Source organism: Occultella gossypii (assembly GCF_019947135.1).
GTDB classification, from domain to species: Bacteria; Actinomycetota; Actinomycetes; order Actinomycetales; family Beutenbergiaceae; genus Occultella; species Occultella gossypii.
In genome coordinates, this window is sequence record NZ_JAGSHT010000001.1 from 1 (window position 1) to 113,476 (window position 113,476).

At 71.1% G+C, this 113,476-nt stretch carries 106 protein-coding genes, 1 tRNA gene, 1 rRNA gene and 3 pseudogenes (1 of these 111 cut by a window edge); 75 read left to right on the top strand and 36 right to left on the bottom strand.

Going from position 1 to position 113,476, the window contains the following annotated elements:
* Positions 1–178: 178 nt before the first annotated feature.
* The 14 genes from rrf (at position 179) to KCQ71_RS00070 (ending at position 16,039) form a co-directional block, all read left to right on the top strand.
* A 5S ribosomal RNA gene (rrf, locus tag KCQ71_RS00005) occupies positions 179–295 on the top strand.
* A 1,604-nt stretch (positions 296–1,899) separates the two neighbouring features.
* The gene (locus tag KCQ71_RS00010; protein ID WP_223401509.1) at positions 1,900–3,063 is read left to right on the top strand and encodes an MSCRAMM family adhesin; all 1,164 of its coding nucleotides are present in this window, start codon (positions 1,900–1,902) and stop codon (positions 3,061–3,063) included.
* On the top strand, positions 3,060–4,139 hold the full coding sequence (locus tag KCQ71_RS00015) for an HAD-IIA family hydrolase (protein ID WP_308116584.1): 1,080 nt from the start codon (positions 3,060–3,062) through the stop codon (positions 4,137–4,139). Before KCQ71_RS00010 ends, KCQ71_RS00015 begins: the two co-directional genes overlap by 4 nt.
* 46 nt (positions 4,140–4,185) lie before the next feature.
* Positions 4,186–4,362 (top strand): hypothetical protein, encoded by a 177-nt coding sequence (locus tag KCQ71_RS00020; protein ID WP_223401510.1) that lies wholly within the window; start codon positions 4,186–4,188, stop codon positions 4,360–4,362.
* A 1-nt stretch (position 4,363) separates the two neighbouring features.
* A complete protein-coding gene (locus KCQ71_RS00025; protein WP_223401511.1) occupies positions 4,364–5,203 on the top strand; it encodes a TlyA family RNA methyltransferase in 840 nt (279 codons plus the stop codon).
* Entirely contained in the window at positions 5,200–6,048 is an 849-nt protein-coding gene (locus tag KCQ71_RS00030; protein WP_223401512.1) for an NAD kinase, read from the top strand. Before KCQ71_RS00025 ends, KCQ71_RS00030 begins: the two co-directional genes overlap by 4 nt.
* On the top strand, positions 6,045–7,781 hold the full coding sequence (gene recN / locus KCQ71_RS00035) for a DNA repair protein RecN (RefSeq protein ID WP_223401514.1): 1,737 nt from the start codon (positions 6,045–6,047) through the stop codon (positions 7,779–7,781). Before KCQ71_RS00030 ends, recN begins: the two co-directional genes overlap by 4 nt.
* Positions 7,782–7,786: 5 nt before the next feature.
* Positions 7,787–8,974 (top strand): putative cytokinetic ring protein SteA, encoded by a 1,188-nt coding sequence (gene steA / locus KCQ71_RS00040; protein WP_223401516.1) that lies wholly within the window; start codon positions 7,787–7,789, stop codon positions 8,972–8,974.
* A gap of 57 nt (positions 8,975–9,031) precedes the next feature.
* Positions 9,032–10,099 carry a copper transporter gene (locus KCQ71_RS00045; RefSeq protein WP_223401518.1) on the top strand — a complete coding sequence of 356 codons (1,068 nt, stop codon included), beginning with the start codon at positions 9,032–9,034 and terminating at the stop codon, positions 10,097–10,099.
* Positions 10,096–10,959, top strand: a complete 864-nt coding sequence (locus KCQ71_RS00050; RefSeq protein WP_223401520.1) for a hypothetical protein — start codon at positions 10,096–10,098, stop codon at positions 10,957–10,959. Before KCQ71_RS00045 ends, KCQ71_RS00050 begins: the two co-directional genes overlap by 4 nt.
* Positions 10,956–12,566, top strand: a complete 1,611-nt coding sequence (gene murJ / locus KCQ71_RS00055; RefSeq protein WP_223401521.1) for a murein biosynthesis integral membrane protein MurJ — start codon at positions 10,956–10,958, stop codon at positions 12,564–12,566. Before KCQ71_RS00050 ends, murJ begins: the two co-directional genes overlap by 4 nt.
* A complete protein-coding gene (locus KCQ71_RS27480; RefSeq protein ID WP_223401523.1) occupies positions 12,559–13,671 on the top strand; it encodes a glycosyltransferase family 4 protein in 1,113 nt (370 codons plus the stop codon). The genes murJ and KCQ71_RS27480 overlap by 8 nt, the downstream gene beginning before the upstream one ends.
* Positions 13,672–13,677: 6 nt before the next feature.
* Positions 13,678–15,393 carry a CTP synthase gene (gene pyrG / locus KCQ71_RS00065; protein ID WP_308116585.1) on the top strand — a complete coding sequence of 572 codons (1,716 nt, stop codon included), beginning with the start codon at positions 13,678–13,680 and terminating at the stop codon, positions 15,391–15,393.
* Positions 15,386–16,039 (top strand): NUDIX domain-containing protein, encoded by a 654-nt coding sequence (locus KCQ71_RS00070; protein WP_223401525.1) that lies wholly within the window; start codon positions 15,386–15,388, stop codon positions 16,037–16,039. The genes pyrG and KCQ71_RS00070 overlap by 8 nt, the downstream gene beginning before the upstream one ends.
* On the opposite strand, the gene KCQ71_RS00075 is transcribed toward KCQ71_RS00070, so the two are convergent.
* Genes KCQ71_RS00075 through KCQ71_RS00085 form a run of 3 tightly spaced genes read right to left on the bottom strand, consistent with a single transcriptional unit; the run spans position 15,965 to position 18,657 of the window.
* Positions 15,965–16,969: a COX15/CtaA family protein gene (locus KCQ71_RS00075; RefSeq protein ID WP_223401527.1), complete on the bottom strand. Its 1,005-nt coding sequence runs from the start codon at positions 16,967–16,969 to the stop codon at positions 15,965–15,967. The two genes, KCQ71_RS00070 and KCQ71_RS00075, sit on opposite strands and share 75 nt — an antisense overlap.
* A gap of 21 nt (positions 16,970–16,990) precedes the next feature.
* Complete coding sequence (locus KCQ71_RS00080) at positions 16,991–17,746, bottom strand: ABC transporter permease (RefSeq protein ID WP_223401529.1); 756 nt, start codon at positions 17,744–17,746, stop codon at positions 16,991–16,993.
* The gene (locus KCQ71_RS00085; RefSeq protein WP_223401532.1) at positions 17,743–18,657 is read right to left on the bottom strand and encodes an ABC transporter ATP-binding protein; all 915 of its coding nucleotides are present in this window, start codon (positions 18,655–18,657) and stop codon (positions 17,743–17,745) included. The genes KCQ71_RS00080 and KCQ71_RS00085 overlap by 4 nt, the downstream gene beginning before the upstream one ends.
* A gap of 272 nt (positions 18,658–18,929) precedes the next feature.
* Here KCQ71_RS00085 and KCQ71_RS00090 point away from each other — a divergent pair, with 272 nt between their 5' ends.
* The 12 genes and pseudogenes from KCQ71_RS00090 to KCQ71_RS00145 all read left to right on the top strand — a co-directional run bounded on the left by KCQ71_RS00090 (position 18,930) and on the right by KCQ71_RS00145 (position 29,175).
* The gene (locus KCQ71_RS00090; protein WP_223401534.1) at positions 18,930–19,628 is read left to right on the top strand and encodes a helix-turn-helix transcriptional regulator; all 699 of its coding nucleotides are present in this window, start codon (positions 18,930–18,932) and stop codon (positions 19,626–19,628) included.
* Positions 19,625–21,070 carry a Fe-S cluster assembly protein SufB gene (gene sufB, locus KCQ71_RS00095; protein WP_223401536.1) on the top strand — a complete coding sequence of 482 codons (1,446 nt, stop codon included), beginning with the start codon at positions 19,625–19,627 and terminating at the stop codon, positions 21,068–21,070. Before KCQ71_RS00090 ends, sufB begins: the two co-directional genes overlap by 4 nt.
* Entirely contained in the window at positions 21,070–22,353 is a 1,284-nt protein-coding gene (sufD, locus tag KCQ71_RS00100; RefSeq protein ID WP_223401538.1) for a Fe-S cluster assembly protein SufD, read from the top strand. Before sufB ends, sufD begins: the two co-directional genes overlap by 1 nt.
* Positions 22,350–22,703, top strand: a complete 354-nt coding sequence (locus KCQ71_RS00105) for a non-heme iron oxygenase ferredoxin subunit (protein WP_223401540.1) — start codon at positions 22,350–22,352, stop codon at positions 22,701–22,703. Before sufD ends, KCQ71_RS00105 begins: the two co-directional genes overlap by 4 nt.
* Positions 22,704–22,721: 18 nt before the next feature.
* Positions 22,722–23,480, top strand: a complete 759-nt coding sequence (gene sufC, locus KCQ71_RS00110; RefSeq protein ID WP_223401542.1) for a Fe-S cluster assembly ATPase SufC — start codon at positions 22,722–22,724, stop codon at positions 23,478–23,480.
* Positions 23,481–23,506: 26 nt separating this feature from the next.
* On the top strand, positions 23,507–24,808 hold the full coding sequence (locus tag KCQ71_RS00115) for a SufS family cysteine desulfurase (protein ID WP_223401544.1): 1,302 nt from the start codon (positions 23,507–23,509) through the stop codon (positions 24,806–24,808).
* Entirely contained in the window at positions 24,801–25,298 is a 498-nt protein-coding gene (sufU, locus tag KCQ71_RS00120) for a Fe-S cluster assembly sulfur transfer protein SufU (protein WP_223401546.1), read from the top strand. The genes KCQ71_RS00115 and sufU overlap by 8 nt, the downstream gene beginning before the upstream one ends.
* Positions 25,295–25,627, top strand: coding sequence for a metal-sulfur cluster assembly factor (locus tag KCQ71_RS00125; protein ID WP_154793765.1), 333 nt, complete (start codon positions 25,295–25,297; stop codon positions 25,625–25,627). Before sufU ends, KCQ71_RS00125 begins: the two co-directional genes overlap by 4 nt.
* Before the next feature lie 145 nt (positions 25,628–25,772).
* Positions 25,773–25,952, top strand: a pseudogene (locus KCQ71_RS00130) (TetR/AcrR family transcriptional regulator); the annotation flags it as partial.
* 21 nt (positions 25,953–25,973) lie between these two features.
* Positions 25,974–26,450, top strand: a complete 477-nt coding sequence (locus tag KCQ71_RS00135; RefSeq protein WP_223401878.1) for a TetR/AcrR family transcriptional regulator — start codon at positions 25,974–25,976, stop codon at positions 26,448–26,450.
* Between the two features lie 47 nt (positions 26,451–26,497).
* Complete coding sequence (locus KCQ71_RS00140) at positions 26,498–27,505, top strand: ABC transporter ATP-binding protein (RefSeq protein WP_223401548.1); 1,008 nt, start codon at positions 26,498–26,500, stop codon at positions 27,503–27,505.
* The gene (locus KCQ71_RS00145) at positions 27,502–29,175 is read left to right on the top strand and encodes an ABC transporter permease (RefSeq protein WP_223401550.1); all 1,674 of its coding nucleotides are present in this window, start codon (positions 27,502–27,504) and stop codon (positions 29,173–29,175) included. The genes KCQ71_RS00140 and KCQ71_RS00145 overlap by 4 nt, the downstream gene beginning before the upstream one ends.
* A gap of 6 nt (positions 29,176–29,181) precedes the next feature.
* Here the strand turns inward: KCQ71_RS00145 and ypfJ are convergent, their stop codons facing one another.
* Together ypfJ and KCQ71_RS00155 are read right to left on the bottom strand one after the other, a co-directional pair.
* Positions 29,182–30,066, bottom strand: a complete 885-nt coding sequence (gene ypfJ / locus KCQ71_RS00150) for a KPN_02809 family neutral zinc metallopeptidase (protein ID WP_223401552.1) — start codon at positions 30,064–30,066, stop codon at positions 29,182–29,184.
* A 54-nt stretch (positions 30,067–30,120) separates the two neighbouring features.
* Positions 30,121–31,089 carry a GNAT family N-acetyltransferase gene (locus KCQ71_RS00155; protein WP_223401554.1) on the bottom strand — a complete coding sequence of 323 codons (969 nt, stop codon included), beginning with the start codon at positions 31,087–31,089 and terminating at the stop codon, positions 30,121–30,123.
* Positions 31,090–31,184: 95 nt separating this feature from the next.
* Here KCQ71_RS00155 and KCQ71_RS00160 point away from each other — a divergent pair, with 95 nt between their 5' ends.
* Complete coding sequence (locus KCQ71_RS00160) at positions 31,185–32,783, top strand: ABC-F family ATP-binding cassette domain-containing protein (protein WP_223401556.1); 1,599 nt, start codon at positions 31,185–31,187, stop codon at positions 32,781–32,783.
* 18 nt (positions 32,784–32,801) lie between these two features.
* Here KCQ71_RS00160 and KCQ71_RS00165 read toward each other — a convergent pair whose 3' ends face one another.
* On the bottom strand, positions 32,802–33,677 hold the full coding sequence (locus KCQ71_RS00165; protein ID WP_223401557.1) for a LysR family transcriptional regulator: 876 nt from the start codon (positions 33,675–33,677) through the stop codon (positions 32,802–32,804).
* Positions 33,678–33,794: 117 nt separating this feature from the next.
* Here KCQ71_RS00165 and KCQ71_RS00170 point away from each other — a divergent pair, with 117 nt between their 5' ends.
* Together KCQ71_RS00170 and KCQ71_RS00175 are read left to right on the top strand one after the other, a co-directional pair.
* Positions 33,795–34,751, top strand: coding sequence for a 5-dehydro-4-deoxyglucarate dehydratase (locus KCQ71_RS00170; RefSeq protein ID WP_223401559.1), 957 nt, complete (start codon positions 33,795–33,797; stop codon positions 34,749–34,751).
* A 62-nt stretch (positions 34,752–34,813) separates the two neighbouring features.
* A complete protein-coding gene (locus KCQ71_RS00175; protein ID WP_223401880.1) occupies positions 34,814–36,115 on the top strand; it encodes an enolase C-terminal domain-like protein in 1,302 nt (433 codons plus the stop codon).
* 57 nt (positions 36,116–36,172) lie between these two features.
* Here KCQ71_RS00175 and KCQ71_RS00180 read toward each other — a convergent pair whose 3' ends face one another.
* From KCQ71_RS00180 to KCQ71_RS00190, 3 genes are read right to left on the bottom strand one after another with little or no spacing between them, the layout of a single operon-like run.
* Complete coding sequence (locus tag KCQ71_RS00180; RefSeq protein WP_223401561.1) at positions 36,173–37,093, bottom strand: SURF1 family protein; 921 nt, start codon at positions 37,091–37,093, stop codon at positions 36,173–36,175.
* A complete protein-coding gene (locus KCQ71_RS00185) occupies positions 37,090–37,344 on the bottom strand; it encodes a hypothetical protein (RefSeq protein ID WP_223401563.1) in 255 nt (84 codons plus the stop codon). Before KCQ71_RS00185 ends, KCQ71_RS00180 begins: the two co-directional genes overlap by 4 nt.
* A complete protein-coding gene (locus KCQ71_RS00190; protein ID WP_223401565.1) occupies positions 37,337–37,750 on the bottom strand; it encodes a DUF3099 domain-containing protein in 414 nt (137 codons plus the stop codon). The genes KCQ71_RS00185 and KCQ71_RS00190 overlap by 8 nt, the downstream gene beginning before the upstream one ends.
* A 137-nt stretch (positions 37,751–37,887) precedes the next feature.
* On the opposite strand from KCQ71_RS00190, the gene fabG reads away from it, so the two are divergent.
* The 3 genes from fabG to KCQ71_RS00205 all read left to right on the top strand — a co-directional run bounded on the left by fabG (position 37,888) and on the right by KCQ71_RS00205 (position 39,978).
* A complete protein-coding gene (gene fabG, locus KCQ71_RS00195; RefSeq protein WP_223401567.1) occupies positions 37,888–38,601 on the top strand; it encodes a 3-oxoacyl-ACP reductase FabG in 714 nt (237 codons plus the stop codon).
* 65 nt (positions 38,602–38,666) lie between these two features.
* Positions 38,667–39,434, top strand: coding sequence for an enoyl-ACP reductase FabI (gene fabI, locus KCQ71_RS00200; RefSeq protein ID WP_223401569.1), 768 nt, complete (start codon positions 38,667–38,669; stop codon positions 39,432–39,434).
* A gap of 4 nt (positions 39,435–39,438) precedes the next feature.
* Positions 39,439–39,978, top strand: coding sequence for a SixA phosphatase family protein (locus tag KCQ71_RS00205; protein WP_223401571.1), 540 nt, complete (start codon positions 39,439–39,441; stop codon positions 39,976–39,978).
* Positions 39,979–40,000: 22 nt separating this feature from the next.
* Here the strand turns inward: KCQ71_RS00205 and serB are convergent, their stop codons facing one another.
* Positions 40,001–40,681: a phosphoserine phosphatase SerB gene (gene serB / locus KCQ71_RS00210; protein WP_223401573.1), complete on the bottom strand. Its 681-nt coding sequence runs from the start codon at positions 40,679–40,681 to the stop codon at positions 40,001–40,003.
* Between the two features lie 69 nt (positions 40,682–40,750).
* Positions 40,751–41,995 carry a glucose-1-phosphate adenylyltransferase gene (glgC, locus tag KCQ71_RS00215; protein ID WP_223401574.1) on the bottom strand — a complete coding sequence of 415 codons (1,245 nt, stop codon included), beginning with the start codon at positions 41,993–41,995 and terminating at the stop codon, positions 40,751–40,753.
* A gap of 105 nt (positions 41,996–42,100) precedes the next feature.
* Between glgC and glgA the strand changes: the two genes are divergently transcribed.
* Positions 42,101–43,303 (top strand): glycogen synthase, encoded by a 1,203-nt coding sequence (gene glgA / locus KCQ71_RS00220; protein WP_223401576.1) that lies wholly within the window; start codon positions 42,101–42,103, stop codon positions 43,301–43,303.
* Positions 43,304–43,332: 29 nt separating this feature from the next.
* Here the strand turns inward: glgA and KCQ71_RS00225 are convergent, their stop codons facing one another.
* A complete protein-coding gene (locus KCQ71_RS00225; RefSeq protein ID WP_223401578.1) occupies positions 43,333–44,121 on the bottom strand; it encodes an Rv1486c family protein in 789 nt (262 codons plus the stop codon).
* Between the two features lie 33 nt (positions 44,122–44,154).
* Between KCQ71_RS00225 and KCQ71_RS00230 the strand changes: the two genes are divergently transcribed.
* The 7 genes from KCQ71_RS00230 (at position 44,155) to KCQ71_RS00260 (ending at position 52,707) form a co-directional block, all read left to right on the top strand.
* Positions 44,155–44,976, top strand: a complete 822-nt coding sequence (locus KCQ71_RS00230; RefSeq protein WP_223401580.1) for an ABC transporter ATP-binding protein — start codon at positions 44,155–44,157, stop codon at positions 44,974–44,976.
* A 48-nt stretch (positions 44,977–45,024) separates the two neighbouring features.
* Positions 45,025–45,510 carry an NfeD family protein gene (locus tag KCQ71_RS00235; protein ID WP_223401582.1) on the top strand — a complete coding sequence of 162 codons (486 nt, stop codon included), beginning with the start codon at positions 45,025–45,027 and terminating at the stop codon, positions 45,508–45,510.
* A gap of 60 nt (positions 45,511–45,570) precedes the next feature.
* Positions 45,571–46,752 carry an SPFH domain-containing protein gene (locus tag KCQ71_RS00240; RefSeq protein WP_223401583.1) on the top strand — a complete coding sequence of 394 codons (1,182 nt, stop codon included), beginning with the start codon at positions 45,571–45,573 and terminating at the stop codon, positions 46,750–46,752.
* A 27-nt stretch (positions 46,753–46,779) separates the two neighbouring features.
* On the top strand, positions 46,780–48,510 hold the full coding sequence (locus tag KCQ71_RS00245) for an ABC transporter ATP-binding protein (RefSeq protein ID WP_223401584.1): 1,731 nt from the start codon (positions 46,780–46,782) through the stop codon (positions 48,508–48,510).
* A complete protein-coding gene (locus tag KCQ71_RS00250) occupies positions 48,507–50,531 on the top strand; it encodes an ABC transporter ATP-binding protein (protein WP_372453899.1) in 2,025 nt (674 codons plus the stop codon). The genes KCQ71_RS00245 and KCQ71_RS00250 overlap by 4 nt, the downstream gene beginning before the upstream one ends.
* A 168-nt stretch (positions 50,532–50,699) precedes the next feature.
* On the top strand, positions 50,700–51,875 hold the full coding sequence (locus KCQ71_RS00255; protein ID WP_223401585.1) for a glycosyltransferase family 4 protein: 1,176 nt from the start codon (positions 50,700–50,702) through the stop codon (positions 51,873–51,875).
* Positions 51,876–51,885: 10 nt separating this feature from the next.
* Positions 51,886–52,707 (top strand): TrmH family RNA methyltransferase, encoded by an 822-nt coding sequence (locus tag KCQ71_RS00260; RefSeq protein ID WP_223401586.1) that lies wholly within the window; start codon positions 51,886–51,888, stop codon positions 52,705–52,707.
* A gap of 33 nt (positions 52,708–52,740) precedes the next feature.
* On the opposite strand, the gene KCQ71_RS00265 is transcribed toward KCQ71_RS00260, so the two are convergent.
* The 4 genes from KCQ71_RS00265 to KCQ71_RS00280 form a co-directional block, all read right to left on the bottom strand.
* Positions 52,741–54,408, bottom strand: coding sequence for an ABC transporter ATP-binding protein (locus KCQ71_RS00265; RefSeq protein ID WP_223401587.1), 1,668 nt, complete (start codon positions 54,406–54,408; stop codon positions 52,741–52,743).
* Positions 54,405–55,448 carry an ABC transporter permease gene (locus KCQ71_RS00270; protein WP_223401588.1) on the bottom strand — a complete coding sequence of 348 codons (1,044 nt, stop codon included), beginning with the start codon at positions 55,446–55,448 and terminating at the stop codon, positions 54,405–54,407. The genes KCQ71_RS00265 and KCQ71_RS00270 overlap by 4 nt, the downstream gene beginning before the upstream one ends.
* Complete coding sequence (locus KCQ71_RS00275; RefSeq protein WP_223401890.1) at positions 55,448–56,500, bottom strand: ABC transporter permease; 1,053 nt, start codon at positions 56,498–56,500, stop codon at positions 55,448–55,450. The genes KCQ71_RS00270 and KCQ71_RS00275 overlap by 1 nt, the downstream gene beginning before the upstream one ends.
* Before the next feature lie 109 nt (positions 56,501–56,609).
* A complete protein-coding gene (locus KCQ71_RS00280) occupies positions 56,610–58,253 on the bottom strand; it encodes an ABC transporter substrate-binding protein (protein ID WP_223401589.1) in 1,644 nt (547 codons plus the stop codon).
* A 246-nt stretch (positions 58,254–58,499) separates the two neighbouring features.
* Here KCQ71_RS00280 and KCQ71_RS00285 point away from each other — a divergent pair.
* The 3 genes and pseudogenes from KCQ71_RS00285 to metH form a co-directional block, all read left to right on the top strand.
* Positions 58,500–58,856: pseudogene (locus tag KCQ71_RS00285) on the top strand (barstar family protein); the annotation flags it as partial.
* Positions 58,857–58,979: 123 nt separating this feature from the next.
* Positions 58,980–59,921, top strand: coding sequence for a 5'-3' exonuclease (locus KCQ71_RS00290; protein ID WP_223401892.1), 942 nt, complete (start codon positions 58,980–58,982; stop codon positions 59,919–59,921).
* A 41-nt stretch (positions 59,922–59,962) separates the two neighbouring features.
* Complete coding sequence (metH, locus tag KCQ71_RS00295) at positions 59,963–63,490, top strand: methionine synthase (protein ID WP_223401590.1); 3,528 nt, start codon at positions 59,963–59,965, stop codon at positions 63,488–63,490.
* A 22-nt stretch (positions 63,491–63,512) separates the two neighbouring features.
* Here the strand turns inward: metH and KCQ71_RS00300 are convergent, their stop codons facing one another.
* Complete coding sequence (locus KCQ71_RS00300; RefSeq protein ID WP_223401591.1) at positions 63,513–64,541, bottom strand: LacI family DNA-binding transcriptional regulator; 1,029 nt, start codon at positions 64,539–64,541, stop codon at positions 63,513–63,515.
* 126 nt (positions 64,542–64,667) lie between these two features.
* Here KCQ71_RS00300 and KCQ71_RS00305 point away from each other — a divergent pair, with 126 nt between their 5' ends.
* The 6 genes from KCQ71_RS00305 (at position 64,668) to KCQ71_RS00330 (ending at position 70,413) form a co-directional block, all read left to right on the top strand.
* Positions 64,668–65,885 (top strand): Nramp family divalent metal transporter, encoded by a 1,218-nt coding sequence (locus tag KCQ71_RS00305; protein WP_223401592.1) that lies wholly within the window; start codon positions 64,668–64,670, stop codon positions 65,883–65,885.
* Positions 65,882–66,916 carry an NAD-dependent epimerase/dehydratase family protein gene (locus KCQ71_RS00310; RefSeq protein WP_223401593.1) on the top strand — a complete coding sequence of 345 codons (1,035 nt, stop codon included), beginning with the start codon at positions 65,882–65,884 and terminating at the stop codon, positions 66,914–66,916. The genes KCQ71_RS00305 and KCQ71_RS00310 overlap by 4 nt, the downstream gene beginning before the upstream one ends.
* On the top strand, positions 66,916–67,938 hold the full coding sequence (locus tag KCQ71_RS00315) for a dihydrodipicolinate synthase family protein (RefSeq protein WP_223401594.1): 1,023 nt from the start codon (positions 66,916–66,918) through the stop codon (positions 67,936–67,938). The genes KCQ71_RS00310 and KCQ71_RS00315 overlap by 1 nt, the downstream gene beginning before the upstream one ends.
* A gap of 178 nt (positions 67,939–68,116) precedes the next feature.
* A complete protein-coding gene (locus KCQ71_RS00320) occupies positions 68,117–68,635 on the top strand; it encodes an EXLDI protein (protein WP_223401595.1) in 519 nt (172 codons plus the stop codon).
* Positions 68,636–68,866: 231 nt separating this feature from the next.
* Positions 68,867–69,652, top strand: a complete 786-nt coding sequence (locus KCQ71_RS00325) for an ABC transporter ATP-binding protein (protein WP_223401596.1) — start codon at positions 68,867–68,869, stop codon at positions 69,650–69,652.
* On the top strand, positions 69,649–70,413 hold the full coding sequence (locus KCQ71_RS00330; RefSeq protein WP_223401597.1) for an ABC transporter permease: 765 nt from the start codon (positions 69,649–69,651) through the stop codon (positions 70,411–70,413). The genes KCQ71_RS00325 and KCQ71_RS00330 overlap by 4 nt, the downstream gene beginning before the upstream one ends.
* Before the next feature lie 6 nt (positions 70,414–70,419).
* Here the strand turns inward: KCQ71_RS00330 and KCQ71_RS00335 are convergent, their stop codons facing one another.
* The 4 genes from KCQ71_RS00335 to KCQ71_RS00350 form a co-directional block, all read right to left on the bottom strand.
* On the bottom strand, positions 70,420–70,965 hold the full coding sequence (locus KCQ71_RS00335; protein ID WP_223401598.1) for a YbaK/EbsC family protein: 546 nt from the start codon (positions 70,963–70,965) through the stop codon (positions 70,420–70,422).
* On the bottom strand, positions 70,965–71,492 hold the full coding sequence (locus tag KCQ71_RS00340) for a YbhB/YbcL family Raf kinase inhibitor-like protein (RefSeq protein WP_223401599.1): 528 nt from the start codon (positions 71,490–71,492) through the stop codon (positions 70,965–70,967). Before KCQ71_RS00340 ends, KCQ71_RS00335 begins: the two co-directional genes overlap by 1 nt.
* An 81-nt stretch (positions 71,493–71,573) precedes the next feature.
* Entirely contained in the window at positions 71,574–72,245 is a 672-nt protein-coding gene (locus KCQ71_RS00345; protein WP_223401601.1) for a hypothetical protein, read from the bottom strand.
* Positions 72,246–72,359: 114 nt separating this feature from the next.
* Entirely contained in the window at positions 72,360–73,025 is a 666-nt protein-coding gene (locus KCQ71_RS00350) for a TetR/AcrR family transcriptional regulator (protein ID WP_223401603.1), read from the bottom strand.
* Between the two features lie 113 nt (positions 73,026–73,138).
* On the opposite strand from KCQ71_RS00350, the gene imuA' reads away from it, so the two are divergent.
* The 3 genes from imuA' (at position 73,139) to KCQ71_RS00365 (ending at position 76,709) form a co-directional block, all read left to right on the top strand.
* On the top strand, positions 73,139–73,987 hold the full coding sequence (gene imuA' / locus KCQ71_RS00355; RefSeq protein ID WP_223401605.1) for a DnaE2-dependent mutagenesis accessory factor ImuA': 849 nt from the start codon (positions 73,139–73,141) through the stop codon (positions 73,985–73,987).
* Positions 73,987–75,693, top strand: coding sequence for a Y-family DNA polymerase (locus tag KCQ71_RS27160; RefSeq protein ID WP_283248553.1), 1,707 nt, complete (start codon positions 73,987–73,989; stop codon positions 75,691–75,693). The genes imuA' and KCQ71_RS27160 overlap by 1 nt, the downstream gene beginning before the upstream one ends.
* A 95-nt stretch (positions 75,694–75,788) precedes the next feature.
* Positions 75,789–76,709, top strand: a complete 921-nt coding sequence (locus KCQ71_RS00365; RefSeq protein ID WP_223401606.1) for a hypothetical protein — start codon at positions 75,789–75,791, stop codon at positions 76,707–76,709.
* A gap of 72 nt (positions 76,710–76,781) precedes the next feature.
* Here KCQ71_RS00365 and KCQ71_RS00370 read toward each other — a convergent pair whose 3' ends face one another.
* On the bottom strand, positions 76,782–77,234 hold the full coding sequence (locus KCQ71_RS00370) for a nitroreductase family deazaflavin-dependent oxidoreductase (protein WP_223401608.1): 453 nt from the start codon (positions 77,232–77,234) through the stop codon (positions 76,782–76,784).
* Between the two features lie 93 nt (positions 77,235–77,327).
* On the opposite strand from KCQ71_RS00370, the gene KCQ71_RS00375 reads away from it, so the two are divergent.
* A complete protein-coding gene (locus KCQ71_RS00375) occupies positions 77,328–77,759 on the top strand; it encodes a hypothetical protein (protein ID WP_223401610.1) in 432 nt (143 codons plus the stop codon).
* Positions 77,760–77,766: 7 nt separating this feature from the next.
* Here KCQ71_RS00375 and KCQ71_RS00380 read toward each other — a convergent pair whose 3' ends face one another.
* Positions 77,767–78,249 (bottom strand): VOC family protein, encoded by a 483-nt coding sequence (locus KCQ71_RS00380; RefSeq protein WP_223401612.1) that lies wholly within the window; start codon positions 78,247–78,249, stop codon positions 77,767–77,769.
* 92 nt (positions 78,250–78,341) lie between these two features.
* On the opposite strand from KCQ71_RS00380, the gene KCQ71_RS00385 reads away from it, so the two are divergent.
* Positions 78,342–79,040 carry a ClpP family protease gene (locus tag KCQ71_RS00385; protein ID WP_223401894.1) on the top strand — a complete coding sequence of 233 codons (699 nt, stop codon included), beginning with the start codon at positions 78,342–78,344 and terminating at the stop codon, positions 79,038–79,040.
* Positions 79,040–79,648, top strand: a complete 609-nt coding sequence (locus tag KCQ71_RS00390) for a ClpP family protease (RefSeq protein WP_223401621.1) — start codon at positions 79,040–79,042, stop codon at positions 79,646–79,648. Before KCQ71_RS00385 ends, KCQ71_RS00390 begins: the two co-directional genes overlap by 1 nt.
* A 5-nt stretch (positions 79,649–79,653) precedes the next feature.
* On the opposite strand, the gene KCQ71_RS00395 is transcribed toward KCQ71_RS00390, so the two are convergent.
* Positions 79,654–80,163, bottom strand: coding sequence for a helix-turn-helix domain-containing protein (locus tag KCQ71_RS00395; protein ID WP_223401623.1), 510 nt, complete (start codon positions 80,161–80,163; stop codon positions 79,654–79,656).
* A 256-nt stretch (positions 80,164–80,419) separates the two neighbouring features.
* Between KCQ71_RS00395 and KCQ71_RS00400 the strand changes: the two genes are divergently transcribed.
* From KCQ71_RS00400 to KCQ71_RS00410, 3 genes and pseudogenes are all read left to right on the top strand, one after another.
* Complete coding sequence (locus tag KCQ71_RS00400) at positions 80,420–80,944, top strand: pyridoxamine 5'-phosphate oxidase family protein (protein ID WP_223401625.1); 525 nt, start codon at positions 80,420–80,422, stop codon at positions 80,942–80,944.
* 8 nt (positions 80,945–80,952) lie between these two features.
* A pseudogene (locus KCQ71_RS27485) lies at positions 80,953–81,946 on the top strand (serine hydrolase domain-containing protein).
* A gap of 104 nt (positions 81,947–82,050) precedes the next feature.
* A complete protein-coding gene (locus tag KCQ71_RS00410) occupies positions 82,051–85,380 on the top strand; it encodes an error-prone DNA polymerase (protein WP_223401627.1) in 3,330 nt (1,109 codons plus the stop codon).
* Positions 85,381–85,389: 9 nt separating this feature from the next.
* Here KCQ71_RS00410 and KCQ71_RS00415 read toward each other — a convergent pair whose 3' ends face one another.
* A complete protein-coding gene (locus KCQ71_RS00415) occupies positions 85,390–86,073 on the bottom strand; it encodes an SDR family NAD(P)-dependent oxidoreductase (RefSeq protein WP_223401629.1) in 684 nt (227 codons plus the stop codon).
* 140 nt (positions 86,074–86,213) lie between these two features.
* On the opposite strand from KCQ71_RS00415, the gene KCQ71_RS00420 reads away from it, so the two are divergent.
* Both KCQ71_RS00420 and KCQ71_RS00425 read left to right on the top strand, forming a co-directional pair.
* Positions 86,214–87,068: a helix-turn-helix domain-containing protein gene (locus tag KCQ71_RS00420; RefSeq protein ID WP_223401631.1), complete on the top strand. Its 855-nt coding sequence runs from the start codon at positions 86,214–86,216 to the stop codon at positions 87,066–87,068.
* Positions 87,065–87,736: an NADPH-dependent F420 reductase gene (locus KCQ71_RS00425; RefSeq protein ID WP_223401633.1), complete on the top strand. Its 672-nt coding sequence runs from the start codon at positions 87,065–87,067 to the stop codon at positions 87,734–87,736. The genes KCQ71_RS00420 and KCQ71_RS00425 overlap by 4 nt, the downstream gene beginning before the upstream one ends.
* A 28-nt stretch (positions 87,737–87,764) precedes the next feature.
* Here KCQ71_RS00425 and KCQ71_RS00430 read toward each other — a convergent pair whose 3' ends face one another.
* Positions 87,765–89,084, bottom strand: coding sequence for an AI-2E family transporter (locus KCQ71_RS00430; protein ID WP_308116586.1), 1,320 nt, complete (start codon positions 89,082–89,084; stop codon positions 87,765–87,767).
* 147 nt (positions 89,085–89,231) lie between these two features.
* On the opposite strand from KCQ71_RS00430, the gene KCQ71_RS00435 reads away from it, so the two are divergent.
* Positions 89,232–90,050 (top strand): hypothetical protein, encoded by an 819-nt coding sequence (locus KCQ71_RS00435; RefSeq protein WP_223401635.1) that lies wholly within the window; start codon positions 89,232–89,234, stop codon positions 90,048–90,050.
* A gap of 29 nt (positions 90,051–90,079) precedes the next feature.
* On the opposite strand, the gene KCQ71_RS00440 is transcribed toward KCQ71_RS00435, so the two are convergent.
* Positions 90,080–91,015: an aminoglycoside phosphotransferase family protein gene (locus KCQ71_RS00440; RefSeq protein WP_223401637.1), complete on the bottom strand. Its 936-nt coding sequence runs from the start codon at positions 91,013–91,015 to the stop codon at positions 90,080–90,082.
* Positions 91,016–91,038: 23 nt separating this feature from the next.
* Positions 91,039–91,749: an HAD hydrolase-like protein gene (locus KCQ71_RS00445; protein WP_223401898.1), complete on the bottom strand. Its 711-nt coding sequence runs from the start codon at positions 91,747–91,749 to the stop codon at positions 91,039–91,041.
* 117 nt (positions 91,750–91,866) lie between these two features.
* On the opposite strand from KCQ71_RS00445, the gene KCQ71_RS00450 reads away from it, so the two are divergent.
* Complete coding sequence (locus tag KCQ71_RS00450) at positions 91,867–92,628, top strand: pentapeptide repeat-containing protein (RefSeq protein WP_223401639.1); 762 nt, start codon at positions 91,867–91,869, stop codon at positions 92,626–92,628.
* Positions 92,629–92,644: 16 nt separating this feature from the next.
* The gene (locus KCQ71_RS00455) at positions 92,645–93,877 is read left to right on the top strand and encodes an MFS transporter (protein WP_223401641.1); all 1,233 of its coding nucleotides are present in this window, start codon (positions 92,645–92,647) and stop codon (positions 93,875–93,877) included.
* A 61-nt stretch (positions 93,878–93,938) separates the two neighbouring features.
* Here the strand turns inward: KCQ71_RS00455 and KCQ71_RS00460 are convergent, their stop codons facing one another.
* Positions 93,939–94,412: a tRNA (cytidine(34)-2'-O)-methyltransferase gene (locus KCQ71_RS00460; protein WP_223401643.1), complete on the bottom strand. Its 474-nt coding sequence runs from the start codon at positions 94,410–94,412 to the stop codon at positions 93,939–93,941.
* 48 nt (positions 94,413–94,460) lie between these two features.
* A complete protein-coding gene (locus KCQ71_RS00465) occupies positions 94,461–95,633 on the bottom strand; it encodes an AAA family ATPase (protein ID WP_223401645.1) in 1,173 nt (390 codons plus the stop codon).
* 111 nt (positions 95,634–95,744) lie between these two features.
* On the opposite strand from KCQ71_RS00465, the gene KCQ71_RS00470 reads away from it, so the two are divergent.
* The 3 genes from KCQ71_RS00470 to KCQ71_RS00480 all read left to right on the top strand — a co-directional run bounded on the left by KCQ71_RS00470 (position 95,745) and on the right by KCQ71_RS00480 (position 97,675).
* Positions 95,745–96,635 (top strand): D-hexose-6-phosphate mutarotase, encoded by an 891-nt coding sequence (locus KCQ71_RS00470; protein WP_223401647.1) that lies wholly within the window; start codon positions 95,745–95,747, stop codon positions 96,633–96,635.
* Between the two features lie 125 nt (positions 96,636–96,760).
* Positions 96,761–97,261 (top strand): hypothetical protein, encoded by a 501-nt coding sequence (locus KCQ71_RS00475; RefSeq protein ID WP_223401649.1) that lies wholly within the window; start codon positions 96,761–96,763, stop codon positions 97,259–97,261.
* A gap of 132 nt (positions 97,262–97,393) precedes the next feature.
* Complete coding sequence (locus tag KCQ71_RS00480) at positions 97,394–97,675, top strand: hypothetical protein (RefSeq protein WP_223401651.1); 282 nt, start codon at positions 97,394–97,396, stop codon at positions 97,673–97,675.
* An 84-nt stretch (positions 97,676–97,759) separates the two neighbouring features.
* Here KCQ71_RS00480 and KCQ71_RS00485 read toward each other — a convergent pair whose 3' ends face one another.
* A complete protein-coding gene (locus KCQ71_RS00485) occupies positions 97,760–98,557 on the bottom strand; it encodes a MerR family transcriptional regulator (protein WP_223401653.1) in 798 nt (265 codons plus the stop codon).
* 79 nt (positions 98,558–98,636) lie between these two features.
* On the opposite strand from KCQ71_RS00485, the gene KCQ71_RS00490 reads away from it, so the two are divergent.
* Positions 98,637–99,008, top strand: a complete 372-nt coding sequence (locus KCQ71_RS00490) for a nuclear transport factor 2-like protein (protein ID WP_223401655.1) — start codon at positions 98,637–98,639, stop codon at positions 99,006–99,008.
* 87 nt (positions 99,009–99,095) lie between these two features.
* Here KCQ71_RS00490 and KCQ71_RS00495 read toward each other — a convergent pair.
* Together KCQ71_RS00495 and KCQ71_RS27165 are read right to left on the bottom strand one after the other, a co-directional pair.
* Positions 99,096–99,181 (bottom strand) — tRNA-Leu (locus tag KCQ71_RS00495).
* 145 nt (positions 99,182–99,326) lie between these two features.
* Positions 99,327–102,107: a S8 family serine peptidase gene (locus KCQ71_RS27165; protein ID WP_283248555.1), complete on the bottom strand. Its 2,781-nt coding sequence runs from the start codon at positions 102,105–102,107 to the stop codon at positions 99,327–99,329.
* Between the two features lie 503 nt (positions 102,108–102,610).
* On the opposite strand from KCQ71_RS27165, the gene KCQ71_RS00510 reads away from it, so the two are divergent.
* Both KCQ71_RS00510 and KCQ71_RS00515 read left to right on the top strand, forming a co-directional pair.
* The gene (locus KCQ71_RS00510; RefSeq protein ID WP_223401657.1) at positions 102,611–104,689 is read left to right on the top strand and encodes a M3 family metallopeptidase; all 2,079 of its coding nucleotides are present in this window, start codon (positions 102,611–102,613) and stop codon (positions 104,687–104,689) included.
* Positions 104,686–106,011 (top strand): M20/M25/M40 family metallo-hydrolase, encoded by a 1,326-nt coding sequence (locus KCQ71_RS00515; protein WP_223401659.1) that lies wholly within the window; start codon positions 104,686–104,688, stop codon positions 106,009–106,011. The genes KCQ71_RS00510 and KCQ71_RS00515 overlap by 4 nt, the downstream gene beginning before the upstream one ends.
* 26 nt (positions 106,012–106,037) lie before the next feature.
* On the opposite strand, the gene KCQ71_RS00520 is transcribed toward KCQ71_RS00515, so the two are convergent.
* Positions 106,038–106,262 (bottom strand): DUF5703 family protein, encoded by a 225-nt coding sequence (locus KCQ71_RS00520; protein WP_223401661.1) that lies wholly within the window; start codon positions 106,260–106,262, stop codon positions 106,038–106,040.
* Positions 106,263–106,333: 71 nt separating this feature from the next.
* Between KCQ71_RS00520 and KCQ71_RS00525 the strand changes: the two genes are divergently transcribed.
* Complete coding sequence (locus KCQ71_RS00525) at positions 106,334–106,624, top strand: DNA primase (RefSeq protein WP_223401663.1); 291 nt, start codon at positions 106,334–106,336, stop codon at positions 106,622–106,624.
* 46 nt (positions 106,625–106,670) lie between these two features.
* On the opposite strand, the gene KCQ71_RS00530 is transcribed toward KCQ71_RS00525, so the two are convergent.
* Entirely contained in the window at positions 106,671–107,624 is a 954-nt protein-coding gene (locus KCQ71_RS00530) for an aldo/keto reductase (RefSeq protein WP_223401665.1), read from the bottom strand.
* Positions 107,625–107,664: 40 nt separating this feature from the next.
* On the opposite strand from KCQ71_RS00530, the gene KCQ71_RS00535 reads away from it, so the two are divergent.
* Positions 107,665–108,519, top strand: a complete 855-nt coding sequence (locus KCQ71_RS00535; RefSeq protein WP_223401667.1) for an undecaprenyl-diphosphate phosphatase — start codon at positions 107,665–107,667, stop codon at positions 108,517–108,519.
* 9 nt (positions 108,520–108,528) lie between these two features.
* On the top strand, positions 108,529–109,752 hold the full coding sequence (mshC, locus tag KCQ71_RS00540) for a cysteine--1-D-myo-inosityl 2-amino-2-deoxy-alpha-D-glucopyranoside ligase (RefSeq protein ID WP_223401669.1): 1,224 nt from the start codon (positions 108,529–108,531) through the stop codon (positions 109,750–109,752).
* Positions 109,753–109,762: 10 nt separating this feature from the next.
* On the opposite strand, the gene KCQ71_RS00545 is transcribed toward mshC, so the two are convergent.
* Positions 109,763–110,590 (bottom strand): PAC2 family protein, encoded by an 828-nt coding sequence (locus tag KCQ71_RS00545; RefSeq protein WP_223401902.1) that lies wholly within the window; start codon positions 110,588–110,590, stop codon positions 109,763–109,765.
* Between the two features lie 162 nt (positions 110,591–110,752).
* Between KCQ71_RS00545 and KCQ71_RS00550 the strand changes: the two genes are divergently transcribed.
* The 3 genes in view from KCQ71_RS00550 to KCQ71_RS00560 are tightly spaced (at most 11 nt apart) and all read left to right on the top strand, a layout consistent with a single transcriptional unit that may run on beyond the window.
* On the top strand, positions 110,753–111,451 hold the full coding sequence (locus KCQ71_RS00550; protein ID WP_223401670.1) for an HAD family hydrolase: 699 nt from the start codon (positions 110,753–110,755) through the stop codon (positions 111,449–111,451).
* Positions 111,429–112,577, top strand: coding sequence for a site-2 protease family protein (locus tag KCQ71_RS00555; RefSeq protein WP_223401671.1), 1,149 nt, complete (start codon positions 111,429–111,431; stop codon positions 112,575–112,577). Before KCQ71_RS00550 ends, KCQ71_RS00555 begins: the two co-directional genes overlap by 23 nt.
* An 11-nt stretch (positions 112,578–112,588) precedes the next feature.
* Positions 112,589–113,476: the 5' portion of a tRNA (adenine-N1)-methyltransferase gene (locus KCQ71_RS00560; protein ID WP_223401672.1), read on the top strand. It continues 141 nt past the right edge of the window; 888 of the gene's 1,029 nt are visible here — the first part of the coding sequence; its start codon is at positions 112,589–112,591; its stop codon lies beyond the right edge, outside the window.

Here is a 113,476-nt window from a genome sequence, read left to right on the forward strand (position 1 = left end):
AGCTAGACTACTGGGTTGATAGGCCGGATGTGGAAGTGAGGACTCAAAGACTCATGGAGCTGACCGGTACTAATATGCCGATAACTTGACCACACAAAAAAGTCAATACCTGTGTGTTACGCGTCCACTGTGCGGTTCCCGAGATACGGTCGGGAAACCGATGACATCTCCATAGAGTTACGGCGGTCATAGCGAGGGGGAAACGCCCGGACCCATTCCGAACCCGGAAGCTAAGCCCCTCTGCGCCGATGGTACTGCGTGGGAGACTACGTGGGAGAGTAGGACGCCGCCGGACAACACTTAGACAAGGGCCACCCCACACCGGGGTGGCCCTTGTCGCATTTTCAGGTACTTTTGGAACGCATCACTGAGCGTGCATGAAGGAGCAGGATGTCTGACGAGCGACCTGACCGCAGCGAGAACGCTGACGGCCGGAAGCCACGGAGCAGTGGCGAGGGCGGTTCTCGAGGGCCCCGGCGCGAAGGTGCCGGCGCATCCGGTTCCAGGTCCCAGGACGGGAGTGGCTCCGGCCGGCCTCGTGATGGTGAGCGACGTGAGTGGAAGCCGCGCGACGGCCAGAGCTCAGGGCGTCCTTCTCGTGAGGGTGAGCGTCGGTCCTATGATTCGCGTCCTCCTCGCGCAGGTGAGCGGTCTGGCGACTCGCGTCCTCCTCGCACAGGTGAGCGACCTTCATATGGCTCCAGTGCGTCCCGTGAGGGCGACCGTCGGGGCTATGACTCGCGTCCGCCTCGTGACGGTGAGCGACGCTCCTTCGATTCCCGCCCGCCCCGTGATGGTCAGCGCTCTGGTGACTCCCGTCCTCCTCGTGAGGGTGAGCGCCGTTCCTATGATTCGCGTCCTCCTCGTGAGGGTGAGCGCCGTTCCTATGATTCGCGTCCGCCTCGTGAGGGTGAGCGCCGTTCCTATGATTCGCGTCCGCCTCGTGAGGGTGAGCGCCGTTCCTATGATTCGCGTCCGCCTCGTGAGGGTGAGCGCCGTTCCTACGATTCGCGTCCTCCTCGCGATGGTCAGCGCTCTGGTGATTCGCGTCCGCCTCGTGAGGGTGAGCGCCGTTCCTATGACTCCCGTCCTCCTCGCGATGGTCAGCGGCCTAGCGATTCCGGACCGGCCCGTGGTGGTGAGCGACGCTCGTACGATTCCCGTCCTCCTCGTGAGGGGGACCGTCGGGGTTACGACTCGCGTCCGCCTCGTGATGGTGAGCGACGTTCCTTTGACTCGCGTCCACCCCGTGATGGTCAGCGCTCTGGCGACTCCCGTCCCCCGCGTGATGGTGAGCGACGTTCCTTCGACTCGCGCCCCCCGCGTGATGGTGAGGGACGTTCCTTCGACTCGCGCCCCCCGCGTGATGGTGAGCGACGTTCCTTTGACTCGCGCCCCCCGCGTGATGGTGAGGGACGTTCCTTTGACTCGCGCCCCCCGCGTGATGGTGAGCGACGTTCCTTTGACTCGCGTCCGCCTCGTGATGGTGAGGGACGTTCCTTTGACTCGCGCCCCCCGCGTGATGGTGAGCGACGTTCCTATGACTCGCGCGCCCCGCGTGATGGTCAGCGGTCTGGTGACTCGCGCCCTCCTCGCGATGGTGAGCGACGCTCGTATGACTCGCGCCCCCCGCGTGATGGTCAGCGGTCTGGTGACTCGCGTCCGCCTCGCGATGGGGAACGTCGCGAGTGGAAGCCCCGCGAGGAGCGGGGATCCGGCCGCCCGGGTTCGGACGAGTCGCGCCGTCCGCTGCGCAGTGCCGATCGCCGTCTCGACAGTCGTCCGCCACAGAGTGAGCGGGTACTCGCGCCGGAGATCGACGAGGACGTGGTCCCTCAGGACCTCGACCCCGTAGCCAGGCAGCGACTCCGAACCCTCTCGAAGGAGAACTCGGATGAGGTGGCGCGTCACCTCGTGATGGCCGGCCGTCTCATGGACCTTCGCCCCGAGGAGGCCTACGAGCACGCGCAGGCCGCATTGCGCCGAGCGGGCCGGGTGGACATCGTCCGCGAGGCGGTCGCCCTGACGGCCTACGCCACCGGCAACTACGCGGAAGCCCTCCGGGAGTTGCGCACCGTTCGCAGGCTGAGCGGGATCGACGCGCACCGCGCGATCGAGGCCGACTGCGAGCGAGGACTGGGGCGCCCCGAGCGTGCCCTCACGCTCGCCGCCGCCGAGCCGAGCCCGGACATGACCGACGTGGATCGCGTGGAGCTCGCGATCGTGGCGAGTGGTGCGCGGCTCGACCTCGGCGAGGCCGAGGCTGCACTGCTCACCCTGGACACGCCCGTGACCGCGGCGGTGGCCGACCCCGAGCTGAAGCATCGGCTGGACGAGGCCCGCGTGGAAGTGCTGCGGGCGCTGGGCCGGGAGGACGAGGCTGACGCGCTCGCCGCAACTCTGCCGGTGGCCGACGAGGCCGAACTGGAGGACGACGGCGTGGAGTTCGCTGAGGTGCCGTACTCCACGGCCGAGCTCGAGGCCATGGCCGCTCAGGTCGCCGAACAGGAGCAAGCTGCCGAGCGCGAGCGTGCGGCGCGTGCCCAGCAGCGACTGGATGAGGCAGCGGAGAAAGAAGCTGAGGAGGAGGCCGACTTCGACGGTGAGGCCGAGGAGGAGGTCGAACTCGATCGGGAGCCGGCGGACGACTCGGACATTGAGGACGGTGCGGAGTCCAACCCCGAGGAGGACGCGAACCTCGACCCGGAGTCGGTGGACGACGGCGACCTTGAGTCGGATGCCGAGCCGGACCCGGAGTCGGTGGACGACGGCGACCTTGAGTCGGATGCCGAGCCGGACCCGGAGTCGGTGGACGACGGCGACCTTGAGTCGGATGCCGAGCCGGACCCGGAGCCGGTGGACGACGGCGACCTTGAGTCGGATGCCGAGCCGGACCCGGAGCCGGTGGACGACGACGACCTTGAGTCGGATGCCGAGCCGGACCCGGAGCCGGTGGACGACGACGACTTCGAGACGGATGCCGAGCCGGACCCCGAGCCCATTGACGAGTCCGAGTCAGCTGTTCCGACCGAAGCTGCCGAGGACCCGGAGAGCAAGAAGTGACGATCGGCGCCACCCTCCTCGGCTCGAGCGTGCCGCTGCAGAACGCCTACGACGTCGCCCTCCTCGACCTCGACGGCGTCGTGTATCGGGGCGCGCTCGGTGTTCCGCACGCGCCGGAGGCGGTGATCGGCGCCCGCGCCGCGGGCATGCGGGTCATGTACGTGACGAACAACGCCGCCCGCGCTCCGCAGACCGTCGCTGATCACCTCACCGAGCTCGACATCCCAACCAGTGCCGACGAGGTCACCACGGCCGCCCAGGCGGCCGCCGCACTGGTCGCCTCCGAGGCGGACGCGACCACCCGGGTGCTGACGATCGGTGGTGACGGGCTCCGGCAGGCGATGCTCGCCGAAGGGCTCACGGTCGTCGCCAGCGCGGACGAGGCGCCGACCGTCGTGGTCCAAGGCTTCGCACCGACCCTCGGCTGGAAGGACCTCGCCGAGGCCGTGTACGCGATCCGTGCGGGGGCCGGCTACATCGCCTCGAACCTGGACGCGACCCTGCCCACCGACCGCGGCATGGCCCCCGGGAACGGCTCGCTCGTGGCGGCCGTCGTGCACGCCACCGGTGTCACCCCGCGCTCGACCGGCAAGCCGCAGGCCTCGATCTTCCACCAGGCGGCCCACCGGTCCGACGCCGAGCGCCCGCTCGTGGTCGGCGATCGGTTGGACACCGACATCGCCGGTGCCCGCGCAGCCGGCTACCCGAGCCTGCACGTGCTCACCGGCGTCGACCAGATCACCGAGGTGCTCCGGGCGATCCCGGGGGAGCGGCCCACGTTCCTCGCCGCGGACCTGCGCGGCCTCGCCCAGGCACACCCCGAGCCTCAATGGCGCGAGGGAGCCTGGACCAGCGGCGATGCCGCGGCCCGCGTCGATGCCGCGACCCTCATCCTCACCAGGCCCGGCGGCGAGCTCACGCTCAGCGCCGGCTCGGACCCCACCACCGTCTCCCTGGACGAGTTCCGCGCGGCAGCCGCCGCGGCCTGGGCGGCCAGCGACGCCGTCGGCACTGCCGGCACTGAGACTTCCGTACTGCCCGCCGACTTTCCACCGTTGCGCCTCGCCTCCGAGTGAGCGCGCCGCGGGGCAGGTAGCGTGGGGCACCGAAGGGAGAACGACCGTGCCCCCCAGTGACGACACCGCGTACGACGAGCCGACCGAGTTCGACGACCCCGAGATCGAGGCCGCCCTCACGGCTCTCGGTGGCATGTCCGAGGCGCCGCTGAGCCAGCACGTCGAGGCCTTCGAGAACGTCTACCGGGTGCTCCAGGACCGGCTCACCCAGGCCGAGAACTGACGTGGCGCGTCGGGCGCGCCTGGATGCCGAGTTGGTCCGCCGGGGGCTGGCCCGGTCGCGTCAGCATGCCGCCGAGCTGATCGACGCCTCCCGCGTGCTCCTCGACGGCACGACCGCCACCAAGGCCGCCACCCAGTTGGACCCCGCCCAGGCCGTGCGTGTCCTGCCGCCGGCCGAGGGCACCGGACCGGAGTACGCCTCCCGGGGCGGCCACAAACTGGCCGGAGCGCTCGACGCCCTCGGCGCCGCCGCCCCGCAGGTCGCGGGCCGCCGTGCCCTCGATGCCGGCGCCTCCACCGGCGGCTTCACCGATGTGTTGCTGCGGCGCGGCGCCGCCCATGTGGTGGCCGTGGACGTCGGGTACGGCCAACTCGTCTGGGAACTTCAGACCAACGAGCGGGTCACCGTCCGGGACCGCACGAACGTCCGCTCGCTCACCCCCGCCGACGTGGCCCCGGCACCGGAACTCGTGGTGGGAGACCTCTCGTTCATCTCGCTGACCCTAGTGCTGCCCGCGCTGGTGGGCGCCGTCGCGCCGGACGCGGACTTCCTCCTGATGGTCAAGCCGCAGTTCGAGGTGGGCCGGGAGCGGCTCGGCTCCGGGGGAGTGGTCCGCGACGTTGCTCTGCACGCCGACGCAGTGCGCACCGTCGCGCGCGCTGCCGCCGAACTCGGCCTGGCTCTACGGTCCGTCGTGGCCAGCCCGCTGCCCGGACCGAGCGGTAACGTCGAGTACTTCGTCCACCTTCGCGCCGGCGACGGCGTGTTCCCCACCCCCGAGGAGATCGACGCGATGATCGCGGTCGCTATCGAGAACGGCCCCGCCGGGGCGGCGCCATGAGCCGCCGGGTCCTGATCCTGACCCACCCGACCCGGCCGGCTGCGGTGCACACGGCGGAGTCGGTCGCCTCGGGCCTACGGGACCGGGGCATGACCCCGATCGAGGAGTCGGAGGTCGACGACGGCGACATCGAGCTCGCGATCGTGCTCGGCGGGGACGGCACGATCCTGCGGGCCGCCGAACTCATCCGCGGCCGCGAGACCCCGCTGGTCGGCATCAACCTCGGCCATGTCGGGTTCCTCGCCGAGTCCGAGGTGGACCGGGTCGCGGACGTGGTGCGCCGGGCCGCCGAGCGGGACTACGTCGTCGAGGAACGGATGACGCTGGACGTGACCGTGCAGCGACCCGACTCCGACGAACTCCACCACGGCTGGGCCATCAACGAGGCGAGTGTGGAGAAGAGTGAGCGCGAGCGGATGATCGAGGTCGCCATCGGCATCGACGGGCGCGGCCTGTCGACGTTCGGGTGCGACGGTGTGGTGCTGGCGACGCCCACGGGCTCCACCGCCTACGCATTCTCCGCGGGCGGCCCGGTGGTCTGGCCCGACGTCGAGGCCATGCTGCTCACCCCGATCAGTGCCCACGCCCTGTTCGCCCGGCCACTCGTGGTCGGCCCGGACTCGCGGATGTCCGTGGAGATCCTGGCCCGCAGCTACTCCTCCGCGGTGGTGTGGTGCGACGGCCGGCGCCGGATCGATGCCCCGCCCGGCTCTCACATCGACGTGGTCCGCGGGGCCGAACCGGTGCGGCTGGCCCGGCTCAACCTGGCCCCGTTCACGGACCGCCTGGTCGGCAAGTTCAACCTACCCGTGGCCGGCTGGCGGGGCGGTCGGGAGGCGCCGTGATCGAGGAGATCCGCATTGAGAACCTCGGTGTGATCGTATCCGCCCGGATCGAACTCTCCCCGGGCCTGACCGTCATCACCGGGGAGACCGGCGCCGGCAAGACGATGGTGCTGACCGGGCTGGACCTGCTCCTCGGCGGCAAGGCCGACGCCGGTGCGGTGCGCCCTGGCGCCGACACCGCCTCCGTGGAGGGACGCCTGGTGCCACCGAGTGGCCACCCGGCGCTCGACCTCGCGGCCGACGCCGGCGCGCTGCTCGACGACGACGCACTGATCGTGCTGCGGACGGTGGCCGCTGCCGGACGGTCGCGTGCGCACCTCGGCGGCCGCACCGTCCCGCAGGGCCTCCTCGCGGACGTCGGCGCCGAACTGGTGACCGTGCACGGCCAGAGCGACCAGATGCGCCTGCGGTCCAGCGCCCACCAGCGCCAAGCCCTCGACGCGTTCGCGGGCCCCGAGCACCTCGACACCCTGGCGGCATTCACCCAGGCCCACACCCGCCGTCGGGCACTGGAGCACGAACTCGCGGCCTGGGACGCCGAGGTCGAGGACCGCCGCGCCGAACTGGCCCGGCTCGAACGCGATCTGGAACGCATCGACGCCCTCGAACCTGTGCCGGGCGAACTCGCCACGCTGCGGGACGAGGCCGAACGCCTGGGCAACGTCGAGGAGCTGCGGCTGGCCGCGGAGCAGGCGCACGACGCCCTGGCCGGCACCGAGGACACCCTGGACGCCCCGAACGCAGCCGCCCTGATCGAGACCGCGCGCCGCGCCCTCGCGGCCGCGGAGGGATTCGATGCCTCGCTCGCGGACTGGTCGGCCCGACTGGCCCAGATGTCCTACCAGCTCAGCGACCTCGTCACCGAGATCAGCAGCTACGCCAGCGCACTCGAGGCGGACCCGGATCGGCTCGAGCAGGTGCACAACCGGCGCTCCGCCCTCGGTGAGCTGACCCGCGCCTACGCCGACCCGGGCGTCGACGACCCCCTCGCCGCCGTACTCGCCCACGCCGCCGCGGCCCGGGAGCGCATCGGAGAACTCACCGCGCCGGGAGCCGGCCGGGACGCACTCGAGGCCAGGGCCGCCGAGGCCACCGAGGCCGAGTCCGCGGCCGCCGCCGACCTGACCGCCGGACGGCAGGACGCGGGGGCCCGGATGGCGAAGGCCGTCAACGCCGAGCTCGCCGGGCTCGCCATGGGTGGCGCGAGCATCGAGGTGGCCATGACCCCGCGCGAGGAGTTGGCCGGGTGGGGAGCCGAGGACGTCGAGCTGCTCCTGGTCGCCCACCGGGGCGCCCCCGCACGCCCGCTCGCCAAGGGTGCCTCCGGCGGCGAGATGTCCCGCGTGATGCTGGCGATCGAGGTCGCACTCGCCCGCGAGCAGGCGACCTCCACCGACCGCGCGTTGCCCACCTTCGTGTTCGACGAGGTGGACGCCGGGGTCGGTGGCCGGGCCGCCGTCGAGGTAGGTCGCCGGCTGGCCGAGCTGGCGCGCCACACCCAGGTGATCATCGTCACCCACCTGGCTCAGGTCGCCGCCTACGCGGACCGGCACGTGGTGGTCACCAAGACCACGCACGACGGTGCGGATGCGGTGACGAACAGTGACATCCGTGAAGTGCTGGGCGCCGATCGCGAGGCCGAACTGGCCCGCATGCTCAGCGGCGACGCGGACTCCGACACCGCCATGCGGCATGCCGCAGAACTCCTCGAACGAACGGGCGTGGGACCATAGGCTCGATGAGATCCCTGCTCCGACGCCGATCGGGTGACGCCAACGCGCCCTCCGATGCGCTCCACCATGTCCGCGTGGACCCGCGTACCAAGTCGCTCACGAAGCGCCTGAGGGCGGGCGACATCGCCGTGATCGACCACGAGGACATCGACCGGGTCTCCGCGGAGGCCCTCGTCGCGGTGAAGCCGGCCGCGGTGCTGAACGCCGCGAAGTCCACCTCCGGGCGCTATCCGAACCTTGGCCCGCAGATCCTCGTCGACGCGGGAATCCCGCTGATCGACGACCTCGGCCCGGACGTGATGACCCTCAAGGAGGGCAGCAGCGTCCGGTTCGACGGCGGCACCGTCTTCGACGCCGCCGGCTCGGTGGTCGCCGAGGGTACCCGCCAGGACGACGCGAGCGTCGCGGCCGCGATGGAGGACGCTCGGGCCGGCCTGTCCGTGCAGCTCGAGGCGTTCGCCGCGAACACCATGGACTACATGAAGCGGGAGCGAGAGCTCCTGCTCGACGGTGTCGGCGTGCCACGAATCACCACCAAGATCGACGGCCGGCACGTGCTGATCGTTGTCCGCGGGTACTCCTACAAGGAGGACCTGGCCATGCTGCGCTCGTACGTGCGCGAGTACCGGCCGATCCTGATCGGCGTGGACGGCGGCGCCGACGCCATCATCGAGGAAGGGCTCAAGCCCGACCTGATCGTCGGGGACATGGACTCCGTCTCGGACAAGACCCTGCGCAGCGGCGCCGAGGTGGTGGTGCACGCCTACCGCGACGGCCGGGCACCCGGCCTGGAACGGGTGCAGCAGCTCGACGTGCCCCACGTGGTCTTCCCGGCCACCGGCACCTCGGAGGACATCGCGATGCTCCTCGCCGACGACAAGGGCGCCGCGCTGATCGTTGCCGTGGGCACCCACGAGACCCTCGTGGAGTTCCTCGACAAGGGACGCTCCGGGATGGCCTCGACATTCCTCACCCGGCTGCGGGTCGGCGGAAAGCTCATCGACGCCAAGGGTGTCTCCCGCCTGTACCGGCACCGTATCTCCAACTGGCAGGTCACCGGGCTGATCCTGGCCGGCCTCGCGGCACTGATCGCCGCGCTGGCCTCCACCCCGGCCGGCCAGGCGTTCTTCGGGATCCTGCTGGCCCGCTTCGATGACATCTGGTCCTGGATCCGGGGCCTGTTCGGCGGCTAGCACGCCCTCCCGACGCCCCACCTGCCCCGGCCGAAGACCGAGAAGGAAAGCCCACACGTGATCGACTTCCGCTACCACATCGTCTCCCTGATCTCGGTGTTCCTCGCGCTCGCCGTCGGCATCGTCCTCGGCGCCGGCCCGCTGCGCGACTACATCGCCGATGAGCTGACCGGTCAGGTGGAGCTGCTACGCGACGAGAAGGAGGCGCTGCGCGCCGAGCTCGACGTGGCCGAGATGAACCTGCAGCGTCGCTCGGAGTTCATCTCCGCGTCCGCCCCCGCTCTGCTCGGCGGCGTCCTCGAGGACCGGTCCGTGGCCGTCGTGGAGCTGCCGGGTGCGAACCCCGAGGTGACCGAGGCCGTGATGATCCGCCTGGAGCAGTCCGGCGCCACCGTGACCGGCCGGGTGATGGTCGGCGAACGCTGGGCCGACCCCACCGAGCGCGCGTTCCGCTCCGGCATCGCCCAGAGCCTGGTCGGTTACCTGAACCCAGCACCCGCCGCCGACGCCAGCACCGAGACCATCCTCGGGCAGGCACTCGGCCAGGCACTGACGCTGAGGGACCCGGCGAACCTCGAGGCCCGGTCCGCCGAGGCGGAGAACCTCTACGAACTCCTGATCAGCAGCGAGCTGATCACCGAGGTGGCCGCGCCCACCGCACCGGCGTACGCCACCGTCGTGATCGCGCCGGAGGTGGTCGAGGAACCGGCCGACGAGGCTGCGGTCACCGAGCTGACCGAGGCCAATGTCGCCTACACCGGCCTCGCCGTGGATCTCGCCGGTGCCGGTGAGGCCTCCGTGCTGGCCGGTGCGGACGCCCTTCAGGGCGACCTGGTCCGGGCCGTTCGCGCCGATGAGGCGGCCGCCTCGGTCGTGACCACGGTGGACGGCGTCGGCACCATCACCGGGCAGGTGACCGTGCCGCTCGCCGTCGCAGCGACCACGGGCGGCGGCCCCGCGAGCTATGGCTTCGCCGAGGGCGTCACCGCGGTCATCCCGGAGCCGACGACCCTGACGCCGCCCGACCCTGCGACGTTCGCCCCAGGGCCCGTGGAGGCCCCGGCCGGTTCCGGGGACACCGGCGACACGGAGCCAACCGACGACGCCACGGACGGCGAGGGATGAGCCGCCTGGCCGCGGTGCTCCTCGGGGGTGGCCTGACCGTGGCCGCGTCCGTCCTGCTGCGTGAGGCCACCCCTGGCGGCGCGGCCCGGTGGCAGCGCAACAACTACCGCGGCAACACCGTCAGCCTGCTCGGTGGCGTGGCCACCGCCCAGGGATCCGTCTGGGCAGCACTCGGCGCCGGCGGGCGGGCCGGTGCGGCCGGCGTCCTGGCCGCCGCCGTCGGTGGCGCCCTCGGGGCCGTCGACGACCTCGACCCTGGCGCACCCGCATCCAAGGGCCTGCGCGGGCACCTCGGCGCCCTCGCGCACGGTGAGGTGACCACCGGCGCCATCAAACTCCTCGGGATCGGCGCGTCCGCCGTGGTCGCCGCCGCCATCGGCACCCGCATGGGCGAGCGCGCCGCGATCGACGCGGACGAGCCTGGGACCGTCGTCCGGTCGGGGGCCGCCCGCGGGGTCGACGTGCTCACCTCGGGTGCCCTCGTGGCCGGTACCGCGAACCTCATCAACCTCTTCGACCTGCGACCCGGCCGCGGCCTGAAGGCTGCGGGGGCGCTCGCCGCGCCGCTGGCCCTCACAGGTGGGCCGGGCGCCCCGCTCGCGACGGGCGCGCTCGCCGTGATCGCGGCCTCCTGGTCCGGCGACCTCGCCGAGCGGACCATGATGGGCGACACCGGCGCGAACGCGCTCGGTGCCCTGGTGGGCACCGCGTTCGCGCTCCACCCGAGCGCGCGGGTTCGGGGGATCGGCCTCGGCGCCGTGGTGGCGGCCACGCTGCTGAGCGAGCGGGTCAGCTTCTCCAAGGTCATCGAGGCGACCCCGGTGCTGCGCCGGGTGGACGGTTGGGGCCGGACGGCGTGAGCCCACGCCGCCTGCTCGGTGGCGTCGCCGGCGCGGCGACCATGATCGCCGTCCTCACCGTGGCGTCCCGCCTGATCGGCTTCGGTCGCTGGTGGGTGCAGGCCAAGACCGTCGGCGCAACGGCCGTCGGCAACGCCTACGCCACCGCGAACACGGTCCCGAACGTGCTCTACGAAGTGGTCGCGGGCGGCGCGCTCGCAGGCGCCGTGATCCCGCTGCTCGCGGCCCCGCTGGCCCGGAAGATCCAGGCCGACGTCGACCGGATCTCCTCGGCGCTGCTCACCTGGGCGATGCTCGCGCTGATCCCGATCGCACTCGCACTGACCCTGCTGGCCCGGCCGATCGCCGAGGCCCTGCCGCAGTCCGTCGGTGGGAACCCCGCCGCGCAGGAGGACCTGACGACCTTCTTCCTGATCGTGTTCGCACCCCAGGTGGTGCTGTACGGGATCGGAGTGGTGCTGACCGGCATCCTGCAGGCACACCGGCGCTTCCTCGCACCCGCACTCGCCCCGCTGGTGTCCTCGACGGTCGTCATCCTCAGCTACGTCGCGTTCGGCGCTCTCGCGGACGGCATGCAGGATCAGCCGGGACAGCTCTCGGACGCCGCCCTCGCCTGGCTGGCCTGGGGCACCACTGCGGGGGTCGCCGTGCTGTCCCTGCCGCTGCTGATCCCGGTCCGCCGTTGTGGGGTCCGGCTGCGCCCGACGCTACGGTTCCCGCCCGGGGTGGCCCGCCGGGCCGGGGCACTCGCGCTCGCCGGCATCGGGTCCCTGGTGGCGCAGCAGGTCAGCGTCCTGGCGGTCGTGCTGCTCGCCCGCAAGGGTGGCGCGGAGGGCACCATCAACGTCTTCCAGTGGACCCAGGCGGTCTATCTGCTGCCGTACGCGGTGCTCGCGATCCCGCTCGCGACGGCCGTCTTCCCCCGCCTCGCCGAACTTGCCTCGAACGGGCACCGGGACCAGTTCGCCCGCACCGCCGACGGGTCCACCCGGGCCGTACTGGCCGTTTCGATGCTCGGCATGGCTGCCCTGCTGGCCGTGGCCCCCGCGGCGGAGGCCGTCTTCGCGCTCGACAACGACACCGCCGGAATGACGATGGCGCTGACGCTCATGGCACCTGGGGTGGTGGGCCTGGCGATGATCTTCCACGTCGGCCGGGCGCTGTTCGCGCTCGACCGGCAACGGGTGGCCGTCGCCGCTACCGCGGCCGGTTGGCTCGTGGTGACCGTCGCCTGCGCAGTCGGCGTGCGGGTGGTGGCGCCGGACGGCGGAGCTCCCGCGGCCACGCTGGCGGTCCTGGGCCTCGGGCACAGCATCGGGATGACCGTGGCCGGCCTGGCCCTGCTCGTCGCGTTCGCGCGGGCCCTGCCCGGCTCGGTCACGCGGGCGAGCGCTCGGACGGTGCTGGTCTCCGGTGGCGGCGCCGTGATCGGCGCACTCGTGGGCCGGTGGGCGACGGACGCGGTCCTCGACCTCGCCGGCCACTCCGGGCTCGCCGCCGTGATGGCCGCCCTGCTCGGCGCGATCCTCGCCGGAGCGGCCGTGTGTGGTGCGGTGTTCGCCGCGGACCGTGGCATCCTGAACATCCTGAGGAGGACCCGTGCCTGAGCTTCGGATCGTGCAACTCACCGGCTCCAGTGACGGTGGGGTCGGTCGCCACGCCCGGGAACTGGCGGAACATCTCGCCCGCGAGCACCGGGTGATCCTGGCCGGACCGCCGGGCGTGATCGCCGCCGCTGCCGACGGGGTGCACACCCGGCAGGTGACGATCGCCGACCGCCCCCGGATGTCCGACGCGAACGCCGTCGCCCGGATCCGCAGCATCGCCCGGCGCGCCGACGTGGTGCACGCCCACGGCCTGCGTGCCGGGGCACTCGCCGCGCTGGCCCTGACGCCGCCCGGGCATGGCCCGGATCGGACCGCCCTCGTGGTCACGCTGCACAACGCACCGGTGGGCGGCGTCGGGATGCGGACGGTGGCCGCGGGCCTGGAGCGGCTCATCTTCGCCCGTGCCGACGCCGTCCTCGGGGTCAGCGGGGACCTCGTCGAGCATGCCCGGCAGCTCGGTGCCAAGAACCCCGAGCGTGCCCTTGTGCCGGCGCCGGTGCGCGTCGCCGAGACAGCGGGACAGGGTGGTGCGAAGCCGTTGGACGCCTCCGGGCGGCGCCGCCTCGGCATCTCGCCCGAGCACCGGATGGTGCTCACGGCCGCCCGGCTCGCGCCGCAGAAGGGCCTCGGCCTGCTCGCCGATGCCGCTGCGCTCCTCGCCGCCCGGGCGCCGGATGCCCGCTGGTTGGTGGCCGGTTCGGGTCCGCTGCTGGACGAGCTGGCCGATCAGGTGCTCGGGGAGGATCTCCCCGTCATCCTGCTCGGATGGCGGGACGACCTGTCCACCTTGATGGCCACCGCCGACGTGGTGGTGAGCACCAGCGCATGGGAGGGGCAGCCGCTGAACCTCCAGGAGGCCCTGGCCGCGGGTGCACCGATCGTGGCGACGGACGTGGGCGGCACCGGCGAGGTCACCGGCGACGCGGCGGAACTCGTGCCCTTCCCGGACGCGGATGTGATGGCGGCCCGGATCGCTGCCGTGCTGTCCGATCCCGAGCGGCAGCAGTCGATGCGTGCGGCGTCGCTGGCCCGGGCCGCCGAGCTGCCGACCGCGGCCGACTCGCTCGCTCAGGTGCTCAGGATCTACACAACGGTGATAGCGTAAAAGTCCGTGGTGAACTCTTCGGACCGGTACGCCGGCAACCTGGCCAACATCCCGCGTCATATCTTCGTGACGGGCGGTGTCGCCTCCTCGCTCGGCAAGGGGCTGACCGCCTCGAGCCTCGGTCATCTGCTCCGCGCCCGCGGACTGCGGGTGACCATGCAGAAGCTCGATCCGTACATCAATGTGGACCCGGGCACGATGAACCCGTTCCAGCACGGTGAGGTGTTCGTCACAGAGGACGGCGCCGAGACGGACCTGGACATCGGCCACTACGAGCGCTTCCTCGACGTCAACCTGAGCGCCGGGGCCAACGTCACAACGGGCGTCGTCTACTCCACGGTGATCGCCAAGGAGCGCCGTGGGGAGTACCTCGGGGACACGGTCCAGGTGATCCCGCACATCACCGACGAGATCAAGCACCGGATGCGCGCCCAGGCCACCCCCGCGGCCGGCGAGCAGGCACCGGACGTCATCATCACCGAGGTCGGTGGCACGGTCGGCGACATCGAGTCCCAGCCGTTCCTCGAGGCGGCGCGCCAGGTCCGCCAGGACATCGGCCGCGACAACGTGTTCTTCGTGCATGTCTCACTGGTGCCCTACCTGGCTCCGAGCGGAGAACTCAAGACGAAGCCCACCCAGCACTCGGTGGCCGCGCTGCGCAGCATCGGTATCCAGCCGGACGCGATCGTGTGCCGTGCCGACCGGGACATCCCCGAGTCCGTGAAGGGCAAGATCGCCGCCATGTGTGACGTGGACCGCGAGGCCGTCATCACCTGCGTCGACGCGCCGAGCATCTACGACATCCCCAAGGTGCTGCACAGCGAGGGCCTGGACGCCTACGTGGTCCGCCGCCTGTCGATCCCGTTCCGGGACGTCGAGTGGGACTCCTGGCACGGCCTGCTCGACCGCGTGCACCACCCGGCCGACGAGGTCGAGGTGGCCCTGGTCGGCAAGTACATCGACCTGCCGGACGCCTACCTGTCCGTCACCGAGGCGCTGCGTGCCGGTGGCTTCCACGAGAACAGCCGGGTCAACATCCGCTGGGTCGCCTCCGACGACTGCGCCACCGAGGCCGGCGCCCGCAAGGCCCTCGCCGGTGTCGACGCCGTGCTCATCCCCGGCGGTTTCGGCGTCCGCGGGATCGAAGGCAAGCTCGGGGCCCTGCGGTGGGCCCGCGAGCAGCAGGTGCCCACACTCGGCATCTGCCTCGGTCTGCAGTGCATGGTCATTGAGTACGCCCGCAACGTCCTCGGCCTCGAGCAGGCGTCCTCCACCGAGTTCGACCCACAGTCCCCGGACCCGGTGGTCGCGACCATGGAGGAACAACTCGCGATCGTCGACGGCGAAGGGGACCTGGGCGGCACGATGCGCCTGGGCAGCTACGAGGCCGTGCTCACACCCGGCTCCGTGGTCGCCGAGACCTACGGTGCCGAGCGGGTCTCCGAGCGACACCGGCACCGCTACGAGGTGAACAACTCCTACCGCGACGTGCTCGCCGAGGCCGGTCTGCAGATCAGCGGTCGGTCCCCGGACTCCTCGCTGGTGGAGTTCGTCGAGCTGAGCCGCGAGCAGCACCCGTACTACGTCGCCACCCAGGCGCACCCGGAGTTCAAGTCCCGGCCGACCCGCGCGCACCCGCTGTTCGTGGGGCTGATCGCGGCCGCGCTCGGCCGCCAGCGCGAGACGCGCCTGCTCGAGGTGGAGCCGGCCCGCAATGCCTGACGGCGGCCGTCGGCCAGGTGCTGCGCCGTTCGAAGGGCCCATCGCGGACGAGCGCGCCGCCCTGCCGATCACGGACTCCCGCACCATCCACGCCGGCTACGTGTTCGACATCGTCGCCGAGACGGTCGACCTCGGCTCAGCCGGGACCGTGCACCGGGAGTTCATGAAGCACCCGGGCGCCGTCGCGGTGGTGGCACTGGACGAGGCGGACCGCGTGCTGCTGCTGCGCCAGTACCGACACCCGGTCCGGTCCTACCTGTGGGAGGTCCCGGCGGGACTGCTCGACGTGGCGGACGAGCCACTCGTGGACGCCGCCGCACGGGAGCTGGCCGAGGAGGCGGACCTGCGGGCCGCTCGCTGGGACACGCTCGTGGACTACTACACGAGCCCCGGCGGCTCCGACGAGGCGCTGCGGATCTTCCTCGCCCGGGACCTCAGTGAGGTCCCCGACGGCGACCGGTTCACCCGCGAGGGTGAGGAGGCCGGGATGGAGTTGCGCTGGGTGCCGCTCCCCGACGCCGTCGCCATGGTCCTGGCCGGGGACCTGCACAACCCGAGCGCCGTCGCGGGGCTACTGGCCCTGCAGGCGGCGCACGCCACCGGCTTCAGCGGGCTCCGGCCCGCCGATGCCACCTGGGTGCGCTGACCGGACCCGCAGGCCGAACACCGCGACGGTCGTCGCGACGATCAGCAGCGCCGAGCCCACCAGGTGCATGCCGACCGCGAGCTCGGGCAACCCGTTGAAGTACTGGTAGTAGCCGATACCGCCCTGCAAGGCGGTCATCGCGACCAGCAGCCACGCCCGGCGACGCGCCGTGGCCAGGGCCGCTGCGCCGTCGGGCACCTCGGCCTGCGGCCGGGCGCGGTACAGCGCCACGAGCAGCAGCGCCAGCACGGCGACGAACACCCACACCGTGCCCGAGTGGAGCCTGGTGACCAGCAACGGGTCGACGGCGAACCGGTAGCCGACCTCGTCGTCGCCCGAGTGTGGGCCGGCTCCGGTGACCACGACGCCGAGGGTGACCACCAGGCCCGCCAGCACCGCGAGGAGGCGGCCCAGCACCCGGATGGCGGGGCCGACAACGGACACCGTCGGGCCGTCGCCCTCCCGCCAGCGCAGCAGCAGCACAGTGGAGAGCCAGACCAGCGCCGCGGAGAGCAGGAAGTGGGAGCCGACGATGGCCGGGTGCAGCTCGATCCGGACGGTGATCCCGCCGATCACGGCCTGCACCAGCACCAGAACCAGCGGGACCGTCGCGAGCCGGCGAAAGCCCGGGTTGCGCACGGGGGTGACCCCGGCACGTTCCTGCGTGAACACGAGCAGCACCACGGCTGCGGAGACGGCCACCAGCAACCCGGCCACGGTCCGGTTCCCGAACTCCACGAACGGGTGGTACGTGGCGGCCTCATGGAACGCGGGTGCGAACTGGCCCGGTTCACACTGCGGCCAGGTGGAGCAGCCGAGGCCGGAACCGGTCAGCCGCACCGCCCCGCCGGTTCCGATGATGACGATCTGGCCGATGAGGTTCGCCACGATCGCGGTGCCGGTGAGCTTGGTGTGGGTTGCGGGGGACACATGCCTACGGTAATGCGCTCCTCAGTCCCACTTGAACCAGCGCACCGTCGCGGCGCTGAACAGCACGGTCCAGGCGGCGAGCACGGCGAGCGCTATCCAGGTGGCGCCCGAAGGGCCAGGGCCGAGCGCGGTCCGCATGGCCTCACCGAGCGCCCCGGACGGCAGGAACCGGGTGGGGCCGGCGGCCGGGAGCAGGATGCCCCCGCCGACCACGAGGAGCAGCCAGAGCAGGTTCGCCCCGGCCAGGACCGCCTCGGCGCGCAGCGTGCCGGCGAGCAGGAGGGCCATGGCCGTGAACGCGCCGGTGCCGAGTACGACGGCGAGCAGCGCGGCGCCGATCCCGGCCGGGTTCGGCTGCCAACCGAGGGCGAGGGCGAGGCCGCCGAGGATCACGACCTGGACGGCCTCCATCGCGAACACGCCGAGCACCTTGCCGCCGAGCAGTCCGGTGCGTCCGAGTGGGGTGGTGGCGAGCAGGCGCAGTGCGCCTGCGCGCCGGTCGAAGCCGGTGGAGATCGCCTGGGAGGTGAACGCGGTGGACATCACGGCCAACGCGAGAACGCCGGGGGCGGCCACGTCGATCACCGGGGCACCGTCGGTGTCCAGGCGGATCAGGTCCGTGCGCACGAGCACCACCAGCATCAGCGCCGGCAGGATCAGGGTGAGCAGGAGCTGTTCACCGTTGCGGATCAGGTTGCGCAGCTCGAAGCCGGCATGCGCCGCCACCCGGCGCGGCCACGGGGCGCCACCGGCGTGCGGTTGCAGCGTCACGGTCATCGCAGGCTCCGTCCGGTCAGGTCGAGGAAGGCGTCCTCGAGGGTGCGTGTGCCACCCTCGAACTCGAGGGTGAGGCCGTGCGCGTCGGCGAGCTGTGCGAGAGCGGTCTGCGCGGCCGGGGTCAGCGGACCGGACAGGCGGGCGGCGTGCGGGGTGGGTGGCGCCGCGGACCGGACCGGGCCGTCCGGGGCCGCCTCGACGCTCGGCGCCGACGTGGCCTCCGGGACTCCGACCGCCTCGGTCAGCTCGGCGACCGTGCCCTGCGCCAGCACGACGCCGTGGTCGATGATCGCGACGTGATCGGCGAGCCGGGCGGCCTCGTCCATCAGGTGCGTGCTCAGGATGACGCTCACGCCGTCGGCCCGCAGTCCCTCGATCAGGTCCCAGACGACCAGGCGTGCCTGCGGGTCGAGCCCGGCGCTGGGCTCGTCCAGGAACACCAGGTCGGGCCGGCCGACCAGGGCGATCGCCAGGGCCAGGCGCTGGCGCTGTCCGCCCGAGAGGCGGCGCACCGACGTGCGCGCGAACGCGTCCAGGCCGAGGAGGTCGACGAGCTCGTCGACGTCACGGGGCGCGGCGTACATGCGGGCGACGTGCCGCAGCAGCTCCAGCGGGCGGGCCATGATCGGCAGGCCGCCGTCCTGGACCATCACGCCGACCCGAGGGCGCAACTGGGCGGCGTGCCGCCGGGGATCGAGGCCGAGGACCCGCACCAGCCCGCGGTCGGCCCTCTGAAGGCCCTCGCAGATCCCCATCAGCGTGGTCTTGCCGGCGCCGTTCGGGCCGAGGATCGCCGTGACGGCACCCCGCTGGGCCGACAGGGACAGGGACCGTAGCGCGTGGGTGTCGCCGAAGGACTTCGTGACGCCATCGAGTTCGAGACACCAGTGATCGGTGCCGGGTGCGAGCATCCCGTCAGCGTAGTGCGGATACCTCAAGTGCCCTCGTTGTGGCGTGTCTCTCATTTCTCGCATGCTGGACGCGCCGTTTCGGGACCCGACCTGCGTCGGATGGCGTCCTCAAGCGGCGTGCTGGTGCCGGTCCGGGCTGGTCGAGCGGTAACGTCCGCGCTGCGCGAGCACCGCAATAAGGTTCGCCTTGCTTGCCGGGAAGCATTTGGGCAACGAGACTGTTGAGTAATTCGAGGGCCGTGGCATGCCCATCGACGCCAGGAGGTGAGCACGTGACGACCGAACCGGTAGAGGACGCCGAGTCCAGCACCCGCGAACGGGTCCTCGCGCTCATCGTGGAACTGGGCCCGGTCACGGCCGCGGTGCTCGCCGAGCGCCTGGACCTGACCTCGGCGGCTATCCGTAGGCACCTGTCGGCGCTCGACCAGGCCGGTCAGATCGCCGAGCGTGAGGACACCACGCACGCCCCCCGCGGACGTGGGCGGCCCGCCAAGCAGTACATCGCCACCGCCGCGGCACACAGCCACCTCGGTCAGGCCTATGCGGACCTGGCCGTGCATGCGCTCGAGCACCTCAACCGGGTCCTCGGGCCGAGCGCCGTCGACACCTTCGCCGAGGAACGCTCCACGGAGCTGCGGGAGCGGTACGCCGCGGCCGTGGACGCCGCCGGGCCGGACCTGCCGGCCCGGACCGCGGCCCTCGCGGTGGCGCTCAGCAAGGATGGCTACGCTGCCACCTCACGTCCGATCGGGAACGACCTGGCCGTGCAACTGTGCCAGGGTCATTGCCCGGTGCAGGACATCGCGACCCAGTTCCCTCAGCTGTGTGAGGCGGAGACGCGTGCGTTCTCCGACCTCCTCGGCGTCCATGTCCAGCGGCTCGCCACCCTCGCCGGCGGAGAGCACGTGTGCACGACCCATATCCCGGTGACGATCCCGACCCGTGCGGAAGGAAAGAGAACACACCCATGACGACACCGACCGAGACCACCCCGAAGACAGAACCGATGACGCAGGACGAGACGATCGCGTCCATCGGCAACTACAACTACGGCTGGCACGACGCCAATGACGCCGGTCTGAACGCCACCCGGGGACTCTCGGAAGACGTGGTCCGCAACATCTCGCACCTCAAGAACGAGTCCGAGTGGATGCTGAAGACCCGGCTCAAGGCGCTGCGGCTGTTCGACAAGAAGCCGATGCCGAACTGGGGTGCCGACCTCACCGGGATCGACTTCGACAACATCAAGTACTTCGTGCGGTCCACCGAGAAGCAGGCGCAGAGCTGGGAGGATCTCCCTGAGGAGATCAAGAACACCTACGACAAGCTCGGCATCCCGGAGGCGGAGAAGCAGCGCCTCGTCGCCGGCGTCGCGGCCCAGTACGAGTCCGAGGTGGTCTACCACCAGATCAACGAGGAGCTCGAGCGTCAGGGTGTGCTGTTCCTGGACACCGACACCGCGCTGCGCGAGCACCCGGAGATCTTCGAGGAGTACTTCGGCACCGTGATCCCCTCCGGGGACAACAAGTTCGCGGCCCTGAACACCGCGGTCTGGTCCGGCGGGTCGTTCGTGTACGTGCCCCCGGGTGTGCACGTGGAGATCCCGCTGCAGGCCTACTTCCGGATCAACACCGAGAACATGGGTCAGTTCGAGCGGACCCTGATCATCGCCGACGAGGGCTCCTACGTGCACTACGTGGAGGGCTGCACCGCGCCGATCTACTCCTCCGACTCGCTGCACTCGGCGGTCGTGGAGATCATCGTCAAGAAGAACGCACGGGTGCGCTACACGACGATCCAGAACTGGTCCAACAACGTGTACAACCTGGTCACGAAGCGGGCCACCGCCGCCGAGGGCGCCACCATGGAGTGGATCGACGGGAACATCGGGTCCAAGGTCACGATGAAGTACCCGGCCGTCTACCTGACCGGTGAGCACGCCCGCGGCGAGACCCTCTCGATCGCGTTCGCCGGCGCGGGTCAGCATCAGGACACCGGCTCCAAGATGGTCCACATGGCCCCGCACACCTCCTCCTCCATCGTCTCCAAGTCGGTGGCCCGGGGCGGCGGGCGGGCGTCCTACCGCGGCCTGGTCCAGGTGCTCGACGGCGCCGAGGGCTCCAAGTCCAACGTGCTCTGCGACGCGCTGCTGGTGGACACCGAGTCCCGCTCGGACACCTATCCGTACGTGGACGTGCGCGAGGACGACGTCGAGATGGGCCACGAGGCCACGGTCTCCAAGGTCAGCGCCGAGCAGCTGTTCTACCTGATGTCCCGCGGACTCGCGGAGCCCGAGGCGATGGCGATGATCGTCCGCGGCTTCGTGGAGCCGATCGCCCGCGAGCTCCCGATGGAGTACGCGCTCGAACTGAACCGACTGATCGAACTGCAGATGGAAGGGGCCGTCGGCTGATGTCGACCACCACAACTGAGACCACCGACAACACCGGACTGAGCACCGACCACTCCCGGGCGGTCGCCGACGGCGCGCACACCCACGGGCAGGGCACCGTCCCGGAGAAGTCCCGGGGCGACCGTGCGACATCGTTCGCGCTCGCGGACTTCCCGCTGCCCACGGGCCGCGAGGAGGACTGGCGGTTCTCCCCGGTCGGCCGGTTCCAGGGCCTGTTCGGCGGCGTCCTGACCGGGGTTGCCCCGCAGGTCGAGATCACCGGTGACCCGGCCGTCACCATCGAGCGCGTCGGTCACGACGACCCGCGTCTTGGCGCCGCCGGCGCCCCCGGAGACCGGCTCGCCGCGACGGCATGGGAGTCGTTCGCGGAGGCCCTGGTCATCACGGTGCCGTCCAACCACGTCATGACCGGCGAGACCCTCGTCACCATCACCGGGACCGACACCCCCCCCGCCGCCCAGCACATCCTGATCGTCGCCGAGTCCCTCAGCGAGGGAGTCGTGGTGCTCGACCACCGCGGCAGCGCCGAGCTCGCGCAGACCGTCGAGATCCAGGTCGAGGACGGCGCCTCGCTGCGGGTCGTCTCCGTCCAGGACTGGGACGCCGGTGCCGTGCACGCGTCGAGCCACCGCGCCGTGATCGGCCGCGACGCGACCCTGCGGCACGTGGTCATCACCCTCGGTGGCGACGTGGTCCGGATCACCCCGGAGGCCGCGTTCACCGCTCCCGGCGGCGAGGTCGAGATGAACGGCCTGTACTTCGCCGACGCCGGTCAGCACCAGGAGCACCGCCTCTTCGTGGACCACGCGGTGCCGAACTGCCGGTCCCGGGTGACCTACAAGGGCGCCCTCCAGGGCGACGGTGCGCACTCGGTCTGGATCGGCGACGTGCTGATCCGCAAGGAGGCCGAGGGCACCGACACCTACGAGCTGAACCGCAACCTCGTGCTCACCGACGGCGCCCGCGCCGACTCGGTGCCGAACCTGGAGATCGAGACCGGCGAGATCGAGGGCGCCGGGCACGCGTCCGCGACCGGCCGGTTCGACGACGAGCAGCTGTTCTACCTGCGCTCGCGCGGCATCCCCGAGGCGGCCGCCCGCCGTCTGGTGGTGCGCGGCTTCTTCGCCGAGATGATCTCCAAGATCGGCGTGCAGTCCGTGCAGGACCGCCTCCTCGCCGCGATCGACGCCGAACTCGATATCGTCATGGGCCAGCTCATCGGCACCGACGACCTCGACGAGGCGGATGTGATCGCCGCCGTGGAGAGCGGTGTGGTGAAGTGACCGCGCAGGTGGTGGCCGCCCGTGACGACCTCGAGGTGGGGGAGACCCTCAAGCTCGAGCTCGACGGCGCGGACGGCTCGCTCGTGGAGGTTGCCCTGGTCCGGGCCGAGGACGGCGAGTACTACGCCGTCAATGACGTCTGCTCGCACGGGCAGGTCTCGCTCTCCGAGGGCGAGGTGGACGGCAACACCATCGAGTGCTGGCTGCACGGCTCCACCTTCGACCTGCGCACCGGCCAGCCCCTGTCCCTCCCGGCCACCCGGCCGGTCCCCGTGTATCCGGTGAGTTATGACGGCGACAACGTCCTGGTGGACGTGGACGCCCCGCTCGCCGCCCACCAGAACGTCTGAGAAGAAAGAGAACCGCACATGTCGACACTTGAGATCCGCGACCTGCACGTCAGCGTCGAGACCCCGGAGGGCGCCAAGCAGATCCTGCGCGGCGTCGACCTCTCCGTGAGCAGCGGGCAGACGCACGCCATCATGGGCCCGAACGGCTCCGGCAAGTCCACCCTCGCCTACTCCATCGCCGGGCACCCCAAGTACGAGGTCACCTCCGGCGAGGTGCTCCTCGACGGTGAGGACGTCCTGGCCATGACCGTGGACGAGCGCGCCCGCGCCGGGCTGTTCCTCGCCATGCAGTACCCGGTGGAGGTCGCCGGGGTGACCGTGTCGAACTTCCTGCGGACCGCGAAGACCGCGATCGACGGCAAGGCCCCCGCGCTGCGTCAGTGGGTCGGCGACGTCCGCACCGCCATGGAGAACCTGCGCATGGACCCGGTGTTCGCCGAGCGCAACGTGAACGAGGGCTTCTCCGGTGGCGAGAAGAAGCGCCACGAGATCCTCCAGATGGAGCTGCTCTCCCCGAAGTTCGCGGTGCTGGACGAGACCGACTCCGGCCTCGACGTCGACGCCCTGCGGGTCGTCTCCGAGGGCGTCAACCGGGTGAAGTCGACCACGGACGTGGGCGTCCTGCTGATCACCCACTACACGCGCATCCTGAACTACATCACCCCGGACTTCGTGCACGTGTTCGTCGACGGCCGGGTGGCCGAGCAGGGCGGCCCGGAGCTGGCCGAGCGCCTCGAGGCCGAGGGGTACGACCGCTACCTCGTCGGCAGCAACTGACCCGCACCACTATCGAGGAGTACCGGATGACCACCACGGCAGGGCCGCTCACGGCGACGGAGTTGATCGCGATCCGCGAGGACTTCCCGCTGCTGGAACGCACGGTCCGCGGTGGTCGCCCGCTCGTCTACCTCGACTCCGCGGCCACGTCGCAGAAGCCCGAGTGCGTCACCGACGCCGAGCAGGACTTCTACCTGCGTCGCAACGCCGCCGTGCACCGCGGCGCGCACCAGCTCGCCGAGGAGGCGACCGAGGCCTACGAGAAGGCACGGGCCGCCGTCGCCGGTCTGGTGGGCGTCGACGCCGGTGAGATCGTCTGGACGAAGAACGCGACCGAGGCGATCAACCACGTCGCGTATGCGATGTCGAACGCGACGCTCGGGCGCGGCGGTGAGGACGCGGCCGCGCTGCGGCTCGGGCCGGGCGACGAGATCGTGGTCACCGAGGCGGAGCACCACGCGAACCTGGTGCCCTGGCAGGAGTTGTGCGCCCGCACCGGTGCGACCCTGCGTTGGCTCGGGGTGACCGACGAGGGCCGGATCGACACCGGCACCCTCGGCGTGATCAACGAGCGCACCCGGCTGGTGGCGTTCGCGCACGCCTCGAACGTGACCGGTGCGATCGCACCGGTGGCGGCGATCGTGGCCGCCGCCCACGCCGTCGGGGCGCTCGTGGTTCTGGACGCGTGTCAGAGCGTGCCGCACCTGCCCGTGGACCTGCGCGCCCTGGACGTGGATTTCGCCGCTTTCTCCGGCCACAAGATGCTCGGGCCCACCGGCATCGGCGTCCTCTATGGCCGCGCCGACCTGCTCGCCGCGATGCCGCCGTTCCTGACCGGTGGATCGATGGTCGAGGTGGTCACCATGGAATCGACCAGTTACGCCCCGCCGCCGCAGCGGTTCGAGGCCGGTACCCAGATGGTGGCGCAGACCGTCGGTCTGAACGCCGCCGCGGACTACCTGGCCGAGCTCGGCATGTCCGCCGTGGCCGCCCACGAGGCCGTGCTGACCGAACACCTTGTCCGTGGCGTCGCCGGCATCGACGGCGTGCGCGTGCTCGGGCCGACCGACGCCACCGACCGCCTCGGTGTCGTCGCGTTCGACGTGGCCGGTGTGCACCCGCACGACGTCGGGCAGGTCCTCGACGACGCCGGCATCGCGATCCGGGTGGGGCACCACTGCGCACAGCCGGTGCACCGCCGTCTCGGTGTGCACGCCTCCGCGCGTGCGTCCGTGGGTATCTACACGACGCACGCGGAGATCGACGTGTTCCTCGAGCACCTGGCCGGTGTCCGCTCGTTCTTCGGACTGGGAGGCAGCCGTGGCTGACGCGATGGAGCAGCTGTATCAGCAGGTGATCCTTGACCACGCCCGCGAGAAGCACGGCTACGGCCTCGAGCAGGGCGCGGCGGGGGAGTCGTTCCAGGTCAATCCCACCTGTGGTGACGAGGTGCGCCTGCGCGTCCATCTCGCCGACGGCACCGCCGCCCCCGTCATCGAGCGGGTCAGCTGGGAGGGCCTGGGCTGCTCGATCTCGCAGGCGTCCCTGTCCGTGCTCAGCGACCTCGTCGCCGGCGCCGACGTGGCCCGCGCCGACGAGCTCACCGAGACCTTCCGCGCGCTGATGTCGGGCCGTGGGCAGCCGCTGGACGCCGAGCGCGAGGAGATGCTCGGCGACGCCGGCGCCTTCGTGGGCGTGGCGAAGTACCCCGCCCGGATCAAGTGCGCTCTGCTGGGCTGGATGGCCCTGCGGGACGCACTCGCGCACGCACTCACCGCCGAACCGTCCATTGTGGCACCGGATCAGGAGAAGTCATGAGCACCGAAGCAACCAGCGCCGTCCCGAACGCGGCAGACGTCGAGGAGGCCCTCCGCGACGTCATCGACCCCGAACTCGGCATCAACGTCGTGGACCTGGGTCTCATCTACGGGATCACCCTGGACCAGAACAACGTGGCCATGATCGACATGACGCTCACGTCCGCGGCCTGCCCGCTGACCGACGTCATCGAGGAGCAGGCCGCCCAGGCGCTCGAGGGCATCACCGCCGGCCAGCGCATCAACTGGGTGTGGATGCCGCCGTGGGGCCCGGACAAGATCACCGAGGACGGCCGCCAGCAGCTGCGGGCGCTGGGGTTCAACGTCTGACGAGCCCCTGGAGCTCCCGCCGGTCCTGTTGATCGGCGGGACTTCGCCGTGCCCGACCGGACCTGCGTCGCTGTCGACGAGGGGCCATCGGGCTCTCGTGCGTCAACACTCGACGCCGGCTGAACGAGTGGTTAGCATGGTGTGCATGCGTTCAGACAAGCGGTCGGTTCCGTTGTCGGACCTGACCGCACGTGCACGGATCCGCGATGCCGCGATCGAACGGTTCGCGCGAGACGGGTTCGGTGCTGGGCTGCGCACGGTCGCAGGCGATGTTGGAGTCAGTCCTGCCCTGGTTCTGCATCACTTCGGATCCAAGGACCGGTTGCGTCAGGCCTGTGACGAGCACGTGCTGGCGCAGATCCGGACTGCCAAGTCCGAGAGCATCGTCGATGCCGGCACCCGCTCGTTCCTGGAGCATTTCGCCACCGCGGAGCGGTACTCGACGATCCTTGGCTATGTCCTGCGTTCGCTCCTCGACGGTGGACCGCTGGCGCGCGCGTTCGTCCAGCACATGATCGACGATGCCGAGCAGTATGTCGGCGCAGCCGTATCGGCCGGGTTGGCCGTTCCGAGCCGGGACGAGCGCGCCCGCTCCCGCTATCTCACCCTGTCGGCGCTGGGCGCGATGATGCTGTCCATCACGCTCGATCCCCCCGAGGATCTGAGCAACCTCACCGGGTTCATGCGGCGCTTCTTCGCAGAGATCACCCTTCCGACGTTGGAGCTGTACACCGAAGGCTTCCTCACGACCCGTCGCATGCTCGACGACTACCTCCTCTACGTGGGCGACCCGCCAGGCGAGAACGCGGCTCAGCACAGCTGAGCCCACGCGCCATCAGGCAGATTCGCTACGAAGAGAAGGAAACTACGATGACCAGCACATCTTGGCGTGCCTCGAACACGCCAGCGATCGAGATCCATGACCTGCACAAGTCGTTCGGCAGGGTCAAGGCACTTGACGGCCTGGACCTGAACGTCGCCCCCGGAGAGGTCGCCGGGTTCCTCGGCCCCAACGGGGCCGGCAAGTCCACGACCATTCGCGTCCTGCTCGGCCTCCTGCGCTCCGACGCCGGTAGCGCTCGGATCCTGGGCGGTGAACCATGGCGCGACGCTGTCAGGCTGCATCGCCGCCTGGCCTATGTGCCGGGTGACGTGTCGCTCTGGCCGAACCTCACCGGTGGGGAAGCGATCGACTACCTGACCCGGTTGCGCGGCAAGGCGGACAAGAAGCGCAAGACCGAGTTGCTGGAGCGCTTCGAGCTCGATCCGACGAAGAAGGCCGCCACCTACTCCAAGGGCAACCGGCAGAAGGTCGCGCTCGTCGCGGCCCTCGCCTCGAAGGTCGACCTCCTGGTGCTCGACGAGCCGACGTCAGGTCTCGATCCGCTGATGGAGGCCGTCTTCACCGAGTACGTGCGCGAGGCGAAGGCAGGCGGTACGTCCGTGCTGTTGAGCAGCCATATCCTGTCCGAGGTCGAGAAGGTCTGCGACACCGTGACTATCATCCGCGGCGGCCGGGCGGTGGAGTCCGGGACCCTCGACGACCTGCGTCACCTGACCCGCACCAGCGTCACCACCGTCATCGACGGCGACCCGGCGACGATCGCGGCGCTGCCCGGCGTGCACGATCTGACCAGCGCGCCGAACGGCGCGGGCTTCCGCTTGACCTTCGATGTCGACAACACAGCGATGGGTGACCTGTTGCCAACGGTCGGAGCGCTCGGCGTGCGCTCGTTCACGGCCGCACCACCTTCCCTCGAGGAACTGTTCATGCGGCACTACGGCGACGAGCTCGCCGCGGATGAGGCGGCTGCCGATCGGGCCGGTCAGCGCCCGGCCACGCGGGGTGCCTCGGACAACACAGCAGGTGTGCGATGAGCAGCGCCACAGCACACTCGCTGGCCGAGCGGCCCGCCGCCGCACGCACCCGGGCGGGCACGCTCGCGGGCACGTGGAACCTGGTGCGGTTCATCCTTCGCCGGGACCGGGTCCGGCTCGCGGTCTGGGCGGGCTCCGTCGTGGCCTTCTACGCGTACTTCACATTCGCGTTGGACACGGTGTTCTCAGATCCGGCCGCGCGGCAGGGTCGCGCGGCCGTGATGGAGACACCAGCCGGGATCGTGATGGGCGGGCCAGGCTATGGTCTCGACGACTACACGACCGGTGTCGCCATCGCCAACGAGGGCATCGTCTGGATGGTGCTGGCGTTGGCGACCATGAGCATCCTGCACGTGGTGCGGCACACCCGGGCCGAAGAGGAATCCGGCCGCTCCGAACTCGTTCGCGCGGCCGTGGTGGGTCGCCACGCGCCGGCGGCGGCCGCTGTCATCACGTTGGTCCTGAGCCAGGCCGTCATCGCCGCCGTGGGCGCGCTGGCGATGGTCGGCGTCGGGACCGACATGGCTGTGGTCGATTCGTTCGGGGTGACGATCGGATCCGGCCTCAGTGCCTTGGTGTTCGGTGCGGTGGCGGTGGTGTTCTGCCAGGTCATGGACCATGGGCGCGGCGCGATCGGCGCGAGCCTTGCCGTCGTCGGGCTTGCCTTCGTCATCCGTGCCGCCGGTGACATGCGCGAGCTCGGCGGCAGCACACTGTCGTGGTTCTCGCCGTTCGCATGGGCCCAGCAGATGCGGTCGTTCGTTGAGCTGCGGTGGTGGCCGGCGCTCCTGTCCGTGGCGGCCACGGTGGTGCTTTTGTGGCTCGGTGCCGCCCTGGCGTCGCGGCGCGACTTCGGTGGGGGACTGGTCGCCTCACGGGCGGGGCGAGCGGACGCGAGGCCCACGCTTCGCAGCCCGTTCGTGCTGGCCTGGCGACAGCAGAGCAGCGCTCTGTTGTGGAGTGCCCTCGGGCTCGGCCTCATGTGGTACGCGACCGGGACCCTCATGCCGGAGATCGGCAGCATGATCGGCGACATGGTCGCCGACAACCTCGCGGCGGCACAGATCTTCGGGCCGGACACGTCGGTGCTGAGCGTCACGTTCCTCGGCGTCATGATCATGTTCGCGGCCCTGTGCTGCGCCGCGTACGCGATCGTCCTGGGCGGCCGCCCGAACGGCGAGGAGCGGGCCGGCCGGGTGGAGGTCGCGCTCGCCCTACCCGTGTCCCGCTCCCGTTGGCTCGGCTCGCAACTGCTCGTGGTGGGACTCGGCACGCTGATCGTGCTGACCGTGAGCGTCTACGGGATGTGGCTCGGCGCGGTCACGGTGGGCTGGGAGGATCAAACCTTCGCCGACTACACCGTCGTGCTGCTGGCCTACCTCCCGGCGTTGGGTGTCTACCTGGGCCTGGTGGCGGCACTCTTCGCCTGGCTGCCGCGCCTCACCGGGCTCGCTTGGGCGCTCCTGGCGTACTCGTTCGTGGTCGGCATGTTCGGCGGCCTGTTCGAACTGCCCGACTGGGCGCTGCGCCTGTCGCCGCTGGACTGGGTGCCAGCGCCGTTCCTCGAGGACGTCGCGGTCGGTGACGTGCTCGGTCTTTGGGCGGTCGCGATCGTGCTGTTGGCCCTCGCGTTCGTCGGCTTCCGGCGCCGTGACGTGGTGACCACCTGAGAGCCACTAGAGGGACGCCCCGTCCACGGCGAACGTGTCGCACGCGTTCGGACCGGAGTCGTAGCCGGCGGTGAACCACCGCTGGCGCTGCTCCGAGGACCCGTGGGTCCAGGACTCGGGGTGCGCCTGACCGCCCTGCTGGGTCTGGATGTGGTCGTCGCCGACGGACGCCGCGGCATCGAGCGCCGACGCGAGCTGGTCGGGCGTGAACGGCTCCAGGAACCTGACGCCGTCGGAGTCCACGGTGTTCACGGCGCCCGCCGCCCACGCGCCGGCCAGGCAGTCCGCCTGCAGCTCCAGCCGCACCGCGTCGGATGTGGGCCCGGTGTCCGTGTTGTCCACCTGCGCCATGATTCCGGACAGGTTCTGGATGTGGTGGCCCCACTCGTGGGCAACGACGTAGAGCTCCGCGAGCGGACCGCCCTGAGCGCCCAGCTGCGTCGTCATCAACTGGAAGAACGTCGGGTCCAGGTAGATGCCCTGGTCCGGTGGGCAGTAGAACGGCCCGACGGCGCTGCTCGCCTGGCCGCAGCCGGTGTTGGTTCCGTCCGTGAACAGTTCCATGCCGGGGGAGGCGTAGGCGCCGCCGCTGATCTGCGGGTAGGCGTCCGCCCAGTAGTCGTCGAGGGAGTTGTACGCGCCGACCATCCGGCACTCCACGTCATCGTTCGCGGCCGCCCCCGTGGTGCAGTGCTCCAGACCCGTGTCGGTCTCGCCGACCGGGGCGCCGCCGTCGTCGCCGGTGGCGAGACCGGTCAGGTCCACGCCGAGCAACTGGGAGAGCAGGAACAGCACCAGCACAGTGCCGCCGCCCACGGCGACGCCGGTTCCGGTGCGGCGGCGTCGCCGGACCCGGGACGGGTCCAGCTTCGCGTCCTCGTTGAACGTCATGGGGCAAACGCTAGCGCCGAACCGGCGTGGCTACCCGTCGAGCGTCGGCGCTGGTCAGGCCGGGGTCGCGGCGATCTCCGTCTCTGCCTCGATGTGGGCCGACCCGGCGTTCAGGAGCCCGGTGACGACCGCGGCGAGCGGCTCCATGGCGTCGTCGATCTCCAGTTGGACGGGGTAGCGAGCCACCAGCATCGCGAGCAGGTTGTGCACCGCCCCGCGGGCCCGTGCCGGATCGAGGTCGGTGTCGTAACCGAGCAGCACCTCGGTGGGGGCGTCCTGCGCCTCGGTAGGGTCCGTGACGGCTGGGTCGTAGCTCACCGCGAAGGACAGGATCCGGCCGCCGGCCTCCTTGGGGCGGTCCCGGAGCACAACGGCGCCGCGGGCGCCGGTGGCGGGCGCGAGCAGGTGGTCCTGGGCGCGCCCGAGCGTCATCTCGGACCGGTCCCAGGGTGCGTGCACGGCGTCGTAGAACGCCGCGACCGCCTTCGTCAGTTCCACCGAGCCGGTGGCCAGATCCTCCAGGGTCGGTCCGGTCGGTCCGAACGGCGGGACGGCCAACGACTCCGGGGCCACGACCACGAGTCGGGAGCGCTGGATCGGGATGAGCCCGATCGACGCGGCGAACGGTGCGGCGGCGGAGGTCTCGGACTCCTCGAAGTTCTCGGACAGCTCGGGGTTCACGGGGTAGCGGGTTCGAAGGCCGCTGGTGCCCGACGGCGGAACCTCCTCCCGGAGTGCGCCCACCAGTGCGGTGCCCACACCCCGACGGCGATGTGCGGGCAGCACCTCCGTGTACAGCCAGAGCCGGTCCGGGTGCAGGCTGCTCTCCGAGACTGCCGCGGCGCCGACGATCGCGCCGTCGGCCTCGGCGACGACGGTGCGCCGCCATGGCTGCTGAGTGGCGGGGCCGAGCAGGGCCCGGCTGAGCGCCACCTGCGGCGAGCCGGCCGGGCCGAGTGCGTCGGCGACCGTCACCTCGTCGCCGTCGCGCCATTCGCGCAGCGAGAGTGTCGGTTCGCTCACATCTACCTCCTCGGATGGGCCGCAGGGGCAGCAGAAGCGGCCCGCCGGACCATGCCACGGTACTGGTTCGTCAGGCTGTCGGTAGACTGGTGCCAGTGATCATCGCGCAGGACGTCGAACTCCGGATCGGGGTTCGCCAGCTACTCAGCGGGGCAACCTTCCGCATCGACTCGGGTGACCGGATCGGCCTTGTGGGCCGCAACGGCGCTGGGAAGACCACGTTGACGAAGACCCTGGCCGGGGAGGGGCAACCCAGCGGGGGCACCATCACCCGGACCGGTGAGGTGGGTTACCTCCCGCAGGACCCACGGACCGGTGACCTGGACATGCTTGCCCGGGACCGGGTGCTCTCCGCGCGCAGTCTGGACGAGGTTGTACGCCGGATCCGCAAGGCCGAGCTGGACATGGCCAGCGAGGACGACGCCATCCGGGAGAAGGCGATGAACCGCTACACCCGGCTGGACGAGGAGTTCACCGCGCAGGGGGGTTGGGCCGCGGAGAGCGAGGCAGCCAGGATCACCTCGAACCTCGGCCTGCACACCGGGGTGCTGGCACAACCACTGGGCACGCTCTCCGGTGGTCAGCGCCGCCGGGTGGAGCTGGCGCGGATCCTGTTCTCCGATTCCGAGACGCTGCTCCTGGACGAGCCCACGAACCACCTGGACGCGGACTCCATCGCCTGGTTGCGGGAGTTCCTTGCGTCCTACTCCGGCGGGTTCATCGTGATCAGCCACGCCACCGACCTGCTCCGCGCCACCGTGAACAAGGTGTTCCACCTGGACGCCAACCGGAGCGAGCTGGACGTCTACAACCTCGGCTGGGACGCGTACCTGGAGCAGCGGGAGACCGACGAACGTCGCCGCAAGCGTGAGCGCGCGAACGCCGAGAAGAAGGCCTCCACACTGATGGTGCAGGCGGACAAGATGCGCGCCAAGGCCACCAAGGCCGTCGCCGCCCAGAACATGGCCCGCCGGGCCGAACGGATGCTCTCCGGCCTGGACGAGGTACGCGCCAAGGACCGGGTGGCGAAGCTGCGCTTCCCCGACCCCGCCCCGTGCGGGCGCACCCCGTTGCGCGCCGCGGGCCTCTCCAAGTCCTACGGGTCGCAAGAGGTGTTCACCGACGTCGACCTGGCGATCGACCGGGGCAGCAAGGTCGTCGTGCTCGGCCTCAACGGTGCCGGCAAGACGACCCTGTTGCGGATCCTGGCCGGGGTCGAGGACTCCGACACGGGGGAGGTCCAGCCCGGACACGGCCTGAAGGTCGGCTACTACGCGCAGGAGCACGAGACCCTGGACACCGAGCGCACCGTGGTGGAGAACCTGCGCTCGGCGGCACCGGACCTGAACGACACCCAGGTCCGTAGCGTGCTGGGGTCGTTCCTGTTCTCCGGTGACGACGCGGACAAGCCCGCTCGGGTGCTCTCCGGTGGGGAGAAGACCCGCCTCGCGCTCGCGGTGCTGGTGGTGTCCTCGGCGAACGTGCTGCTGTTGGACGAGCCCACGAACAACCTCGACCCGGCCAGCCGCGAGGAGATCCTCGGCGCACTGCGCTCGTTCACCGGTGCCGTCGTGCTGGTGACGCACGACGAGGGTGCCGTGGTGGCTCTCGAGCCGGAGCGCGTGCTCCTGCTGCCCGACGGCGACGAGGACCACTGGAACGACGGTTACGTCGAGCTGGTGTCGCTGGCCTGAGCAGCACCGGGCCGGCGCTCAGATGAACGTCAGCGCCCGCGCGAGCGCGGGGTTGTCGTTGTCCGAACGCCAGACGCAGTGCACCTGCACGGCGTGGTCGGGGATGTCCAAGACCTCGAGGTAGGTCACCGACGGTAGGTGCAGAGTGGCCACCGAGGACGGCACCAGGGCCACCCCGAGTCCCGCACCGACGAGCGCTAGGACGCTGTTCACCTGCGCGACGTGCTGGACGTAGTGCGGGGTGAGGTCCGCGTCCCGGAACACCGCGGCCACGGTCTCGTAGAGGTAGCGCGCCGCCGCCGGGGCGTAGGTGACCAGCGGGTGCGCGGCCACGTCCGAGAGGGTCGCCGCCCCGCGCAGACGCGTGAGCGGATGACCGTTCGGGACGGCCAGGACCATCGACTCGCTGGCGACCGGGCGCGCGGTGAGGGGATGGATCCGGGCCGGACCGCGGGCCAGCCCGACGTCGATCTCGCCGGCGAGCAGCGCATCGACCTGCTCACCGGTCACCATCTCGGTCAGGATCAGGTCGACGTCCGGCAGCTGCTCGGTGAGCGTGCTCGCCCAGGGCCCGAGCACCGTGAGCGCAGAGACGGCCGTGAAGGCGATCCGCACCGTGCCGGTGGTCCCGGCTGCGACGCTCCGCGCGCGCAGTCGCGACGACTCGGCGCGGGCGAGCAGCCGGCGGGCCTCATCCAGGAAGACCCGGCCGGCCGGGGTCGGCCGTGCGCCCCGGTGATGGCGCACGAGGAGCTCGACGCCGACGTCCCGCTCGAGCTTGCGCACCTGCCGGCTCAGCGGCGGCTGGGTCATGCTCAGGCGGTCGGCCGCGCCCGCGAAACTGCCCTCCTCGGCGACGGCGACGAAACCCACGAGCTGATCGAGCGTGTACATCCCTGTGCTCCAATCAGGTATGCCTTTTGCGCATCGAACGATACTCCATCGGACCTGGACGGGTATGGCTCGGGCGGCGTAGGTTCGATCAAACGGCCCACCCCTCGGAGCGCACCCATGAACGCCTCACGTTTCTCCCCGCAGGAGCTGCGGACCCGACTCGGGTCCGGCCTGCTGTCCTTCCCGGTCACGCACACGGCACCGGACCTCAGTTTCGACGAAGCCGGCTACCGCGAACACGTCGCCTGGCAGGCCGGCTTCGGCCCGGCCGGCCTGTTCGCGGCGGGTGGCACGGGGGAGATCTTCGCCCTGACCCCGGACGAGGTGCCCCGGGTCGTGCGGGCGGCGGTCGCGTCGGTACCGGAGGAGCTGCCCATCGTCGCGCCGGCGGCGTACGGCACCGCGCAGGCCGTGGCGATGGCGGCGGACGCGGAGGCCGCGGGCGCCGCCGGGATCCTGTTGTTCCCGCCGTACCTCGTCCAGGTGAGCGAGGCAGCTCTGGTCGCCCACGTGCGCGCCGTGTGTGCCGCGACGTCGCTGGGCGTCATCGTCTACCACCGGGCCAACGCCCGCTTCACGGCGGCAGCCGTGGCCACGCTCGCGCGGACGTGCCCCAACTTCATCGGCTTCAAGGACGGCGTCGGCGACGTGGACCTCATGACCCGGCTGTGCCACGGCACCGCGGACCTGCTCCTCATCGGCGGGCTCCCGACGGCGGAGGTGTACGCCCTCCCGTACCTGGAGCTGGGGGTGCGGACCTACTCCTCGGCCATGTTCAACTTCATCCCGGAGTTCGCCCTCGCCTTCCACCGAGCGGTCCTCGCCCGTGACCGTGCGGAGGTGGACCGACGGCTCCGGGAGTTCGTCCTGCCCTACCTCGAGATCCGCGACCGGAGCGAGGGCTACGCGGTCTCCATCGTCAAGGCGGGCATGACCGCCGTCGGGCGCACGGCGGGCCCGGTGCGCAGCCCGCTGCTGGATCTCGGACCGGACGACCTGGCGGACCTCGCGGCGCTCATCGAGAGCGCCGTGCACCCCGACGAGGCGCGGACCGCGTCCTCGGTGGGCCGGTGACCGGCGTGAACACGCTGCCCACGCCGTCGGGCCGCGGCAGGGGCTTGCCCGTGGTCACGCACATGCGGGTGGTCCCCGTGGCCGGCCGGGACAGCATGCTGCTGAACCTCTCCGGAGCCCACGGCCCGTACTTCACCCGCAACATCGTCGTGCTGACCGACTCGGACGGACGCACCGGAGTCGGCGAGGTGCCCGGCGGGCAGCAGATCACCCGGGTCCTCGAGGACTCGGTCGACCTGGTGGTGGGCCGCCCGGTGGCCCGCTACCACTCGGTGCTCCGCGACATCCGGGCCCGGTTCGCTCAGCTGGACGCCGGTGGTCGCGGCGCCCAGACGTTCGACCTGCGGGTCGCCGTCCACGCCGTCACGGCCGTGGAGGCCGCCCTCCTGGATCTGCTCGGCCAGTACCTCGAGGTGCCCGTTGCCGCCCTCCTCGGTGAGGGCCAGCAGCGTGACCGGGTGCCCGTGCTGGGCTACCTCTTCTTCGTCGGTGACCGCGGCCGCACGGACCTGGCCTACGCGAGCGGCACCGACGCCGGCGACGACTGGCTGCGGCTGCGTCACGAGGAGGCCATGACGCCCGGCGCCGTGGTGGCACTGGCGAAGGCGGCGCGGGCCAGGTACGGCTTCAGCGACTTCAAGCTCAAGGGCGGCGTCCTGCCCGGGGACGAGGAGGCGGACGTCGTGACCGCCCTGGCGCGTGAGTTCCCGCTGGCTCGGATCACGATCGACCCCAACGGCGGCTGGCTCCTGGACGACGCGGTCCGCCTTGGCCGCCGGCTGCGCGACGTCCTGGCCTACGCCGAGGACCCGTGCGGAGCGGAGGAAGGCTACTCGGGCCGCGAGACCATGGCGGAGTTCCGCCGGGCCACGGGCCTGCGCACCGCGACGAACATGGTCGCCACCGACTGGCGCCAGTTCGGCCATGCGGTGCGCTCGTCCTGCGTCGACATCCCGCTGGCGGACCCGCACTTCTGGACGATGAACGGTTCGGTGCGGGTGGCCCAGATCTGCGACGCCTGGGGTCTGACCTGGGGCTCGCACTCCAACAACCACTTCGACATCTCGCTGGCCATGTTCACCCAGGTCGCGGCGGCGGCGCCGGGCGAGATCACCGCCATCGACACCCACTGGATCTGGCAGGACGGGCAGCACCTCACGTCGAACCCGCTCCGGATCACCGACGGTGCCATCGCGGTGCCGGACCGGCCCGGGCTCGGCGTCGATCTGGACGCCGACGCGCTGGCCGCGGCCCACGAGCTCTACCTCGCCGAGGGACTCGGGGCCCGTGACGACGCCGCCGCCATGCAGTACCTCGTCCCGGGATGGACCTTCGACCCGAAGCGTCCGGCGCTGAGCCGCTGAGCCCCGCGCACCGACCGGCCCGGGTGGCCCCGGGTCGCCGGCCGGCCCGGCCCGACGTCAGGCCCGGTCCCGCAGCTGCCCGTCGATGAGGGCGTCCTCCTCCTCCTCGGCGCTGCGGCGACGGTCCCGGACCGTTCGTATGCTCGGGCCGGAGGCCGGGGCGGGACCGGAGCCGGGACTCTCGGCGGCCTCGCGGCGGGCGAGGATGACCGTGCCCACCAGGGCACCGATCCCGAAGATCCACCACTGGAACGCGTACGAGAGGTGGTTGCCCACGTCGGCGGCCGGCCGGGGGAGCGGGCTCGGGGGCGAGGGCGTCGTCGGCGACTCGTCCGCGAGCACACCGTAGGCACCCGTGACCAGCTCGCCGTCGCCGCCCACCGCGGGGCCGCCGTCGCCGGTCGTCGCGGCCAGCACCTGCGCCGGGGCGAGCCCGTAGACCTGCCCGTCCGGCGCGTCGCGGTCGGTGGTCGGCTCCGCCGGGCGCAGGCGCACGGTGAGCGTGACGTCGCCGCCCGGCACCTCCTGCTGCGCGCCGTGGTCGGTGAACGTGTCCGTGGCGTACCAGCCGCGGTCGACGGTCAGCAGCCAGGTACCGCCCTCGGCCAGGTCGACGGCGAAGATGGCGGCCACGTGGTCGGCGGGACTGCCCCCGATCGGGCGCTGGGGCAGCACCACCGAGGGGTGCGGGGCGTCGGTGAGGTAGTGACCGGTCACGGTCACCGGGGTCCAGGTCTGCGACGTGGTCAGCGCGGTGCCCGCCGACTGGAGGACCTCCTCGATACCGACCGGGGTGGAGTCGTAGTTGGCCTCAACCAGCTCGATCGCGGCTGCTTTGCCCTGGTAGCGGGTCAGCTGCCAGTAGCCCAGGCCCGCGCAGGCGACGGCGACCACGAGGGCGACGGCCAGGGTCCCCGCCCAACGGCCGCTCAACAGGAAGCGGTACCGCCCCGGCGTCCGGTTCGCCTCAGCGCTCACTTCGGCTCATCGGGGCTCACTCGAGGCTCCGGTTCACCCACGCCCGACTCCGGTGGCAGGTCCGCCACCGGGATGGTCTCGCGCAGGAACGAGCGGGCACCGAGGAAGTTCTCCAGGTGGACGCGGTGGTCCGGGCACGCGAGCCAGGTCTTGCGCCGGTCTGCCGTGTGCAGCTTCGGGTTGTTCCACCGCAGCGCCCAGGCAGCCTCCTGGCGGCAGCCCTTCGCGCTGCAGACGAGGTGCTCAGCCATCGTGGCCGCCGGGCCCGGAGTTGTCGGATTCGCGCCGAATCGGACCGTCGCCCGGAGACCGGACATCGTCTGGTCCGGTCTCGGCCGGAGCGTCCGGTCGCACCTGTTCTGCGGAGGTGTATTCGGCGGCGGGAGCAGGGTGCGGGCCGGGCAGGGCCGGCTGGTCGACCTGGGTGCCCGGTGCGGCTCGGCGGTCGCCCCCGGCGTTCGCGGCCACCACGGCCAGGTACGGCAGCACCACCGCGAGCGCCGCGAACGTCCAGCGCAGCCAGGTGATCGTCACGACGATCGCCAGCGCGAAGCACACGGTGCGGATGCCCATGGTGATGAGGTAGCGCTTGGTGCGATCGTGGAGCTGCTCGCTGCGGCCGCGCCCGACCGAAGTGATCGCGTGAACTTCTGGCACCCTCCCAGGTTACGCCGGGTCGTCACCACTTGCGGGCGGCGGCGGACGATTGTGACGCCCGCCCTCGATCTGCACTAGCGTCTGGGCGTGAGGATTCGAGGGAACAAGGGCCCCGGACGGACGACTGGGATGGCGCAGTGAGCGAGAACGAGCGGACCGTGGTGGTCACCGGGGCGAACCGGGGAATCGGGTGGGCGATCGCCGAACGCTTCGTCGCCGACGGCTACCGCGTCGCCAGCATCTACCGCAGCGGGGACCTGCCCGAGGGCGTATTCGGGGCAGTCGGGGACATGCGGGACTCCGACTCCATCGACGCGGCGTTCACGGCGATCGAGGAGCACCAGGGCCCCACGGACGTCCTCGTGGCCAACGCCGGGATCAACAGGGACACGCTGCTGATGCGGATGACCGACGAGGAGTTCACCGACGTCGTCGACGTGAACCTCACCGGTACGTTCCGGTGTGTGCGCCGTGCCAGCAAGGGCATGATCCGCAAGCGGCACGGCCGGATCATCCTGATCTCGTCGGTGGTGGGTCTGTACGGCTCGCCCGGGCAGGTCAACTACGCGGCCACCAAGGCCGCCCTGGTGGGCATCGCGCGGTCCGTGACCCGGGAGCTCGGCGCCCGTGGCATCACCGCGAACGTGGTGGCGCCCGGGTTCATCGACACGGCGATGACCCAGGAGCTGCCGGAGGCGACGCACCAGAAGTACCTGGCGTCGATCCCGGCCGCGCGCTTCGCCGAGCCCGCCGAGGTCGCCGGCGCGGTGAGCTTCCTGGCCGGCCCGGACGCCGGCTACATCAGCGGGGCCGTCATCCCGGTCGACGGCGGCCTCGGCATGGGCCACTGACCACGGGCCACCCGGCCCCGCCCACCACGCATCACACAGGCACCACAGACACAGGAGACGCAGGCATGGGACTGCTCGAGGGTAAGAAGCTACTGATCACCGGCGTGCTCATGGAGAGCTCGATCGCGTTCACCGTCGCCAGGCTCGCGCAGGAGCAGGGCGCCGAGGTGGTGCTGAGCTCGTTCGGCCGCCAGTTCAAGCTCACCCAGGCGATCGGGCGTCGGCTGCCGAAGCCCGCCCCGGTCGTGCAACTGGACGTCACCGACGACGACGACCTCGCCGCCCTGGCCGACCGGGTCAGCGAGCACGTCGACTCCCTGGACGGCGTGGTGCACTCGATCGGGTTCGCGCCGCAGAGCGTGATGGGTGGCAACTTCCTCGCCGGGCAGTGGCCGGACGTCGCCACCGCCCTCGAGGTCTCCGCGTTCTCCCTGAAGTCGCTCGCGGTCGCGGCCAGGCCGCTGCTGGGCGCCGGCTCCTCGATCGTCGGTCTCACGTTCGACGCCAAGTTCGCCTGGCCGGTCTACGACTGGATGGGCGTGGCCAAGGCCGCGTTCGAGTCGACGGCCCGCTACCTGGCTCGGGACCTCGGGCCGGACGGCATCCGGGTGAACCTCGTCTCGGCCGGGCCGCTGCGCACCACCGCGGCCAAGTCCATCCCAGGGTTCGAGGCGATGGAGGGCGGGTGGCCCACCCGAGCGCCGCTGGGCTGGGACGTCAACGACGCCGAACCCACGGCACGCACGATCGCCGCGCTGCTCTCCGACTGGATGCCGGCCACCACCGGAGAGATCGTTCACGTCGACGGTGGAGTGCATGCCATGGGACTCTAGGACCATGAACGAGTCAGCTTCTGAGCGGCACCTGATCCTGCTCCGGCACGCGCAGGCGGAGCACTCGGCATCGACCGACTTCGACCGGGTCCTGACCGTCACCGGACGGGCCCAGGCCACGGTCGTCGGTCAGCGGATCGCGGAGCGCGACATCGTGCCGGACCTGGTGCTGTGCTCGGCCGCCGTCCGGGCCCGGCAGACCTGGCAGCTGGCCGCGGCGGCCCTCGGCGATGCGGCCGAGGCCATCGACGTCACCTACTCCGACGACCTCTACAGCGCCGACGTCGACGAGGTCCTCGACCTGTTGCGGGGCGTAGCGCCCGAGGTGGTCCGGGTCCTGGTCGTCGGGCACGAGCCGGTGCTCTCGGGCACCGCACACCGGCTCGCCGGGCCGAAGTCGCAGGAGTCCGCGGCGCTGCGGGTCCGTACCGGGATCTCGACGGCGACCGCCGCGTTCCTGGAGTTCAGCGCACCCTGGGCGACCCTGACGGACCGGTCCGCGGTGCTGACCGGGTTGTCGACGGCTCCGACGACCGCCGAGTAGGTCGACGCCGCGTCGAGTCCGGTCAGTTCGCGTCGAGCAGAGCGAGCACCGCGTCCAGGCGCGGCCCGGGTAGGGCGACGTCGGCCTGTGCGGCCACCACCGGCTTCGCCGCGAAGGCGACCCCGAGCCCGGCGGCCGCAATCATGTCGAGGTCGTTCGCGCCGTCGCCCACCGCGACCGTGTCGGCGAGATCGATGCCCTCGGCGGCCGCGAACTCGCGCAGGTGCCGCGCCTTCGCGGCCCGGTCGACGATCGGGCCGCTGACGCGGCCGGTGAGCACGCCGCCGTCGGCCTCGAGCCGGTTCGCCCGGACCAGGGTGATGCCGGCCCGGGCGGCGATCGGGTCCACGATCTCGTGGAAGCCGCCGGAGACCAGGGCGACCGGCCAGCCGCGCGCGAGCAGTTCGCGCACCAGTTCGAGGGCACCGGGTGCGGTGCGCACCTGCGCGCGGACCTCGTCCAGAACCGACACCGGTAGCCCGGCGAGCGTCGCGACGCGCTCGGTGAGGGACCGGGCGAAGTCGAGCTCGCCACGCATCGCGCGCTCGGTGATGGCCGCGACGAGATCACCGGTGCCGGCGTGCGCCGCGATCAGGTCGATCTGCTCGCCGGTGATGAACGTGGAGTCCACGTCCATCACGACCAGCCGGCGGCGGTAGCTCGGCCCGGTCGGCCCGGTCGGCCCGGTCGGCATGGTCGGCATGGGGTCAATCATGCCGCAGCCGCCGACCCAGGTGGACCTGCATCACGAGGTCGCCTGCTCGGAGATTGCTCAGACGGCGGTGACCCGGGTGCCCTTCGGGACCACGGTGACCCCGGCAGGCGTCACCGCGAAGCCTCGGCTCGCGTCGAGCTCGGCGTCGACGCCCACCGTGGCACCGGCCTCGATCTCCACGAACTTGTCCACGATCGCCTTGTTCACCTGTGCGCGCCGGTGCACCTGGACGCCGTCCATGAGCACCGAGTCCGCGACCGAGGACCAGGAGTTCACACGGGTCCCTGGGGACAGGATCGAGCCGGACACCTCGCCACCGGAGACGACGACCCCGGGGGAGATGATCGAGTCGTGGGCCTGGCCGATCCGGTCGGCGGACGCGTGCACGAACTTCGCCGGCGGCAGGCCCACGTAGCCGGTGTGCAGCGGCCAGTTGTCGTTGTAGAGGTTGAACACCGGCTCGACGGCGATGAGGTCCTGGTTCGCCTCGTAGTAGGCGTCGAGGGTCCCGACGTCGCGCCAGTAGTCGCGGTCCCGGTCGGTGGAGCCGGCGACGTCGTTGTGGATGAAGTCGTACAGGCCGCACTGCCCGCGGTCGACGAAGTAGGGCACGATGTCGCCGCCCATGTCGTGGCGGGAGGAGGTCGACGCGGCGTCCTTGGTGACGGCGTCGAGCAACGCGTCCGCGTTCATCACGTAGTTGCCCATGGAGGCCAGGACCTCCTGCGGGGAGTCCGCGAGGCCGACCGGGTCGGCCGGCTTCTCCAGGAACTCGGCGATCCGCAGCGGGTCCGATGCATCCGCGGAGATCACCCCGAACTGGTCGGCGAGGCCGATCGGCTGCCGGATCCCGGCGACGGTCATCTCCGCGCCCGAGGAGATGTGGGAGGCCACCATCTGGGAGAAGTCCATGCGGTACACGTGGTCGGCGCCCACCACGACGACGATGTCGGGGCGCTCGTCGTCCATGATGTTCAGGGACTGGTAGATCGCGTCGGCACTGCCGAGGAACCAGTTCTTGCCGACCCGCTGCTGCGCCGGCACCGGGGCCACGTAGTTGCCGAGCAGGTGGGACATCCGCCAGGTCTTCGCGATGTGGCGGTCCAGTGAGTGCGACTTGTACTGCGTCAGCACGACGACCTTGAGGTAACCGGAGTTCACGACGTTGGACAGAGCGAAATCGATGAGGCGGTAGATGCCGCCGAACGGGACCGCGGGCTTGGCGCGATCAGCCGTCAGTGGCATCAATCGCTTTCCTTCTCCACCGGCCAGGACGATCGCGAGAACTCGTGGTGCTGCCATGTTCTGAACCATAGGGTGAGGCGAGGGTTCCCACCATCGCTTGCCGTGGTTTGTCACCAGTACGTCCGCACGGGAGCCCGGGCACCGGAACGGAAGGAGAGCGGGATGCGCGTCGACCTGCTGACCAGGGAGTACCCGCCGAAGGTCTACGGGGGAGCGGGGGTGCACGTCACCGAGCTCGCGGCGGTCCTCGCCGAGCACATCGAGGTGCAGGTGCGGTGCTTCGACGGCCCACGGCCGGATGCCGTCGGCGTGACCGGGTACGACGTGCCGGCGGGCCTGCAGGATGCCAACCCCGCGCTGGCCACCCTGGGTGTCGACCTGGAGATCGCCGCCGACGTCGCCGGCGCGGACCTGGTCCACTCCCACACCTGGTACGCCAACCTCGCCGGGCACCTGGGTGGACTGCTCAACGACATCCCACACGTGCTGTCCGCGCACAGCCTCGAGCCGCTGCGGCCGTGGAAGGCCGAGCAGCTCGGTGGCGGGTACGCCGTCTCGAGCTGGGCCGAACGGACCTCATATGAGGGCGCCGCCCGGGTGATCGCGGTGAGCGCGGGCATGCGTGCCGACATCCTGCGCAGCTATCCGCAGCTGGACCCGGAGAAGGTCGTGGTCGTCCACAACGGGATCGACCTCGACTCCTGGCGACGCCCGGAGCCCGCCGAGGTGGACGCCGTTGCCGCGAAGTTCGGGGTGGACGCGTCCCGGCCCACCGTGATCTTCGTCGGCCGGATCACCCGGCAGAAGGGGCTGCCCTACCTCCTACGCGCGGTCCGGGACCTGCCGGCCGAGGTCCAGATCATCATGTGCGCGGGAGCTCCGGACACCCCGGAGATCGCGGCCGAGGTCAAGGATGCGTTCGCGCAGCTCACCACGGAACGCACCGGGGTGATCTGGATCGACGAGATGCTCCCGCGCGCCGAGGTGGTCGGGCTGCTCGCGGCGTCCACGGTGTTCGTCTGCCCGTCGATCTACGAGCCGCTGGGCATCGTGAACCTGGAGGCGATGGCCGTGGGCCTGCCCGTGGTGGCGTCCGCCACCGGCGGGATCCCGGAGGTCGTCGACGACGGCGTGACCGGGCTGCTGGTGCCGATCGAGCAGGTCACCGACGGCACCGGTACGCCGGTGCACCCGGACACCTTCGTTCGCGACCTGACCGCCGCCCTCACCGAACTCACGTCGGACCCCGAGCGGGCGGCGCGGATGGGCGCCGCCGGGCGGGCGCGGGCGCAGGAGCACTTCTCCTGGGCCGCGATCGGGGAGCGCACCCTCGAGGTCTACCGAGGGGTACTCGCCGAGCGCTGAGCGCGTGGCGGCGGGATCAGGGATCCGGGTCAGCGCGGCCGCGGCGCGCTCGCGCTGGCCGCGGTCAGGGCCCGCCGGGCCGCGGCGGCGACGTGCCGGAGCGCGGCCGAGCGCTGATCGGCCTGCCAGGCGTTCACCGCCGCGCCGTCGTCGGTCCGGGCGAGCTCGACGATCGCGGTCAGCCTGGCCGCGCGGGCGAGGAGGTCGGTGCGGCGGGGGTCCTGATCGGGGGGCAGCCGAATCTCCAGTGCGGGCGGTACCACGGACGAGGCCAGCATCGAGATCTCCTCGGCGGCCTCCTCGCGCCATCGCGCAACATCCATCCGGCTGAGCGCCTCGATGGCGACGTTCAGCGCCTCGGCGAGCCCGGCGCGTGCCTCGCCGAGGGAGTCCACCGCGGGCGGGCCGGCCGCGCCCGCGAACACCTGCCACGCCACCATGGCACCTGGCTCGAGCGCCGAGCCGAACTCGGTCACGACCGGCACCGCGACGAAGGATTCGAGGGCGACGTCCGGGCCGGTCCGCGTTCCGACCTGCGGGCCGGACACCACGAGCGCCTCGCCCACCTCCATGGCCAACTCCCCGGCCGCGCCGCCGAGGGCGAACGGCTCGCCCGGGCTCGGCAGCGCGGCGACGACCTGACCACCGCCCGCCCGCAGCAGCAGCTCCGCGAGCGAGCCACCGCCGTCGACCGTGTGCGGTTCGTCCTCGCCGACGATCGCGGCGAGGGCGTCCGAGACGGAGGTCCGGGCGTCCGGGTCGCGCAGCGCGTCGACCCAGAGCGCGGCCAGCACGCTGCGCGGCACGTCGATGGTCACACGCAGAACCTAGGTCAATTAGGGTCAGGAGTCATGGGTGACGTGCTGCAGTTCGACGACGTGAGCGTCCGTCGCGGGACCAAGACCATTCTCGACGGCGTGAACTGGTCGGTCGAGGAGGGCGAGCGTTGGGTGGTGCTCGGCCCGAACGGGGCCGGTAAGACCACGATCGTGCAGCTCGCCTCGGCACGGATGCACCCGAGCGCGGGACAGGTGGAGGTCCTCGGCGAGCGGCTGGGCGCCGTCGACGTGTTCGAGCTGCGTCCGCGGATCGGCCTCGCCAGCGCCGCCCTGGCCGACCGGATCCCGGGCGGCGAGACCGTCCTGGACGTGGTCCTGACCGCCTCCTACGGGGTCACCGGCCGGTGGCGGGAGAACTACGAGACGCTCGACGTCGGACGCGCACACGACCTGCTCGGCGCATTCGACGTGGCGGACCTGAGCAGCCGCTTCTTCGGAACCCTCTCGGAGGGCGAGCGCAAGCGGGTCCAGATCGCCCGTGCCCTCATGACCGATCCCGAGGTGCTCATCCTCGACGAGCCGGGTGCCGGCCTCGACCTCGGCGGCCGGGAGGAGCTCGTGGCGGCCCTCGGTGAACTCGCTGCGGACGTGTACTCACCCGTGCTCATCCTGATCACCCATCACGTCGAGGAGATCCCGCCGGGGTTCACCGACGGTCTGCTGCTGCGGGACGGGAAGGTGGAGGCCTCCGGGCGGCTCGAGGACGTGATGACCCCGCAGCACCTCTCGCGCACGTTCGGACTCGACCTGCTGGTCGAGCGGCACGGCGAGCGGTGGAGCGCCCGGGCGCTCACGCGCGACGAGCGTGAGCCTGAACGTCGTCACGTGCTTTAAACTTCCTTTACACTGCACTCAAAGGCGACAGGGCGAGGGGAGGCAGCGATGAATTACGGATGGCTGTGGTGGCTCGGAGCGGCGTTGCTGCTCGGGGTCGTCGAGATGCTCACCGTGGACCTGCTGTTCCTGATGCTGGCCGGCGGGGCCGTGGCCGGAGCGATCTCGGCCGGCCTCGGCGCCCCGTTCTGGGTGTCCGCCCTCGTGGCTGCCGCGGTCTCGATCCTGCTGATCTTCGCGGTCCGGCCGTGGGCGCTGGCGCACCTGAAGAAGAGCACCCCGGAGGCGGACACGAACATCTCCGCGCTCACCGGCCGCACCGCGACGGTGCTGGCGGACGTGACCCAGCAGTCCGGCCGGGTCAAGCTCGTGGGCGAGGTCTGGACCGCGCGGGTGGACCAGCCCGGGGTGGTGCTGGGGGTCGGTACCGTGGTGTCGGTGGTCCGCATCGACGGAGCCACCGCCGTGGTCGCGGCGCCGGCCGTCCCGCAGAATCCGAGTCAGCCGTACGGTACGCCCGGTCCCGGTTACTGATCGACGACCTTCACACACGCACGGCCCGATGCGCGGGCCAGAGGAGAGTAGGGGTAGCTGATGGATTTCGGTCAGGTAGTCGGAGCGATCATCCTGATCCTGGTGGTGATCTTCGTGGTCGTGGCGGCCCGCCGCGCGATCCGGATCGTGCCCCAGGCCGTGGCACTCATCGTCGAGCGCCTCGGGCGGTACCAGACGACCATGTACGCCGGGCTGCACCTGTTGATCCCGTTCGTGGACCGCGTCCGGGCCGGCGTCGACCTGCGGGAACAGGTCGTCCCGTTCCCGCCCCAGCCGGTGATCACCTCCGACAACCTCGTGGTCAGCATCGACACGGTGATCTACTTCCAGGTCACCGACCCGAAATCCGCGACGTACGAGATCGCGAACTACATCCAGGGCATCGAGCAGCTCACGGTCACCACGCTCCGTAACATCATCGGTTCGATGGACCTGGAGCAGACCCTGACCAGCCGCGACCAGATCAACGGCCAGCTCCGTGGGGTGCTGGACGAGGCCACCGGCCGCTGGGGGATCCGCGTGAACCGAGTCGAGCTGAAGGCCATCGACCCGCCCCAGAGCGTGCAGGGCGCGATGGAACAGCAGATGCGTGCCGAGCGGGACCGTCGTGCGGCGATCCTCACCGCCGAGGGTGTCAAGCAGTCGCAGATCCTCACCGCCGAGGGTGAGAAGCAGTCGTCCATCCTGCGGGCCGAGGGTGCGGCTCAGGCCGCGATCCTGCGGGCCCAGGGCGAGTCGCGCGCGATCCTCCAGGTGTTCGACGCCATCCACCGCGGAGACGCCGACCCCAAGCTGCTGGCATACCAGTACCTGCAGATGCTGCCGCAGATCGCGAACGGTTCGTCCTCGAAGCTCTGGGTGGTGCCCGCGGAGTTCACCGCCGCGCTCGGCTCCATCACGTCCGCGTTCGGTGGCGGTGGTGGTGGCGACACCCCGCCGGCGGCTCCCCGTGGCGACGGTCCCTCGGATGCGGGCGCGGCCCGCGAGCGGGCTCCGGAGATGATCGAGGGCCTGGACATCGACCTGCCCGAGACGTCGCTGCAGGACCCCGCCGAGGCGCTGCGTGAGGCCCGGAGCCAGGTGGACGAGGCGACGGCCGAGGCGAGTACGGCCGGCGAGCACACCGGGGCACCGTTCAACCGGTCGGCGGAGGCCGGCCAGGCTCCGCCGGACGAGCCGATTCCGCCCGCAGCGAAGCCGTGGAGTCCGCACGGGGAGTGAGTTGCTGACACGGTGTAACGTCACCGTGTGCTTCGACTGGTCCGCAACTTCCTGAAGCCGTACACGTCGGCGATCGTGATCGTCAGCGTCCTGCAGCTGGTCCAGACGCTCGCCGCGCTGTACCTGCCGACGCTGAACGCCCGCATCATCGATCAGGGTGTGGTCACGGGCGATACCGACTTCATCATGCGGACCGGCGGCATGATGCTGGGCATCTCGCTGGTGCAGATGGTCGCGAACGTGATCGCCATCTACTTCGGTGCGCGCACGGCCATGGCCCTCGGGCGGGACCTGCGCGAGGCCCTGTTCGGGCGAATCATGGACTTCTCCGCCCAGGAGATGTCAGCGCTCGGGACGCCGTCGCTGATCACCCGGTCCACGAACGACGTGCAGCAGGTGCAGATGTTCGTGTTCATGTCCCTGACCATGATCATCACGGCACCGATCATGCTCGTCGGCGGCATCATCATGGCGGTCCAGGAGGACACCGGACTGTCGCTGCTGCTCGTGGTCGTGGTTCCGGTGCTCGGCGGCACCATGGCCCTTGTGGCCGGTCGGATGGTGCCCTACTTCCGCAGCATGCAGAAGCGGATCGACTCCATCAACGGCATCCTGCGCGAGCAGATCACCGGGATCCGGGTGGTCCGGGCGTTCGTGAAGGAGGGCGACGAGCAGGCGCGGTTCGCGGTGGCGAACACGGCACTGCGGGACGTCGCGATCAAGGTGGGCTGGGTGCTCGCGTTCGCGATCCCGCTCGTGATGCTGATCGTGAACGTCGCCTCCGTCGGGGTGATGTGGTTCGGCGCGCAGCGCGTGGACTCCGGTGCGATGGAGATCGGCTCCATCGTGGCGTTCCTCAGCTATCTGATGTTCATCCTGTTCGCGGTGATGATGGCGACGATGATGTTCATGTTCGCCCCGCGGGCCGTGGTCTCGGGTGAGCGGATCGACGAGGTCCTCGGTTCCGAGCCGACCGTGCTGGCGCCCCTCGACCCGAAGCGGCCCGACCGGGTCCGTGGCGCCGTGGCGTTCGACACGGTCGACTTCCACTACCCGGGGGCCGAGGCCTCGGTGTTGCACGGGGTCTCGTTCCGGGCCGAGCCTGGCCGGACGACGGCGATCATCGGGTCCACCGGTTCCGGCAAGACGACACTGCTGAACCTGGTGCCCCGGCTGTTCGACGCCTCCGAGGGCGCCGTGCGCATCGACGGGATCGATGTGCGTGACATCGCCCCGGACATCATCACGGGTGAGATCGGGCTGATTCCGCAGAAGCCGTACCTGTTCTCCGGGACCGTCGCCTCGAACCTGCGGTACGGGCGTGAGGACGCCACCGACGAGGAGATGTGGGACGCGCTGAGGGTGGCCCAGGCCGAGAACTTCGTGCGCTCCATGGACGGCGGCCTGGAGGCCGAGATCGCGCAGGGCGGCACGAACGTCTCCGGTGGGCAGCGCCAACGCCTGGCGATCGCGCGAGCCCTGATCCGCAAGCCCTCCATCTACCTGTTCGACGACTCCTTCTCCGCTCTGGACTACGCCACCGACGCGGCGCTGCGGGCCGCGCTGAAACCGCGGACGCGAGACGCCAGCGTGATCATCGTGGCCCAGCGGGTCTCGACGATCCGGGACGCGGATCAGATCCTGGTGCTCGAGCACGGCCGGGTGGTGGGCAGCGGCACGCACGACGAGCTCCTCGCGACGAACGAGACCTACCAGGAGATCGTCTCCTCCCAGCTGACCGCGGCGGAGGCGGCATGAGCACCGACGACCGCGATGTCACCAGCGGCGAGCGCGCCGACGACTCCGAGCTGAAGGCGTCCGTGAAGCCCGCGGAGCGTCGGCCACAGGCGCACGGCCCCGGCGGCGGGCTCGGGATGCCCGCCGAGAAGCCGATGAACTTCGGCGGCACCCTGCGACGGATCCTCTCGGAGCTGCGTCCCCAGCGCATCGCGGTCTTCGTGGCGATCGGCTTCGGCGTGGTCTCCACGGCGCTCGTCGTGGTCGGTCCGAAGCTGCTCGGGAACGCCACCAACGCCATCTTCGAGGGGTTCATCGGGAGCCAGTTCGAGCCGGGCCTGACCCAGCCGGAACTGATCGAGTACCTGCGGTCGCAGGGGATGGACGCCCAGGCCGATCTGATCAGCGGGATGCCGAACCTGATTCCCGGGCAGGGCATCGACTTCACCCGGCTCGCGCAGCTGCTCGGCGTGGTCCTGGCCGTGTACGCCGCGTCGTTCCTGTTCAGCTGGCTGCAGGGCCGGATCACGACCAAGGTGGTCCAGCAGACCGTGTACGACCTGCGGGAACGCTCCGAGACGAAGCTGGCGCGGCTGCCGCTCAGCTACTTCGACAAGCAGGCCCGCGGTGAGGTGCTCTCCCGGGTCACGAACGACATCGACAACATCGCCCAGACACTGCAGCAGTCGCTGTCCCAGCTGATCACCTCGGTCCTGACGGTGGTCGGCGTGCTCTTCATGATGTTCTACATCTCGTGGATCCTGGCGCTGGTCGCCCTCGTGACGATCCCGCTCTCGGCCGTGGTGGTCGCCCAGATCGCCAAGCGCTCGCAGCCCCAGTTCGTGGAGCAGTGGAAGCGCACCGGCACCGTGAACTCGCACGTCGAGGAGATGTACACCGGGCACTCCCTGGTGAAGGTCTTCGGTCACGAGGCGACCGCCCGGGAGACGTTCGAGCACGAGAATACGAAGCTCTACGAGGCAAGTTTCAAGGCCCAGTTCATCACCGGAACCATCCAGCCCGTCATGGGCTTCGTGTCCAACCTCGGGTACGTGGTGGTCGCCGTGGTCGGTGGACTCCGGGTCGCGTCCGGGCAGATGAGCCTCGGGGACGTGCAGGCGTTCATCCAGTACTCGCGCCAGTTCTCCCAGCCGATCACCCAGATCGCCTCGATGATGAATCTGCTGCAGTCAGGGGCGGCCTCGGCCGAGCGCGTGTTCGAGCTCCTCGACGCGCCGGAGGAGTCCGCGGACCCGGTCGCCCCGGCCACGCTGGAGACCGTCGAGGGTCGCGTCGCGTTCGAGGACGTGTCCTTCAGCTACACGCCGGAGCGGCCGTTGATCGAGGGCCTGTCCTTCGTGGCCGAGCCCGGACAGACCATCGCGATCGTCGGCCCGACGGGCGCCGGCAAGACCACGCTGGTGAACCTGATCATGCGGTTCTACGAGGTGGACGGCGGCCGGATCACGATCGACGGCGTGGACACCCGCGATCTGACCCGCGCGGGCCTGCGCTCGAACATCGGCATGGTGCTGCAGGACACCTGGCTGTTCGGCGGCTCCATCGCGGACAACATCAGCTACGGCACCCACCGCGAGGTGACCGAGGCCGAACTCGTCGCCGCCGCGGAGGCCACCCACGTGGACCCGTTCGTACGGACCCTGCCGGACGGCTACGAGACCACACTGGACGACGAGGGCACCAACGGCACCGCGGTCAGCGCGGGGGAGAAGCAGCTCCTCACCATCGCGCGGGCGTTCCTGGCGGACCCGGCGATCCTCATCCTCGACGAGGCCACGTCCTCGGTGGACACGCGCACCGAAGTGCTCGTCCAGGAGGCCATGAACGCGCTCCGGCAAGGGCGCACCAGCTTCGTCATCGCCCACCGGCTCTCCACCATCCGGGATGCCGACATCATCCTCGTGATGGAGCAGGGCTCGATCGTCGAGAAGGGCAGCCACGACGAGTTGATCGCCGCCGGCGGCGCCTACGCCCGCCTCTACCAGGCCCAGTTCGCGGCGGCCGCGGCCGAGGTGGACTGACGCCCTCGGTCGGGCCGAAGGCGCACAACCTAGCCGGTCGGCGCCTGAGGCGACGGACCTTCTCATCCCCGGGCGACGCCGTCGTACACCTGAAGTTCGACAACACGTCGGGTGACATCACCCGCGCGGTGGATACGCCACGCCGTCCGCTTCTGCCACGATCGGCCTATGCGCATCGCCGTGGTAGCCGAGTCGTTCCTTCCCCAGGCCAACGGGGTCACCGTCACGCTCCTGCGGCTGCTGGAGTACCTGGACGTGCGGGGCGAGGACGTGCTGGTCCTGGCGCCGGCCCCGGGCCGCGGCGAGCACGCCGTTGCCGAGTACGCCGGGGCGACCGTGCGTCGCTACCGGGCGGTGCCGCTCCCGGGCTACTCGGAGATGCGGCTGTCCAACCCGCGGGTGCGGACCCTGGAGGAACACCTGCGCTACTTCGGGCCGGACGTGGTGCACCTGGCCGCGCCGTTCGTGCTCGGCTGGCAGGCGATCGGGGCAGCGCAGTCGCTCGGTCTGCCGTCCGTCGCGGTGTACCAGACCGAGGTGCCCAGTTACGCGAAGCGGTACAAGGTACGTCAGATCGAACCGCTCCTGTGGCGCCGGATCGAAGACATCCACAAGAGCGCAACGCTCTCGCTCGCGCCGTCCTCGTACGCCTGCAAGCAGCTGATCGACCGAGGCGTTCACCGGGTCGCGGTCTGGCCGCACGGGGTGGACCGGGACCGGTTCTCGCCGGTGCACCGCGACGAGGCCCTGCGTGCCACGGTGGCGCGCGGGGACGAGGTCGTGGTCGGGTACGTCGGCCGGCTGGCCCGGGAGAAGCAGGTCGAGGATCTGGCCGTGCTGCAGAACCTGCCGGGGGTCCGCCTGGTGGTGGTCGGCGACGGGCCGCGCCGTGACCAGGTCATGCGGGCCCTGCCGGACGCGACGTTCACCGGTCGGCTCGAGGGCGCGGACCTGACCCGGATGATGGCCAGCCTCGACGTGTTCGTGCACACCGGCGAGATGGACACGTTCGCCCAGACGATCCAGGAGGCCCAGGCCTGCGGCGTGCCCGCGGTGGCGCCGGCCCGGGGTGGGCCGATCGACCTGATCGCGGACGGGCAGAACGGATTCCTCTATCCGCCCGGTGATCTGGTTGCGATGCGACGAGCGGTCGCCACGCTCGCCGCCGACCCGGTTCGCCGCACGATGATGGGCCTGGCGGCGCGGGAGTCCACCGCCCCGCGGACCTGGGACGCGGTCAACGCCGAAGTGACCCAGCACTACGCGAACGCGATCGAGTTCGCCGCCCGGGATCGGATCGCCTCCGGCGGACGCCCCATGCGGCGCCGGCTGATCACCCGTTAGTCTCGCGGGCGTGCCGATCGTCCCGCTCACAGATCTCGGCTCCGCCGAACTCGCCGACTACACCAGCCTGACCGACGTGGCGCTGCGCTCGCGCAGCGAGCCCGAGCGTGGCATGTACATCGCCGAGAGCGCCACGGTGATCCGCCGGGCCGTGGCCGCCGGGCACCGGCCCCGCTCCTTCCTGCTCGAGCCCAAGTGGCTCCCGGACCTGGAGCCGTTGCTCGCGCAGGTGGGTGCAGGGGAGCACGGGGACCTCCCGGTGTACCTGGCCGAGCAGGACCTGCTCCAGGAGATCACCGGCTTCCACCTGCACCGCGGTGCACTCGCGGCCATGCACCGGCCGCCGCTGGCGCCGGTGGCGCAGGTCGTGGCCGGGGCGCAGCGGGTCGCGATCCTCGAGGACATCGTAGACCACACGAATGTCGGAGCGGCGTTCCGGAGTGCCGCAGGGCTCGGAGTGGACGCCGTGCTGGTCACGCCCCGGTGCGCCGACCCGTTCTACCGGCGATCCGTGCGGGTCTCGATGGGAACCGTGTTCCAGGTGCCGTGGACGCGCGTGGACCCCTGGCCCGATGGGATCGACGCGTTGCGCGACGCGGGGTTCGTCACCGCCGCCCTCGCGCTCGACGACGACTCGATCACCCTGGACGAGCTCGCGGACGACCCGCCCGAGCGGCTCGCACTGGTGCTCGGTGCCGAGGGACACGGACTCAAGGCGCGCACCATCGCGGCGTGTGACCGGACCGTGCGGATCCCGATGGCCGGTGGCGTGGACTCCCTGAACGTCGCGGCCGCCGCGGCGGTGGCGTTCTGGGCCACCCGGCGCCGGTGACGGCCGCGCCGGTCCAGCTGCGCTCGCCGAGGGTCAGCCCTTGAGCTCGGCCAGGGCGAGTCGGCGCTCCTTCTGTGCCACCGGGTCGGGTACCGGGACCGACGCGAGCAGGCGTTGGGTGTACGGGTGCGCCGGCGCACCGAGCACCTGATCGCTGGTGCCCTCCTCCACCAGTTCGCCCCGGTACAGCACGCCGACCCGGTCCGCCACCATCGCGACCACGGCGAGGTCGTGGCTGATGAACAAGGTCGCGAACCCGAGGCGTTCCTGCAGTTCTGCGAACACCTCGAGCACCTTCGCCTGCACCGAGACGTCCAGGGCCGAGGTCGGCTCGTCCGCGATCAGCAGCTCAGGATCCAGGGCGAGCGCCCGGGCCAGGCTGGCCCGCTGGCGCTGCCCACCGGAGAGCTCGTGGGGGTAGCGGCCGGCGTACTGGGTGGGCAGGTGCACGGCATCGAGCAGTTCGTGGACCCGGTCCCGGGCCGCGTTCACGTCCGGGAACCGGCCGTGCACCAGCAACGGCTCGGCCACGCAGTCACCGATCGTCAGCAGCGGGTTGAAGCTGGTGGCCGGGTCCTGGAACACGAACCCGAGACGGGCGCGCAGGGGACGGAACGCCCGCTCGCGGAACCCGACCATCTCGTGTCCGAGGACCCGCAGCGTGCCGCCGGTGGCCGGGGTCAGGCCGGCGATCGCACGCCCGATCGTGGTCTTCCCGGAGCCGGACTCACCCACGAGGCCGAGCACCTCACCTGGCGCGATCTGCAGGCTGACCCGGTTGACGGCCCGGAACCCGCTGCGCCCGAACCGGCCGGGGTAGACCACCTCGAGCTCCTCGGCGGTCACCACCGGCAGCACCTCGGAGCCGGTCGCCGCCGTCGCAGCGGCAGGGCCGCCGTCGGGCTCGCTCGTGTGCGCCTGCAACCGCGGCACCGCGGCGAGCAGCGCGCGGGTGTACGGATGCTGCGGTCGGGCGAACAGCTCGAGCGCTCCTGCCTGTTCCACCAGCTTGCCCCGGTACATCACCGCGACCCGGTCCGCCAGGTCCGCGACCACGCCCATGTTGTGGGTGATCAGCACGATCGAGGAGCCGAACTCGTCCCTGACCCGGCGAAGCAGGTCAAGGATCTCGGCCTGCACGGTCACGTCCAGCGCCGTGGTCGGTTCGTCGGCGACGATCACCTTGGGACCGAGGACGAGCGCCATCGCGATCACGATCCGCTGCTTCTGCCCGCCCGAGAACTGGTGCGGGTACTGGTCCACCCGGGTCTGTGCGTCCGGGATGCCCACCCGGTCGAGGACCTCGATGGCTTGGCGGCGGGCGTCCTTCTTGGAGACCGTGCCATGGGCGCGCAGCCCTTCGGCGATCTGCCAGCCGACCGGGTAGACCGGGTTCAGCGCGGCGGAGGGCTCCTGGAACACCATCGCCACATCCCGGCCCCGGACCCGCCGCAGCTGCGCCGCACCGAGGGTGACCACATCGTTGCCGGCCAGGATCACGGCGCCGTCGACCGTGGCCGTCTCCGGCAGCAGCCGCAGGATCGTCTTGGCCGTGACGGTCTTGCCCGAGCCGGACTCGCCGACGATGGCGAGCACCTCACCGGGTTGCACCTGCAGGCTCACGCCGTCGACGGCGGTGACCGGATCCCCATCGGTGGCGAAGGTGACGTGCAGGTCCTTGATCTCCACGACGGCGCTCATGTGGGTGCTCCTTCGGTGACCGGCTCCGGCGGTGAGGTGATGAGTACACCCTTGACCCGCCGTCGGATCCGCAGCCGGGGGTCGGAGAGGTCGTTCAGGCTCTCGCCCACCAGGGTGACACCGAGCACGAGCAGCACGATGGCGGCGCCGGGAAACACGCCGGTCCACCAGATGCCACTTGCCACATCGGAGATCGCCCGGTTCAGGTCGTAGCCCCACTCGGCGCCTGCCGTCGGGTTGATGCCGAACCCGAGGAAGCCGAGTCCGGCGAGGGTGAGGATGGCTTCGGAGGCGTTCAGGGTGAGGATCAGCGGCAGCGACCGGGTCGCATTGCGGAGCACGTGCCGGCCGAGGATGCGCGGCGTGGAGGTGCCGATCACGCGGGCGGACTCCACGAACGGCTCGGCCTTCAGGCGTACCGTCTCGGCGCGCACCACCCGGAAGTACTGCGGCACGAACACGACGGTGATGGACAGGCCGGCCGCGAGGATGCCACCGAGGAAGCTGGCCCGACCGCCGGAGATGACGATGGAGAGCACGATCGCCAGCAGCAGCGACGGGAACGCGTAGATCGCGTCGGCGATGGTGACCAGGACCCGGTCGAGCCAGCCACCCAGGTAGCCGGAGACCAGCCCGAGCAGGACCCCGAGGAACAGCGATCCGACGATCGCCACCACGACGACCAGCAGGGCCGTCCGTGCGCCCCAGACCACCCGGGAGAACACGTCGTAGCCGCCCACCGTGGTGCCCCAGAGGAACTCGGCCGAGGGAGGTGCCTGACGGGGGAAGTTCCCGTCCGGACCGGAGAGCTGGTTGTAGGAGTAGGGCGCGATGAGCGGGGCGAACACGGCCAGCAGGATGAAGAACACACAGAGCGCCAGGCCGGCGACGAGCATGCCCCGCTGCAGGCCCACGCTGCGCCGGAGCTGCCAGATCAGCGGCAGCTTCTTCCAGCGTGGCTCGGCGGAGGTGCCGTGCACCACCACGGTCTCGTCGATGGTCCCCGGCGGCTCGCTCTCGGTCAGCAACGGTTCACTCATCAGTACCTCACCCTCGGGTCGATCAGCGCCGCAACGACGTCCACGATGAAGTTCGTGACGGCGACGATCACGGCCAGCATGGCGACGATTCCCTGCACGGCCACGAAGTCACGGGCGCCCAGGTACTGCGCCAGCTGGAAACCGAGCCCGCGCCACTCGAATGTGGTCTCGGTGAGGATGGCACCGCCCAGCAGCAGCGCGATCTGCATGCCCATCACGGTGATGATGGGGATCAGTGCCGGCCGGTAGGCATGCTTGCGGACCAGACGGGATTCGCTCACCCCACGCGAGCGCGCAGCGTCCACGTAGTCGCGCCCGAGGGTGCCGATCAGGTTCGTCCGCACGAGGCGCAGGAACACCCCGGCGGTGAGCAGACCGAGGGCCAACGCGGGCAGCACCGCGTGCGCGGCCACGTCCCCGATCAGATCCATCCGTCCGGTGCGCAGGGCGTCGAGCATGTTGATACCGGAGGACCCGCTGATCCCGCTGAGGGTCAGCTGGGTCGAGGAGGTGGCTCGGCCGCTGAGCGGGAACCAGCCCAACCAGACGGAGAACACCAGCTTCAGCAGCAGACCGGCGAAGAACACCGGCGTGGCGTAGAACAGGATGGCACTGACCCGGAGCACCGCATCGGGCCACCGGTCCCGCAGGCGGGCGGCCAGCATCCCGAACGGGATACCCACCACCAGCGCCACGATCAGGGCGTAGATGACCAGCTCGAGGGTGGCCGTGCCGTACGTGACCAGGATCTCGGAGATCGCCCGGTTGTCGGTGATGGTGCGCCCGAAGTCGCCGGAGAAGATCTGGCCGAGGTACTCGAAGTACTGCACGTGCAGGGGCCGGTCGTAACCTGCCTCGGCGAGCCGCTCCGCGAGCTGCGCCGCGCTGAGCCGGCCGCCCACGGACGCCGTGATCGGGTCTCCCACCACCCGCATCAGGAAGAAGACGAGGGTGACCAGGATGAACACGGTGGGGATGATGAGCAGGAAACGGGTGAGGATGTAGCCACCGAGTCCGGAGCCCTTGCTCCGGACCGCGGCGCTCGTCCCCACCGTGCGATCGTCGACGATCGTCACAAGTTGGACCTCTTTCGGCAGGCGTTCCGACGTCCGTCACGAGCGCCGGTGCCACCGCACGGCGGCACCGGCGCTCGGTCGGGGGTCAGCGGCCCAGGGCCGCGTACCGGAACTTGAAGGACGCGTCCAGCGTGTCCGTGACCCCGGTGATATCCGCCGCCGCTACGGCCACCTGGGCGCCCTGCAGGTACGGCACCGTGGACAGATCGGCAGCGACCAGGTCCTGCACCTGCTCGATCAGCGCGGTGCGCTCGGCCTCGTCCACGGTAGTGGCCTGCGCCAGGATCAGGTCGTTGACCTCCTGGTTGTCGTAGTGGTTGCCGAGGAAGTTCTCGGTGAGGAAGAACGGGGACAGGTAGTTGTCCGCATCCGAGTAGTCCGGGAACCAGCCGAGCTGGTAGGCCGGATACAGGTCCTGGGTGCGCTCGGCCGAGTACGCGTCCCACAGGGTGGAGTTGAGCTGCACGTCGAACAGGCCGGTCGCCTCCAGCTGCGCCTCGATCATGGCGTACTCCTCGTCGGAGGAGGCGCCGTAGTGGTCCGGGCTGTACTGCAGGTTCAGTGTCACCGGGGTGGTCACACCCGCATCGGCCAGTGCGGCCGCGGCCGCATCGGCGTCCGGGCCGCCCTCGCCGTCACCGTAGAGCTCTTCCAGCGCCGTGTTCGCACCGGTCAGCCCTTCGGGGATGTAGGAGTACAGCGGGGTGTAGGTGCCCTGGTAGATCTCCTCGGACAGTGCGTTCCGATCGATCAGGTGGGCGACGGCCTGCCGGACGGCCAGTGCCCTCGCGGGATCGGGCTCGGCGGTGGTGGCACCGAACGGCTGGGTGTTGAAGTTGAACACGATGTAGCGGATCTCCCCACCCGGCCCGTCGTGGACCACCACGGAATCGTCGGTGCGCAGGTCGCCGATGTCGGTCGGGCTCATCGACCGGAACGCCACGTCCACGTCACCCTCCTGCACGGCGAGCTTCAACGAGGTCTCCTCGGCGAAGTACTGCACCGTGATCTCGTCGGTGACGGCCGGTGGCAGCAGGCCCGCGTAGTCCTCGAACGCCGTGTAGCGGATCACCTCGTTCTCCACATAGTCACTGATGGAGTACTGGCCCGCGAACGCCTCGGCCTCGGCGATATCGGCCGACGGCGTCACCTCGGTCGCGGAGAGCACCTCCTCGTCCACGATCGGGGCCACCGGGGAGGCGAGGATCTGCGGGAAGATCTGGTCGTTCGGACTCAGCAGGTGGAACACGACCGTGGTCTCGTCGATGACCTCGGTGCTCTCCAGGTTGTACAGGAGCGACGCCGGGCCCTGCGGGTCGTTGATGGCGACCTGGCGGTCGAACGTGAACTTCACGTCCGAGGCGGTCAGCGCGTGGCCGTTCGCGAAGGTCAGGTCCGGCTTGAGTACCACGGTGTACTCGGTCGGGGCGGTGAACTCGGCGGACTCGGCGATGTCGGGCTCCACGTCCGGCGACCCGTACGGGGAGTTCATCAGGAACGGGTACACCTGGTTCATCACGGCCCAGGACCCGTTGTCATAGGACCCGGCCGGGTCCAGCGCGATGATCACGTCCGTGGTGCCGACCGTGATGGCTCCACCGGTGTCGCCACCGGTGCCGTCATCGGCGTTCGGGTCCTCGGTCTCGGCGCAGGCGGCGAGCACGAGGGCGAGGGCGGCGGCAGTGCCGACCACGCTCAGGCCGCGACGCCGGAAGCTGGCTGTAGCCATGTTCCACATCCTTCTTGCGATCTTCTGGGTCCGTGGGTGCACGAACCCCCGGTGATGCGTGTCACATCTTGGTGTGATGTCTAGCACACCGAGATTGCGTTTCGATCACGGGACCCGCGTGGTCACCTCGTCCGGGCTCGGCACGGCCATGGCCCCATGTGCCAGACTCGGCCGGGTGATCCGGCCCGCCGTTGGAACCCGCGTCGCATCTCCGCCGATCGTGGCCGGCCGGAGCGGGCCGACCCCATGAGGACGGTTCCGGTCGGGGCCACCGGGCCGACGCCCCGTGGCGTGCCGGCCGATGATGTCCACGACGTGTGGCATCGGATCGACGGGACGCGCTGCCGCACCAAGTCCGACCTGCTCGGCGAGCTCGCGCACGCGCTCGCGTTCCCGGACTGGTTCGGTCGCAACTGGGATGCGCTCTTCGACTGCCTGCTCGGTCTGGACCGACTCGGCCCGGAGCGCCGTGGCACGCCGCGCGCGGGGCTACCTCGTTCCGGACGGCGGGTGGGCACCGGCCGGCACGTGCTCGTGTTCACCGCTCCCGAGGATCTCCTTGTCGACGCCGAACCCGAGCTCGGTACGTTCCTCCAGGTGCTGACCGACGCGCGCCTGTACGGCATCGACGCGGCCGTCGTCACGGATGCTCCCGAGGAGTGGCGCGAACGTGCCAGACGGGCGATGTCCGCGCGCCGTGACAGACTCGGCGACATGGACCGACTGATGCTCCTGGATACCGCGAGCCTGTACTTCCGTGCCTTCTACGGGGTGCCCGATTCGATGACGGCGCCCGACGGCACGCCGGTCAACGCGGTGCGAGGGCTGCTGGACTTCATCACCCGGCTCGTCGACTCCTACCGGCCGACCCACCTCGTGTGCTGCTGGGACAACGACTGGCGGCCGCAGTGGCGGGTGGACCTGATCCCGTCCTACAAGGCGCACCGGGTCGAGGAGGTCGTCCCGGGAGGCTCGGACGTGGAGGAGGTGCCGGACCCGCTCCAGGTCCAGATCCCGATCATCGTGGCGACCCTCGAGGCGATCGGGATCCGGATCGTCGGCGCGGACGGCTACGAGGCCGATGACGTCATCGGCACCCTGGCCACGGACGCGGGCATGCCGGTGGACGTCGTCACCGGGGACCGGGACCTGTTCCAGCTCGTCGACGACGGTGCTGCGGGAGGTCCGGTGCGGGTGCTGTACACCGCGCGCGGGGTGGGCCGGCACGAGGTCCTCACCGACGCCGTCGTGGTCGAGAAGTACGGGGTCCGGCCGGACCAGTACGCCGACTTCGCGACCATGCGCGGGGACTCCTCGGACGGGCTGCCCGGAGTCGCCGGGGTAGGGGAGAAGACCGCGGCGTCGCTGCTCGCGAGCTTCGGCGATCTGGCTGGGATCCGCGCCGCCGCAGCCGACCCGGGCACGCCGCTCGCGGCCGGGGTGCGGGCGAAGATCAAGGCCGCCGCGGACTACCTGGACGTGGCCCCGGAGGTGGTCGCGGTCGCCCGCCGGATCAACCTCGGTGAGGTGGACGCCGCGCTGCCCGGCAGCGGGCCCGGCTATCCGGTACCCCGGGACCCGGCGGCGCTCACCGAACTCGTGGACCGGTGGGGCCTCGGCGGCTCGGTATCCCGGCTGCTGGACGTCCTCACACCGGCCACATCGTGAATACACCGGCGCGCAGCGGCTCGGCTTCCTAGACTCGGGGGATGCTCCCCGAACGCTCCGCCGCACTCAAGCACGCCATCAACACCCGGGTGGTCGTCGCCGACGGTGCCATGGGCACCATGCTGCAGGACGCCAACCTGACCCTCGACGACTTCCAGGGACTCGAGGGATGCAACGAGATCCTGAACGTGACCCGCCCCGACGTCATCGAGTCCGTGCACGACGCGTACTACGCCGTCGGCGTGGACTGCGTCGAGACGAACACGTTCGGCGCCAACTGGTCGAACCTGTCCGACTACGACATCGACGACCGGATCTTCGAGCTCGCCGAGGCCGGCGCCCGGATCGCCCGGCGCAGCGCCGACAAGAACTCCACCCCCGACCACCCCCGCTGGGTGCTCGGGTCGATGGGACCCGGCACGAAGCTGCCGAGCCTGGGGCACACCACCTACGCCCACCTGAAGGACACGTTCGCCCAGCAGGCCGCGGGCCTGATCGCCGGCGGCGCGGACGCGATCCTGGTCGAGACCAGCCAGGACCTCCTCCAGACGAAGTCCGCGATCAACGGCGCCAAGGCCGCCATGGCCGAGGCGGGCACGGAGCTGCCGATCTTCGCCCAGGTCACCGTCGAGACCACGGGCACGATGCTGATGGGGTCGGAGATCGGGGCGGCACTGACCACCCTGCGCGCGCTCGGCATCGACTCGATCGGGCTGAACTGCGCCACCGGCCCGACGGAGATGAGCGAACACCTGCGCCACCTCGCCCGGCACGCCGACATGCCGGTGACCTGCATGCCGAACGCCGGTCTGCCCGTGCTCGGGGCGAACGGTGCCTCCTACCCGCTCACCCCCACCGAACTCGGTGTCGCGCATGAGCAGTTCGTGACCGAGTTCGGGCTCGGCCTGGTCGGCGGCTGCTGCGGTACCACCCCCGAGCACCTGGAGCAGGTGGTGCAGCGCGTCGGCGGCCGCCCCGTGGCGCCCCGATCGCCGGAGCCCGAGCAGGGCGTGGCGAGCCTGTACACCCACGTCGACTTCGACCAGGACGCCTCGTTCCTCGCCATCGGTGAGCGCACGAACGCGAACGGGTCCAAGGCGTTCCGGGAGGCGATGCTCGCGGAGAACTGGGACGAATGCGTGCAGATCGCCCGGGCGCAGACCCGTGACGGCGCGCACCTGCTGGACGTCTGCGTCGACTACGTGGGACGGGACGGCGTCGCCGACGCCCGCGAGGTCATCTCCCGGCTGGCCAGCGCGTCGACCCTGCCGCTGGTGATCGACTCCACCGAGCCCGAGGTGGTCCGCGCCGGCCTTGAGCTCGTGGGTGGCCGGGCCGTGGTGAACTCCGTGAACTTCGAGGACGGTGACGGTCCGGGCTCCCGCTACGCCCGCGTCATGCCGATCGTCAAGGAGCACGGCGCCGCCGTCATCGCCCTCACCATCGACGAGGAGGGTCAGGCGCGCACCGCGGAGACGAAGGTGGCCATCGCGAGCCGGCTGATCGAGGAGCTGACCGGGACCTGGGGGATGGCGGTCGAGGACATCATCGTCGACACCCTCACGTTCCCGATCGGCACCGGCCAGGAGGAGACCCGCCGGGACGGCATCGAGACGATCGAGGCGATCCGGGCGCTGAAGGCGAAGTATCCCGGCGTGCACACCACCCTGGGTGTGTCGAACGTGTCCTTCGGGCTCAACCCGGCGGCTCGGGTGGTCCTCAACTCGGTGTTCCTGCACGAGGCGGTCCAGGCTGGGCTCGACTCCGCGATCGTGCACGCAGCGAAGATCCTGCCGCTCGCGAAGATCCCCGACGATCAGCGCCAGGCCGCCCTCGACCTGGTCTGGGACCGTCGCGAGTTCGACGAGGCCGGCGCGATGACGCACGACCCGCTCGCGCACCTGCTCGACCTGTTCTCGGGCGTGGACTCGGCCGCCCTGAAGGACCAGCGGGCCGCGGAACTGGCGGCTCTGCCGCTGGGTGCGCGGCTGCAGCGGCGCATCATCGACGGCGAGATGAAGGGCTTGGACGTCGATCTCGAGGCCGCCCTCGGTGAGGGCTGGAGCGCACTCACGATCATCAACGACCACCTGCTCGAGGGCATGAAGGTGGTCGGCGAGCTGTTCGGCCGTGGCGAGATGCAGCTGCCGTTCGTGCTGCAGTCGGCGGAGGCCATGAAGGCGGCGGTGGCCTACCTCGAGCCGTACATCGAGAAGACCGACGAGGCCGGCAAGGGCACCATCGTCCTGGGCACCGTGCGCGGCGACGTGCACGACATCGGCAAGAACCTCGTCGACATCATTCTCACCAACAACGGCTTCACGGTGGTCAACATCGGGATCAAGCAGCCGATCTCGGCGATGATCGAGGCCGCCGAGAAGCACAACGCGGATGTCATCGGGATGAGCGGCCTGCTGGTGAAGTCCACCGTGGTGATGAAGGAGAACCTCGCGGAGCTCGCCGCCCGCGGCCTCGCCGAGAAGTACCCGGTGCTGCTCGGCGGCGCCGCCCTGACCCGCGTGTACGTCGAGGACGACCTCGCCGGGCAGTACCCGGGCGAGGTCCGCTACGCCCGCGACGCGTTCGAGGGTCTGCGCCTGATGGAGCCGCTCGTGCGGGTCGCACGCGGGGAGGCGCGCGACGCCGTCGGGCTTCCCGCGTTGAAGAAGCGCATCCACGCGAAGGTGACGGTCGACGAGACGCCGCCCGAGGATCTGCCGGCCCGCTCGGACGTGAGCCTGACGAACCCGATCCCGAGCCCGCCGTTCTGGGGCACGCGGATCGTCAAGGGCATCAAGCTCGCCGACTACGCCGCGTTCCTCGACGAGCGCGCCACGTTCATGGGGCAGTGGGGCCTCAAGCCCTCCCGCGACGGTGAGCTGTCCTACGAGCAGTTGGTCGAGACCGAGGGACGGCCACGGCTGCGGGACTGGCTGGACCGCATCCAGACCGAGGAGATGTTCGCCCCGGCCGTCGTCTACGGCTACTTCCCGGCCGTGTCCGAGGGCGACGACATGGTCATCCTGCACCACGAGGGTCCCGACGGCGGGTCCGGCGGGGAGCCGGGCACGGAGCGGATGCGGTTCACGTTCCCCCGGCAGCGGCGCGACCGGCACCTGTGCCTGGCCGACTTCGTGCGCCCCCGCGAGTCCGGTGAGACCGACGTCGTCGGGTTCCAGCTCGTCACCGTCGGTGCGGCCGTGAACGACCACACGGCGCGACTGTTCGCGGCCAACGCCTACCGCGACTACATGGAGCTGCACGGGCTGTCGGTGCAGCTGACGGAGTCGCTCGCCGAGTTCTGGCACTCCCGGGTCCGCGAGGAGCTCGGCTTCGCCGCCGAGGACCCGGCGGACATCGAGGGCATGTTCAAGGTCGCCTACCGCGGTGCCCGGTACTCGCTCGGCTACCCGGCCTGCCCGAACATGGAGGACCGCCGCAAGATCGTGGAACTCCTCGGTGCCGCCCGGATCGGGGTCGAGCTCTCGGAGGAGCTGCAGCTGCACCCCGAGCAGTCCACCGACGCGATCGTGTTCCACCACCCGGAGGCCAAGTACTTCTCGGTGTGACCGGCGCTGATCCGGGCCGGGTTCACCCTCGGCTTCGGGTCCCCGGTGCTGGGCCGGTGGAGCCACGCACGATCAGGTCGGTGCCGAGTTCGCGGACCACCGGCTGCGTGGACGGTGCCGGGGCGAGCGCGATCTCGAGGGCGGCGGCGCCCATTGCGCGCAATGGCAACCGCACGGAGGTGAGCCCCGGGTTGAGGTCCCGGGAGACCGCGATGTCGTTGAAGCCGGCGACCGAGACGTCCTCGGGCACGACTCGCCCGTGCTCGCGCAGCCAGGACATCGCGCCGATCGCCATCTGGTCCGCGGTACCCACCAGAGCCGTCAGACCGGGCTGGGCGGCGAGCAGCTCACCGGCGCCCCTGTAGCCCTCGTCCCGGGTGGGCGCTCCCGGGCGTGCCGTCACAGATCCGCCCGCGCCCTCCACCGCCGACCGCAGGCCGTCGAGTCGTTCGATCGTGGAGCTCACCTCGGCCACACCGACCAGCACCCCGATGTGTCGATGCCCCAGCGAGACCAGGTGTTCACCGAGCCGGCGTCCGCCCGCGGCGTTGTCCACGAGCACGTGGTCCACCTCGAAGAACGGATGGCCGATCGCCACCACTCGGCCGCCGGCCGCCTCGAAGGACCGGGCTCGGGCGGTCATCCCCGCGCCGTAGCGATCGTCCGTGCGGCCGGAGCCGGCGATGATGACCACGCCGGTGCGGTGTGCCTGCAGGAGCCGGAAGTACTCGAGCTCACGTTCGACGTCCCGCTCGGTGCTGCAGATCGTCACCAGGAGGTGCCGGCTGGTCGCGACCTCGTGGATTCCGTTCACGATCTCCGAGAAGTACGGATCGTCCACGGTGCCGACCAGTACCCCGACGGTCCGGGCGGCGCCGCCGAGCAGACCCTGCGCCTGCGCGTTCGGGACGTAGTCGAGGTCGCGGGCGGCCTGCACCACCCGCTCACGCAACGCGGTCGCCACCGGGTAGTCGCTGCCGGAGAGCACCCGGGACGCCGTCGGGACGGAGACGCCGGCGCGTCGCGCGACGTCACGCAGGTTGACGGCCATGGCAGGAGGCTATGGCATCGCGTGGCGTGCCGCCGATTCGATCACCTCCGGCGTGCTGTGGGTTGACGGCCTTGTGTCGTGCGTCATAGTTTCATCACCTACCCCCTTGAGAAAAGGCTTTCTACTATGTCAACGAGTTCCCCGACGGCCGAGCCGCGGGTCCGCGTGCCGGGTCGCCTCGGCCCGGCCTTCATCACCGCCGCGCTCGTGTTCGGACCGGGCAGTGTGACCACGGCCAGCTCCATGGGGGCCGAGTTCGCCTATGACCTGGTCTGGGTTCCGGTCATCGCCACCGTGCTGATGCTGTGCTTCGTGGACCTGTCCGTACGGATCGGGCTGACCACGGACACCGGGCCGATCGGAACCGTGTCGCGTCGGATGGGACGCGTCGTCGGTGTGCTCGTCGGACTCGGCGCGTTCGCCGTCACCGCGTCGTTCCAGGCGGGGAACTCGGTGGGCACCGGCGCGGCCGGGAACGTGCTCTTCGGTGGGAGCACCGCCGTGTTCGCGGCCGTGTTCACGCTCGCCGCGATCGGGTTCCTGTGGCTGCGGTCGTTCTACAAGTACCTCGAGCGCACCATGATCGTGATCATCCTGGTGATGCTCGTGATCTTCGTGGTCACCGCCGTGGTCGCCGCCCCGGACCTGGGCGCCCTGGTGGCCGGCCTCGTCCCGAGCATCCCGACCGGCTCCTCCGCGATCGTCGTCAGCGCCGTCGCCACCACGTTCTCGGTGGTCGGCGCGTTCTACCAGATCCAGCTCGTGCGGGAGAAGGGCTGGGGCGTCGACGACTACCAGGTGGCTCGCCGGGACGCGGTGATCGGCACCCTCATCCTCGGCACGCTGTCGACCGTCATCATGATCGCGGCGGCAGCCGTGCTGAATCCGGCCGGGCTCTCGGTCACCTCCCCGGCGGACATGGCGACGATCCTCGAGCCGGCGATCGGACAGTGGGCCACGGTCCTGTTCGCACTCGGCCTCTGGGCGGCCGCGTTCTCCTCGCTGATCGGCAACAGCACCATCGGCGGCAGTATGCTCGCCGGTGCCCTCGGGATCGAGGCCGGGGGCCTGGAGTCGAAGCGGGTGAAGATCTGCATCACCCTGGTGCTGGTGGTCGGCGGGGTGGTGGCCGTGCTGTTCGGGGGCATCCCGGTGCAGCTGATCCTGACCGCGCAGGCCGTGACGATCCTGCTGGTGCCGCTGATCGGGGTGGTACTGGTCGCGCTCTCCCGGCACCGGGATCGCGGCTCGCTGCGCCTCGGCACGCCACAGCTGGTGCTCGCCATCGTCGGCGTGATGTTCCTGACCCTGCTCGCCGTCAACTACGTGAGGAACCTGCTGTGACAGAAGAGACCCGCCCCGCGGACGAGGCCGCACTGGACGATCTGCTCTCCCGGCCCGGGCCCGGTGTGGGCGCCGCGCTCGCGGCGGTGGGTGGCGACATCGTGCTGCTCGGTGCCGGCGGCAAGATCGGCCCGACCATGGCGCGGATGGCCGCGCGCGCGCTCGCCGAGGTCGGGTCCGACGCGCGCGTCATCGCCGTGTCCCGGTTCTCCGACCCCGCGGCAGCCGAGTCGCTGGAGGCACACGGCGTGCTGGTGCACCGAGCCGACCTGGCCGAGCCGGCGAACTACCCCACGCTGCCCGATGCGGCAGCGGTGTTCTACCTCGCCGCGATGAAGTTCGGCACGACGGGCGCCGAGCACCAGACCTGGTGGTCCAATGCGGCCATCCCGGTGCTCGTGGCCGATCGCTACCGAAGCGTCCCCACGATGGTGTACTCCACAGGAAACGTCTACCCGCTCACCCCGCTGGCCCACGGCGGCTCGATCGAGACCGACGCCGCCGGGCCGGTGGGCGAGTACGCCCAGTCCGGGCTGGCCCGAGAGCGGATCTTCACCAACGCCGCGCACACCTGGGGGACCCCGACCACGATCTACCGGCTGAACTATGCCTGCGAGCTGCGCTACGGCGTGATCGCCGACATCGCCATGAAGATCGCCGGCGGTGAACCGGTGGACGTCACGATGCCGGCAGTGAACGTCGCCTGGCAGGGTGACATCAACGCGTGGGCGTTGCGCAGCATCGAACTCGCCGGAGTGCCACCGCACGTCCTGAACGCCACGGGGCCGGAAACGGTCTCGGTGCGCCGGATCGCCACGCTGCTCGGCGAGGTGATGGGCCGGGTGCCCGTGCTGGCCGGCGAGGAGTCGACGGATGCGCTGCTCAGCGATGCCGGCGAGTGTCATGACCGGTACGGCTACCCGAGTGTGCCGTTGCGCCGACTGGTGCGCTGGGTCGGGGAGTGGGTCGCCGACGGCGGGCGTCAGCTCGGCAAGGCCACCAAGTTCCAGCAGCGGGAGGGGAAGTTCTGATGCGTGTGCAGGAGCGTCTGCGTGGCGGTGTGGTCATCCCCGCGCACCCATTGGCCATCGCCGCCGACGGCGGCATCGATCTGCGTGCCCAACGCGCCCTCACCCGGTACTACCTGGAGGCAGGTGCGGACGGCCTGGCGGTCGGGGTGCACACCACCCAGTTCGAGTTGCATGCGGATCCGGGCGCGTTGCGTGAGGTGTGGGATCTCGCCGCCGCCACCGTGCTTGAGTTCTCCCCCGAGACGATGCTGATCGCCGGGCTCGTCGGCGATACCGAGCAGGCTGTCGCGGAGGCGCAGGCGGCGGTGGCTTCCGGCTATCACGCCGCGCTGCTCAGCCCGTGGGGGATGGCGGACGGCAGCGAGCGGGCCCTGCTCGAACGCGCCCGCGCCGTCGGAGAGGTCCTGCCCACGATCGGCTTCTACCTGCAGGACAGCGTGGGTGGCGGGCCGCTAGGACGCGGCTACTGGAGCGCCCTGTTCGATCTGGAGTCCGTGATCGCGGTCAAGACCGCGCCCTTCGACAGGTACCGGACCAATGACGTGGTGCGGGCGCTGCTCGACCACGATCGCTGGGCCGAGGTGGCCCTGCTGACCGGGAACGACGACGCGATCGTGCACGACCTGATCACGCCGTACCGCCGTGGCGACCGGGAGGTCCGCGCCGCCGGTGGCCTGCTCGGGCAGTGGGCGGTGGGCACCCGGGCCGCGGTCGGGCTGGTCCGGCGCGCACGAGCAGCAGTCGCGGCCGACGCCATCGGGGCAGATCTGCTCACCGAGGCGACCGACCTGGTCGAGGTCAACGCGGCGGTGTTCGACGTCGACCACGACTTCGCCGGATGCGTGCCCGGGGTCAACGAGGTGCTCCGGCAGCAAGGCCTGCTCTCATCGGCGCGCTGCCTCGACCCCGGCGAGGCGCTCTCGCCGGGGCAGGCCGACCTGATCGGCCGGGTCCGGACGCAGTTCCCGGAGCTGCTGGATGAGGAGTTCGTGGCCGGACGCCGCGATGAGTGGTTGCGCTGACGGTCGGGCCCGGCGTGATGATCGCCGCCGCGCGGCCGGCCCGGGTGTGGGCTCCGAACTGACGACCGGGGTCGGCGAGGGCTGACCGGCCGCGGTGCCGGACGGGGGCGGATCTCCTGACCTCTTGCACTATACGTATACATATGCGTATCCTCGTACCGGAGGTTACGATGAGCCCATGCCGAACAAGACGATCTATGTCTCCGACGCCGACCTGCCTCTCTACGAACGGGCGCAGGAACTCGTCGGCGGCAACCTCTCCCAGGCGATCGTCAAGGCGCTGCGTCGGTACGTCGACGTCGAGGAGGGCAAGGACGAGGGTTTCGAGGAGATCACCGTCCGGGTCGGTCCTGGCAAGGGGCGGCGCCAGCGGTTCCTCGGCGTGCTGCTCGTCGAATGGCTCCAGTCCACCAAGGACCGGGTGCACAAGTACAAGGTGTATCGCAGCCGGACCGGCAAGTACGTGGTCCACGCCGAACGCTCGCCGGAACAGATCTGGGCGGCCGGTGCCGACGGTCAGGCCAAAGGCTGGCGCAAGCACGTCAGCTCGGACCAGACCTGGGGCACCACCGCCGCCGTCGCCACGCTCGAGATCTTCGACGACCTGGACGCCCTCCGTGAGAAGGTCCCGGCCTCCCTCTACGACCTGGTCGCTGCCAGTGCCGACGTTCCCGAGGTCGAGGACCTCGACATCTGAGCCCGCCGGGGGATAGGCCCCCGGCGCACCATCACCGCCCACGGGCGGGCGCGAGCCTGCCCAGCAACGCCCCAGACCCCATGGGCGGGCGCGAGCCTGCCCAGCAACGCCCACACCTCAAGGGTTGGCGCGAGCCTGCCCACCCACCGCCTCGGGGGGTGGGCCGGCCATGCCAACACGACCTCCGCCGTCGGCCATCGACGCGCCGGACGAAACGAAAGGAACCCCCAGATGACAACCATTGCGGACCCACCCCCAGCGATCCACGTCAAGGACCTGGAGAAGTCCTACAAGGACCTGCAGGTGCTGCGCGGCGTCGACTTCGACGTGGCGCCAGGCGCCATCTTCGCCCTGCTCGGCTCCAACGGGGCCGGCAAGACCACGATCGTGCGGATCCTGTCCACACTGCTGCGGGCGGACGCGGGGACCGCGACCGTGAACGGCTTCGACCTCAGCACTCGGCCGACCGACGTGCGGGAGTCCATCAGCCTGACCGGGCAGTTCGCGGCCGTGGACGAGATCCTCACCGGGCGGGAGAACCTGGTGCTGGTCGCCCGGCTGCGGCACCTGCCGAACCCGGGCGCGGTGGCGGACGACCTGCTCGCCCGCTTCAACCTGACCGACGCGGCGGCCCGGCGGGTCTCGGGCTACTCCGGCGGCATGCGCCGGCGGCTCGATATCGCCATGAGCCTGATCGGGAGCCCGCGGGTGGTCTTCCTGGACGAACCGACCACCGGGCTCGACCCCCAGGCCCGCAACGACATGTGGCAGATCGTCCGAGACCTCGCCGACGACGGCACCACCGTGCTGCTCACCACCCAGTACCTGGAGGAGGCGGAGAAGCTCGCGGACCGGATCGCCATCCTGCACGAGGGGCGCATCATCGCGAACGGCACGCTGGCCGAGATCAAGCAGCTCGTGCCGCCCGTCGAGGTCACCTACGTCGAGAAGCAGGCCTCGCTCGAGGACGTCTTCCTCGCCATCGTCGGGACCAACACCACCAAGGAGCAGTCATGACCGCGCACGTCCTCGCCGACACGTCCGTCCTCGTCGGTCGGTCGATGCGCCATATCACGCGCAGCATGGACACCATCATCACGGTCACCATCACGCCGATCGCGATGATGCTGATGTTCGTCTACGTCCTCGGCGGCGCGATCCAGGCGGGGGCCGGCCGGTACGTCGACTACCTGCTGCCCGGGATCCTGCTGATCACGATCGCGTCGGGAATCGCCTACACGGCCGTCCGGCTGTTCAACGACATGACCAGCGGGATCTTCGAACGGTTCCACTCCATGCCGATCGCCCGCTCGTCGGTGCTGTGGGCGCACGTGCTGACCTCGCTGGTCTCCAACGGGCTCTCGGTCGCGATCGTCGTGCTCGTCGCACTCGTGATGGGGTTCCGGTCACCGGCGGGACTGCTGGCGTGGCTCGCGGTGGCGGGCATCCTGGCGCTGGTCACCCTGGCGCTGACCTGGCTCGCCGTGCTCGCCGCGCTCGCCGCGAAGACGGCGGAGGGTGCCACCGCGTTCTCCTACCCGCTCATCTTCCTGCCGTTCATCAGCTCCGCGTTCGTCCCGACGGACACCATGCCCGGGCCTGTCCGAGCCTTCGCCGAGAACCAGCCGGTCACCTCGATCGTCAACACGATCCGCGCACTGCTGGCGGGGGAGCCGGTCAGTGGCGACATCTGGATCGCGCTGGCGTGGTGCGTGGGGATCCTCGCCGTCGCCTACGTCCTCTCGATGGTTGCCTACCGGCGCCGGATCGCCTCGTAGCAGGGGTCAGATCGCCAGGCCCTCGATGACCTCGACGCCGGGCATCGCGGCGAGGACCTCGCCCGGGAGCAGGATCTTGGAGCGCCGTAGGCCGCTGCCGATGATCGCCTGGCCGGTGCCGACCGCCGGATCGAGCAGGATCCGGTGGTCGGCGGGCAGCCCGATCGGGGTGATCCCGCCGTACTCCATGCCGGAGTCGGCGACCGCCCGGTCCATCGGCAGGAACGAGGCCTTGCGGACGTCCAGCAGACGCTTGACCACGTTGTTGACGTCCGCGCGGGTGGTGGCGCGCACGACGGCGGCCGCGATCCGCTCCTCGCCGGCGCGCCGCCCGGCCACGAGTACGCAGTTCGCGGACGCCTCCAGCGGCAGGTCGTAGGCCTCGGTCATCTCCGCGGTGTCGGCGCATCCGGGGTCGATCTCGGCAACAAGCACCTGCCCGACGGCGTCGGGCGCCTGCTGCGCCCACGTCGCCAGGGCGACGCGGACGCCGGTCGCGAGCAGGTCCGGGTGATCGAGGGCCGGCGCCCAGTCCAGGGTTCCGAACCGCATCAGCGCTCGAACGTCGGCGTGATCACCGCGCGGGCGAGCGTGTGGAACAGTGCGACGAAGGAGAACTTGGTGGCGCTCTCCTCATGGGAGAGCTCCAGGGTCTCGACGTCGAGGGCGTGCACCGCGAACGCGTAGCGGTGCGGCCCATCCCCGGGCGGTGGTGCGGCACCCTCGTAGGCGTACGCCCCGCCGTCGGTACGGGCGTGGAAGGCCGCGCCGGGCAGGGTGAGGTCGCTCTCGCCCCAGCCCTGCTCCATCTCCGTGACGGTCACGTCCAGGTCCGCCACGGTCCAGTGCCAGTAGCCGGACGGGGTCGGGGCGTCCGGGTCGAAGCAGGTGAGCAGGAAGCTCTGCGTCTGCGGCGGGAACCCGGACCAGCTCAGCTGGGGCGAGACGTTGCCGCCGGTCAGCGAGTGCAGCGCGGGCAGGGGAGTGCCGTCGGTGATGTCGGTGCTGGTCACGGTGAACGTGGCGGTGGCGGGAAGTGCGTCATAGGGGGCGGGGGCGACGGGGCGCTGCAGGTCCATGTCATCTCCTTGTGCGAGTGGAGAACCGGTGGGTGCGTCCGGCTTCACGCTTAACCTACGACGAGTTCGGGTACGCGGCGTTCAGGGCACGCGCGCGTCGGTATCCGTTGCCGGCGGTGGGGCATCGGCGAACGGCGCCTCGGGGACGAGGTGGGTGACCAGGAGCTTGAGGTACAGCAGGACCGGGATCCAGGCGAGCACCCCGGGTATCGGCACCAGCCACTGGTTTCCGATCACAGCGAGCAGGGTCAGACCCATCGCGACCGGACGCTGGACGCTCCGCGGGGCGAACTCGATGGCGAGCGTGGCGACGAGGAGTATCACGACGTTGGCCGCGACCCACGCCCAGTCGAGGTCCAACACGACCAGGCCCAGGAGGAGTAGGTGTGCCACGTGGGTGGCAACGAAAAGCAGGCGTTCGCGGCGGGTGCCGGGACGGTGGTACCAACGCTTCGCGGATCCGGTCGCGTTGGTCAGGACGCCACCGATCGCGTCGAACGCGAAGATCGCCAGGACGAGCGTGCGCCACCACTCGAACCGTTCGGCCGGTAGGTCGCGCAGGAGAAGCAGCGTGAGGACTCCGCCGATCACGAGCAGGCCGATTGCCTGCACGGCGACCTCGCGGCCGGTCTGGCCCGGGCCGAAGAACCGGTCGACGGCGCCCCGCCACCCCGGTCGCGGCGGCACCGGGGTCCAGTCGATGGCGACGTCACTGCGGTAGGGACCTTGGGCGAGTGGGACGGTCTGTGGCACAGCGTGCCTCCCTCTGGGTTTGTACCGGGTGGTCCAGTCAGGCTAGAACGGTTTGGACCACCCGGTCCAGAGGTTTCACGCTCGGGCGAATGACGGCAGATGTCCCGGGGGTGGTCAGATGGTGGTACCGACCAGGCGCCGGACTGTCGCGAACTGCGCATCGGCGAGGTCGTCGAGCACGGCGTCCGTGGCGATGCTGACATCCGGTTGGTGGTTCAGCCACCATTCGTCGAAGATCTGGATCACGGTCCGCAGCATTCGTGTCTGCAGCTCAACCGGCAGGTCGTCACGAACGGCACCGATGGCGCGCCCGATCTCGAGGGTCCGACGTAGCCAGGAGTCGAATCCGACGGTGGCGTTCGCACGTGTCGAGTCCGTGGGGTCGGTGCCGGCTGTGCTCACCGTGCTGACCGTGTCGAGCGAGGGGCCGGGCAGGTACCACATCCGTCCGAGGTGATGGAAGGTGGGGTCCGTGCGTCCGGCGGCGATGAGTCGCCGGACGGTTGCGGCGAGTTGTGCCCAGTAGTCCTGCGTGAGTTGCTCCGGATCCGGCGGGGCGATGGTCGCCAGGAGTGGTGGCGTGAACTCGGCCAGTACGGCATCGAAGAGCGCTTCCTTCGAGGCGACGTAGTGATAGAAGGAGCTCTTGCTCAGTCCGACCCGCGTGATGATCCGATTGAGGGAGGCCTGCTGATAGCCCTGCTCTGCGAATTCCTGGGCGGCTGTTCGGAGCAGGCGATCCCACCGCGGGGCAGGCATCGCGCCGGTTGCTCGAGGCATGGAGCCAGCCTACGGGCGGTGGCCCTCGATCGTGCTCACCTTGGTACAGTATTCGAACCGACGTTCGAATGTCGGTGGTGGCTTCTAGCGTGATGGACGTGGGAGGAGGAACGATGGCGACCACGTCGAAGTTGGAGGATGCGCGGCGGGCGCTGGCCGCCGCGGAGGCCTCGGCCGGGCTGCGAACGGCGCTGAGCGGTCCCACCGTTCGTGCCATGCCCGGCCGCGCGGTATCCGGTCCCGCGGGGCCAGGCTCGCCGGCTCCCGACTCCCAGGAGCCCTCGCCCGCGCCCGCTGTGGTGAGCCTCGATCCGGAACGGGTGCTGCCCGTGCCGGCCGCGCTGGCGCCGCTGTTCCCCTATGGGGGGATCCGCCGCGGCACCGGGGTGCAGGTGGTCGGGTCCACCTCGCTGCTGCTGCGGCTCGCGGCCGCGACCAGTGGCGCCGGCGTGTGGTGTGCGGTGGTGGCCCTGCCGGACGTGGGGCTCGCGGCGGCCGCCGAGGCCGGCCTGCCCCTGGACCGGATGGTCGTGGTGCCACGGCCCGGTCCGGATTCCCCTTCCGTGGTGGGAGCCCTCGTGGACGGGTTCGACGTGCTGGTGCTGGGGGACTGCACGGCGTTGGCGGACCGGGACCGGCGGCTGCTCGCCTCCCGGGCCAGGACCCGAGGGTCGGTGCTGCTGACCACCACGCCCTGGCCGGGTTCGGAACTCGTGCTCGACGCCGGGGACCGGGTCTGGCGCGGTGTCGGGCGGGGGGCCGGGGTGCTGCGCACCGAGGAGCTCACCGTCGTGGCGTACGGGCGGGGTGCCGCGGCGGCCCGGCCGGTCCGGGTCCGGGTGCGGATCGGCCCGGGTGGGGTGGAGACCGCCGCGCCCGATGAGGTCGGCGCGAACGGCCCGACGGCGGCCCCGGAGTTCGTGGTGCCGGTCGCCGAACGCTCGTTGGCGCAGGTCGGCTGATGGGCGCCGCCGAGCAGTTGCCGCCGCCGGGTCCGGCTCCCGAGGGCGTGCCGCTCACCGAGTCCGCCACCCGGCTCGCGGTGCTGTGGGTCCCCGACTGGCCGATCGCTGCCGCCGTCGCCGAGGGGTTGATCGGCGCGCACCAGAGCGCCGTGCTCCACGACGGGCGCGGTGTCACCGCCGTCTCCGCCAGGGCCCGCGCGCAGGGGGTGCGCCGCGGGATGCGCCGGCGCACCGCGCAGGGGCTCTGCCCGGACCTGGTGCTGCTGCCCGCGGATGAGGCGCGGGACGTGCGTGCGTTCGAGCCGCTCGTGCAGGGCGTTGAGGAGGTGGTGCCGCAGGTGCAGGTGATGCGGCCCGGGGTGATCGCCGTGGGCGCCCGTGGCCCGAGCCGCTACCTGGGGTCGGAGGAGGCGGTGGCCGAGGCGCTCGTCGGTGCGGTGGCGCAGGCCAGCGGCGCCGAGGCCCAGGTGGGGATCGCGGACGGCCTGCTCGCGGCCCTGTTGGCGGCCCGCACCTCCACGGTGGTGCCGCCGGGGAGGTCGGCGCGGTTCCTCGCCCCCCGGGACGTGCGGGACCTCATCTACATCACCACCACGCGTCAGTCCCGGGCGGCCTACACCGATCTGGTGGACCTGCTGCGCAGGTTGGGGCTGAGCACCCTGGCCGATCTCGCCACGATGCGCACGGCACACGTGCTGCCCCGGTTCGGTGAGCTCGGGGTGCAGGCTCAGCGGCTGGCCAGGGGGCTGGACGCGTACCCGCCGCAGACGCATCGGCCCGAACCCGACATCACCACCCATGCCGAGCTGGACCCGCCCGCGCAGCGCATCGACACCGCCGCGTTCGCCGCGCGCCGGCTGGCCGAGGAGCTGCAGAGCCGGATGGTCCGGCGCGGCGTGGTGTGTGCCCGGTTGCGGGTGTCCGCCCGGGCGGAGAACGGCGCCGAACTGACCCGCACCTGGCGCATCGACGGCGCGCTCACCGCCACCGAGCTGACCGACCGGGTGCGGTGGCAGCTGGAGGGTTGGCTCAGTGGGCGCAGTGGGCAGCCACCGAGCGCGGCGCTGACCCACCTGGAACTCGCCGCCGAGGAGATCAGCCCGGCCGCCGCGGTCCAGGACGGGCTGTGGGGCCGGGTGGGGCGGGGCCAGGTCCAGGCCGACCGGGCCGTGCTGCGGGTCCAGGGGCTGATCGGGGCCGAGGGGGTGCTCGCCCCGGTGCTGGAGGGCGGACGCTCGCCGCGGGACCGGGTGCGGTTGGTGACCTGGGGGGACGAACTGCGCCCGCTCCGGGACCCCGAGGCGCCGTGGCCGGGGCAGATCCCGCGGCCGCTTCCGGCCACGGTGCCGGCCGAGCCGGCACCGGCCCGTCTCGTGGACGCCCAGGGTGATCCGGTGCGAGTGGGCCGACGCGGTGAGCTCGAGGGCGATCCGGCCCTGGTGGAGGTGCGCCGAGCCACCCGAACCGCGTCGACCGGGACCGTCCGGGCGACCGGGACCGTCCGAGGGGCCGGGGCTGCTCGGGGAACCGGAACCGTTGCGAATGCGCACCCCATCACCGGATGGGCCGGCCCGTGGCCGGTGCATGAACGGTGGTGGTCCGGCACCGAACCGCGCACCTATCTGCAGGTGGTCACCGAGGGCGGTGCCCTGCTGTTGGCGGGGGAGGGTGGCCGGTGGTGGGTCGAAGGGGTCTATGACTGATTCGAGGGACGCGTCCTAGGACGGCTCCGATCACGATCGGGCATCGATCCGGCCAGGCCGCCGTGGTCGGAGGGTGCGGAGATACCCTCGACCACATGACCAGCAGAGTCCGGCACGCTCTCATGGCCGCCGCCGTCTCGCTCGGACTGGCACTCGTGGCCGGGTGCGGGGGACCCGGCGGTGAGGACCCGGGCGATGGCGCCCCGACCGCTGAGCCGACCGAGACCACGGACGCCACGACGGACGCACCGCCCGCCGATCCGGTCGACCTGATCGACCTCTGGCGGGTCAGCGGCGCGGAGGGTGAAGCGCCCGACACCTGGCTGCGCCTGGAGGCCGGCCAGTTCCAACTGTGGCGTGACTGCGGGATGATCGCGGGCGGGTGGGCGGCATCGTCCAACCTGTTCCTGGCAAGCATCTCCAGCTGGTCGGGATCCTGCTCGGTCGACGATGCCGAGGGCGCCGACGATGCCGAAGGCGCCGCGTTTCCGGTCGTCCCGTGGCTGGACCGGGTCACCGAGTACCAGGCGGCAGCCTCGGACTGGGAACTGCTCGCCGCCGGTGGCGTGGTGGTCGCCACCTTGAGCATCGACGGTGCGCCCGAGCCGATCGACACCGCGGCGTCGTTCTACGCGGAGCCGCCCGAGGTCACGGACGAGGTGCGCGACTGGCTCGCGGCACCGGCACCGCTCCCAGACGGACTCACTCCGGCCACGGAGGACGATCTGCTGGGCCGGTGGGTCCCCACCGACCCGGTGCCCACCGACCCGCATGTGGAGTTCGCCGCCGACGGCACGTGGACCGGATCCGATGGCTGCAACGGCGGCGGTGGCCGATGGGTCGTCGGTCCCGACGGCCTGGTGCTCACCACGGCTGGGCCGCAGACGGCCATCGGCTGCGAGGGCGCGCCCGTGCCGACGTGGGTGGCGACGACGCGGACGGCCGCGCTGGACGGCGCAGTCCTGAGCCTGTTCGACCGCGACGGTGAGCTGCTCGGGGAACTGGCCGTGGGCTGAGCCGCGCCATCCGGCGGGGCCGAATGTGTGCGAGGGCATGGCGTGCGCTAGGGCTGCCTGGACGGTGCCCGCTCAGCGGCGCGGCCGGATCCGAACCAGCGGCATCCGCTCCGCGATGTCCTCGGGCAGCGGGCCGTCGACGGTGAACCCCTCGATCCCGAGGCCCTTGGCCAGGGTGCGCACGGTGCCCGGGTGCCGCTTCCGATAGTCGTCCAGGACCTCGCGCCCCGCCACCGGATCGAGGACCCGGGCGATCGCGCTCACGCCGGTGCCCCACCCGGACCACATCCGCACCCGCGGATCGGCCTCGACGTTGCGCAGCCACTGGGAGGCCCACCCGTACCCGGAGATGACGTAGACGTCGTCGCCGTCGATCCAGATCGTCTCCAGCACCACCTCCCGGATCAGCCCGCTCTTTCGCCCGCGATGCTCCAGCATCACGAACCGCTTGCTGAGCAGCCCGCCGAGGCCGAGGCGGAACATGGGGATCGGGGCACGGGCGATCACGCGAGGGATCTTTCGCATGGATCAGCCTAGGCATGAAAGCGCGATGTAAGCAGGTCGGGGGAGCCTTGACGCCGACGGTCGCCCGACGCGGCCACGGACGAGAGGACCACCATGTCGATGATCCTGGCTGCGCGCCGAGCGAGTTGGGCTGGGCTCGCGGCGCTGACGGGAGTCATGCTGCTGACGGCGACGTACGGCGTGGACCGCACCGACCGCGCGGACTGGGTGTCCACGTCGACGGTGACGTCCGCCACCGAGCCGGCCGGCGCCGTCGTCGTGGGCCTGAACCACCCCGACGGCGGGATCGGGTACCGCGCCGAGCTCCGGCCGGGCCCGGGGCGGCTGGTCCTCGTCGACAACGCCGACGACGGTGCACCGGTGCTCGCCTACATCTGGATCGAGGGCGAGGGTCCGCAGGTGTTCCTCGGTGCCGGTCCCGGAACGCAGACGCAGGACCTGGACGTCCCGCCGGACAGGGAGATCGGTCTGCAGGTGTGCGTCCAGGGCGGTGCCTGTTCGGCCACCGTCTACGGCAGGAGCTGAACGGGCATCAGTGTCCCGGGTGGAACTCCGCAGACTGCACCGACGCCATCGCCTCCTGGAAGCGAGGAAGTCTCATCCGGCGCTCGGCCTCTGCCTCGTCGACGTCGGCCACGTGCTGGTGGATCCAGTACAGGTTGCCGAACGGGTCCGCGATCCTGCTGGTTCGATCGCCCCAGAACATCTCGGTCGGCTCGGTGATCACCCGCGCACCGGCTGCGATTGCCCGGCGGTGCACGGCGGCGTCGTCCGGCACGTAGAACCGCAGGAAGCAGGGGGTCGGCGGCCAGCTGGGCGGGGAGTCGAACATCATGATCACCGAGTCGCCGATCTGTACCTCGGCGTGCTCGATGACGCCGTCGACCTCCATGCGGCCGCGTTCGGTGGCCTCGAAGACCTCCACCAGGAAGTCGATCACCTCGGCCGTGCGTGCGTTGATCAACCACGGATTCACGGTGTGGTAGCCGTTGGGGATGGTGGTGGGGATGGTCATGATGCGCTCCTCGGTCGATGGACAACGCCGATCACGCTAGGGGCGGTACAGGTCAGTACCTGGCCGCTACCGGCAGCGCGAGGTGCGCCGATCTGCTCACAGCAGATCCGCCGTCGGGCGCATCGACCTCGACCGACGCGCAAGCGGCGCAGGCTGAGTGGACCAACCCACGAAGGGAGCCTGCCATGTCCGAAGGGACCAGACTCGACGACCGCCTGGCGGACGGTCTCATGCAACACCGCGTCATCGCCATCGGCACCGAGGTCGACGACGATGTCGCCGCCCGCATCACCAGCCAGCTCCTGCTGCTCTCCGCCCAGGACCCGAAGGCGGACATCACCCTGCTGATCAACTCACCGGGCGGCTCGGTCTCGGCCGGGCTCGCGATGTACGACACGATGCGGCTGATTCCCAACGACGTCGCCACCGTCGCGATGGGACTGGCCGCGAGCATGGGCCAGTTCCTGCTCTCCGCGGGCACCCCCGGCAAGCGGTACGCGCTGCGCCACGCGCGGATCCTGATGCACCAGGGTTCCGCCGGGCTGCAGGGCACGGCGGTGGACATCGCGATCCAGGCGGAGAACCTCGAGCACACCCGCTCGGTGATGCTCTCCCTCATCGCCGAGCACACCGGGCAGCCGCTGAAGCGCATCGAGGCGGACTCCGACCGGGACCGGTGGTTCACGGCCGAGGAGGCCCACGAGTACGGCTTCGTGGACGCGATCGTGACCGACGTCGGCGACGTGATGCCCGTGCGGGCCCGTCGCGCCGGGTTGGGTGGGCAGCTGTGATGAGCCAGTACACGATCCCCAGCGTCATTGAGCGGACCACCTCGGGGGAGCGTGCGGCGGATGTCTACTCCCGGCTGCTCTCGGACCGCATCGTGTTCCTCGGCACCGAGATCGACGACGGCGTGGCGAACACGATCATCGCCCAGCTGATCCATCTCGAGTCGGTCGACCCCGACGGCGAGATCAACCTCTACATCAACTCACCCGGCGGCTCGGTCACCGCGATGCTCGCGATCTACGACACCATGCAGTTCGTCCGGGCACCGGTCGCCACGATCTGCGTGGGCCAGGCTGCGTCGTCCGCGGCGGTCCTGCTGGCGGCGGGGGAGCCCGGCCGGCGCGGGGTGCTCCCGCACGCCCGGGTGCTGTTGCACCCGCCGTCGATGGGCGGGCAGGGTGCGCTGCCGGACCTGCGCATCCAGGCGGCGGAGATCGCCCGGATGCGCGCCGAGGTGGACGAGATCCTGTCCCAGCACACCGGGCAGGACGTCAGGCGGCTGGCCGAGGACACCTCGCGGGACCGGATCTTCACTGCGCCGCAGGCGGTGGACTACCACCTGGTGGACGAGGTGGTCGCCGTCAGAGCCCGCGCAGTCGCCTCACGCTGAGATGCTCACGCCGCGAGCAGCACCGGGGTGCTCGCGGCGAGCGAACGGGAGACCCGGCCGGCCAGTTCGGCCAACTCCAGGCCGAGCGAGCTGCCGATCGCCTCGAGGATCTCCGAGGATGGCTCCTTGCGGCCGCGTTCGACCTCGGACAGGTACTGGGTGGACACCCCGGCGACCGAGGCGACGTCACCCTGGGTTCGACCCTGCTCGTGGCGTTCGGTGCGCAACTGGTGGCCGACGGCCTCGCGCCACAGCAGCGGCCGGGGGTGCGTGGCGGGGCGCGGTCGGGACTGCGGGTCGCCGATGGCAGGAACGCCCGACGGCGGCGGCGCCGTCCGGTGATCGGGTACCGGCTGGTCGTACTCGCCCTGGGTCGGCTCGGGCGAGGGCTCGGTGTCCGCGCGCTCGGCCCAGGCGGCCTCGGGGTCGGCGGGTGCCGGCCGCGGCTGCGTCGTTCGTGCCGCTCGTGCCATTCGTGCTGCTCGGTGGGCCGCGAGCTCGATGACCTGTCCCATGGTGGGCAGCCTACGGATGAGGCTCGGGACACGCATCGATGTTCCCGTGGAGCGTAATCGGGGGTCAGGCCCATCATGACTGCGTGGAAGGACTTCGTCTGGCCGTTGCCAGCCTGCCGCCGCTGGTCGTCTTCCTCGTTTTCCAACGACAGATCGTGAGCGGCGTCGCAACGCGCCGAGCGATGAGTTTCGTCGCGCGCCCGGGTCTTATCCCTGGAGTGACGGACGACCTACCTCGTTGACCCAAGGATGTGACATGTCAGAGCGTGAACCGGAAGTTGTGCTCGGACCGTTCTCGACTCCAGGGGCGCAACCGACACCGTGGGCCTCGGCGTTGGCCGTCCTCGGTCCGGCGGAGGTGTTCTGGCTCGCCACGGTGCGCCCCGACGGGCGACCGCACGTGACGCCGCTGCTGGCGGCATGGAGCCTCGGTGGCCTGTGCTTCACCACGGGTGATCAGGAGCGCAAGGCGCTCAACCTCGAGCGCAACTCCCGCTGCGTGCTGACGACCGGCACGAATGCCCTGACCGGTGTGGACGTCGTCATCGAAGGGGTGGCGACCGTGGTGGACGAGCGGTCGGCGCGCGAACGGGCTGTCGCGGACTTCGAACGTAAGTACGGTGCGCATCTGACCGCCCCCGAGGGCACCTGGTACCGGTTGGGCGAGGCCGTCGTCGCCGGCGACACCAGGCTCTATCGGGTCGCGCCGACCGTCGGATTCGCCTTCGGCAAGCTACCGACCTCCAGTCAGACCCGCTACTCGTGGCCGGGTCGGCGGTGATGTCGACGATGCCCGCCCTGCAGGAGAAGGTCCAGGGCGTCCTGGGCGAACTCGTCGACGCCGGAGCCGAGACCGGCTTGCAGGTCGCCGTCTTCCACCACGGTGATCTCGTCGTCGACGCCGTCGCCGGGGTCGCCGACAGCCGGACCGGGCGCGCAGTCACCGCGGACACGCCGTTCTTCAGTTTCTCCTCGGGCAAGGTGATGTCATCGCTCATCGCGCACCTGCTCGTGAGCACCGGCGCCGTCGACTACGACACACCGGTGGTCGACCTGTGGCCGGAGTTCGGTGCCCATGGGAAGGGGACCACGACACTTCGGCACGTGCTCACCCACTCGGCCGGGGTGCCTGCGATGCCTCGTGACATCGGTCCCACCGACCTGCCCGACTGGCCGCGGGTGTGCACCGCAATCGCCGACGTCGTACCCCGGTGCCGAGACGGGGTATCACTCGTTCACCTTCGGCTTCCTCGTCGGCGAGGTCGCGCGCCGGGCCACCGGTCGCCCGATGCGACAACTCCTTGACGATTGGGTCGCCGCGCCTCTGGGCCTCGGCGGCGAGCTCTACTTCGGTGTGCCCCGAACCGACCTGGCCCGACTGGCACGACTCGAAGACGCCGCTCCACCCCCGGCCGTCCCATCCGACGACGACGCGGTCCTCGCGCCCTGGGAGAGGCAGCCGACCGCGGCCATGGGCAACAGCCCTGCGATCCTGCACGCTGACATTCCGTCGGTCGGCACGTTCACGGCGCGAGGGATCGCCGCCGCTCATGCCGCGGTGCTCGATGGCCGCCTCATCGATCCGCACCAGCTCGAGGAAATGACGGCGGTCGCCTTCGAGGGCGTCGACCGGGTCTTCGGCAACCCCGTGCGGCTGGCACTGGGCTATCCGCTCGGGCGCCCGGGCGGCCGCCGGACGGCTCGCCCACCACGTTCGGCTGGGTCGGTGGCGGCGGCAGCTGCGTCTGGGCGGACCCGGCCACCGGCACGTCCTTCGCCATGACCAAGACGCGTCTGGTCCCGGATTTCGAGAGCGCTCGGCGTCTCACGGAGCTGGTGGCCGCCGAGATCGACTGACGTGCCTGCGCCCGAGGTAGAATCGAACACATGTTCGCACCGGGTTACGCCGAGCTGCACGCCCACTCGGCGTTCAGCTTCCTCGACGGCGCCAGCCAACCCGAGGAGCTGGCGATCGAAGCAGCCGGGCTCGGCCTGTCCGCGATGGCGATCACCGATCACAACGGCCTCTACGGGGTGGTCCGGTTCGCCGAGGCCGCACGCACCCTGAAACTGCCCACCCTGTACGGGGCGGAGTTGAGCCTGGACGCGCCCGTGCGGCCCACCGGGATGCCGGACCCGCCGGGCACCCATCTGCTCGTCCTGGCCCGCGGGGCCGAGGGATACCGGCGGTTGTCCCGGTCCATCGCGAACGCCCACCTGGCCAGCGGGAAGAAGGGGGAGGCGCACTACCGGCTCGGTGAGCTCGCCGACCTGGCCGCCGGGAACTGGCTCGTCCTGACCGGCTGCCGCAAGGGTGCGGTGCGCCGGGCCCTGGAACCCGAGCCCGGGCGGTTCGACCTGGTCGCCGCGCGCAGGGAGCTGGACGTCCTGGTGGACCATTTCGGCGCGGAGAACGTGGTCGTCGAGATCACCGACTCCGGTGCGCCGCTGGACTCGGTGCGCTGCGACGCGCTCGCCGAGCTAGCCGCGGCCGCCCGGCTGCCCGTGGTGGCCACCGGCGCGGTGCACTGCGCGAGTCCCGCGGACCAGCCCCTCGCGGACGTCCTGGCCGCGGTGCGGGCGCGCACCACCCTGGCCGAGCTCGACGGCTGGCTCCCGCCCAGCGCCGCTCACGTGCGTACGCCGGCGGAGATGTACGCCCGGCACGCCACCCGCCCGGAGGCGGTCGCGATGAGCGTGGAACTGGCACAGCAGTGCGCGTTCGACCTGCGCCTGGTGGCACCGAACCTGCCTCCGCACCCGGTGCCGCCGGGGCACACCGAAGCCACCTGGCTGCGCCACCTCACCTACGAGGGAGCCCTGGACCGGTACGGCCCGCCGGAGGCCCCGCGACTGCCCGGCGCGTACGCCACGATCGAGCGGGAGCTCGACATCATCATCGACCTGGACTTCCCCGGGTACTTCCTGATCGTGCACGAGATCGTCGACTTCTGCCGACGCAACGACATCCTCTGCCAGGGCCGCGGCTCCGCCGCGAACTCCGCCGTCTGCTATGCCCTCGGCATCACCGCCGTCGACGCCGTGCAGCACAAGCTGCTGTTCGAACGGTTCCTGTCCCCGGGCCGCTCCGGCCCGCCGGACATCGACGTGGACATCGAGTCCCGGCGCCGGGAGGAGGTGATCCAGTTCGTCTACGAACGCTACGGCCGCACCCACGCCGCACAAGTGGCGAACGTGATCTCCTACCGGCCGCGCTCGGCGATCCGGGACGCCGCGAAGGCGTTCGGCTACGACGTCGGGCAGCAGGACGCCTGGTCCAAGGGCATCGAACGATGGGGCAGTCTGCGCCCGAGCCCGCCGGACGGCGCCGACGGCACCGACGGCTCGGGCAAGCGGATCAGCGAACTCGAGCGCCGCCGTCGGGACGGACCGTGGACCCCGAGCCCGGAGGTGGTCGCCGCGGCCGACGGCGCCACCGGCGGCGGCGACCTCGACGGCATCCCCGCGGAGGTCGTGGACATGGCCGAACGGATGCTGCGCCTGCCCCGCCACCTCGGCATCCACTCCGGCGGCATGGTGCTGTGCGACCGCCCGGTCATCGACGTGTGCCCGGTGGAGTGGGCCACCATGCCCGGGCGCACCGTGCTGCAGTGGGACAAGGACGACTGCGCCGATGCCGGCCTGGTGAAGTTCGACCTGCTCGGCCTCGGCATGCTCACCGCGCTGCGGCTCGCGTTCACCTGGGTGCGGGACATCGAGGGGGTGGACGTGGGGCTGCACTCGCTGCCGCAGGAGGACCCAGCGGTGTACGACCTGCTCTGCGCCGCGGACACGGTGGGCGTGTTCCAGGTGGAGTCCCGGGCACAGATGGCCACCCTGCCGCGGCTGCAGCCCCGGGAGTTCTACGACATCGTCGTGGAGGTGGCGCTGATCCGGCCCGGGCCGATCCAGGGCAACTCGGTGCACCCCTACATCAACCGGGCCCGGGGTCGGGAGGAGGTCACCTACCTGCACCCGCTGCTCGAGCCTGCCCTGTCCAAGACCCTCGGCGTGCCGCTGTTCCAGGAGCAGCTCATGCAGATCGCGATCGACGTGGCCGATTTCAGCGCCGCCGAGGCGGACCAGCTGCGCCGGGCGATGGGGTCCAAACGGTCCGCCGAGAAGATGGAGGCCCTGCACGCGCGCCTGCTCGCCGGGATGGCGGCGAAGGGGATCTCCGCCGAGATCGGTGAACAGATCTTCGACAAGCTCAAGGCATTCTCCGACTTCGGTTTCCCCGAGTCGCACGCGTTCTCCTTCGCCTACCTCGTCTACGCCAGCTCGTGGCTGAAGGTGCACCACCCCGAGGCGTTCTACGCCGGGCTGCTCGCGGCGCAGCCGATGGGGTTCTACTCGCCGCAGTCGCTCGTCGCCGATGCCCGACGGCGGGGGGTTCGGGTCGAGCGTGCGGACGTCGCCTTCTCGCAGGTACAGGCGTGCGTGGAGCGGGCCGACGGCGGAGGGCTGGGCGTGCGCCTCGGGCTCGCCCCGATCCGGGGGATCGGGGAGAAGGGGGCCGAGCGGATCGTCGCGGCCCGGGAGGCCGCGCCGCTGCGCGACCTCGCCGATCTGGCCCGCCGGGTGCGGCTGTCCGCCGCCCAGCTTGAGGCGCTCGCGACCGCCGGTGCGCTCGACTCCTTCGGGCACTCCCGGCGGGAGGCGCTCTGGCTCGCCGGTGCCCTGGCCGGCGAGAGCGGCACCTCGACCCTGGTCCGCTCCGGCGACGGGCAGCAGGTGCTCCGGGCCGTGCAGGAGCCGCTGCCGTTCACCGCCGTCGGTATCGACCTGCCCACTCTGCCGGGCATGGACGAGGTGACCACCGCCGTCGCCGACGTGTGGGCCACCGGGGTGTCCACAGACTCCTTCCCCACCGAGTTCCTGCGCACCGACCTGGATGCCCGCGGGGTGCTGCGGGTGACCGACGTGCCCGGCGCCGGGTCCGGCAAGCGGGTGCGGGTGGCCGGGGTGGTCACGCACCGGCAGCGTCCGTCCACGGCCGGTGGGGTGACGTTCCTGTCCCTCGAGGACGAGACCGGCCTGCTGAACGTCATCTGTACGCAAGGGCTGTGGGGTCGCTACCGGCGGGTCGCCCGCACCAGCGCCGCCCTGGTGGTGCGGGGCACCGTGGAGACCGCCGACGGCGTGACGAACCTGATGGCCGACTCGATCACCGCCCTGAGCCTGCGGGTGGCCTCCACCTCCCGCGACTTCCAGTGAGATCGAGGTTCACCACCCCAGCTCGCCGGCTTCGTCCTGGAAGGTTCCCGTCGGGCCGTCCACGCCCAGAGTCGCCCACCGCACGACGATCCGGGCGCTCTCCTCGACCGATCGCCCGATGCCGAAGGCTGCGGTCATGTCGGTGGCGGTGGTCCCCGGCTCGATGGCGTTGAACTTGATGCCCGGCTGCGCCTTCGCGTACTGCACGGTCAGCATCGTGGCCGCGGTCTTGGATGCTGAGTACAGCGCGAGCGGCAGCCGGAACTCAGGCCGCTCGGGGTTGTTCACCGCCCAGAACGATCCAGCGCTGCTCGAGATGGTGACGACGTTGGGGTTCGACGAGCGGCGCAGCAGCGGCAGGGCCGCCTCCGTGACGCGCACGATGCCGACCACGTTCGTGTCGAACGAGCGCAGGGCCGCAGGGCCGTCGAGGGCCGTGTCCAGGACTCCGGCGTTGTGCACGAGGACGTCGAGGTGGCCCTCGGCCGCGTTGATCGCTGCCAGTGCGCTCGACACGGATGCGTCGTCGGTGACGTCGAGCTGCACGAATCGCGCTCCGAGCGTTGCTGCAGCGCGCTCGCCTCGTTCGATGTCGCGTGCACCGACGTAGACGGTGTGGCCAACCTCCAGCAGTTGCCTCGCGGACTCGAAACCGATGCCCTTGTTGGCACCGGTGATCAGGGTGACGGTCATGTCTGTCCTTTCCATAGGGTCCGGCCCGAACAGGCCGCTCCGGACGCTACGAACATCCACCGCTCCCGCCCAGAGTCCCGTTGGGACGGGGGTCTGACAGGGCTCTCCCTGGCATCGCCGGACCGGCTTAGAGTTGCCGCATGGACCAGACGACCAACGCTCTCGCCGCGTTCCTGCGAGCCCGGCGCGACTTGGTCGGACCGGAGCGGGCAGGCATCCCCGATGACGGTACGCGGCGGGTACCGGGGCTCCGCCGGGAGGAAGTCGCCATGCTCGCCGGCATCAGCGCGGACTACTACCTGCGGTTGGAGCGCGGCCGCGACCGGAACCCGTCCCCTCAGGTGCTCGAATCGATCGCGCGCGTCCTGCACCTCGACGACGATCACTTCGCCCACCTGCTCAGCCTGGTCGCGGAGGTTCCCCGGCAGCGCAGACGCCGCCGGAAGCAGGCACCTCCGTCAGGTGCGCTCAAGCTGCTCGACTCCCTCGCGCAGCCCGCGTTCATCGAGAACCGGTACTTCGACGTCCTGGCCTCCAACGCACTTGCCCGAGCGGTCGACCCCCGTCTGGCCGTCGGCCGCAACCAGCTGCGGGACCTGTTCCTCGACCCGGCGGGACAGGCCTTGTACCCGGACTGGGCGAGCGCCACCGAATGTCTCATCGCCAACCTCCGCCAGGCGGTCGGGAACGACGTGGACGACCCGCGCTTCATCGAACTCACGGGAGAGCTCACCCTGGCCAGCCCGCGCTTCCGCCAGCTCTGGGCGCGGCACGAAGTGCGGGGCCAGAGCGGTGGCTCGCTTCGGTTCGACCACCCGCAGGTCGGGGAGCTCATCCTCAACCGGGAGCGAATGGGCATCGCCGGCACGGAGAGCCTGATGCTCGTCGTGTTCCATCCCGATCCCGGATCCAGCGATGCGGAGAAGCTGACCCTCCTTGCTTCTGCGGACCTGCCCACCCTGCCGATCCAGCGCAGGATCGGCAGGAGCGTGTGACGACGATCGGCATCATCGGAGCCGGCGAGGTCGGATCCCAGATCGCCCGCGCAGCGATCGCGAGCGGTTACACGGTCGTCATCGCCAACTCCCGCGGCCCGCAGACCCTCACCCGGCTCACCGCCGGACTAGGGCTCTCCGCTCGTGCGGCAACCGCTGCTCAGGCCGCTGCGGCCGGTGACTTCGCCGTCATTGCCGTGCCTCTCAAGCTCGGCAACGACATGCCGGTCGAGGAGCTCGCCGGCAAGATCGTGCTCGACACGAACAACTACATGCCCGCGCGCGACGGAGATTTTCCGGTGGTCGACTCCGGCGAGAAGACCGTTCACGAGCTGCGGCAGGAGCAGTTGCCGGCGTCGAAGATCGTCGTGGCGTTCACACACATCCAGGCACCGAGCCTGCTGTCGTTCGCGCGACCCGCCGGATCCCCTGAGCGCTTGGCACTGGCGGCCTCGAGCGACCATCCCGAAGCCGTCTCGCTCGTGACTGGGCTCTACGACCAGTTCGGATACGACACCGTGGACAACGGTCCGCTGAGTGAAACCTGGCGGGCCGGCCCCGGCACGCCCGTGTGGCACCGTTCCCTTCTGGGGGGACAGCGCCGCGACGAACTCGTGCGCAACCTGGCGGCGGCGACCCGGGCACCTGGGGCCACTGCTCGGACGTGACCTCGTCGGGCCGGAGTGCCTGCGTGGCTCAGGGCTGGGCGGCTCTGGCGTCCGGTTCGAGGTCCTCCATCGGCGGGTCGAGGTTGCGCAGCTTCGCGTACACGGCCCACATCACCGCCACGATCGGGATGACGATCACGGCGCCGAGGATGCCCGCCACCAGGGTGCCGGCGGTCACCGCCAGGGCCACGACCAGCGGATGCAGGGAGACTTGCTTGCCCATCACCAGCGGCTGCAGGATATGGCCTTCGAACTGGCCGATGAGGGCAATGCCGATGCCGACCAGGATCGCGTTGACCGGTCCGTTCACGGCTAGGGCCACCACCATCGCGACGATCATCGCCGCGGGCGCACCCACGAGTGGGATGAACGCTCCGATGAACACCAGCACGGCCAGCGGCGCAGCCAACGGCACCCGCGCGATGAGCAGGATGATCGCGGCCAGGAAACCGTCCACCAGCGCGATGATCACGGTCCCGCGGGCGTACCCGGAGAACGTGTACCAGCCGACGCCACCGGCGAGCATCCACTTCTCCCGCACCTTGGCGGGCAGCTGGTTCAGGAACCACTTCCACATATCGTTGCCGCGGGCGAGGAAGAACACCGTGCAGAAGATCGCCAGTGCCAGGGCCGCGAACACCTCGAACACCGAGCCCGCGCCGGCGGCGGCCCGGTCCAACAGGGCGCTCTGGTTCTCCTGCAGCCACGTCTGGCCCTGATCCAGCCACTCGCTGACCTGCTCCTCGGTGATCGTCAGTCCGAACGGCAGGTTCTGGGCGAGTGCGAACAGCTGGGCGATACCGGTGGAGAACTGCTCCGACAGGGACTCCCACTGTCCGGTCACGGACGTGATCACGTAGGTCAGCAGCCCACCGACGAACGCGAGTGCCGACAGCAGGCCCAGAGCGGTGGCCAGCCCGCGCGGCATGACCTTGGCGAACACGTTGACCAGCGGGCGCAGCACGGCGGTGATGACCAGGCCGAGGAAGACCGCGACGAACACCAGCTGGATCCGGGCCGTCGCCCAGACCAGCAGCGAGATGAGCGCGATCACCACGAGGATGCGCCACGACCAGCCGGCCGACTTGCGCATCCAGCGGGGGACGCCGTCGCCGCCGTCGTCGGCACGCAGGTGCGCCTCCGGGAGGCGGTGCACCCGGGCCCGGGCACCCCGGGCGGGGGAGCGGGGCAGCGGGGGCAGGGGCACCGACGATGGCGAACCGTCGTCGGCGTCGGTGGCGGATCGGGTCGCTGACGCAGACGCGCCCGCATTCGCGGACGCCGCCCGGCGCGCGGCCGCGGCCTGGCGGACCGCGACGGCCTGGATGCGTGGGGGCACGAGTCTCACGCGGCCAGTCTGCACCAGAGTCGTCCGGTTCGCGCGGAAGCAGACCCGTGCCACGAATCTTGCCCGCGACGTCCCGGCGTGCCCTACATTCGGCCCACCGGGCGAACGTACCGGCGCCACGAGTGGCCTCCACGAAAGAACACGCCCATGGCCTCCCAGCCGCCAGACCGGTCATTCGCACCGCCCTATCCGCCGCACCGCCCGACGGTGACCGGCAGCTACCCGGCCGGGAACCGGGCCAGTTACCCGGCCGGCTACCCGACCGGGAACCAGTCCGGCTACCCGACCGTGCCCCAGGCCGGCTGGCCGTACGCGCAGACCGGCCCCGCGCCGTCGGGCGGTCCCGCGGCTACGTGGCCGCCGGCACCCCCGGCCCGCAGCCGGGTCCTGGTCTGGCTGGTGCCGAGCCTGGTCGGGGTGCTCGCGCTGGTGGTCGGCTTCGCGGCGGGAGCGCTCACCGCGCCGTTCGGCGGACCGCTGGCCGTCGCCTGGGAGTCGGGCAACACCACCTCGCGTGAGCAGCCGGCCGCGCTCGGGACAAGCGTGACGATCCTGGACGAGGGGTACGAGTGGGACGTCACGCTCGGCACACCGGAGTACGACGCCGATGACCTCGTGCGCGACGTGGATCCGCTCAACGATCCCGCCCCCGACGGCCAGGCCTACGTCGTGGTGCCGGTCACCGCGACCTACCACGGGCCCGATCGTGCGAATGCCGGTCTGGACCTGTGGGTCTCGTTCGTCACGGCGCAGGGGAACTCCTATGACGAGGCGAGCCTGTACACCGCGGACGGCTATCTGATGGGGCCGGATCCGCTCTACCTGACCGCCGACGTGTTCGACGGCGCCACCGTCACCGGCAACGTCACGTTCGCCATTCCCGAGGGTGCGCAGGACGAGCCGGGCGCGGTCTGGCTCGTGGCGGACGCGTGGACGGGGGATGGCGCGTTCTTCGAGGCGCACTGAGGCCGGCGGGTACCCGCGGCCGCGGTACCTCAGCTGCGGGCGAGCACCGCCCAGCACCGCACCTGGGTCAGGTCCTTCAGCGCGAGCGCCTGGCGCGCCGGATCGGGCCAGGTCTCGAGCTGCCACAGCACCGACTCCACCGAGCGGGCGCACGCCCACTCGCAGATCCGTCGGAACGGGATCCCGAGCGCACGCGCGGCGAGGTCCACCCGCGGGCGCAGCACGGCCAACGGATCCGGGTACAGGAACGGGTTGTCGATCTGGGAGAGCACCGGCCACAGGTCGTACCCGGGATCGCCGATCATCGGCTTCGGGTCGATCGCGAGCCACTGCGGCGGCACCGAACCGGGTGCGTCGAGCAGGATGTTGCCCGGGTTCAGGTCGCCGTGCAGGACCACGAGCGGTCCGGGCTTCGCCCCCGGCCGCCCGAACGCCGCGAGCAGGCCGAGGCCGAAGGTGACCTCCTCCCGGTACGCCTCGTACAGGTGGGCCCACCGGTTCGCCCGCTGGGTCGCGATGCGGGACCACTTCGCGCTGACGGTGGTCAGCGGCGGCATCTCGGTCCCGCTGGCGACGGCGCGGTGCAGGTTCCGCAGGATCTCCACCGCGATCCCCAGCCGCACGTGTGGCGGTGAGGTGTCCGCCAGCAGCAGCGTGCCGGGGTGGGCCCGGCGCAGCAGCAGTGCCCAGTCCTGGGTGTCATGGTCGAGCAGTTCCACGGCGGCGTGACCCTGCCAGAGCGCCAGGGCGGTGGCCTCGTACTTGGCCTCGTCATGGGGGAAGGTGAGCTTGAGGACGACCGGTGTCCCGTCCGCCATGACGCCGGGCGTCGTCCACGCCGCGGTGCCGACCGAGAACGGCGTGCCGAGCGTCAGCCCCCAGCGGCGGGTCGCGCGGTCGATCAGGCCGGGTAGCCGAGCCACCCAGGCCGCGCCGGCCGGTGTCGATGCTGCCCCGGTCGTCAACGACGTGGGCAGGACGGGGCCGTTCAGTGCCCGACCGCCGCGCCGTGGGCGGCGACCGGCCCGCCCTTCGGACCCGCGGGCAGTCCGAGCTGGGTGGCCAGCTGCCCGGCGTCGGTGGCGACCGCGTCGGCGTCGGCGAGCTCGGAGTCGGTGCCGTAGCCCCAGGCGACGAGTACGCACGGCAGGCCGTGCGCTCGGGCCCCCTCGAGGTCGTGCACGCGGTCACCGACCATCACCGCACCGGACAGGTCCGCCCCCGCCGCGCGCAACTGCGCCAGGGCCTTGCCCATCACGTACGCCTTGTCCGAGTTGCGGCCGCGGTCGTCGGCCCCGCAGATGGCGGTGAAGTACTCGGTCAGCTCGAAGTGGGCAAGGATCTCACGGGCGAACTCCTCCGACTTGGAGGTGGCCAGGCTCACCGGGACGCCGGCGTCGCGCAGCGCGACGAGCAACTCACGCATCCCGTCGAACACGGCGGAGTTGAACATCGAACCGCCGCCGTAGTGAGCCCGGTAGAGGTCCTGGCCGCGCTCGACGTCTGCGGGGTCCACGCCACCGATGTGCTCGAGGGTCCAGGCCAGGGGTGGGCCGACCACGGCGCGCAGGGCGGACTGCGGAGGCTCCTCGAGGCCGAGGCCGCGCACCGCGGTGACGAACGAGTCGATCACGCCGGGTGCCGAGTCCGTCACGGTTCCGTCGAGATCGAGCAGGACCGCGGTCGCAGTTTCGGGCATCCTCACGCGCGTCAGCCTAATAGGTAGGGTGGCGGGATCGAACCGACGAACCGCACGAACCCGACCGCCGGCGCCACGTCCGCGGGCCTCGACCTGCGTGCCGACTGCGCCCGCTGCGTGGGCCTGTGCTGCGTTGCCCTGGCATTCGCGAGGTCCGCCGACTTCGCGTTCGACAAGGCCGCCGGCGAGCCCTGCCGGAACCTGCTGGCCGACCACCGGTGCGCGATCCACACGAACCTGCGGGCCACGGGAATGGCCGGGTGCACCACCTACGACTGCTTCGGGGCCGGGCAGCACATCACCAGGACCACGTTCGCAGGGCGCACCTGGCGGGACGGCCCGGACACCAGCGCAGCCATGTTCGCGGCGTTCGGGGTGATGCGGCGGCTGCACGAGGCGCTCTGGTACCTGGCCTGCGCCCGCGCGCTCGACCTGCCCGCGGAGCTCGCCGGCGAGATCGGCAGGCTCCGGACCCGGATCGAGGACGCGACCACGGGTAGCGCTGCGGACCTGGCTGCCCTCGACGTCGACGCCATCTGGGCCGAGATGGCCGATGCCGCGCTCCGGGCCAGCGCTCACACCCGTGCACGGGTACGCGGACCGCGCCCCGAGCGTCGGGGCGCGGACCTCATCGGTGCGGACCTGCGCGGCGCCGACCTGCGCGGGGCGAACCTGCGGGGTGCCGCCCTGATCGGCGCCGACCTGCGCGGTGCCCGGCTGCACCGGGCTGACGTGATCGGTGCGGACCTGCGGGGCGCGGACGTGCGCGGTACCGACCTCGCCGACGTCCTGTTCCTGACCCAGCCGCAGATCGCCGCCGCGACCGGTGACACGCGCACCGGGATACCGGACGGGCTCAGCCGCCCGGCGCACTGGTAGGCGGGGGAGGGCTGTCATGGCGGACTCCTCGCTCGGGTCCGGGTTCCGGAACGTCTTCGTCGCGAACCTGGGGTCCAGTCTCGCGGACGGTATCGCCCGGGTGGCAGCGCCGCTGCTCGCGGTCCGTCTCACCGACGACCCGCTGCTGATCTCAGGGATCGCCGCCGTGGCGCTGCTGCCCTGGCTGTTCTTCGCGATCCCGGCCGGGATCGTCCTGGACCGGATCGACCGGCGGCGGGCGCTCGCCATGGCGAACGCCGTGCGGACGGTGCTGGCAGTCGCCCTGTTGGTCCTCACGGCCACCGGCGCCCTCACCATCTGGTGGCTGTACGCCGTGATCTTCGTCTACGGCGCCTTCGAGACCCTGTACGACGGCGCGATCCGCGCGGTGGTGCCGAGCCTCGTCGAGCGACACAACCTGCCGCGGGCGAACTCGCGGGTCGAGGCGGGTGAGATCGTGGTGCAGAACTTCGCGGCCGCTCCGTTCACGTCCGCGTTGTTCGCCGTCTCGGTGCTGATCCCGCTCGGGATCGGTGTGCTCGGCTACGCCGTCGCCGGGTTGCTCGCGCTCTGGCTGCCGTTGGCCGCCGCCGGGGCGCACCGGGCCGACGGCGCCACCCGCGAGCGGGTGCCGTGGCGTGACGAGGTACGGCAGGGCCTGCGGTTCATCCTCGGGAACCCGATGTTGCGGCCGCTGTGGTTCCTCAGCACGGTGGTCGCGTTGGGCCACTCCGCGGCGACGGCGACGCTGGTGCTCTACGTGCTGGACCGCCTCGGCGTCCCCGAGGCGCTGTTCGGGGTGTTCATGCTGTCGATGGCGCTCGGTGGGATCGTCGGGGCCTGGGTCGCCTCGCCGGCGAAGGAGCGCTTCGGCGCCGGGCCGGTGATGGCGGTCGCCAGCCTCGCCTCAGCGCTCGCCCTGGTCGCGATCGGCGTGTGGCCGACGGTGGTCGGCGGCGCAGTCGGACTGGCGGTGTCCTCGGGCGCGGTGACGGCGTGGAACGTCCTGGTCATGTCGCTGCGGCAGAGCATCATCCCGAGCCGGCTGCTCGGCCGGGTGCACGGGACCTGGCGCACCCTGCTGTGGGGCGTGGTCCCACTGGGATCGGTGATCGGCGGCCTGCTCGCACGGATCGACCTGGTCACACCCCTCCTGGTCGGCGGTGGGCTGGCCGCGCTGACCTCACTGATCGGGTTCCGGTTCCTGTACTCCCTGCCCGATCCCGAAGATGTCACGGTGCCTGGGTGAGCGCGCGGAGCGCCGTGGCGAGGCAGGGCGTGGCCCGCACGTCTGCGAATGGCCGCACGGCTCAGGAGCCGCCCGCGTAGCCGTGCTGGCGCCAGGCCTCGTAGATCGCCAGCGCGGCGGCGTTGGACAGGTTCAGCGAGCGGATCCCAGGCAGCATCGGGATCCGCACACGGTCGGTGACCCGCTCGTCCGCCAGCACCTGCTCGGGCAGCCCGGTCGGCTCCGGGCCGAACAGCAGCGTGTCGCCCGGTGCGTAGGCCACGTCCGTGAACGAGCGGGTCGCGTGGCCCGTGAAGGCGTACACCCGCCCGGTGCCGACGGCCTGGACGCGAGTCAGCGCGGCGTCGAGACCGGGATGCACCTCGACCCGGGCGAGGTCGTGGTAGTCCAGGCCGGCCCGGCGCAGGTTCGCGTCCGAGAGATCGAAGCCCAACGGCTCGACCAGGTGCAGCGTGGTGCCGGTGGCGGCCGTGAGCCGGATGGCGTTCCCGGAGTTACCTGGGATGCGCGGCTCGAAGAACATGATGTGGAACACGCGACCATCGTCCCACCGCGGGCCGGTCCGACCGGCCGCGGGCAGGACTCAGCGGCTCGGCCAGGTCCACGACGGTCGGCTGAGCATGCCCTGCCCGGCGATCGTCGTCTCGCCCAGCTCCTTGACGAGTTCGACCCGCTCCAGGTCCTCGCCGGCCAGGTCCGCGAGCGAGGCCTGAAGCGGCCCGGAGTGCGTCACCACCACCACCTGCATCTCCTCGCTCGCCGCGTGGATGAGGCCGGCGAGCGGCGCGATCAGCTCCGGGTGCAGGCTCGTCTCCGGCTCGTTCAGGACGAGGAGTTCCGGCGGCCGGGGTGTGAGCAGCGCCGCCGCGAGCATCAGGTAACGCAGGGTTCCGTCGGAGAGTTCGTCGGCGCGCATCGGTCGGAGCATGCCGTCCTGACGCAGCGCGAGCGAGAACCGGCCCGAGTCCACCGACACCTCGATCCGCGAACCGGGGAACGCGGCGTCGACCGTGCGGGCGAGCACCTCGGACCTGCCGATCTCCTGGATCGTCGCCAGCGCTGCCGCGAGGTCCGCGCCGTCGTGGGCGAGGACCGGCGTGCGGGTGCCGACCGGCGCGAGCCGGGCCGGGGCGGCCGCGTCCGTGCGCAGGTGGTCGTAGAAGCGCCAGCCGCGCAACTGCTCGCGCAGTTCCAGCAGCTCCGGGGCGCGGTGGGGGTCCGCGACGTGCCCGAGCATGGAGTCGTAGTCGGCGAGGGACCGGGTGAGCTCGGTCCAGGAGCGCCCGTCCCGGACCCGCACCACCGGCCCGCGGCGGTGCGCCAACACCGCCGCCTGCCGGGCCACCGGTCCGGACCACACCGTCTCCACCTTGATCTCCGGATCCAGCGAGAATGCACCCGAGCCCACATCCGGGCGGGGGAGCCCGAGGTCCATGGCATAGCCGAAGCCATCCCCGGCGAAGCCGAGCTGCAGGCGCACCGGTCCCGTGCGCCGGGTGCCCTGGACCGGAACCTCGCCCCGCCGCATCGACCCCGAGATGGTCTCCGGCCCCGCCCAGAGCGTGGACGGCAACCCGCCCTCGCGGGCCAGCGCTGCGACGGCGCCCCCGCGGGCGGCATCCGTGAGCAGGCGCAGTGACCGGTAAAGGCTGGACTTGCCCGAGCCGTTGGCGCCGGTGATCAGCGTCAGCCGCCCCAACGGCACCACGACGTCACGCAGCGAGCGGTACCCCTGGACGGCGAGCGTGGTGAGCATGGACCGAACAGTAGGGGCCACCTCCGACATGATGCCGCCGTCGGCCGAGCGGTGGCGGCAAGTGGTGGCAACCTTGTAGTCAGTGCGGTGCCGCGGCACTACCGTCGCGCCATGGCGCAGGAGCTCTCGGAACGGTCCGAACTTGCCCCGGGGGTCACCTTGACCACCGGAGAGGCCGGCCTGCCCATGATCCGGGTGGAGTGCGGACCGGCGACGGGCTCGATCTACCTGCACGGCGCGCACGTGGTCGACTGGGTCCCGGTCGGCCGCGGTTCCGCCCTCTGGCTCAGTGCCGTGCCGCACGACGGCGGTGGGGCGCTCATCCGTGGCGGCGTCCCGATCTGCTTCCCCTGGTTCGGCAACGGTCCCGACGGGACCAGTAATCCGCTGCACGGCTTCGCGGGCCGGCTCCCGTGGGAGATCGAGGAGGTCCGCGGCACCGACGAGGGTGTGCTCGTCGTCCTGCACCTGACCGAGTCCCCGACCACCACCGCCCAGTGGCCCCACCCGTTCGAGGCGACGTACCGGGTGCTGTTCGGGGAGAAGCTCCGGCTGAGCCTGCAGATCCGTAACACCGGCACCGAGGCCTTCACGTTCGAGGAGGCCCTGCACAGCTACTTCACCGTCAACGACGTCGCCGGCATCGCGATCCGCGGACTCGAGGGCGAGACCTACACCGACCGCGCCCCCGGAGCCGCCACCGCGACCGGCGTCCTCGGCGGACCGATGCACATCGTGGCGGAGACCGACCGGGTGTTCGAGGGAACATCGGCACCGACCTACATCCAGGACACCCTGCACACGGTACGGATCGCGAAGACCGGGGCGGCGAGCACCGTGGTGTGGAACCCCTGGTCGGACAAGGCGGAGGCGATGCCTGACTTCGGCGACGACGAGTGGCCGTGGATGGTGTGCGTCGAGACCGGGAACGTCCGCTCCGACGCGATCACCCTCTCGCCCGGGCAGGCCCACACGATGACCACCACGATCACGCTCGACTGACCCTCGCTCGAGCGTCGCCGCTGCCCGGAACCTGGGTTCGGTAGGGTCCCAGCCACACGCAATCCTCGGATCACGTTCGGCGCCCTCATCCGGGTGGCGCCACGGGCCGACGAGGAGACGCACAGATGGACTGGAACAAGATCTTCCGGAAGCGGATCGAGCACGCGCAGACGTCGGCCGACGAGCTCCGCAACGCGGACCCGGAGCAGCTGCGACTGGCCCAGCTCTCCCTCATCCAGGGCGCACAGGGTCACTACTCGGTCCAGGACGCCGCCGCGCTCAGCGACCCCGAGACCGCGGCCTTCCTGATGGCACCTCTCGACGAGCAGCGCCGTCAGCAGGATGAGCTCGTCTCCCGTGGTCAGCGGCTGCGCGAGCTGTGGGAGCACGGCGTGGCCGCGCAGGCGACGATCACGTCCCTCGTGCCGACGGGCCGCGTCCTCGGCGGGCAACGTGAGTTCGAACTCGGCCTGGAGGTCGAGAGCGGCGGTGACCGATACGCCGCCACAGCCCAGCAGGTGGTGCCTGCTCCGATGGCCGGCCATTACGCCGTCGGAGGCCGGTTCGCGGCGAAGGTCGATCCCGGGGACCGCGGGCAGGTCGGCCTGTTCGAGAAGCTCGGCTGAGTTGGTCACCCCGTTCCGCGACCCGGAGCGCCGGAAGCGCCACGCCCGGACCTGGCGGGTGGTCCTGGCTCCGGCGACTGCGATCGTCGCTGCGGCGTCTGGTTCAACGTGCTCGGCGGCGACGAGGTGAGGGTGGCCCGGCGCACGCTGACCGGCTCCGACGCGCCACGGTGCCGGGCCCGTCGTACCCTGGCCGGAACGGGCCCGCCGCAAGACGAGACCAGCAACCAGGAGGTCATGGCCATGGAGGAGACGCACCGCGAGGATCCGAGGCGGAACGGGGACGAAGAGCCGCCCGCCGACGACCCTCGACCCGAGGCGCCCGGCTCGGAACAGGGCGACACCCACGTGGACACGTCCGTGACGCCCGTACACGGCACCGGATCGGAGCCGGAACTCCCGCACGAGCACTGACTGACGCGCGCCGGGTCGGTCCGGGACATGGTGGTGGGCCCCACGAGCCCTGACGACGAGCCGTCCTGCCGCAATCCCGCCTGCTCAGCGCTTGGCCAGCCGGAACACGGGCCAGCCGATCTCCGTGCGCCAGGCTGCCTGGTCGGGGAGGTCGCGGGGCCCGACCAGATAGTGCTCCCGAACCGGCCCGGCCACTGCAAGCGCGTTGGCCACCACCCAGGCGCCGAGATCGCCGTAGGTGACATCGATGTCGTCGTGCGCGCCGACATGGGTGGTGGTGGCCAGTTCGACGGCCGGGAGGATCACCGGGTGCACCCGGCCGCGGCGCGGGGGTTCCGACGCCGGCCGGTAGACGAGCACGTGCCCGTGCCCGTTCTCGAACAGCGAGTTGTCATACAACCCTCCCGGCGCGCCGGTCTGCTCGCCGACGACGGCGTCCAGTTCGGCCATGGCGCCGGCGTACCAGGCCCGCACGTCTTCGTGCTCGACGTCGTCCTCGACCGCGGCCACCGTGGTCGCCGGGACGGCGCGCAACTCGACGTCGAGGGGCGTCGCCTCCGGTTGCAGCAGCCGGCGCAGCGAGGCCACTGCTGCGCGCGTCCGGTCCAGCTCGGACTCGAGCCGTTGCAGGTGGTCGGCGACGAGGGCGGCGCGCGCGCCGGGGTCCGGTGAGCGCAGGATGCGTTGGACGTCCGGCAGTGGGACGTCCAGTTCGCGCAGCCGGTGGATGACCTGAGCGGTCGGGATCTGGTCTGCGCCGTAATAGCGATAGCCGCTCGAACGGTCCACCGTCTCGGGTTCGAGCAGGCCGGCTTCGTGATAGCGGCGCAGCGTGCGCACGCTCAGGTGCGTCAGGCGCGAGAACTCACCGATCGCCAGCATGCCTGAATTGTGCACCCTCCCGCCGGGGGAGAGTTCCCGTGGTTGACCCTCCCGTCGGGAGAGACCGCATCGTCGGGGCATGACTACCCCGACCAGCATCCAGCCCGCCCAGCTCCCCGCCGTGGTCGGCGGATATCTTGCCGCACACGCGGCCCACGAGGCCGGGACCGCCCTGCGCTCCTTCGCCCCGACCGCCGTCGTCGTCGACGAGGGCCAGACCTTCCGTGGGACCGACGAGATCCTCGGCTTCCTGCGAAACGCCGGGGCCGAGTTCACCTATACGACCGAGCTCATCGGCGCCGAGCGGCTCGACGACGCGCGCTGGGTGGCTACCAACCGTATTGAGGGCGATTTTCCTGGCGGCATCGCCGAGTTGAACTACGGCTTCACGGTGGTCGACGACCTCATCACCCGACTGGTCATCGCTCCCGCCACGCCTCCCACGCCGTGACCGTCTCCCGACCCGGGAGCACAACGAAGGCCCCTGACCTTGCGCTCGGCGCAAGGTCAGGGGCCTTCGTGTCGCTGTCTCAACGAGTGTCCGAGGGGGGACTTGAACCCCCACGCCCGATAAAGGGCACTAGCACCTCAAGCTAGCGCGTCTGCCAATTCCGCCACCCGGACTCAGGTGTGTTCGCGGCCCTGGTGAGGGCCTCGCAACGCCCGTAAAGATATCACGCGTGCGCCGCTGTTCCGAACCGGGCGATGGGGCCCGGCCGAGTGGCCGGACCCCATCGCTTCAGCCCTGGTTCAACCCAGGTTCAGCTGATCAGCAGATCCCGAACAGGATGCACTTCAGCAGTGCGGCCAGGAGCTGAGCGAGCAGCTTCAGCAGGTCCCCGATCGACGGCGGACCCGGCGGGTCCACCGGCGGCGGGTTCCCGTCACCGTCACGGTCGACCGTGAACGACGGCGTCGTGAAGTTCTCCACGTGGTCGGCGTTCGCCTCGTCACCGAGGGCGGCGAGCACGGTGATCTCCATGATGTAGTCACCGTCCGGCAGGGTCTGCACGCCCCCGCCGCTGCGACCGGGGCCGTGGCCTGTCAGCGTTCCGTCCCACGTGAAGGCTCCGAACGCGTTCGGGTTGGCGTCGCGGCCCAGGTAGTCGTGCACCTGGTAGGTCGGGTTCACCCCGGCCGGGTCGCCACGCGTGCCGTCTGCGTTCGCGTGGTAGATGTCCACCTGCAGGGACCGCGCCGGGTGCTCCAGGTGGACGAGGGCGGTCGGCACGTCGCCGTCCGCCATCGAGTAGACCTGGCCGGCCTCGGCCAGCTCCCAGACGCCACCGGCGGCGCAGTCCACGCCCTCGAACACGCCGCACTCGCTGAGCGTGGCCAGGGTCGGGAAGACCGAGCCCTCGTTCAGCATCAGCGGCAGGGCCTGGTAGTCACCGGCGAAGCCGGCGTAGGGCACCCGGATCGGCTCGGCGTCGGTAGCGGTCAGGCTGATGTAGCCGCCGTACTGGGCCAGATCAAGGTCGGCGCTCGGCGTGATGGAGACGTCCACGTCCACGCTGCCGCCGGCCGGGACGGTCACCGACTCGGGCAGGTCCACGGTCGATTCGGCCCAGTAGAAGCCCGGGTTGTAGGGAGCGTCCGCGGTCGAGACGGCGTCCTCGAACGTCAGCGCGTACGTGACGTCCTCGGCACCGGTGTTGGTCACCGTGATGGTCCGCGTGACCGCACCGGCCTCGCTCTCACCGAGGGACAGCTTGCCGGGCGTGACGACGGTCTCGGCGAGGATCGCGTCGTCGATGTCCAGCATGCCGGCGCCCTGACGGTGCACCGGCTCCAACGCCCCGACGGTCGGGTTGAGGGACCACGGGGCCGGGTCCGCGTTGTTCTGCAGGACGTCCCGGATCGTCGACGGCGTCGCGTCGGGGTGGGCCTGCAGGTACAGGGCGACGGCGCCGGCCACGTGCGGGGACGACATCGAGGTGCCCGAGTTGCTGGCGTACCCACCCTGCTCGAGCGGAACCGTCGACCAGATCGACCCGCCGGGGGCGCCCAGATCGGGCTTGATCTGCAGGTCCGCCGTCATCCCGTACGAGCTGAAGGTTGAGATCAGCCCGCCCGTCGGGTTCGGTGCCGTGGTCGTCTGGTCCGTCCAGGTCAGGTCCACCGGGCCGGCGAGGGCCGCCGCGGTGTAGGCCTGACCGTCCGCGGCCCCGATGAAGATCACCGGGATGGTGATCTCCTCGGCGCCCTCGACGGTGGCGTTGAGCAGGCCGGGCACGTTGTTGTAGATGATGGCGGCGGCCGCGCCGGCGTTCTGTGCGCTCAGTGCCTTGTTGTAGAAGCTGGCGTCGCATTCGGGCGTGTTCGGCCCGAGACCCCGCTCGATGAGCACGGCGGAGCCGGTCAGATCCGCCTCGATCGGCGTGCACGCACGGGCCTCGTCCGTGCCGGGCTCGCCGAGTGCGACCAGCGGCAGGGAGCCGGAGGTCGGCGGCGCCGGGGCCGCGGTGGCCGGGGTGTAGGCGGCCAGGTGGTCACCCACGGCGACGGCACTGGCCGTGATCTGCGTGTTGTCGTAGGAGGCGACACCGATCACCTTGTCACCGACGCCGGGAGCGCCGGCGGCCCAGGTACCGAGGTCGCCCTCGTTGCCGATCGAGGCGACCACGACGACGCCCGCGTCGACGAGGTTGTCCGACGCGACCGCCGTCGGGTACTCAGGCCAGGTGGCCAGGGCCGAACCGATGGACATGTTCAGCACGTCCATGCCGTCGGCGAGCGCCAGCTCCATGGCCTCGATCATGATGTCGGCCGTCGTGGAGCCCTCGCAGCCGAAGACTCGGTAGGCGCCGAGCGTGGCGTCCGGGGCCACACCCCGCACGCCGTCTCCTGCGAGGTCACCGTCGGCGCCGACGATGCCGGCCACGTGCGTGCCGTGACCCTGGCAGTCGTCGGGGACGGCGTCGGGCTCCGGTACCGGCTGGTAGGCCGGGTCGGAGGGATCGGCGTTGTAGGAGTCACCGACGAGGTCGTAGCCGTAGGCGATCCGCTCGGTCGGGAACGACGTCTCACCGGGCACGCCCGAGCCGCCGAAGTCCGGGTGGTCGATGTCGATGCCGGTGTCCATGACACCGACGCGCAGGCCCTCGCCGGTGTAGCCGAGCTCGCTCTGGGCGATGTCGGCACCGGACTGCGACAGCGCAGAGGCCAGGTCCGGGACGGGTGAGCTCTGGTCCTCAGGGATCTCGTACAGCAGGACGGGGAACACGGCGACCACGCTGTCCGCCTGCTCGGCGAGCGTGGCGGCGTCATCGTCCGACACGGTGACCGAGAGGCCGTTCCACAGCGTGTTGTAGGAGTTTCGGACGTCGACGTCGACGCCCAGGCCGGCCGCCTCGTCGAGGAACTCCTGCTGGTCGCTCGCGGTGGCGGCGACGGTGCCTCCCCGTGCGGTCGGCGCGGCCTCGAGCTGGACGAACCAGGCCCCGGTCGGGGAGGTGAGGTCGCCGGCGTCGGTGGGAGCGGTCACTCCGTAGTCGGACGCCGAGCCGAGGTAGCTGCCATCGTCGGGACTGGCGGTCGCACTTGTCATGGGGACAGCGGTGGCGGCGATGATGCCCGCCACTCCGCCCAGGGCTATGACCCGACGTCTCTTCGGGCTCACCCCGGACCTACTGGGTCGACGCATGAAGGATCTCCTCATCGTGATGTCGCAAGGCTCCCGGACCAGGAGCATCCGACGAACATACTGGGAATGAGGGGGAATTGTGAACAGGCTCACACCGAACGGTCGCGTCCCACGAGCGGTCGGCCCGTTGGCACGGCGCCCGCGGGAGAATAGGAACGGCCCCGAGGCGCAGTACGCCTCGGGGCCGCCCGCGCGACGGCCGTTCAGAGGGGGGCCGTTCGGCCCGTCGCGACGTGCCGGGCTTCAACGTCTCCGAGGGGGACGGGGACTCGTCCCGGCTGAGGACCAACTGTACTAGAAAGTCCGGGATTCAACGAGCGGTCCATCGACGGGTTCGAGCGTGTCCACCGACGGCGCGCGGACCGGGCCGGAGACCGGCGATCGGGCGTTCCGGTAAGAATGGGCGTATGACCTCATCGACCCTCGGCGACAACCCCTTCGCCGCCGCGTCCACCCTTCCCTACGGACTCCCGGATTTCGCGGCGATCCGCACCGAGCACTTCCGGCCCGCCTTCGACGCCGGCCTCGCCGAGCAGCGGGCCGAGTGGGACGCGATCGCCACCGATCCTTCCGCGCCCACGCTCCAGAACACGCTGGAGGCGCTCGAGGTGTCCGGCCGGCTGCTCGACCGGGCGCTGACCGTGTTCTACACGTTGGTCAGTTCGGCGGGCACGGACGAGATCCGCGAGATCGAGGCGGACTATGCGCCGAAGCTCTCCGAGCACCGGGACGCGCTCTACCTCGACGGGCGCATCTTCGCCCGGCTGGAGGCGCTGACCGACGCGGCGGCCGAGGCCGGGGCGCAGACGCAGTGGGCGCTGCGGACCCACCTGAAGAACTTCGTCCGCGCCGGGATCCGGCTCGACACCGCCCAGCAGGACCGGCTGCGTGCGCTCAACGGCGAGCTCACCTCCCTCGAGACGGAGTTCTCGCAGCGCGTCGTCAAGGCGATGGAGGCCGCCGCGGTCACGGTCAGCGACCCTGCCGAGCTGGCCGGTCTGGCCCCGGACGCCGTCTCCGCCCTGGCCCAGGCGGCCACGGACCGCGACATCGAGGGCTACCTGATCACCCTGCAGCTACCCACCCCCCAGGCCGTGGTGTCGCAGAGCCCGAACCGCGAGCTGCGCCGTCGGGTGTTCGAGGCCTCCACCGGCCGCGGCACCGGCTCCGACCCCGACTCCGACACCCGCCGGCTGATCCTCGACCTGGCCCGCAAGCGCGCCGAGCGGGCCCGGCTGCTCGGCTACGCCCACCACGCCGCCTACGTCGCCGAGGACGGCACGGCAGCCACCACCGAGGCCGTGAACGAGATGCTCGGCCGGCTCGCCGGGCCAGCCGTGCGCAACGCCCGCGCCGAGGCCGCCGACCTGCAGACGGCGCTCGCGGCCGACGAGCCGGGCGCAGAGCTGGCGCCGTGGGACTGGTCGCTGTACGCCGACCGGGTCCGCCAGCAGACGTTCGCGTTCGACGAGGGCGAGCTGCGCCCCTACCTCGAGCTCGAGCGGGTCATCGCCGACGGGGTGTTCTTCGCCGCGAGGGCGATCTACGGGCTCGAGTTCACCGAGCGCCAGGACCTCAGCGGGTACGCGGATGGCGTCCGGGTGTTCGAGGTGAAGGAGGCTGACGGCACCGCCCTCGGCCTGTTCGTGGCCGACTACTACGCCCGCGAGGGCAAGCGTGGTGGCGCCTGGATGCACAACCTCGTCGACCAGTCCGACCTGCTCGGCCTGCCGCCCGTCGTCGTGAACAACCTGAACATCACCCGGCCCGCCGCCGGCGAACCCACGCTGCTCACCTGGGACGAGGTCATCACCGCGTTCCACGAGTTCGGGCACGCCCTGCACGGGTTGTTCTCCCAGGTGCGTTACCCGTCGCTGTCCGGCACCTCCGTGCCCCGCGACTTCGTCGAGTACCCCTCCCAGGTCAACGAGATGTGGGCCTGGCACCCCGAGGTGCTCGCCAGCTTCGCCCGGCACCACAGCACCGGCGAGCCGCTCGACGCCGCGACCCTCGACCAGCTGCGGGCCTCGCAGGCCTACGGGGAGGGCTTCGCGACCACCGAGTACCTGGCCGCCGCGCTGCTCGACCAGGCGTGGCACCAGATCGCCCCCGAGGAGGTCCCCGACGACGTCGCCGAGGTGGAGGCGTTCGAGGCGGCAGCCCTGGAGCGGGCCGGCGTGGCCTACCCGCTGGTACCGCCGCGGTACCGGTCCACGTACTTCAACCACACCTTCGGTGGCGGCTACGACGCCGGGTACTACTCCTACATCTGGAGCGAGGTGCTCGACGCGGACACCGTCGACTGGTTCAGGGATGAGGCCGCCGAGAACGGCGACGGCGGCCTGAACCGCGCCGCCGGAGACTACTTCCGCGCGAAGCTGCTCTCCCGCGGGCACGCCCAGGACCCGCTGCAGTCCTACCGTGACCTACGCGGCCGCGACGCCGTGATCGAGCCGCTGCTCAAGCGTCGGGGACTGGGCGCATGACCGACACCCCGCAGGTCAGCGCCGCCGAGCTCGACGCGGTCGCCATCTGCCGTGCCCTGATCCGGATCGACTCCTCCAACTACGGCGACGGAACCGGCCCGGGGGAGCGGGAGGCGGCCGAGTACGTCATGGGCCTGCTCACCGAGGTCGGTTACGAGCCGGAGTACTTCGAGTCCGCCGAGCGCCGCGGCAATGTGGTCCTGCGGATCCCGGGCACGGACCCGACCCGCCCGGCGCTCGTGGTGCACGGGCACACGGACGTCGTCCCCGCCCAAGCCTCCGACTGGAAGATGGACCCGTTCGGCGGTGAGGAGATGGACGGCATGATCTGGGGCCGCGGCGCCGTGGACATGAAGGACATGGACGCCATGATCCTGGCCGTCCTGAGGGACATGCGGCGCTCCGGCTGGCAGCCACCCCGGGACCTGATCGTCGCGTTCTTCGCCGACGAGGAGGCCGGCGGCACCTACGGGGCGAGGTACGCCGTCGACCATCGGCCCGAGCTGTTCGAGGGTGCCACCGAGGCGATCAGCGAGGTCGGTGGGTACAGCGTCGAGGTGAACGGGCGCCGTGCCTACCTGCTCCAGACCGCCGAGAAGGGCCTGGCCTGGCTCAAGCTCATCGCCGACGGTACGGCCGGGCACGGCTCCCAGGTGAACACCGACAACGCCGTCACCCGGCTGGCCGGCGCCGTGGCCCGGATCGGGGCGCACTCGTTCGGGCGGAGCCTGTCCCCGACGGTGCACGCCCTGCTCGACGGCGTCGCGGAGTTGACCGGGACGTCGTTCGATCCGCAGGACCCCGGCTCGGTCGACGCACTCGTGGCCGCGCTCGGCCCGGCGAGCAAGTTCGTCGGCGCGACCCTGGCCACGAACGCCAACCCGACCCAGCTCGGGGCCGGGTACAAGGCCAACGTGATCCCCGGCAGCGCCGAGGCGGTCATCGATGTCCGATTCCTGCCGGGCCAGGAGGAGGCCACCATGGCGACCCTGACGGAACTGGCCGGGCCCGGCATCCGGTTCGAGGACGTGCAGCGCAACATCGCCCTCGAGGTGCCCTTCACCGGTGACCTGGTGGACGCGATGGTGGCGGCGCTGGACACCGAGGACCCGGGCGCGGTGGTGCTGCCGTACATGCTCAGCGGCGGGACGGACAACAAGTCCCTCGCCCGGCTGGGCATCACCGGCTACGGCTTCGCGCCGCTGCTGCTGCCCCCGGAGCTCGACTTCGCGGGCATGTTCCACGGCGTGGACGAGCGGGTGCCGGTCTCCTCCGTGCAGTTCGGGGTCCGGGTGCTGAGCCGGTTCCTGCGCACCTGCTGACGCGGCGGCGCCGGGCCTACAGCGGCCTAGAGTGTACTGGCCACCTTGATGATCCGGCGCCGCAGCCACACCTTGCGGTGGCCGCCGACGTACAGGCGCAGCCGCGCGAGCTCCCAGCGCCCGTACTCCGCCTCCTCGGTCAGCAACCGGCGCACGTCATGGCGGCTGGTGCTGCGGGGCAGGGTGAGCACCCGGAACTCGTACTGGGAGGCATGGGCAGGTCGGGACGGTCTGGGTGCTGCGGACTCCATCCGCACAGCGTAGGCGAGGAGTTCACATTTTTGCGGTGTCAAACCCCGCCGTTCACCGCTACGGTCAGCACATGGCTACCGAACCTCGCGCAGCACTTGACCGTCTCATCGCTGCCTTCGAGGCGCACCTCGATGCCGTCGTATCCGCCGCCGATGACGACGCGCCGGCCGTGATCGCGGCCACCAACACCCTCGCCGACGCGTTCGAGACCTACGACGAGGCCCTCTACGACGCCCACGGCGTGGACACCCCGTTCGTGGTCTACGACGGCGAGGACGACGACGAGGACTTCGACGACGACGACGACTTCGACGACGAGGACGAGGACGAGGACCAGGCGGACGGCGACGACGACGAGTAGGTCGCCGGAACGACCCGACGGCGGAGCCTGACGTGCGCGGGCGCCGTCACCGTCGTTCGGGGTAGCCGAACGAGGGCGCGGTGACCTCGTCCAGCACGGCCCGGATCTGATCGGGCAGCTCGAGGTCCACGGCCGCTAGCGTGCCCCGCAGCTGCGCGGGGGTGCGGGCGCCCACGACGGCGCTCGCGACGCCGTCGGCGTCCCGGGCCCAGGCCAGCGCGACCTCGACGGGGGAGCGACCCAGCCCGTCGGCCGCGGTGGCGACCGCCTCGACCACACCCCGGGCCTCGAGCGTCAGGTACGGGTCCACGAACCCACGCAGGTGCGGCGACGCCGCTCGCGAGTCCGCCGGGACCGACCGCCGGTACTTCCCGCTGAGCACTCCCCGCCCGAGCGGGGACCAGGCCAGGACGCCGACGCCGAGGTCCCTGGCGGCCGGCAGGACCTCCCGCTCGATGCCGCGCTCGAGCAGCGAGTACTCCATCTGGGCCGCCGTGCAGAACGTGTCGTCCGCCTCCAGCAGGGTGGCCATCCGGGTGAGCTGCCACGCCGGGAAGTTGGACAGCCCCACGTAACGGGTGCGCCCGGACCGGACCGCCTCCCGCAGCGCGGAGATCGTCTCCCGGACCGGGGTGGCCGGGTCCGGCGCGCCCACCAGCCAGAGGTCCAGGTGATCGGTGCCGAGGCGGGCCAGGCTCGCGTCCAGCGTGTCCAGGAGGCTGCGCCGGGAGGCGTCCACCCGGCCGTCACGGACGCCGGCCTTGGAGCACAGCACCACCTCGTCACGGTCGACCGCGTCCGCGAACAGGGACCCGATCAGCTCCTCGGCCGCGCCGTCGGCATAGGTGGCCGCCGTGTCCAGCAGGGTGCCGCCCGCGTCCAGGAACGCGCGCAACTGCTCGGCGGCCTCGTGCTCGTCGGTGTCGCGGCCCCAGGTCATCGTGCCCAGGCCGACCGCCGAGACCGTCAGCCCGCTGCCGCCCACACGCCGTGACTCCATGGGAGACGAGGCTACCTGCCGGGGCGTCTACCCTTGGCCCGTGACATGGTGGGAAGCAGTGATCCTGGGTCTGGTCCAAGGACTGACGGAATTCCTACCGATCTCGTCTTCGGCGCACCTGCGCATCGTCGGTGAGTTGCTGCCCGGTGGCAGCGATCCCGGCGCGGCGTTCAGCGCGATCACGCAGATCGGTACCGAGGCGGCCGTCATCCTCTACTTCCGGCGTGACTTCGCCCGGATCGTCAGTAGATGGTTCCAGGCCCTGCCGGTCGGGCCGTGGAAGAACCGGGTGCCCACCTCGGACCCGGACGCCCGGATGGGGTGGTACATCATCCTCGGGTCGATCCCGATCGTGGTGCTGGGCCTGCTGTTCCAGGACGCCATCGAACACGCGCTGCGCAATCTCTACCTGACCGCGCTCGTGCTGGCGCTGTTCGCACTGATCCTCGGCTGGGCGGACGTGCGGGGCGCGAAGAGCCGCCCGCTGGAGAGCCTCACGATGAAGCACGCGTGGCTGTTCGGGTTCGCTCAGGCGCTCGCGCTCGTCCCCGGCGTGTCGCGCTCCGGCGGCACCATCACCGCCGGGCTGCTGATGGGTTACACCCGTGAGGCCGCCGCGCGGTACTCGTTCCTGCTCGCGGTGCCGGCCGTGCTCGGGTCCGGGCTGTACCAGCTCGTCAAGAGCGGCGGCACCGGGGGAGCGGCCGGGTTCGGCCCGACGGCGCTGGCCACCCTGATCGCGTTCGTCGTCGGTTACGTGGTCATCATCGCGTTCCTGAAGATCGTCTCGACGTACTCCTACAAGCCGTTCGTGTACTACCGCCTCGGGCTGGCGGCCCTGGTCGTGGTGCTCCTCGTGGTCGGCGTGCTCCAGCCGCTGCCGCCCACCGGCTAGGGTGGGCGGGTGCAGTCATGGCCCGCCCCCCACGTCCCTGAACTCCCCGGTCGCGGCCCGGGCCTGAGCCTCTCCGACACCGCGACCGGTACCCGGGGAGAACCCGCGGCCGACGGTGTGGGCAGGTTGTACGTCTGCGGCATCACGCCGTATGACTCGACCCACCTGGGCCACGCGTTCACGTACGTCACCTTCGACCTGATCGGGCGCGTGTGGCGCGACGCCGGCGTGGACGTGCGGTACGCGCAGAACATCACCGACGTGGACGACCCGCTGCTCGAGCGGGCCACCGAGACCGGCGTCGACTGGCAGGACCTGGCCGCGGACCAGGTGGAACTCTTCCGCGGGGACATGCTGGCCCTGCGGGTGATCCCGCCGGACCACTACGTCGGCGTGGTGGAGTCCATCGACCTGGTCGTCGACGCCGTCGAGCGGCTCGTCGAGGCCGGTGCCGCCTACCTGGTGGACTCCGACGTGTACGCCGACCTGAGCCGCGACCCACGGTTCGGGGGTGTCTCCCACCTGGACGCGGCGCAGATGGACGAGCTGTTCGCCGAGCGCGGTGGTGACCCGGAGCGCCCCGGCAAGCGGCACCCGCTCGACCCGCTGCTCTGGCGTGGCCGCCGCGAGGGTGAGCCCCATTGGGACGGCCGCAGCCTCGGCGACGGGCGGCCCGGCTGGCATATCGAGTGCGCGGCCATCGCCGCCACCCACCTCGGCCTGCCGGTGACCGTGCAGGGCGGCGGAACGGACCTGATCTTCCCGCACCACGAGATGAGCACGAGCCATCTGCGCCTGCTCGGTGACGGCAGCGAGCCGATCCGGGCGTTCGTGCACTCGGGCCTGGTCGGCTACGAAGGCCACAAGATGAGCAAGTCGCGCGGCAACCTGGTGTTCGTGTCCGCCCTCACGGCCGACGGCGTGGCTCCCGGCGCGATCCGGCTCACCCTGCTCGCGCACCACTACCGCGAGGACTGGGAGTTCACCGACGCCGACCTTGCGGCCGGAGCGACCCGGCACGAGGCGTGGCGTGCGGCCGCGACCCGTCCGGCCGAGGCCGCGGGCCCCGACCCCGAGCCGGTGCTGCACGCCCTACGGGCAGCGCTCAGCGACGACCTCGACACCGTGGCCGCGCTCGCGGTGGTGGACGCCTGGGCACGGACCGGCTCGTCCGCGGACACCGTCGTGATCGACGCCGTCGACGCGCTCCTCGGCGTGGACCTGCGGGCCTAACCGCGCGGATCTACGACCCGGCGACCGGGCCACCGCCGGTGTCCCGACGGCGCAGGTACCGCTCGAACTCGCGCGCGATCGCCTCGCCGCTGGCCTCGGGCAGCTCGGCCGTGTCCTTGGCCTCCTCGAGCTGGCGCACGTACTCGGCCACCTCAGGATCGTCCTCGGCGAGCTCGTCCACCCCGAGCTGCCAGGCCTTCGCGTCCTCGACGAGCTCGCCGACGGGTGCGGCCTCACCGAGGAACTCCTCGAGCGCCATCAGGATCGCCAGGGTGGCCTTCGGCGACGGTGGCTGCGCCACATAGTGCGGCACCGCGGCCCAGACGTTCAGGGTGTGGATGCCCCGCTCGTAGGCCATGTGCGAGAGCACCCCGACGATGCCCGTCGGCCCCTCGTAGTCGCTGCCCTCGACCCCGAGCAGCGCCTGCACGGTCGGGTCCTCGGAGGACGTCTGCACCGGGATCGGCCGGGTGTGCGGCACGTCCGCGAGCAGCGCGCCCAGGCACACGACGGTGCGCACCCCGAGCTCCTCCGCGGCGTCGAGGATCTGGTTGCAGTAGGTGCGCCACCGGGTCGACGGCTCCACGCCCTGGACCAGCACGATCCGGCGCCCGGTCTGTGGACCCACGGTCACCGAGATCGTCGTGGACGGCCAGGTCAGCGCGCGTCCGCCGGATCCGTCCGGACCGACCATGGGCCGGTTCACCTGGAAGTCGTGGAACTCGTCCGGGTCCAGGGTGCGGTGGGTGTGGGCGCCCCAGACCTCGGCGATCTGTGCAAGGGCGGACGTGGCCGAGCTGCCGGCGTCGTTCCAGCCCTCGAAGGCAGCGACCAGCATGGCCGGCGGGACCTCGCTGGTCTCCTCGGCCTGCGCCTGCTCGTCCGGTTCGCGATGGCGGGGGGAACTACTCACCGTCCTACCCTACGGGAGGTGCGGCGCCCCGCCGCGGCCCGCGGATCCGTCGGCCGGCGGGGTCCGCGCTGGGTAGACTTGCTGACCGTGCCCCCAGCCTCCACCACCGTGCTCTCCGCTGTCCTGTGGGACATGGACGGCACCATCGTCGACACCGAGCCGTACTGGATCGGGGCCGAGATCGACCTCGCGACCGAGCACGGCGGCACCTGGGACTCCTCCCTCGCCGTCGAACTCGTCGGGAACTCGCTGGAGACCAGCGCCGCGCTGCTGCGCGAGCGCGCCGGGATCCGGGGCACGGACGCCGAGATCGTCGACGAGCTCCTCTCCCGGGTGGTTCGCCGGGTCAGCGAGGAGGGCGTCCCGTGGCTTCCGGGAGCCCGCGACCTGCTCGCCCAGCTGCGGGCGGCCGACGTCCCCTGCGCACTGGTGACGATGTCCTGGCGCGCGCTCGCGGACGTCGTCGTCGCGGCGCTCCCGGCGGACACCTTCGCCGCCGTCGTCACCGGTGACCAGGTCACCAACGGCAAGCCCCACCCCGAGCCGTACCTGCGGGCCGCCCGCGAACTGGGCGTGGACATCGGCGCCTGTGTCGCGATCGAGGACTCGATCCCCGGGCTCGCGTCCGCGGAGGCGTCCGGGGCCCGCGTGCTGGCCGTGCCCGCCGTGCAGCGGATCGACCCCGCGCCGGGCCGAAGCAGGGTGGACAGCCTGTCCGACGTGGATCTGGACGTGCTGCGGCGCATCGTCGCCGGAGAGGTGCATGACCACGCCGGCCAGAACTGAGAGCCGCGGCTGGCGGATCGGCCGGATCGGTGGGGCGCCGGTCATCATCACCCCCGGCTGGGCGCTCATCGCCGTCGTCCTCGTCGTCACCTTCGCGCCGTGGCTGGACTCGCTGCTCAACCTCGGGTTCGAGGCGTACCTGTGGGCCCTGGTGCTGCCGGTGCTGCTCCTGGTCTCGGTCCTGGCGCACGAGATCAGCCACGGCCTGATGGCCCGCCGGTTCGGGGTCGGTGTCGGTGAGTACGTGATCACCCTCTGGGGTGGCCACACGTCCTTCACGGACGCGATCCGCACGCCCGGCCCGTCCGCCGCGATCTCGGTGGCCGGTCCGCTCGCGAACGTCGCGCTCGCGCTCCTGACCGCCGGCGGGGCGTACCTCACCGACGGCGTCGCCTCGGTCGCGTTCGCAGCGGCCACCTACTCCAATGGTTTCGTCGCCGTCTTCAACCTGCTGCCCGCGCTTCCCATGGATGGCGGCAAGCTCCTCGAGGCCCTGATCTGGAAGGTTCGCGGGGACCGGCTGAGCGGCACGATGGCCGCCGGCCGGTGCGGGCAGGTGGTCGCGATCGCCCTGCCCGTCGTGGTTCTCGGCGGTCCGCTGCTGCAGGGCGGGCGGCCCGACCTGTTCGCTGCGATCTGGTCCCTGCTGCTGGCCGGGATGCTGTGGAACGGGGCGCACGCCTCGGTCCGGTACGCCCGCGCCCAGCGCAGCGCCCAGGGCATGGACCTGCGCAGGCTCGCCGTCGGGGCGCATGTGCTGCCCGCCGGCGCGAGCGTCGCCGACGTGGACCGGTCGCTGGCCGGGGCGCCGTCCGTCTCCGTCGTCCTGGTGGACCCCCGGGGGATCCCGGTCGGACTCGTCGACGCGAGCGCCTTGGCGACCGTGCCCGCCGAGGGCCGCGACGCGGTGCCGGCCACCGCCGTCGCCACCGCCCTTGGCCCGGGCGCCCTGATCACCCAGCACACCGGACCGGTCGCGGTCGCCCAGGTGGCCCGGGCCGCGAAGGCGGGCGCCGCCACGGTCGTGGTGGTCGGGCTCGACGGCGGGACACCGCAGGTCCTCGGGCTGGTTGCCGTGGCCGACGTCGCGCACGCGCTCGCGCCCCGCCGCGGACAGGGCGGATAGACTCGCGGCCCGTGACTGACGAACCCACCGGCGCCACCATCCGCCGCGGCCCGTTCCGCGAGGGCGACAAGGTGCAGCTGACCGACCCGAAGGGCCGGTTGCACACCATCGTGCTGCAGGCGCAGAAGGTGTTCCACACCCACCGCGGCTCGTTCGACCACGACGTCCTGCTCGGCGCGCCTGAGGGCACCGTCGTGGCCACCACGTCCGGGATCGAATACCTGGCGCTGCGCCCGCTGCTCTCGGACTACGTGCTGTCCATGCCGCGCGGCGCCGCCGTGATCTACCCCAAGGACGCGGGGCAGATCGTCACGATGGCCGACATCTACCCCGGTGCCCGCGTGGTCGAGGCGGGGGTCGGCTCCGGCGCCCTGTCCCTGTCGCTGCTGCGCGCGGTGGGGGACCGGGGGTCGCTGCTGTCGATCGAGCGGCGCGAGGACTTCGCGGCCATCGCCCAAGGCAACGTCGAGGAGTTCTTCGGCGGGGTCCACCCGGCCTGGGACGTGCGGGTCGGCGACCTCGCGGACGTGCTGCCGGACGCCGTCGAACCCGGATCGGTCGACCGGGTGGTGTTGGACATGCTCGCGCCCTGGGAGAACCTCGGCGTCGTCGCGGACGCGCTCGCCCCGGGCGGGGTGCTGGTCGCCTATGTCGCGACGGCCACCCAGTTGTCCCGGTTCGCCGAGGATGCCAAGGCCGACGGCCGGTTCACCGAGCCGACGGCGTGGGAGTCGATGGTGCGCGGGTGGCACCTGGAGGGACTCGCGGTCCGCCCCGAACACCGCATGATCGGGCACACCGGTTTCCTCATCACCACCCGCAGGATGGCGCCCGGCGTCGTCGCCCCGGTGCGCCGCCGCCGCCCGGCACCGGGTGCCTACGCCGAGTCCGCAGTCTCC

Bases quoted from the DNA above. Each gene is read 5' to 3' on its own strand.
- KCQ71_RS00380 (WP_223401612.1), bottom strand. From the start codon at position 78,249: ATGACCATCCCCACCACCATCCCCAACGGCTACCACACCGTGAATCCG.
- steA (WP_223401516.1), top strand. From the start codon at position 7,787: ATGAGATCCCTGCTCCGACGCCGATCGGGTGACGCCAACGCGCCCTCC.
- KCQ71_RS00230 (WP_223401580.1), top strand. From the start codon at position 44,155: ATGGGTGACGTGCTGCAGTTCGACGACGTGAGCGTCCGTCGCGGGACC.
- KCQ71_RS00235 (WP_223401582.1), top strand. From the start codon at position 45,025: ATGAATTACGGATGGCTGTGGTGGCTCGGAGCGGCGTTGCTGCTCGGG.
- sufD (WP_223401538.1), top strand. From the start codon at position 21,070: ATGTCGACCACCACAACTGAGACCACCGACAACACCGGACTGAGCACC.
- KCQ71_RS00335 (WP_223401598.1), bottom strand. From the start codon at position 70,965: ATGCGGTTCGGAACCCTGGACTGGGCGCCGGCCCTCGATCACCCGGAC.
- KCQ71_RS00265 (WP_223401587.1), bottom strand. From the start codon at position 54,408: ATGAGCGCCGTCGTGGAGATCAAGGACCTGCACGTCACCTTCGCCACC.
- metH (WP_223401590.1), top strand. From the start codon at position 59,963: ATGCTCCCCGAACGCTCCGCCGCACTCAAGCACGCCATCAACACCCGG.
- KCQ71_RS00315 (WP_223401594.1), top strand. From the start codon at position 66,916: ATGCGTGTGCAGGAGCGTCTGCGTGGCGGTGTGGTCATCCCCGCGCAC.
- KCQ71_RS00330 (WP_223401597.1), top strand. From the start codon at position 69,649: ATGACCGCGCACGTCCTCGCCGACACGTCCGTCCTCGTCGGTCGGTCG.
- KCQ71_RS00185 (WP_223401563.1), bottom strand. From the start codon at position 37,344: ATGGCTGAGCACCTCGTCTGCAGCGCGAAGGGCTGCCGCCAGGAGGCT.
- sufC (WP_223401542.1), top strand. From the start codon at position 22,722: ATGTCGACACTTGAGATCCGCGACCTGCACGTCAGCGTCGAGACCCCG.
- KCQ71_RS00300 (WP_223401591.1), bottom strand. From the start codon at position 64,541: ATGGCCGTCAACCTGCGTGACGTCGCGCGACGCGCCGGCGTCTCCGTC.
- KCQ71_RS27160 (WP_283248553.1), top strand. From the start codon at position 73,987: ATGGGCGCCGCCGAGCAGTTGCCGCCGCCGGGTCCGGCTCCCGAGGGC.
- KCQ71_RS00530 (WP_223401665.1), bottom strand. From the start codon at position 107,624: ATGGAGTCACGGCGTGTGGGCGGCAGCGGGCTGACGGTCTCGGCGGTC.
- ypfJ (WP_223401552.1), bottom strand. From the start codon at position 30,066: ATGACGTTCAACGAGGACGCGAAGCTGGACCCGTCCCGGGTCCGGCGA.
- KCQ71_RS00125 (WP_154793765.1), top strand. From the start codon at position 25,295: ATGAGCACCGAAGCAACCAGCGCCGTCCCGAACGCGGCAGACGTCGAG.
- KCQ71_RS00420 (WP_223401631.1), top strand. From the start codon at position 86,214: ATGGACCAGACGACCAACGCTCTCGCCGCGTTCCTGCGAGCCCGGCGC.
- KCQ71_RS00240 (WP_223401583.1), top strand. From the start codon at position 45,571: ATGGATTTCGGTCAGGTAGTCGGAGCGATCATCCTGATCCTGGTGGTG.
- KCQ71_RS00375 (WP_223401610.1), top strand. From the start codon at position 77,328: ATGTCGATGATCCTGGCTGCGCGCCGAGCGAGTTGGGCTGGGCTCGCG.
- KCQ71_RS00455 (WP_223401641.1), top strand. From the start codon at position 92,645: ATGGCGGACTCCTCGCTCGGGTCCGGGTTCCGGAACGTCTTCGTCGCG.
- KCQ71_RS00485 (WP_223401653.1), bottom strand. From the start codon at position 98,557: ATGCTGGCGATCGGTGAGTTCTCGCGCCTGACGCACCTGAGCGTGCGC.
- KCQ71_RS00170 (WP_223401559.1), top strand. From the start codon at position 33,795: ATGAACGCCTCACGTTTCTCCCCGCAGGAGCTGCGGACCCGACTCGGG.
- KCQ71_RS00145 (WP_223401550.1), top strand. From the start codon at position 27,502: ATGAGCAGCGCCACAGCACACTCGCTGGCCGAGCGGCCCGCCGCCGCA.
- KCQ71_RS00085 (WP_223401532.1), bottom strand. From the start codon at position 18,657: ATGCTCGCACCCGGCACCGATCACTGGTGTCTCGAACTCGATGGCGTC.
- serB (WP_223401573.1), bottom strand. From the start codon at position 40,681: ATGCCGACCATGCCGACCGGGCCGACCGGGCCGACCGGGCCGAGCTAC.
- KCQ71_RS00030 (WP_223401512.1), top strand. From the start codon at position 5,200: ATGAGCCGCCGGGTCCTGATCCTGACCCACCCGACCCGGCCGGCTGCG.
- KCQ71_RS00490 (WP_223401655.1), top strand. From the start codon at position 98,637: ATGACTACCCCGACCAGCATCCAGCCCGCCCAGCTCCCCGCCGTGGTC.
- KCQ71_RS00205 (WP_223401571.1), top strand. From the start codon at position 39,439: ATGAACGAGTCAGCTTCTGAGCGGCACCTGATCCTGCTCCGGCACGCG.
- KCQ71_RS00475 (WP_223401649.1), top strand. From the start codon at position 96,761: ATGGACTGGAACAAGATCTTCCGGAAGCGGATCGAGCACGCGCAGACG.
- KCQ71_RS00340 (WP_223401599.1), bottom strand. From the start codon at position 71,492: ATGGACCTGCAGCGCCCCGTCGCCCCCGCCCCCTATGACGCACTTCCC.
- KCQ71_RS00070 (WP_223401525.1), top strand. From the start codon at position 15,386: ATGCCTGACGGCGGCCGTCGGCCAGGTGCTGCGCCGTTCGAAGGGCCC.
- KCQ71_RS00510 (WP_223401657.1), top strand. From the start codon at position 102,611: ATGACCTCATCGACCCTCGGCGACAACCCCTTCGCCGCCGCGTCCACC.
- KCQ71_RS00365 (WP_223401606.1), top strand. From the start codon at position 75,789: ATGACCAGCAGAGTCCGGCACGCTCTCATGGCCGCCGCCGTCTCGCTC.
- KCQ71_RS00545 (WP_223401902.1), bottom strand. From the start codon at position 110,590: ATGCTGGTCGCTGCCTTCGAGGGCTGGAACGACGCCGGCAGCTCGGCC.
- KCQ71_RS00250 (WP_372453899.1), top strand. From the start codon at position 48,507: ATGAGCACCGACGACCGCGATGTCACCAGCGGCGAGCGCGCCGACGAC.
- KCQ71_RS00290 (WP_223401892.1), top strand. From the start codon at position 58,980: ATGCTCCTGGATACCGCGAGCCTGTACTTCCGTGCCTTCTACGGGGTG.
- KCQ71_RS00115 (WP_223401544.1), top strand. From the start codon at position 23,507: ATGACCACCACGGCAGGGCCGCTCACGGCGACGGAGTTGATCGCGATC.
- KCQ71_RS00555 (WP_223401671.1), top strand. From the start codon at position 111,429: ATGACCACGCCGGCCAGAACTGAGAGCCGCGGCTGGCGGATCGGCCGG.
- KCQ71_RS00050 (WP_223401520.1), top strand. From the start codon at position 10,096: ATGAGCCGCCTGGCCGCGGTGCTCCTCGGGGGTGGCCTGACCGTGGCC.
- KCQ71_RS00270 (WP_223401588.1), bottom strand. From the start codon at position 55,448: ATGAGTGAACCGTTGCTGACCGAGAGCGAGCCGCCGGGGACCATCGAC.
- KCQ71_RS00325 (WP_223401596.1), top strand. From the start codon at position 68,867: ATGACAACCATTGCGGACCCACCCCCAGCGATCCACGTCAAGGACCTG.
- KCQ71_RS00470 (WP_223401647.1), top strand. From the start codon at position 95,745: ATGGCGCAGGAGCTCTCGGAACGGTCCGAACTTGCCCCGGGGGTCACC.
- KCQ71_RS00415 (WP_223401629.1), bottom strand. From the start codon at position 86,073: ATGACCGTCACCCTGATCACCGGTGCCAACAAGGGCATCGGTTTCGAG.
- KCQ71_RS00350 (WP_223401603.1), bottom strand. From the start codon at position 73,025: ATGCCTCGAGCAACCGGCGCGATGCCTGCCCCGCGGTGGGATCGCCTG.
- KCQ71_RS00410 (WP_223401627.1), top strand. From the start codon at position 82,051: ATGTTCGCACCGGGTTACGCCGAGCTGCACGCCCACTCGGCGTTCAGC.
- KCQ71_RS00080 (WP_223401529.1), bottom strand. From the start codon at position 17,746: ATGACCGTGACGCTGCAACCGCACGCCGGTGGCGCCCCGTGGCCGCGC.
- imuA' (WP_223401605.1), top strand. From the start codon at position 73,139: ATGGCGACCACGTCGAAGTTGGAGGATGCGCGGCGGGCGCTGGCCGCC.
- KCQ71_RS00435 (WP_223401635.1), top strand. From the start codon at position 89,232: ATGGCCTCCCAGCCGCCAGACCGGTCATTCGCACCGCCCTATCCGCCG.
- KCQ71_RS00280 (WP_223401589.1), bottom strand. From the start codon at position 58,253: ATGGCTACAGCCAGCTTCCGGCGTCGCGGCCTGAGCGTGGTCGGCACT.
- glgA (WP_223401576.1), top strand. From the start codon at position 42,101: ATGCGCGTCGACCTGCTGACCAGGGAGTACCCGCCGAAGGTCTACGGG.
- KCQ71_RS00465 (WP_223401645.1), bottom strand. From the start codon at position 95,633: ATGCTCACCACGCTCGCCGTCCAGGGGTACCGCTCGCTGCGTGACGTC.
- KCQ71_RS00305 (WP_223401592.1), top strand. From the start codon at position 64,668: ATGTCAACGAGTTCCCCGACGGCCGAGCCGCGGGTCCGCGTGCCGGGT.
- KCQ71_RS27165 (WP_283248555.1), bottom strand. From the start codon at position 102,107: ATGACAAGTGCGACCGCCAGTCCCGACGATGGCAGCTACCTCGGCTCG.
- KCQ71_RS00515 (WP_223401659.1), top strand. From the start codon at position 104,686: ATGACCGACACCCCGCAGGTCAGCGCCGCCGAGCTCGACGCGGTCGCC.
- KCQ71_RS00255 (WP_223401585.1), top strand. From the start codon at position 50,700: ATGCGCATCGCCGTGGTAGCCGAGTCGTTCCTTCCCCAGGCCAACGGG.
- KCQ71_RS00140 (WP_223401548.1), top strand. From the start codon at position 26,498: ATGACCAGCACATCTTGGCGTGCCTCGAACACGCCAGCGATCGAGATC.
- glgC (WP_223401574.1), bottom strand. From the start codon at position 41,995: ATGGCAGCACCACGAGTTCTCGCGATCGTCCTGGCCGGTGGAGAAGGA.
- sufB (WP_223401536.1), top strand. From the start codon at position 19,625: ATGACGACACCGACCGAGACCACCCCGAAGACAGAACCGATGACGCAG.
- KCQ71_RS00445 (WP_223401898.1), bottom strand. From the start codon at position 91,749: ATGCCCGAAACTGCGACCGCGGTCCTGCTCGATCTCGACGGAACCGTG.
- KCQ71_RS00320 (WP_223401595.1), top strand. From the start codon at position 68,117: ATGCCGAACAAGACGATCTATGTCTCCGACGCCGACCTGCCTCTCTAC.
- KCQ71_RS00395 (WP_223401623.1), bottom strand. From the start codon at position 80,163: ATGGGACAGGTCATCGAGCTCGCGGCCCACCGAGCAGCACGAATGGCA.
- fabI (WP_223401569.1), top strand. From the start codon at position 38,667: ATGGGACTGCTCGAGGGTAAGAAGCTACTGATCACCGGCGTGCTCATG.
- KCQ71_RS00525 (WP_223401663.1), top strand. From the start codon at position 106,334: ATGGCTACCGAACCTCGCGCAGCACTTGACCGTCTCATCGCTGCCTTC.
- KCQ71_RS00520 (WP_223401661.1), bottom strand. From the start codon at position 106,262: ATGGAGTCCGCAGCACCCAGACCGTCCCGACCTGCCCATGCCTCCCAG.
- KCQ71_RS00370 (WP_223401608.1), bottom strand. From the start codon at position 77,234: ATGCGAAAGATCCCTCGCGTGATCGCCCGTGCCCCGATCCCCATGTTC.
- KCQ71_RS00165 (WP_223401557.1), bottom strand. From the start codon at position 33,677: ATGTACACGCTCGATCAGCTCGTGGGTTTCGTCGCCGTCGCCGAGGAG.
- KCQ71_RS00390 (WP_223401621.1), top strand. From the start codon at position 79,040: ATGAGCCAGTACACGATCCCCAGCGTCATTGAGCGGACCACCTCGGGG.
- KCQ71_RS00400 (WP_223401625.1), top strand. From the start codon at position 80,420: ATGTCAGAGCGTGAACCGGAAGTTGTGCTCGGACCGTTCTCGACTCCA.
- KCQ71_RS00175 (WP_223401880.1), top strand. From the start codon at position 34,814: ATGCGGGTGGTCCCCGTGGCCGGCCGGGACAGCATGCTGCTGAACCTC.